Source organism: Terriglobia bacterium, from assembly GCA_035712365.1.
Taxonomy (GTDB): Bacteria; Acidobacteriota; Terriglobia; order UBA7540; family UBA7540; genus SCRD01.
This window is the reverse complement of the sequence record DASTAW010000039.1, coordinates 1-115,343: the sequence shown is the minus strand read 5'-3', so window position 1 is coordinate 115,343 and position 115,343 is coordinate 1. Positions and strand designations below refer to the sequence as shown.

108 protein-coding genes (1 of these 108 running past the window's edge) are annotated in these 115,343 nt (G+C 59.2%); 36 read left to right on the top strand and 72 right to left on the bottom strand.

Annotated features, from left to right (window positions below):
- The 3 genes in view from VFQ24_11805 to VFQ24_11795 are tightly spaced (at most 16 nt apart) and all read left to right on the top strand, a layout consistent with a single transcriptional unit that may run on beyond the window.
- A protein-coding gene (locus tag VFQ24_11805) for a hypothetical protein (protein HET9179032.1) crosses the window boundary here: on the top strand, positions 1 to 975 show its 3' portion. It extends 426 nt beyond the left edge of the window; the window shows 975 of its 1,401 coding nt (coding positions 427–1,401); its start codon lies beyond the left edge, outside the window; the stop codon is at positions 973 to 975.
- On the top strand, positions 908 to 1,960 hold the full coding sequence (locus VFQ24_11800; protein ID HET9179031.1) for a creatininase family protein: 1,053 nt from the start codon (positions 908 to 910) through the stop codon (positions 1,958 to 1,960). The genes VFQ24_11805 and VFQ24_11800 overlap by 68 nt, the downstream gene beginning before the upstream one ends.
- A gap of 16 nt (positions 1,961 to 1,976) precedes the next feature.
- Positions 1,977 to 2,948 carry an ornithine cyclodeaminase family protein gene (locus tag VFQ24_11795; GenBank protein ID HET9179030.1) on the top strand — a complete coding sequence of 324 codons (972 nt, stop codon included), beginning with the start codon at positions 1,977 to 1,979 and terminating at the stop codon, positions 2,946 to 2,948.
- 13 nt (positions 2,949 to 2,961) lie between these two features.
- Here VFQ24_11795 and VFQ24_11790 read toward each other — a convergent pair whose 3' ends face one another.
- From VFQ24_11790 to VFQ24_11645, 30 genes are all read right to left on the bottom strand, one after another.
- Positions 2,962 to 3,285, bottom strand: a complete 324-nt coding sequence (locus VFQ24_11790) for a DUF5666 domain-containing protein (protein HET9179029.1) — start codon at positions 3,283 to 3,285, stop codon at positions 2,962 to 2,964.
- A gap of 160 nt (positions 3,286 to 3,445) precedes the next feature.
- Positions 3,446 to 3,766, bottom strand: coding sequence for a hypothetical protein (locus VFQ24_11785; GenBank protein ID HET9179028.1), 321 nt, complete (start codon positions 3,764 to 3,766; stop codon positions 3,446 to 3,448).
- A gap of 284 nt (positions 3,767 to 4,050) precedes the next feature.
- Entirely contained in the window at positions 4,051 to 6,075 is a 2,025-nt protein-coding gene (locus tag VFQ24_11780; GenBank protein ID HET9179027.1) for a glycosyl hydrolase family 28-related protein, read from the bottom strand.
- A gap of 5 nt (positions 6,076 to 6,080) precedes the next feature.
- On the bottom strand, positions 6,081 to 6,746 hold the full coding sequence (locus VFQ24_11775; protein ID HET9179026.1) for a hypothetical protein: 666 nt from the start codon (positions 6,744 to 6,746) through the stop codon (positions 6,081 to 6,083).
- A gap of 91 nt (positions 6,747 to 6,837) precedes the next feature.
- Positions 6,838 to 7,323 carry a hypothetical protein gene (locus tag VFQ24_11770; GenBank protein ID HET9179025.1) on the bottom strand — a complete coding sequence of 162 codons (486 nt, stop codon included), beginning with the start codon at positions 7,321 to 7,323 and terminating at the stop codon, positions 6,838 to 6,840.
- A 208-nt stretch (positions 7,324 to 7,531) separates the two neighbouring features.
- On the bottom strand, positions 7,532 to 11,509 hold the full coding sequence (locus tag VFQ24_11765; GenBank protein ID HET9179024.1) for a hypothetical protein: 3,978 nt from the start codon (positions 11,507 to 11,509) through the stop codon (positions 7,532 to 7,534).
- Positions 11,510 to 11,595: 86 nt separating this feature from the next.
- Positions 11,596 to 11,778, bottom strand: coding sequence for a hypothetical protein (locus tag VFQ24_11760; GenBank protein ID HET9179023.1), 183 nt, complete (start codon positions 11,776 to 11,778; stop codon positions 11,596 to 11,598).
- A gap of 135 nt (positions 11,779 to 11,913) precedes the next feature.
- Positions 11,914 to 12,270, bottom strand: coding sequence for a hypothetical protein (locus VFQ24_11755; GenBank protein HET9179022.1), 357 nt, complete (start codon positions 12,268 to 12,270; stop codon positions 11,914 to 11,916).
- An 89-nt stretch (positions 12,271 to 12,359) separates the two neighbouring features.
- Positions 12,360 to 13,232: a hypothetical protein gene (locus VFQ24_11750; protein ID HET9179021.1), complete on the bottom strand. Its 873-nt coding sequence runs from the start codon at positions 13,230 to 13,232 to the stop codon at positions 12,360 to 12,362.
- A gap of 16 nt (positions 13,233 to 13,248) precedes the next feature.
- Complete coding sequence (locus VFQ24_11745) at positions 13,249 to 13,449, bottom strand: hypothetical protein (GenBank protein HET9179020.1); 201 nt, start codon at positions 13,447 to 13,449, stop codon at positions 13,249 to 13,251.
- A gap of 7 nt (positions 13,450 to 13,456) precedes the next feature.
- Positions 13,457 to 13,945, bottom strand: a complete 489-nt coding sequence (locus VFQ24_11740) for a hypothetical protein (protein ID HET9179019.1) — start codon at positions 13,943 to 13,945, stop codon at positions 13,457 to 13,459.
- 90 nt (positions 13,946 to 14,035) lie between these two features.
- Complete coding sequence (locus tag VFQ24_11735; protein ID HET9179018.1) at positions 14,036 to 14,635, bottom strand: hypothetical protein; 600 nt, start codon at positions 14,633 to 14,635, stop codon at positions 14,036 to 14,038.
- A 288-nt stretch (positions 14,636 to 14,923) separates the two neighbouring features.
- Positions 14,924 to 17,086, bottom strand: a complete 2,163-nt coding sequence (locus VFQ24_11730; protein HET9179017.1) for a carboxypeptidase-like regulatory domain-containing protein — start codon at positions 17,084 to 17,086, stop codon at positions 14,924 to 14,926.
- A 211-nt stretch (positions 17,087 to 17,297) separates the two neighbouring features.
- Positions 17,298 to 17,852 carry a hypothetical protein gene (locus VFQ24_11725; GenBank protein HET9179016.1) on the bottom strand — a complete coding sequence of 185 codons (555 nt, stop codon included), beginning with the start codon at positions 17,850 to 17,852 and terminating at the stop codon, positions 17,298 to 17,300.
- A 388-nt stretch (positions 17,853 to 18,240) separates the two neighbouring features.
- Complete coding sequence (locus VFQ24_11720) at positions 18,241 to 18,756, bottom strand: hypothetical protein (GenBank protein ID HET9179015.1); 516 nt, start codon at positions 18,754 to 18,756, stop codon at positions 18,241 to 18,243.
- Between the two features lies 1 nt (position 18,757).
- Positions 18,758 to 19,345: a lysozyme gene (locus VFQ24_11715; protein HET9179014.1), complete on the bottom strand. Its 588-nt coding sequence runs from the start codon at positions 19,343 to 19,345 to the stop codon at positions 18,758 to 18,760.
- Positions 19,346 to 19,361: 16 nt separating this feature from the next.
- The gene (locus VFQ24_11710; GenBank protein ID HET9179013.1) at positions 19,362 to 19,598 is read right to left on the bottom strand and encodes a phage virion morphogenesis protein; all 237 of its coding nucleotides are present in this window, start codon (positions 19,596 to 19,598) and stop codon (positions 19,362 to 19,364) included.
- Between the two features lie 133 nt (positions 19,599 to 19,731).
- Complete coding sequence (locus VFQ24_11705) at positions 19,732 to 20,223, bottom strand: hypothetical protein (GenBank protein HET9179012.1); 492 nt, start codon at positions 20,221 to 20,223, stop codon at positions 19,732 to 19,734.
- Between the two features lie 220 nt (positions 20,224 to 20,443).
- Complete coding sequence (locus VFQ24_11700; GenBank protein ID HET9179011.1) at positions 20,444 to 21,379, bottom strand: major capsid protein; 936 nt, start codon at positions 21,377 to 21,379, stop codon at positions 20,444 to 20,446.
- Between the two features lie 340 nt (positions 21,380 to 21,719).
- A complete protein-coding gene (locus VFQ24_11695; protein HET9179010.1) occupies positions 21,720 to 22,130 on the bottom strand; it encodes a hypothetical protein in 411 nt (136 codons plus the stop codon).
- A 148-nt stretch (positions 22,131 to 22,278) separates the two neighbouring features.
- Positions 22,279 to 23,532 carry a phage protease gene (locus tag VFQ24_11690; protein HET9179009.1) on the bottom strand — a complete coding sequence of 418 codons (1,254 nt, stop codon included), beginning with the start codon at positions 23,530 to 23,532 and terminating at the stop codon, positions 22,279 to 22,281.
- A gap of 74 nt (positions 23,533 to 23,606) precedes the next feature.
- The gene (locus VFQ24_11685) at positions 23,607 to 24,926 is read right to left on the bottom strand and encodes a hypothetical protein (GenBank protein HET9179008.1); all 1,320 of its coding nucleotides are present in this window, start codon (positions 24,924 to 24,926) and stop codon (positions 23,607 to 23,609) included.
- A 142-nt stretch (positions 24,927 to 25,068) separates the two neighbouring features.
- Positions 25,069 to 26,793, bottom strand: a complete 1,725-nt coding sequence (locus VFQ24_11680) for a terminase family protein (protein HET9179007.1) — start codon at positions 26,791 to 26,793, stop codon at positions 25,069 to 25,071.
- 110 nt (positions 26,794 to 26,903) lie between these two features.
- Positions 26,904 to 27,833: a hypothetical protein gene (locus VFQ24_11675; protein ID HET9179006.1), complete on the bottom strand. Its 930-nt coding sequence runs from the start codon at positions 27,831 to 27,833 to the stop codon at positions 26,904 to 26,906.
- A gap of 179 nt (positions 27,834 to 28,012) precedes the next feature.
- Positions 28,013 to 28,390 carry a hypothetical protein gene (locus VFQ24_11670; protein ID HET9179005.1) on the bottom strand — a complete coding sequence of 126 codons (378 nt, stop codon included), beginning with the start codon at positions 28,388 to 28,390 and terminating at the stop codon, positions 28,013 to 28,015.
- A 160-nt stretch (positions 28,391 to 28,550) separates the two neighbouring features.
- On the bottom strand, positions 28,551 to 28,877 hold the full coding sequence (locus tag VFQ24_11665) for a hypothetical protein (GenBank protein HET9179004.1): 327 nt from the start codon (positions 28,875 to 28,877) through the stop codon (positions 28,551 to 28,553).
- Positions 28,874 to 29,977: a hypothetical protein gene (locus VFQ24_11660; protein ID HET9179003.1), complete on the bottom strand. Its 1,104-nt coding sequence runs from the start codon at positions 29,975 to 29,977 to the stop codon at positions 28,874 to 28,876. Before VFQ24_11660 ends, VFQ24_11665 begins: the two co-directional genes overlap by 4 nt.
- A gap of 203 nt (positions 29,978 to 30,180) precedes the next feature.
- Entirely contained in the window at positions 30,181 to 30,405 is a 225-nt protein-coding gene (locus tag VFQ24_11655; GenBank protein HET9179002.1) for a hypothetical protein, read from the bottom strand.
- A 147-nt stretch (positions 30,406 to 30,552) separates the two neighbouring features.
- Positions 30,553 to 30,696 carry a hypothetical protein gene (locus VFQ24_11650; protein ID HET9179001.1) on the bottom strand — a complete coding sequence of 48 codons (144 nt, stop codon included), beginning with the start codon at positions 30,694 to 30,696 and terminating at the stop codon, positions 30,553 to 30,555.
- 68 nt (positions 30,697 to 30,764) lie between these two features.
- Positions 30,765 to 31,493 carry a hypothetical protein gene (locus VFQ24_11645; protein ID HET9179000.1) on the bottom strand — a complete coding sequence of 243 codons (729 nt, stop codon included), beginning with the start codon at positions 31,491 to 31,493 and terminating at the stop codon, positions 30,765 to 30,767.
- Between the two features lie 338 nt (positions 31,494 to 31,831).
- Between VFQ24_11645 and dtd the strand changes: the two genes are divergently transcribed.
- Positions 31,832 to 32,281, top strand: coding sequence for a D-aminoacyl-tRNA deacylase (gene dtd, locus VFQ24_11640; protein ID HET9178999.1), 450 nt, complete (start codon positions 31,832 to 31,834; stop codon positions 32,279 to 32,281).
- A gap of 59 nt (positions 32,282 to 32,340) precedes the next feature.
- On the opposite strand, the gene VFQ24_11635 is transcribed toward dtd, so the two are convergent.
- Positions 32,341 to 34,026: a hypothetical protein gene (locus VFQ24_11635; protein ID HET9178998.1), complete on the bottom strand. Its 1,686-nt coding sequence runs from the start codon at positions 34,024 to 34,026 to the stop codon at positions 32,341 to 32,343.
- A 44-nt stretch (positions 34,027 to 34,070) separates the two neighbouring features.
- Between VFQ24_11635 and VFQ24_11630 the strand changes: the two genes are divergently transcribed.
- The 3 genes from VFQ24_11630 (at position 34,071) to VFQ24_11620 (ending at position 37,501) form a co-directional block, all read left to right on the top strand.
- Complete coding sequence (locus VFQ24_11630; protein HET9178997.1) at positions 34,071 to 35,042, top strand: D-glycerate dehydrogenase; 972 nt, start codon at positions 34,071 to 34,073, stop codon at positions 35,040 to 35,042.
- A gap of 118 nt (positions 35,043 to 35,160) precedes the next feature.
- Positions 35,161 to 36,513 (top strand): DUF4147 domain-containing protein, encoded by a 1,353-nt coding sequence (locus VFQ24_11625; protein HET9178996.1) that lies wholly within the window; start codon positions 35,161 to 35,163, stop codon positions 36,511 to 36,513.
- Positions 36,514 to 36,598: 85 nt separating this feature from the next.
- Positions 36,599 to 37,501, top strand: coding sequence for an NAD(P)-dependent oxidoreductase (locus VFQ24_11620; GenBank protein HET9178995.1), 903 nt, complete (start codon positions 36,599 to 36,601; stop codon positions 37,499 to 37,501).
- Positions 37,502 to 37,562: 61 nt separating this feature from the next.
- Here the strand turns inward: VFQ24_11620 and VFQ24_11615 are convergent, their stop codons facing one another.
- From VFQ24_11615 to VFQ24_11595, 5 genes are all read right to left on the bottom strand, one after another.
- Positions 37,563 to 39,278, bottom strand: coding sequence for a tetratricopeptide repeat protein (locus VFQ24_11615; protein HET9178994.1), 1,716 nt, complete (start codon positions 39,276 to 39,278; stop codon positions 37,563 to 37,565).
- The gene (locus VFQ24_11610; protein ID HET9178993.1) at positions 39,275 to 39,829 is read right to left on the bottom strand and encodes a C39 family peptidase; all 555 of its coding nucleotides are present in this window, start codon (positions 39,827 to 39,829) and stop codon (positions 39,275 to 39,277) included. Before VFQ24_11610 ends, VFQ24_11615 begins: the two co-directional genes overlap by 4 nt.
- A 5-nt stretch (positions 39,830 to 39,834) precedes the next feature.
- Entirely contained in the window at positions 39,835 to 40,236 is a 402-nt protein-coding gene (locus tag VFQ24_11605; protein ID HET9178992.1) for a hypothetical protein, read from the bottom strand.
- A 153-nt stretch (positions 40,237 to 40,389) separates the two neighbouring features.
- A complete protein-coding gene (locus VFQ24_11600; GenBank protein HET9178991.1) occupies positions 40,390 to 41,283 on the bottom strand; it encodes an SDR family oxidoreductase in 894 nt (297 codons plus the stop codon).
- Positions 41,284 to 41,634, bottom strand: a complete 351-nt coding sequence (locus VFQ24_11595) for a cupin domain-containing protein (protein HET9178990.1) — start codon at positions 41,632 to 41,634, stop codon at positions 41,284 to 41,286.
- A 335-nt stretch (positions 41,635 to 41,969) separates the two neighbouring features.
- Between VFQ24_11595 and VFQ24_11590 the strand changes: the two genes are divergently transcribed.
- The 7 genes from VFQ24_11590 to VFQ24_11560 all read left to right on the top strand — a co-directional run bounded on the left by VFQ24_11590 (position 41,970) and on the right by VFQ24_11560 (position 50,881).
- Positions 41,970 to 43,148 (top strand): hypothetical protein, encoded by a 1,179-nt coding sequence (locus VFQ24_11590; GenBank protein HET9178989.1) that lies wholly within the window; start codon positions 41,970 to 41,972, stop codon positions 43,146 to 43,148.
- A 155-nt stretch (positions 43,149 to 43,303) separates the two neighbouring features.
- Positions 43,304 to 43,726: a DUF5818 domain-containing protein gene (locus VFQ24_11585; GenBank protein HET9178988.1), complete on the top strand. Its 423-nt coding sequence runs from the start codon at positions 43,304 to 43,306 to the stop codon at positions 43,724 to 43,726.
- Between the two features lie 176 nt (positions 43,727 to 43,902).
- Positions 43,903 to 45,291, top strand: coding sequence for a pyridoxal-phosphate dependent enzyme (locus VFQ24_11580; GenBank protein HET9178987.1), 1,389 nt, complete (start codon positions 43,903 to 43,905; stop codon positions 45,289 to 45,291).
- Between the two features lie 83 nt (positions 45,292 to 45,374).
- Positions 45,375 to 46,442: an Mrp/NBP35 family ATP-binding protein gene (locus tag VFQ24_11575; protein HET9178986.1), complete on the top strand. Its 1,068-nt coding sequence runs from the start codon at positions 45,375 to 45,377 to the stop codon at positions 46,440 to 46,442.
- On the top strand, positions 46,405 to 46,788 hold the full coding sequence (locus VFQ24_11570) for a DUF971 domain-containing protein (protein HET9178985.1): 384 nt from the start codon (positions 46,405 to 46,407) through the stop codon (positions 46,786 to 46,788). The genes VFQ24_11575 and VFQ24_11570 overlap by 38 nt, the downstream gene beginning before the upstream one ends.
- A 158-nt stretch (positions 46,789 to 46,946) precedes the next feature.
- Complete coding sequence (locus VFQ24_11565; protein ID HET9178984.1) at positions 46,947 to 47,978, top strand: cytochrome D1 domain-containing protein; 1,032 nt, start codon at positions 46,947 to 46,949, stop codon at positions 47,976 to 47,978.
- Positions 47,979 to 48,478: 500 nt separating this feature from the next.
- The gene (locus VFQ24_11560; protein ID HET9178983.1) at positions 48,479 to 50,881 is read left to right on the top strand and encodes a sodium-translocating pyrophosphatase; all 2,403 of its coding nucleotides are present in this window, start codon (positions 48,479 to 48,481) and stop codon (positions 50,879 to 50,881) included.
- 91 nt (positions 50,882 to 50,972) lie between these two features.
- Here the strand turns inward: VFQ24_11560 and VFQ24_11555 are convergent, their stop codons facing one another.
- Complete coding sequence (locus tag VFQ24_11555; GenBank protein HET9178982.1) at positions 50,973 to 51,416, bottom strand: hypothetical protein; 444 nt, start codon at positions 51,414 to 51,416, stop codon at positions 50,973 to 50,975.
- A 414-nt stretch (positions 51,417 to 51,830) separates the two neighbouring features.
- Here VFQ24_11555 and VFQ24_11550 point away from each other — a divergent pair, with 414 nt between their 5' ends.
- Positions 51,831 to 52,637 (top strand): PilZ domain-containing protein, encoded by an 807-nt coding sequence (locus VFQ24_11550; GenBank protein ID HET9178981.1) that lies wholly within the window; start codon positions 51,831 to 51,833, stop codon positions 52,635 to 52,637.
- Between the two features lie 6 nt (positions 52,638 to 52,643).
- Here VFQ24_11550 and VFQ24_11545 read toward each other — a convergent pair whose 3' ends face one another.
- Positions 52,644 to 53,234 carry a YetF domain-containing protein gene (locus VFQ24_11545; protein HET9178980.1) on the bottom strand — a complete coding sequence of 197 codons (591 nt, stop codon included), beginning with the start codon at positions 53,232 to 53,234 and terminating at the stop codon, positions 52,644 to 52,646.
- 353 nt (positions 53,235 to 53,587) lie between these two features.
- Between VFQ24_11545 and VFQ24_11540 the strand changes: the two genes are divergently transcribed.
- The 14 genes from VFQ24_11540 (at position 53,588) to nth (ending at position 67,292) form a co-directional block, all read left to right on the top strand.
- The gene (locus VFQ24_11540) at positions 53,588 to 54,520 is read left to right on the top strand and encodes an aldo/keto reductase (protein HET9178979.1); all 933 of its coding nucleotides are present in this window, start codon (positions 53,588 to 53,590) and stop codon (positions 54,518 to 54,520) included.
- Between the two features lie 22 nt (positions 54,521 to 54,542).
- Complete coding sequence (locus VFQ24_11535) at positions 54,543 to 54,974, top strand: rhodanese-like domain-containing protein (protein ID HET9178978.1); 432 nt, start codon at positions 54,543 to 54,545, stop codon at positions 54,972 to 54,974.
- 125 nt (positions 54,975 to 55,099) lie between these two features.
- A complete protein-coding gene (locus tag VFQ24_11530; protein ID HET9178977.1) occupies positions 55,100 to 55,858 on the top strand; it encodes an alpha/beta hydrolase in 759 nt (252 codons plus the stop codon).
- Positions 55,859 to 56,002: 144 nt separating this feature from the next.
- Positions 56,003 to 58,300, top strand: coding sequence for a thioredoxin domain-containing protein (locus VFQ24_11525; GenBank protein HET9178976.1), 2,298 nt, complete (start codon positions 56,003 to 56,005; stop codon positions 58,298 to 58,300).
- A gap of 574 nt (positions 58,301 to 58,874) precedes the next feature.
- Positions 58,875 to 59,261, top strand: a complete 387-nt coding sequence (locus tag VFQ24_11520) for a hypothetical protein (GenBank protein HET9178975.1) — start codon at positions 58,875 to 58,877, stop codon at positions 59,259 to 59,261.
- Positions 59,258 to 59,791, top strand: coding sequence for a hypothetical protein (locus VFQ24_11515; protein ID HET9178974.1), 534 nt, complete (start codon positions 59,258 to 59,260; stop codon positions 59,789 to 59,791). Before VFQ24_11520 ends, VFQ24_11515 begins: the two co-directional genes overlap by 4 nt.
- A 128-nt stretch (positions 59,792 to 59,919) precedes the next feature.
- A complete protein-coding gene (locus VFQ24_11510; GenBank protein ID HET9178973.1) occupies positions 59,920 to 61,446 on the top strand; it encodes an N-acetylmuramoyl-L-alanine amidase in 1,527 nt (508 codons plus the stop codon).
- 2 nt (positions 61,447 to 61,448) lie between these two features.
- The gene (locus VFQ24_11505; GenBank protein HET9178972.1) at positions 61,449 to 62,054 is read left to right on the top strand and encodes a GerMN domain-containing protein; all 606 of its coding nucleotides are present in this window, start codon (positions 61,449 to 61,451) and stop codon (positions 62,052 to 62,054) included.
- Positions 62,055 to 62,067: 13 nt separating this feature from the next.
- A complete protein-coding gene (gene rph / locus VFQ24_11500) occupies positions 62,068 to 62,859 on the top strand; it encodes a ribonuclease PH (protein HET9178971.1) in 792 nt (263 codons plus the stop codon).
- A gap of 64 nt (positions 62,860 to 62,923) precedes the next feature.
- On the top strand, positions 62,924 to 63,556 hold the full coding sequence (gene rdgB, locus VFQ24_11495; protein ID HET9178970.1) for an RdgB/HAM1 family non-canonical purine NTP pyrophosphatase: 633 nt from the start codon (positions 62,924 to 62,926) through the stop codon (positions 63,554 to 63,556).
- A gap of 259 nt (positions 63,557 to 63,815) precedes the next feature.
- Entirely contained in the window at positions 63,816 to 64,580 is a 765-nt protein-coding gene (locus VFQ24_11490) for an OmpA family protein (protein ID HET9178969.1), read from the top strand.
- 314 nt (positions 64,581 to 64,894) lie between these two features.
- Positions 64,895 to 65,620 (top strand): chlorite dismutase family protein, encoded by a 726-nt coding sequence (locus VFQ24_11485; protein HET9178968.1) that lies wholly within the window; start codon positions 64,895 to 64,897, stop codon positions 65,618 to 65,620.
- A gap of 35 nt (positions 65,621 to 65,655) precedes the next feature.
- Positions 65,656 to 66,546 carry an NAD(P)-dependent oxidoreductase gene (locus tag VFQ24_11480; protein HET9178967.1) on the top strand — a complete coding sequence of 297 codons (891 nt, stop codon included), beginning with the start codon at positions 65,656 to 65,658 and terminating at the stop codon, positions 66,544 to 66,546.
- 38 nt (positions 66,547 to 66,584) lie between these two features.
- Positions 66,585 to 67,292, top strand: coding sequence for an endonuclease III (gene nth / locus VFQ24_11475; GenBank protein ID HET9178966.1), 708 nt, complete (start codon positions 66,585 to 66,587; stop codon positions 67,290 to 67,292).
- 66 nt (positions 67,293 to 67,358) lie between these two features.
- Here nth and VFQ24_11470 read toward each other — a convergent pair whose 3' ends face one another.
- The 27 genes from VFQ24_11470 to VFQ24_11340 all read right to left on the bottom strand — a co-directional run bounded on the left by VFQ24_11470 (position 67,359) and on the right by VFQ24_11340 (position 99,160).
- Positions 67,359 to 68,345, bottom strand: coding sequence for a 4-hydroxy-3-methylbut-2-enyl diphosphate reductase (locus VFQ24_11470; protein ID HET9178965.1), 987 nt, complete (start codon positions 68,343 to 68,345; stop codon positions 67,359 to 67,361).
- Positions 68,346 to 68,434: 89 nt separating this feature from the next.
- Entirely contained in the window at positions 68,435 to 69,244 is an 810-nt protein-coding gene (locus tag VFQ24_11465; protein HET9178964.1) for an SDR family oxidoreductase, read from the bottom strand.
- Between the two features lie 3 nt (positions 69,245 to 69,247).
- Positions 69,248 to 69,946 carry an ABC-type transport auxiliary lipoprotein family protein gene (locus VFQ24_11460; GenBank protein HET9178963.1) on the bottom strand — a complete coding sequence of 233 codons (699 nt, stop codon included), beginning with the start codon at positions 69,944 to 69,946 and terminating at the stop codon, positions 69,248 to 69,250.
- Entirely contained in the window at positions 69,906 to 70,388 is a 483-nt protein-coding gene (gene tsaE, locus VFQ24_11455) for a tRNA (adenosine(37)-N6)-threonylcarbamoyltransferase complex ATPase subunit type 1 TsaE (GenBank protein ID HET9178962.1), read from the bottom strand. Before tsaE ends, VFQ24_11460 begins: the two co-directional genes overlap by 41 nt.
- Positions 70,389 to 70,395: 7 nt before the next feature.
- Entirely contained in the window at positions 70,396 to 71,976 is a 1,581-nt protein-coding gene (locus tag VFQ24_11450) for an NAD(P)H-hydrate dehydratase (GenBank protein ID HET9178961.1), read from the bottom strand.
- On the bottom strand, positions 71,973 to 72,185 hold the full coding sequence (locus tag VFQ24_11445; protein ID HET9178960.1) for a hypothetical protein: 213 nt from the start codon (positions 72,183 to 72,185) through the stop codon (positions 71,973 to 71,975). Before VFQ24_11445 ends, VFQ24_11450 begins: the two co-directional genes overlap by 4 nt.
- 204 nt (positions 72,186 to 72,389) lie before the next feature.
- Positions 72,390 to 74,468 (bottom strand): SpoIIE family protein phosphatase, encoded by a 2,079-nt coding sequence (locus VFQ24_11440; protein ID HET9178959.1) that lies wholly within the window; start codon positions 74,466 to 74,468, stop codon positions 72,390 to 72,392.
- Positions 74,469 to 74,590: 122 nt separating this feature from the next.
- Complete coding sequence (locus VFQ24_11435; protein HET9178958.1) at positions 74,591 to 76,075, bottom strand: amino acid permease; 1,485 nt, start codon at positions 76,073 to 76,075, stop codon at positions 74,591 to 74,593.
- Positions 76,076 to 76,087: 12 nt separating this feature from the next.
- Complete coding sequence (locus tag VFQ24_11430; protein ID HET9178957.1) at positions 76,088 to 77,548, bottom strand: amino acid permease; 1,461 nt, start codon at positions 77,546 to 77,548, stop codon at positions 76,088 to 76,090.
- A gap of 69 nt (positions 77,549 to 77,617) precedes the next feature.
- The gene (gene thiE / locus VFQ24_11425) at positions 77,618 to 78,241 is read right to left on the bottom strand and encodes a thiamine phosphate synthase (GenBank protein HET9178956.1); all 624 of its coding nucleotides are present in this window, start codon (positions 78,239 to 78,241) and stop codon (positions 77,618 to 77,620) included.
- Positions 78,242 to 78,266: 25 nt separating this feature from the next.
- Positions 78,267 to 79,616 (bottom strand): acetyl-CoA carboxylase biotin carboxylase subunit, encoded by a 1,350-nt coding sequence (gene accC / locus VFQ24_11420; GenBank protein ID HET9178955.1) that lies wholly within the window; start codon positions 79,614 to 79,616, stop codon positions 78,267 to 78,269.
- A gap of 67 nt (positions 79,617 to 79,683) precedes the next feature.
- Positions 79,684 to 80,226 (bottom strand): acetyl-CoA carboxylase biotin carboxyl carrier protein, encoded by a 543-nt coding sequence (gene accB, locus VFQ24_11415; GenBank protein HET9178954.1) that lies wholly within the window; start codon positions 80,224 to 80,226, stop codon positions 79,684 to 79,686.
- Between the two features lie 14 nt (positions 80,227 to 80,240).
- The gene (locus VFQ24_11410; GenBank protein ID HET9178953.1) at positions 80,241 to 81,350 is read right to left on the bottom strand and encodes a Xaa-Pro peptidase family protein; all 1,110 of its coding nucleotides are present in this window, start codon (positions 81,348 to 81,350) and stop codon (positions 80,241 to 80,243) included.
- Between the two features lie 231 nt (positions 81,351 to 81,581).
- Positions 81,582 to 83,693 (bottom strand): type IV pilus secretin PilQ, encoded by a 2,112-nt coding sequence (gene pilQ / locus VFQ24_11405; protein ID HET9178952.1) that lies wholly within the window; start codon positions 83,691 to 83,693, stop codon positions 81,582 to 81,584.
- Entirely contained in the window at positions 83,690 to 84,262 is a 573-nt protein-coding gene (locus VFQ24_11400) for a hypothetical protein (GenBank protein HET9178951.1), read from the bottom strand. The genes pilQ and VFQ24_11400 overlap by 4 nt, the downstream gene beginning before the upstream one ends.
- 11 nt (positions 84,263 to 84,273) lie before the next feature.
- Positions 84,274 to 84,891, bottom strand: a complete 618-nt coding sequence (pilO, locus tag VFQ24_11395; GenBank protein HET9178950.1) for a type 4a pilus biogenesis protein PilO — start codon at positions 84,889 to 84,891, stop codon at positions 84,274 to 84,276.
- 13 nt (positions 84,892 to 84,904) lie between these two features.
- Positions 84,905 to 85,534, bottom strand: a complete 630-nt coding sequence (locus VFQ24_11390) for a PilN domain-containing protein (GenBank protein HET9178949.1) — start codon at positions 85,532 to 85,534, stop codon at positions 84,905 to 84,907.
- Positions 85,531 to 86,583: a type IV pilus assembly protein PilM gene (gene pilM, locus VFQ24_11385; GenBank protein HET9178948.1), complete on the bottom strand. Its 1,053-nt coding sequence runs from the start codon at positions 86,581 to 86,583 to the stop codon at positions 85,531 to 85,533. Before pilM ends, VFQ24_11390 begins: the two co-directional genes overlap by 4 nt.
- A 306-nt stretch (positions 86,584 to 86,889) precedes the next feature.
- On the bottom strand, positions 86,890 to 90,612 hold the full coding sequence (locus VFQ24_11380; GenBank protein ID HET9178947.1) for an SBBP repeat-containing protein: 3,723 nt from the start codon (positions 90,610 to 90,612) through the stop codon (positions 86,890 to 86,892).
- A gap of 357 nt (positions 90,613 to 90,969) precedes the next feature.
- Complete coding sequence (locus VFQ24_11375) at positions 90,970 to 92,361, bottom strand: aminotransferase class III-fold pyridoxal phosphate-dependent enzyme (protein ID HET9178946.1); 1,392 nt, start codon at positions 92,359 to 92,361, stop codon at positions 90,970 to 90,972.
- A gap of 297 nt (positions 92,362 to 92,658) precedes the next feature.
- Positions 92,659 to 93,405, bottom strand: a complete 747-nt coding sequence (locus VFQ24_11370; GenBank protein ID HET9178945.1) for an MtnX-like HAD-IB family phosphatase — start codon at positions 93,403 to 93,405, stop codon at positions 92,659 to 92,661.
- Positions 93,406 to 93,515: 110 nt separating this feature from the next.
- Positions 93,516 to 94,832 carry an AMP-binding protein gene (locus VFQ24_11365; GenBank protein ID HET9178944.1) on the bottom strand — a complete coding sequence of 439 codons (1,317 nt, stop codon included), beginning with the start codon at positions 94,830 to 94,832 and terminating at the stop codon, positions 93,516 to 93,518.
- A 129-nt stretch (positions 94,833 to 94,961) separates the two neighbouring features.
- Positions 94,962 to 96,149, bottom strand: coding sequence for a glycosyltransferase (locus VFQ24_11360; GenBank protein ID HET9178943.1), 1,188 nt, complete (start codon positions 96,147 to 96,149; stop codon positions 94,962 to 94,964).
- A 48-nt stretch (positions 96,150 to 96,197) separates the two neighbouring features.
- A complete protein-coding gene (gene fabF / locus VFQ24_11355) occupies positions 96,198 to 97,427 on the bottom strand; it encodes a beta-ketoacyl-ACP synthase II (GenBank protein HET9178942.1) in 1,230 nt (409 codons plus the stop codon).
- A gap of 18 nt (positions 97,428 to 97,445) precedes the next feature.
- Positions 97,446 to 97,736, bottom strand: coding sequence for a phosphopantetheine-binding protein (locus tag VFQ24_11350; GenBank protein ID HET9178941.1), 291 nt, complete (start codon positions 97,734 to 97,736; stop codon positions 97,446 to 97,448).
- A complete protein-coding gene (locus tag VFQ24_11345; GenBank protein ID HET9178940.1) occupies positions 97,733 to 98,176 on the bottom strand; it encodes a response regulator in 444 nt (147 codons plus the stop codon). The genes VFQ24_11350 and VFQ24_11345 overlap by 4 nt, the downstream gene beginning before the upstream one ends.
- Positions 98,177 to 98,455: 279 nt before the next feature.
- Complete coding sequence (locus VFQ24_11340; GenBank protein ID HET9178939.1) at positions 98,456 to 99,160, bottom strand: polysaccharide deacetylase family protein; 705 nt, start codon at positions 99,158 to 99,160, stop codon at positions 98,456 to 98,458.
- A 181-nt stretch (positions 99,161 to 99,341) separates the two neighbouring features.
- Between VFQ24_11340 and VFQ24_11335 the strand changes: the two genes are divergently transcribed.
- Positions 99,342 to 99,839 carry a DUF4395 family protein gene (locus tag VFQ24_11335; protein HET9178938.1) on the top strand — a complete coding sequence of 166 codons (498 nt, stop codon included), beginning with the start codon at positions 99,342 to 99,344 and terminating at the stop codon, positions 99,837 to 99,839.
- A gap of 192 nt (positions 99,840 to 100,031) precedes the next feature.
- Here the strand turns inward: VFQ24_11335 and VFQ24_11330 are convergent, their stop codons facing one another.
- Positions 100,032 to 100,808 (bottom strand): winged helix-turn-helix domain-containing protein, encoded by a 777-nt coding sequence (locus tag VFQ24_11330; protein ID HET9178937.1) that lies wholly within the window; start codon positions 100,806 to 100,808, stop codon positions 100,032 to 100,034.
- A gap of 886 nt (positions 100,809 to 101,694) precedes the next feature.
- On the opposite strand from VFQ24_11330, the gene VFQ24_11325 reads away from it, so the two are divergent.
- Complete coding sequence (locus VFQ24_11325; protein HET9178936.1) at positions 101,695 to 102,207, top strand: hypothetical protein; 513 nt, start codon at positions 101,695 to 101,697, stop codon at positions 102,205 to 102,207.
- A gap of 1,509 nt (positions 102,208 to 103,716) precedes the next feature.
- Here the strand turns inward: VFQ24_11325 and VFQ24_11320 are convergent.
- The 4 genes from VFQ24_11320 to VFQ24_11305 all read right to left on the bottom strand — a co-directional run bounded on the left by VFQ24_11320 (position 103,717) and on the right by VFQ24_11305 (position 107,715).
- Positions 103,717 to 104,754: a hypothetical protein gene (locus VFQ24_11320; protein HET9178935.1), complete on the bottom strand. Its 1,038-nt coding sequence runs from the start codon at positions 104,752 to 104,754 to the stop codon at positions 103,717 to 103,719.
- 574 nt (positions 104,755 to 105,328) lie between these two features.
- Positions 105,329 to 105,937, bottom strand: a complete 609-nt coding sequence (locus tag VFQ24_11315; protein ID HET9178934.1) for a class I SAM-dependent methyltransferase — start codon at positions 105,935 to 105,937, stop codon at positions 105,329 to 105,331.
- 186 nt (positions 105,938 to 106,123) lie between these two features.
- Positions 106,124 to 106,933, bottom strand: a complete 810-nt coding sequence (locus tag VFQ24_11310) for an ABC transporter permease (GenBank protein HET9178933.1) — start codon at positions 106,931 to 106,933, stop codon at positions 106,124 to 106,126.
- Positions 106,934 to 106,938: 5 nt separating this feature from the next.
- Complete coding sequence (locus VFQ24_11305) at positions 106,939 to 107,715, bottom strand: ABC transporter ATP-binding protein (protein HET9178932.1); 777 nt, start codon at positions 107,713 to 107,715, stop codon at positions 106,939 to 106,941.
- Positions 107,716 to 108,014: 299 nt separating this feature from the next.
- On the opposite strand from VFQ24_11305, the gene VFQ24_11300 reads away from it, so the two are divergent.
- The 4 genes from VFQ24_11300 to VFQ24_11285 all read left to right on the top strand — a co-directional run bounded on the left by VFQ24_11300 (position 108,015) and on the right by VFQ24_11285 (position 111,741).
- Positions 108,015 to 109,418 carry a glycoside hydrolase family 140 protein gene (locus tag VFQ24_11300; GenBank protein HET9178931.1) on the top strand — a complete coding sequence of 468 codons (1,404 nt, stop codon included), beginning with the start codon at positions 108,015 to 108,017 and terminating at the stop codon, positions 109,416 to 109,418.
- 92 nt (positions 109,419 to 109,510) lie between these two features.
- Entirely contained in the window at positions 109,511 to 110,443 is a 933-nt protein-coding gene (locus VFQ24_11295) for a DUF5996 family protein (protein ID HET9178930.1), read from the top strand.
- Positions 110,444 to 110,448: 5 nt separating this feature from the next.
- On the top strand, positions 110,449 to 110,724 hold the full coding sequence (locus VFQ24_11290) for a UBP-type zinc finger domain-containing protein (GenBank protein HET9178929.1): 276 nt from the start codon (positions 110,449 to 110,451) through the stop codon (positions 110,722 to 110,724).
- A 24-nt stretch (positions 110,725 to 110,748) separates the two neighbouring features.
- On the top strand, positions 110,749 to 111,741 hold the full coding sequence (locus tag VFQ24_11285; protein ID HET9178928.1) for an amidohydrolase family protein: 993 nt from the start codon (positions 110,749 to 110,751) through the stop codon (positions 111,739 to 111,741).
- Here VFQ24_11285 and VFQ24_11280 read toward each other — a convergent pair.
- Complete coding sequence (locus tag VFQ24_11280; protein ID HET9178927.1) at positions 111,738 to 113,024, bottom strand: alpha/beta hydrolase family protein; 1,287 nt, start codon at positions 113,022 to 113,024, stop codon at positions 111,738 to 111,740. The two genes, VFQ24_11285 and VFQ24_11280, sit on opposite strands and share 4 nt — an antisense overlap.
- A 207-nt stretch (positions 113,025 to 113,231) precedes the next feature.
- Positions 113,232 to 114,860 (bottom strand): glycoside hydrolase family 28 protein, encoded by a 1,629-nt coding sequence (locus VFQ24_11275; protein ID HET9178926.1) that lies wholly within the window; start codon positions 114,858 to 114,860, stop codon positions 113,232 to 113,234.
- A gap of 285 nt (positions 114,861 to 115,145) precedes the next feature.
- Here VFQ24_11275 and VFQ24_11270 point away from each other — a divergent pair.
- Positions 115,146 to 115,343 (top strand): FAD-binding protein (locus VFQ24_11270; protein ID HET9178925.1); only part of this gene is annotated, 198 nt, incomplete at its 3' end.

Genomic DNA, 115,343 nt, shown 5'->3' with positions numbered 1-115,343 from the left:
GATTTCTCCGTCCGGCTGGCCGTGGAAGCTGGCTTGCAAAGTAAGAGCCAGGTCCAACCCGGAATCTATCCCGTGCACTGGTTTCTCGGCACAGGAGGCCGTGCACCCGAAGCTCTCATGAGTATCGACACCCCTCTTCGGGCGCAGGATTTTCTGCCCAAGGTTGGTGAAGATATGGCGGCCGCCTCCGAAAACCTGGCGGAGGCGGTCCAGGGCGCGATCGCGGCAAACATCTTCGGCCTTGCGGATGCAGACCTGGAACACTTTAGCCGGGAACTGGAGGACTTGTCGCGCGAATACCTGAAGCAGCAATGGTCGTCCCGGCCGGAGTGGAAACAGCAGCCGGAAGAGCTGGAACTCAGCGGCTCTGCCAGAAAGTGGATTGCTGAGCAGAACCGGACCGACCCGGCGCGGCTGGTTGACTTGCGTGAATCTTTGGGCGCTTACCGTGAAGCGCACAGACAACGCTCATTGGGAGAATTGGTCGTTCAGGCTTCAGGTCCGTGGCAATCATCCCAGCGCAGGGTGGCGGCGGCATGGGTCGAGACTGTCCTCGGATTCCCAGTCGCGCTATACGGCCTCGCCAACCATCTTCTGGCGCTCTTGATTCTGGCGGTGAGCGGTCTGTTCAGGAACTCCCCGCAGAAGGACCCCAAGGTCGAATGGCTGCAGCGGATCTTCGCGGTCTTAAGTTCCTATACGCTTCAGATCTTTGTGGTCAACTTCTGGTGGGGAAGGGCAGTCGCGGGCTGTTACGCTCTGACCCTGCCCGTTTCAGGCGCTTATCTGTGGCGCTATCGATGGCTCATCCGCCACAGGGCCCGTGTGCTGGTCCGCAAAGCGCTCCGCTCCGTACGATTGTCACGCGTCGCGCGCGCGAGGGAGAGCGTTCTGCGCAAAATCGGTCATGAGATCGAGGGTTCGACTCAACCCTCCACCATTCCGAACGTGCGATCACCAGGCGTTGCAGACTGACGGCCTGCAGATGGATGAGGTCCCCCGGCACAGCGACGGAATAGAGTGGGCGGCTGGCCCTCAGGGTATATTTCGCCTGGAGGAATTGACCTATACTCAACTCGAGGCGATGGACCGCACCCGGGTGGCCGTCCTCTTTAACGTCAGCCCTCTGGAAGAACACGGCCCGCACCTTCCAGTCGGGACCGATCTTATAACTTCGGGCGTGATCTGCGCAAAGCTGGCGGAGCGAATCCGCGAGGCCAAGCCCGGCTGGACGGTCCTGATCGGCCCGAGTATTCCCGTCGGCGCCTCTGCATTTGACCGCGCTGGAACACTGCTGGCGCGGGCGCGCACGGTGCGTAACGTGACCAGGGACTACGGCGCGAGTCTGGCCCGCCACGGTTTCCGTTACATTCTGGTCCTGAACGGGCACGGAGGATTGCGCCACCTCGTGGCCCTTGAAGAAGCTGCGGCTGTTGTGTCCAGGCGCTACAGGGTGCGCATGATCTCGGTCAGTGGGCCTGTGCTGTGGCAGTTCATGCGTGGCCGGTACGCGCACCGTCTGGAAGACTCTCTGGGTCGCCCGTTCACGGCAGTTGAGAGAGAAGCGCTCGATGGCGATACGCACGCTGGAATGTGGGAAACATCGCTCGTCCTGCTGAACCGTCCGGAATTGGTGAGATCCACGTACCGCGGCTTGCCAGCACAAAAGTTCGAGCTGGTCGATGCCATCCGCAGAAACTACCCTTTGCAACGGGGAAACCGGCTGGGCTATATTGGAACGCCTTCAGCCGCCTGCGCAGCATTGGGTGAGGCCGCACAGCGGCTGTTTCTCGAAGCCGCGTGGGAACTGGTCGAGCCGGTGTTGGACAGCCACAACAGGAAATGGCGGCAGACCTCTTTCTTATACAAGGTCCCATTTTTGCGCACGGCTTTTCCCCGCCTCGCCGCGACCGCGGCTGTCGCGCTGGCGGTCTGGGCGCTCTTGCGGTGGCTTCACTGAAATCTGTGGAGACATAATGGCACTTTTTCTCTTAGAAAACGATGTTCAGGAACTCTTTCCAATGAAGCAGGCGCTTGAGTGCGTCGAAGCCAGCTTTGTCGCTCAGCAGAGCGGTAATGCTGTCAACCAATCGCGTCAACGTCTTTTCCAGCCGGGGTTCTCACTCCACTACATGGCAGCGGCCCTGGCGGACGGTCATCTCGCCGGCATGAAGATTTACACCATCACGTCCGGAGCAGCGCGCTTTCTGGTCCTGCTCTTCGACGTCAAGACGGGGGAACTGCTCGCCGTCATCGAGGCGGACCATCTGGGCCGCATTCGAACCGGAGCAGCAAGCGGCGTCGCAACCAAATATCTCGCCCGCCACGACGCTTCCACGGTGGGCCTGATCGGAACCGGGCGGCAGGCGCGGACGCAACTCGAGGCGGTCGCCGGTGTTCGTAAAATCCGGGCGGCCCGGGTTTTCGCTAGGAGCGAAGCGCATCGCGTGGAATTCTGCAGAGAGATGACGGACTATCTGAAATTCTCGGTCGAGCCGGCCGCGAGCACCGAGGAAGCCGTGCGCTTTGGTGACATCATCATCGCTGCAACCACCTCGAAGGAGCCCGTCATCAAGGGTGAATGGCTTCGCCCGGGAACCCACGTCAACGCCATTGGCGTCAACATGATCAACCGCCGGGAGTTGGATGACGCGGTGCTGCGCCGGGCCGAAATCATTTCAGTTGACTCCGCCGAGCAGGCTCGTGGAGAAGCGGGCGACCTGGTCCAGGGACTCGCGGCCGCCGGTAAAAGTTGGGACGACGTGCTGGAGTTGAAAGACATCGTGGCGGGAACCAAGCCCGGGCGTGGATCCAGCGAGCAAATCACGGTCTTCAAATCGTGCGGAATTGCGATATGGGACGTTATGGCCGCCGGATTTATCTATCGCACAGCCCTTGAAAAACAGAAAGGGAAACCCTTCGCCATCTGGGAGGACCTACCGCGGTAGTGAAGCTCCATCCTCACTTTGGCGGACCCTTTGACCCGGATTCAATAGTGATCGTCTTTGCAACCACGTCGCCCGCCTCAGTCAGAGTACCCTTGGCCAGAATCTTTGTCCCGACCCGAAGCTCTGCCGGTCTGGCAGGGCTGCCATCCTCATGCTCAATCTTCGTTGCCGAATCGTACTTGACCGTGAACAGCATGTTCTGGCCGCCATCTACAGTAAGTTTTCCAGGCGATTGTTCTGTGATCGCTCCGCTGACTGAGAATGAGATGTCCTGCGGGGGTTGGTCCTCACCCTGAAACGACAAAGAGCAGATCGGGATTGTCAGAAAGCCAAGCACCAGGAGGAATGCCGCCACCAAAAGGCGGAGGCGAGTCGGGTTTGCGGCTTTGGAAGTTCCGTCCACGAAGCAGATTTTAATGCGGATTCGGTTGAGATACCAGTCGTCAGCGATGATGACCGGTGCCGCTGCGCTGAGCGCCGGAGCAGGGGCCTCCAGATCAATCGGGAAAGGTGATACCGAAAAGGTTTGTACGCTTCACATACTGGATTCCCACCTCGCCCGCGTTGCCTGACCTGCCGCCGGTCCACACCACACGGAACAGCGCATCCTCATCCCCAGCCTTTGGTTTGACCGTGATCTCCATGCCTGGGGTCAAAGCATAGCTGCATTTGAGGCGCGCACCGAACTTGCTGACCGTCACGACATAAGTCTCTTCGGTGAAGGATTCTCCGGTCGGCAACGTTCCCGTGACAACCACTGGAATGCGCACCTGTATCCGGGTGCTGCGCCGCATCGAAGCTTTGGTGCTGATGGCCATATTCACCACACTCGCTTACAACGCACTTCCTCCGGCCACAAACGCCACCCCGCGACGAAATCAGGCCCTGGCTCGTCCCGACGCAGAATACGCAGTGACATATTTCTACGTTAATCGTCAATTTCGATGAAAGGCTTGAATCGGCTGGGGCGCCGCGCGGAGATGCTTGCTACAACCAGTATTTCCGGCGGACGTAGAGGAAGATAATGATCGTTGAGGCCAGCGTCTGCAACGCAACCCCGACGGCATTCTTGTCTTTGAAGCTGGCCGGGCGCCGTCCGAAATCACTGAATGACCCTGAACGTCGCCCCAATTGTGGAGCCTGGAGTTATGGAAGAGCTGGTGGGGTTACAGAGCATCGGCGAGAACCCGCCCGTTCCCCACGAGGCTGTTACCAGCAGTCCGTACCAGGTTTGAGGGTGCATTTGTATTGTCGCCAGAGCAGGGGCGCCCGCAGCGCTTACGAACGACAGGGTCGAGCAACTGTTGGCGGGAACGGCACTGGTTGGAATGGTGAAACCGCCGGTCAATGGCAACGTAAAAGCGCCAGCATCAAGCCGGACAACCGGACCACTGTTAGTGCTTGACCCCGACCAGCTAATGTTGTGCCAGTAATGAGTGCCGGTGCCAGCCCCATTCCCGATGGGTATGTCTACGCAATTAGGTTCTTTCCCGCAATAGAAGTGAACGCTGTCCAGTGCCCACAAGCCCGTTGGCGAACCAGCCGTGCCATCGTAATACCAATTTGATGACGTGTTGATGAGGTCGTGAATTTCAAAGTCCACGTCAACAACACTGCTATTTGCGTCGTTGAACTCAACTGCGTGAAGTGTTGGCGTGGGCGCGGCCCCATGCGTGCCGAGAATGTAGCTATCGAGCAGCCCGCTATCCACATACATGAACCCCGGATAGCCTTCCTGGCGCCAGGGTGAAATCGTAAGAGTCTTGCAATTATGCTCATAAATAGCGTAGTTGTAGAGGCCCGCCGGATAAGGGTTCGCTTGACTTCCGTTGTAGCTATGACCCGAAATCCTCATATCCTCAGCGTTGTAGAGGTAAATGGCCGGGCCAAGGCCCGAAGTGTAAAGCTCCACGTTGGTAAATGAATCGCCGGTCTCGGAGTAGGTGCCGGTACCAAAGGTGACATAGGTGCTGGAAACGCTGAAATTGTTGGTGCTCGTCACCACAATCGGGTAATCGGCTGCGATGGACGTATCGCTGACAAAGGATATCTCCTCACCGAAAAAGTATAAGCCGAAGGAGTACGTTATACCGCTGAAGTGAAGCGGCATCATGAAGCTGCAATTAACGATGTGTGTATCCTGCCCAGCCTGACCGCTGGTATTCCGTCCAGCGAGAATGCCAATCAAACTTGGGTTGCTCAGACCAGCCTTCTGCGCGGTCACTTCAAGGTTGAAGAAAGTGCGATTGAACCCCATCGTGATGTCGAACACCGCGCCGCCGGTATTCCCGCAGATCAAAGCATTGGCGCTTCCGGAAGTCGAGTACCCAGGGCCGCCTGCTCCCTCAAACACGATCTTGTGGCCATCGCCAGTCGCGTTGATGGCTGTGTCAACCAGGTAGCAAGCGCTGGTTCCAGGAAAGTAGACGGCGCCCCCTCCCGCGGCCACTGCGGCTGCATAGGCAGCCTGTATGGCGGCGCTGTCGTCCGTCGTTCCATCGCCTTTGGCGCCGTATGCCTTCACGTTAAAGACCTGCCCGCCTTTGTCCTGAAGATTGGTGATAACCGACGCTCCCGTTCCGCTGGGAGTGAGCGAAATGTTCTGATTCGTTCCCAGCGACGAGCAGTGAAGGTCCCCTGCGAGACCGGTCACGCAGGGCTGCGGCTGGAACCATGTGCGGGCATCGGTAATCGAGCTGATCGATGTCGCCCCGGTCGTAACTTTGGCGATGGGAACCTGTCCTGCCGCAAAGCCGGACGTGGCGGCCGCGGGAGAGCAGTTATTCGCAGGATCCAGGTAAACGTAATTCGTCGCGCTGGCAGCCAGGGCCAATGATCCGCCGGGATAGCTGACCGGCGCGGGTGGATTGCCGCAATAAGCCGTGCCCGCACTCAGTTGCAGCGTCAATCCACTGCCTGCGGTTGGCCAGTAACCGGGCGCCATGCCATTCACGTACTTGGCGTTGGCGGAGTAAAGCGGCGTCCCCGCAGGCGCCTGGGGCTGCTGGGCAAAAGCAGGAGCCAGAAGCCAGAAGCAACCAGCCAGTAGAAAGGCGATGCGGATCGCCACAGCTCTTGCCTCTTGCTCCTTGCTCCCTGCTCCCTGCTTCCGATTTCCGATTTTCATTTGTTTCACCATATCTGCACCTTTGCGGTCACCGTCGGGTCTGAGGCAACCAGATAGAGATTCGTATTGTCATACAGCGTCGCAGACTGGAACCAAATGGCTCCGCTCGATGTCATTTGAACCAAGGCCCCCACGGGCACGCGGCCCAGCAGGTGCGGCACGGTAAAATTTCCTACCGCGCCGGGAGCTACCGTCAGTTGTCCCCACAGCTTCGTGGCCGGCGTCACCGAAATCACGGCAGTCGAGTTGGTCACCACAATACCGATAAACGCATCTCCGGGCGTGCTGGCGGAGCCGGTAAGGTTGTAGTAGGACCCGCCTGTGGAATTATAGAAAAGGTAGCTGGTCGAGCTTGCCGGAGCGGCCGCGAGCGCCGGCGCCGAGGCCGGTGCATAACGTAATCCCTGGGCGTAAAGCGCACCCGCCGCGAGGCCTGGCGTCAGCGTTGCAGAAGTCGAAAGCGCAAACCCGCTGACCACCCCGGAGATGCCCCGGTCTGACACCCAGGCCGTCACCGTAGGAGCAGCCTGGACGGCCGTCTGCACATCATTGGCGTCCTGCAACAGGCTGTCAATGATCTGCCAGTTGGTATCGAGGTCGGTTTCGTAGTTGGCCCCGTGCTGGGGCTCGATGATTCCCTTGCGGGGTAGGACTGTTCGGACAACTGCCATTTTGATTTCCTCATTGGCTGATTTTTTAATTGAAAGATTTAGAAGACTGATTCATTAACTCAATCAGTCAATCGATCAATCCTTCAATCGGTCATTCGCTCAATCTCATCGCGATCGTTCGCACCTTTACAAACCCGCCCGTCGTTGGCGTCTCGGTTCCGCCGTCCCAGTAGTGGACGTCGCAGTGGACCAGGCCGGGATTCGCTTCGTTCTTCTCTTCCACCCAGAAATCCATCAGGAACAGGCTGCCCGGCCCGTCATTCACGCTGGCGCGCGCGGGCTTGAGCAGTGCTCCGTTGGTGGCGGAGCCGCTTGCCGGGGATCTCGAGCACCACGCGGCGACCTCGTATTCCAGTTCTTGCCGGGCGTAAACGTACCCATCCACCGGACTCACCGGAATCGTCACCGTCTCGCCGTTCTTGTACCAGCCGTAAAAAACTTCAGGCCGTACGGCCGCAAACTTGGCGTTGTTGTTGATCTTGGTGAGATCATAGTCGGTCAGCGGCTGGTCCGCCTGGAGCACCAAGTCCGGAAGGTCCACAAATCCCGGAGTTGTTGTGAACGTCAATTGTGCCATTGCCTCTTCTCCTTATTGGCGACTTATTGAGGATTGCAAAATATAGTGGCGTTTTCGCGTAGCGCCAGTCCCGCCAAGCGGGACCGGACTCGATAAATGCTGCCGAGACGGCGGCGCTACAAAAACAACGTGCCACTAGATTATGCAACCTTCGGTAGGGCATCTGATTTTTCAATCACCCAATTTCTCAATCGCTCAATCATTCAATCTAGAAGACCGTTTTGCCCGGCGTGCCATCCGAATAGGCCCCGTTACTTTCCTGCGAAAGAAACATGTAACGCGCGCGCTCGGCGCTTGAAGCCGCGCTCCATGCGGGCGTGCCCTGCGGAGCAATCCGCGAGAGCACCTTGGCTCCCATCCAGCCGGTGTCCAGCAACTGATAGGCCATGTTTCCCTGGGTGTAGTTCGGTTGTTTATCCACTATTTCCACGATGCGGTTGTAGATTCCTCGCGTCCCGGCTTCAAGATTGGGCAGCAGGGGATGGGAAAAGTAGACAAAGTCACCAGCTTCGATCGTCAGGTTCATAAACTGGCTGGTCACGCTGAGGGCGGGCGCTCCGCCACGTGGCGAGCCCGATACAGGGTCGATCCCGCCGTAGCGCTGGAAAATCCGATTGGCCGTGATGCTCGCCAGCGCAGCGCCGCCGCGTTCGAGTCTCATCCCCTTCGACTCGATGATGTCTTCCCCTGCCAGACCGAACTGCTGCAACGAAGGAGACGAGAGAAACAGCAGCTCGGTCTGGAAATCGTTCCCGTCGTAGTCCATTCGGAACGTCACCTGGTTGATAAGGGGTTCCGGCTTGACGCCCGGGAGCGCCGTGATGTTCCGCTCGTCGAGCGAGGCCAGACCCGCAAAAGAATACGGCGGAACGAAAAACCGTGGAGACATGCGCCCGTCTGCCAGAATCACTGCGTAGCCGCCGAGCGGATGAAAAATCTCGAATTCCAGAAACTGTTTCGCTTCCACGGGCTGTTTGAATTCAAAATCAAAAAGGTACCCTGCAAAAATTCCGTTGCGGTAAAAGAGCGCCTGGTCCACATCGAGATAGGGGTTGGGGCTGATCAGCGTGGGATTCATGGTGTTCGCGGGATCCCACTTCGCGGGATCGTAAAGCTTCCACGTCGAAGGTTCCAGCAGGGACGATTGCCCAAGCCCCAGCTCGTTCTGGACCACCATCAGCAACACGTCCATCGGATTGGCCACGAGCGTCCGCGGATGCTGGTTCGAGACGGCGTTCCCATCATCGCCCACAGTAAAGATTTGCGACTTCGCGTAGCGATTCAGGTCCTGGCAATCGAGCCGATAGCCGCCGCCGGCAGGAAGCACTTCGACCCCTTCGATTTCCTGGGTGGCGACGGTTACGAAATCCGAGGAATTCATGCCCGGGTAACCTACGCTCAGAGTCAGCCGGCGGCCTACGAGTTTGCCGCCGCTCGCCAGCGCAGTCAGGAAACCGGAGTCATCGATGGCGTCAATTTCAAGGGCGCCAATCGAGCTCTGTCCCTGCAACTGCTGGATGCTTTGGTGGACTCCCTGCGGCACCTTCAGGCAGGGATGCCGGCCGAGATCGGCGGAAGACGTGGCCAGCAGAATGTCATTGCGCAGCGCCGTCAGCCAGAACCAGGCGGTGGACGAAATTGTCTTGCGAACGGCGATTTCCCAGGGCAGCGCCCTCGCCGCCAGGGAACCAGCCAGCAACCCGTCTGAACTGGTGGTGCTTGCAACGATTTTTATGCTATCCACCAGCCGCCCGATCAATGAAGGCAGACCGCCCGTGTAGTTTGTGCTGAAGTAAGTTTCAAGGTCGGCGTTATCGCTCAGGCGCATCAGGCCGGCCAGGACCGCCAGCGTTCCCTCCATTGAGACGGACGCCGGCGAGCCTGAGTAACCGCCCGTCGAGTCCGCGAAAGGCTTGAACCCGTCAAAAGGCGTCAGTTGCTGGTAAGCCTGGTTGTAGGAATTCGCGACGGCGCTGGTTACGATCTGCTGGTTGGCGAGAAAGAAAGTCTCATAAGCAAATTTCAGACACTCGACGGCCTTGGAGTCATCGCCGATTTCGTGGCAGAACATCGCCGCCCATGAACTCGCCGAGTCCAGCGCCAAGGAGGTGTCCAGGCCTGCGATGGAAGCTCCGCGGGCAAAATGTCCCTTCACGTTTCCCGATGCCGGAATCCACAACGGGCCCAGAATCGCGCTCCTGATTTCCGATGCCTTCGTAGACGCGTTGCTCGCTGCGGCGCTGAGCAGGGCCGATTCGTCCGCTGTCACCAATCCCTGCGCCAGCAAGGTCTGTGCCGCCGCCGGCATCACCCGCGCCGCCTTGTCAAAGGCAAACCAGCAGATGAAATTGTCGTCGGTGTACACACTTGAAATCTGCCCCGGCACGTACTGGTAGCCGGGGTCCTGGTAAATTCCCCACCCGCCCGCGATCAGGTTCTGGCGCGCGTCGGCAGCGGTGGATTGCAGGAAGAAGAGGAGGTTGAGCATGCTTTCCAGGCCCGTCGCGGCGCGCTCGTAATCTCCCGTCCGCTCCATGTAGGTGCCATAAGCGTAGGCCACCCAGGCCATGGCTCCGCTGCGGATGATCGTCTGGTCGGCCTGGCCGTTGTATACGTCATAGGAAACCATGAGTGATCCCGCAGGCTTTGGAGCGCCCGCCGAGAGGTCATCCAGGCTCAGATAGCCGGCGGAGTCAAGTTCAACCGTGAACGACGTGATCGACGTCACGGTCTCGCCGCTTAGATACTGGCCGATCCGGGCGTTCAGGTCGGCTAGGTACGTTTGCCAGGCGTTGAGCTGGAGCTGCGCCACCGCCGTCACTGATTTCGCCGCCGCATCGTATCCGGCGGCCCCCGACGAAACCAGGCAGAATGACGTCACCTGCCCGCTGGAACTGGTGAGGCCCACGGTGAACTTGAAATCAACATTGGTCTTGAACCGCCACTCGACGAGTGAATCGATAGCGTCGGGCAGACCGATTCCCGTAAAGCTCCAGCTCGCGGGAGCAGCGGCGGCTGTGAAATAGATGATCTTCGAGCCGCCAGACGCTGCCGGAGGTTCGGCAGTGTCCAGAGCGTTGACCACCGACCCCGCCCCCGATTGAAGCGACCACCGCGAGGTTGTTCCATCCTGAGCGTCTTCGAGAACGATGGTCGGCAGATAGCCGGGACTTTCGAGGAGCGCGTTGAGCTGGGTGATGATGCGTGCGGCGGCGTCCCACAGGCCTCCCACCGAAAAACTGATGATGGCCAGCGCTGCACTGTAAATCCAGCAGCGGTTCTGAACGGCCGGCAGATTCGAGCTGGTCAGTTGCGACGCCGTGAAGAAGTCCGGATCGCCTGGCGGCACTTCAACCTCGCGCGGCAGGTCCGGATAGGCCGCCAGGTGTTGTAACGTCGAATAAAGGTCGACGGGACCCAGCGACGGATCGTGATGGAACACATGGGCCACCAGCGTACCGGTACCCATGGTCAGGCTTGTCCCGAAACGCGCGTGGGTCGAGTCCTGAACGATGATGGGAATGTTGTCTTCCACCACAGATTCGAGGTCCGTCCTGACGGTAACGCGGACGAAATAGTCCCGCAGCTTCTTACCGACGCCCATGTTGGTGTGCGCAATCCAGCCCGTAACCGAAGCCGTGGACGAGCCGGAGGCCGGCTGCGCCGTGCCGGCGTCCATCAGGAAGGCAATCGCCGTTCCCGGCTGCGCCGACGGTACGGTCCACGTGCCGTCCGGTGCTATCGTTGCCGAGCCCTGATAATGGAAGCTGTCGGTGAATGAGTAGACGTCCACCCGGTAAGCGGATGGAGGCTGGCTCAGATTCAGCGCCCGGCCGCTGACATCACCTGCCGTGCTAAGCGTAAAAAGATTGATGAGCAGGCTGCCCGAGAGGAGTGGAGTGGGGGAATAGTTGACCGGAAAACCATCGGGGCCAGGCTGGTCATCCGGGCTGAGGCCGGCAATGGGATCGAGAACGATGTTCGGCACGGAATCCTGCGCAAGGCCCGAAAAAGAGTCTCTGATTGCGATGACGGCGCCTTCGACAAACGGAGCGCTGGTCCCGGTCGTCAGCGCCGCGCCCGCGAACGGCGAGACGTTGGCGTTAATCTGGCTCTGGATCCAGGCAAGCTCCTGGCTCAACGCCGCTGCGAGGTCCCCGGAATAGTAATCGCTGACTTCCGCCATCTGTAACTCCTCACATTCATCGACAGAGCAGATTTATGAATCCCAGCTTTCAATCGCCAAATCAGTCAATCGCTCAATCATCAAATTCAGTATCCGTAACCGGTGGTCCCGTACGGGTTCATGCCGTAGCCGGTGTGCCCCACGCTCATGTCTTCCGGCCGGAAGGTCGTCAATGGGTCCATGATGCCTTCAATCTGCACCACGTAAAGCGGCTGCTTGGCAAGCGCCGCGTTGTTCAAGTCAAAGCTCGGGTTCGTCATCACCGGCATTTCGTTATACTCCTCTTAAGAAAACAGCCGCTGAAGTCATTCATATGTTAACCACTGCATCATTGAGTCAATCACTCAATCAGTCAATCGCTAATTCGTTAAACACCTACAACACCTGCTGACGGAACTTCACCTTCACGCTGTAGATTCCCGGCGCCACGTACGCCACCGTCCCATCGGATCTTCCAGAAGGCAGTTGATAAACGCAGGCTGCGTAGCGTCGGGATAATACGCGAAGGGCCCGCCCGTGAGCGCAAAATCCAGAAACGCTGACCAGCCTGCCAGGTCGTTCCCGGCCTGGATATAATCGACGTTGATTTCAAGGAAGGTGTCGATACGTTCCAGCACGGATTCGCGGACTCCGGCCGTTGAAATATTGTCATGCCGCACGGCGCTCTTTGAATAGCCCGGCTGCTGCCGCGGCGCCGAACTGAAATTCAGAACCTGTTCCCCGCCGCCTGCGGGCGTGTAAACAATCTTGGGATTTGCCATATCAAACCAGAATTCAGAAGCCAGGAGACAGAAGAAAGACGGCCTTCATTCTGGCTTCTGGCTTCTGTCTTCTGACTTCTTGCTCCTTTCTATGCGCGTTTCGCCGGCTGCCGGACCACCGTATAGGCAACCAGGTTCACATCGCGTTCCACCACCGCCTTCGAGATGTGCCGCACCAGTTCGTCCACTCCTGCCTGGCCTCCGTACACCGGTCCCTGGAAAATCACCTGCACTGTTGGCTGCTTCTGGGCGGAACTCTGCGCGCCGGCTGTCGCTTGCGCTGTAGATGATTGGCTGCGCGTCGATGAGCCGCTCGTTGAAGTTTTCTGCCCCGCGCCGCTGCTCGATGCTGCTCCGCTGAGCGCCTTGGCGGCCAGCCCCGCGGCCCCTCCCACCGCGCCGAACACTGCTGCCGCTTCAAACGCCTGGCCTGCGCCCGCAAAGTCTCCCACCGCCAGCATGTAGAAGCCGAGCGCCGTTGAGTAGATCGCCCGCACCACCGCCTCTTTGGCGATTGCGCTGATGGAAGTGAGCGCCGCCTTCTCAAACGCCTGGCCAATGCTTTTTTGCCAGACGCTGGCGTTGCCGGTGTTCCGCACCAGCGCCGAATCAAATGACTTGAAGCTTCCCAGTAAACTGGTTTGAAGCGCGTTCGAGGCGCTCAGGGCGCTCGAAAACGTGCTGCCGACGCCGCTTCCCCACTGTCCAACGGCCAGCCCGCTCTGTTTCAGTGACGCATTGAGGGTGTTCAGGCTTAACCCGAAGTTGCTGGTCAGCCCCTGCATTGATTTCTGTACGCTGCCGAAACTCGAGGTCCCGCTGCTTGACCACTGCGTGAGGTCGCTGCTCATGCCGCCGAGGTTCCCGCTGAAGCTCGAGCGGAAAGACTGGATGCTCGTCTCAGCCTGCGAAGGATCGGCGGCAATGCGAATCAAAAGTTCTGCTGCGTTGTTTGTAGCCATGGTTCCTCTCAGCTTCCTACCACCGCACGCTTTTCGCCCGCTGGCTGGCGCCTGCTTCGTCAAGGCCCTCGGTCAGCGCGTTGGCGGCCGCGCGTTCGGCGCCCAGCAGTTTGGCCGCTGCCGCCAGATCGAAATCGAGCGCCAGCACAGGATCGTTCAATCCCACCAGGCAGCTTGGGCGGCAGCCGAACCTTTCCGCCGCCATCGCCAGCAGCACAAAGTTTTCACTTCTGACGAAACCTCTCCAGCGAAGCGCTGGAGGGTCCCTCCTTTGCGGAATGGGCGACGCTGTTCCCCGCCTCGTCTGCCGGGCCGTTCGCGTTGCCATCGAGCGCGCGACAGGCCCACTCAAAGATAAATGCGCGGTCGCGGATGGGAATATCGTCAAGCGCGATCTCGTCCGGCCCGTCGCCGATGGGCGGGTCCACCACGCTGGCTTCCACCAGCCGCGCGGCGAAGGCGGCCAGGTCAAGGATTTCCTCCCGCGTCAGTTCGCGGTCGCCCCCGCCCTGCGGCGACTCCGCATCATCGAGCGCCACGGCCAACAGTCCCTGCGGGATGCGCCCGCTCATCACCCACTCCAGCGGCTCGGGCCGGGCGGCCAGGATCGTGGCGCCGCTTGGTAAGGTCAGTTGCTCCGCGCGGGATTCGCGGTCCTCCTTCGCCGCCCGCCGCCAGGTTTCCGTTGCAGCGATCCCATTGCCTTTCCGCATGCAACCTCCAATCATTGGCCGATTGGCTGATTTTCTGATTGGCTCATTGCCGGATTTCTTCAATGAATCAATCCGTCAATCCCTCAATCCTTAAATCTGCCTGTAGATTTTCCCCACCTGGTCGCCGACGGAGCGCGTGGGATCGACCAGGCCCTCGAACTTGATCTTGTAGGTGGTCTCTTTGGCGCGCTGGAACGGCAACTGCACGGCCTCCGCCTGGTAAGCCTGGTAGAGTTGCGTCACCACGAATTTTCCCGCCGCATCCCGCCGCGCGGAGATCACCGCCACTGAGGTTTTGGGAATCGCCATCAATCCGCCGAATGAGATCTCCTCGTAGCTTTGCGAGCCCGCCGGCAGCGAGCTGTCGGTTCCGGTCGAGAAGCTGCCGTGGACAATGTAATTCTTCAGCTTCGCCAGGTCTGATTCCTTCAGCGTCACCTCGATCGAGGCGGCTTCGCCCGTCATCACCACGTCCACAGGTCCAGTCACCTGGTCCGCAGTGATCTCCGTCAGCTTCGGAGTCAGCACCATGGTGGCGGCCCCGTCCGTTGCGCCCGCAAACAGCGGTGTTCCGGCCGTGGGATTTCCGCCGGCATCGATAACCAGCCGATTGCCCGTGGTCGGCACCGAAACGCCCAGCCACAGCCTCCCCGGCCCCTGGTGAATTTTTGTTGCATCAACATTTGCCATGATTTCCTCCCGTTCATTTGTGATTCGGCAATTGAGTGATCGGGTGATTTTTAATTAGCAAGTTTCGATCGCTTAATCCCGCAAGGCGGGATCACTCAATCACTAAATAGCCGATCCGCAGATTACGCAGATTCCACAGACTGCGAGCAGCGCCACGGCAGCCAGGCGCCCGAAACGCATCACGCTTGTCTCCTCACCCTTACGACGTCTGCGCCAGCCGTGATTTGGTAATTCGTAGTTGCTTTCATCCTTCATCCTTCACGCTTGCTACTTAAGCGGCTTCCAGCCTCAATGCACTCTCCAAGCGCCATTCTCGCCGAGGACGGTTGTGCCGGTCCCACCTGCCACGGCTACGCTGTCGAATGTCGCTGCATCAGTTCCCACGTTCTTGCAGTCCGAGCAATAAACCTGAAGGCCGTTAACCTCCGTCGGGAGAGTGGCGAAAGTATAGGATGCAAATTTGATGGGCGCGTTCAGGGGGCCTCCATTCGTCACGTACAGGAGATATGGAGACAGATTGGAAACGGTAAGCGCCACGCTATCAGTTGCTATCAAAAATCCGGTGCCGGTTACGGCGCCGTTGTCCGCAGCTATGTCGGTGGTGTTCTGCTCAAACATCACGTTGCCGAAAATCTGATTTCCGGCTACGATGTCCAGCCCTATCGTCGAGTGCTGAATCGTCACATCATCCAGCCACATGGTATAAAAACGGGAATTGACTTTGATGCCGTATCTGTTTTCATCAAAGAGACAGTGTGAAACGATGGCGTGGTCAGCCCCTAGGACGCCGTAGTAATAGCCCATAATCGATGAGTCAAACACCCCCGAAAAGCCGGCATTCGCTTGCTGCGGAAGGTAGATTCCATAATTGGCGGTGCTGCCGTAGACGGGCACGTTATTGGTTGCCTTCGGCCCGTAATTTGGACTTACCACCGAGCCGTACACATCCGCATTGTAGGCAAGCTGAAGATGCAGAGCGGAATAGTTCTGGGTGGGCGGTGTGACGATGGCCATGTTTCGGACCACCACGTACACATCGCTCATGGGATACGATGGGGCGAAACTCGCGGCCCCAATAAATCCCGTCACGGCGGCGGACATGCCATACAGCACAGCGCCAGATGTATTGACTCCAGTCGTGATGCTGGCAACTGCCATCGAATTAGGTCCCTCGAACTGGTAGGTAATCCACGGGCCGGTAGGACGGGGGTTGGATGGAATATCTAATATGAAACCGTTCGCGTCTGAGGCATTGTTGATAATATAAATGCCCTGGGGGAAGAACATCGTGCCGCCGCCCGACGCGCTGAGCGTGGTGATCAGGCTTTGGATTTCCGGCCCGTCATCGGTGCCATAAACCACGTTGGCCGTCGAGGTCGTGGCGCCTGCATTGGCAGCTAGCGTCAGGTGGGTCGCATCCGTCACGGCGGAGATGGTTGTCAGAAGCCTTCCAGACGAGGCCGCCGCGCCATCAACCTCGATGAGCTTGCCCACATCGCCAGCCGAGAAGGCTCCGGCAGTGCAAGTCAGCGCCGCCGTCCCCGTGGTGATCGAGCAGTTGTATAGAAACACGCCATTCCCAACCGCCCCGTACGCCTTGACATTAAAAACCTGGCCGCCCTTGTCCTGGATTGCGGAAGCGTTGATCGTGGGAGGAAGCTGTGCTGCCGTGGCTTGTCCAGTCAGATTTGAAAACGCCGGTGGCGAGCAGGATGGCGCGCCGGCGCGGGTGAGCGAGAACACCCACTGATTCGCTCCGCAGGCGCCGATGCCGGAGTAGGCGGTGGCCAGGCCAGCATCGTTCAAAGTCCCCGAAAGCCCCAGTTGCACATTGCCGGCAGACGGATTCGCAAATGTCAGCGTCAGGCCGTCGGCAGGCGCGGAGCTTTCAAAGTTGATGGTCGCGTTCGCAGTGACGTTCGTTCCGTTTACCTGATGCTGCGCCCCCGATCCACTGGCCGCGCACTGCCACACCGTCCCCGTCCATTCGAGGACCTGGCTGGCGGAGCAGCCGGCGGGCGGCGAAAGCTGAGAGGCCGCAATCTGGCTTGGCGTGTTGGGATAACTAGCTTCCGGAGTCAGCGAGTTGAGGTCGGCCGACGGGCCGATGATGGAGTAATCAAAAGGCCCGTAAGTAAAGCCAGGGCCGCGCATCACAACCTCATAGAGCGTGCCCGCAGGCGCGATCTGGTCATTGCCCACCAGCGTAACGGAAAATGTGCCGTCGCTGGCCGAGCTTGCCGTAACCAGCGCCGGGGCCACAATTGAAGTTCCGGAATCGCGCGCCACGTTCCCGCGGCCAATATTGATCAGGCGGAAACTGATGGCGGCCCCGCTCACCGCATTGCCGGCGGAGTCGCGCACGGTCCCGGTCACAGTGGTGGCCCACGCTGGTCCGCAGATTACGCAGATTACACAGATTGCGGCCAGCACTATGTATGCTCTCTTCATCTTCCCCTCCGAATTCCCTTCCTCGCTCACTCCCCGTCGGGGCGGCGTCCCGCAGTACGGGACCGCGCTCTTTGCGATGTCTGCGGCTTCGCCAATCTCCGACACCCTTGGTAATTCGTAATTGGTAACTCGTAATTTGTGTTCTCTTTCATAATTCAGCATTCATAATTGCTTTCGTCCTTCATCCTTCACACTTCATGCTTCAGAATTTTCACTGCTCTTCCAGGTCGATGGCGAATTCAATCTGCGGGCCGCGCGCCAACGCCCCGCCCCTCCGCTGCACCAGCGCGCCCAGGTTGTGCCGTGTGATGCGCAGGTCAAGGATCCTGGAGACCGCCGGGTCGAGCCCCGATGTCATTCCGCCCGGCACCGTCGTGTGGCTGATCGGAAGCGGCGTGTAGAAATCTTCCAGCGGCGCCGAGGCCAGCACCAGGTCCGCCAGTCTCAAAGTGTCCATCGCGTCCTCCGCCAGCCATTCGGGATCGGCGCCCACCAGCGCCATCGCGCAGTAGAAGCTGAGCGTCTCGCTCCGCAAGTCGATGTCGCTCACCGGATCAAAGTCCACCTGCTGCGCCACCAGCACCAGCGCCGGCCAGTTCTGGATGGGCGTGGCCTCCTTCAAAAAGGCTGCGAAAGGTCCCAGCGGCCGCCCCGCAGGCCGCGTGGCGTTTACAATGTCGAGCGCCGCCTGCTGGTCCCGCTGAAAAATGGCGATCAGTTGGTCAACCAATGGCTTTGCAAACGTGGCTTGGTAACGTTGATTCATGTTTTTCTCGCAGTTGTGACTTCAATTACTAATTACGAGTTACGAATTACAGGACCCCTGGTGCGTTCGAGTGGCGTCCCGCAGTGCGGGATCGCGTTCTTTGCGATGTCTGCGACTTGGCCAATCTCCACCACCCGGTTCGGCAACTCGTAATTTGTAATTCGTAATTTCTTTTCCTTCATCCTTCACACATCAGAATTTCTGCGCGCTCCGTGCCTCGAAAAGCTCTAACACTGAGGACCCGGAGGATCTCTGCGCTCTCTGTGTTAACACCTGCGGGCCACACAGGCACACAGTGGCTTTGGTTGCGGCATTGGCGCGGTTGCCGCATACTTCGCAAACGGCGCGACGTATGCGCCACCCACGAGCGTTCTGATTCTCTCCTTCTTCACTTTGTCTCCCGTGAACTGCACGCACATGCCGGGTCGCCCGCCTTGGCCTTCACCGCCAGGAACGCGACGTTCTCGACGTCAATGACAATGTCCTTCTTCCTCAAGTAGACATAGTTTCCAGGGAAATCCAGGTCCGACATGTTACCGGGCAAATCCAGGGACACTTGCGTGACGCGCGGCGCGCGGATCCCGATCTGGCTGAGCGGGTAGCGCCCTAGGTTCCAGAATTCGTCGGCGGACAACTCTGTCACCCTGTAAGCAGGCGATTCGACAACTGCCTTCCCAGAACGCGCGCGGGTAGGAGTAAACACAATCCTCGTCCCAATGATGGCCTTCTCCTTCTTAGGACCGATGCCGACAATCGCCGTAATTGGCAGTGCCTTTGTCACCACCCAGCAACCCCAAAACCACGCCGGCGGAGAGGTCGGAGGCTTGGGCCTCGTACCGGGTAACAGCGGCGAAGGCACGGCCAACGCACAGATCAATAAAGCAGTGACAGCAAAGTGTCTCATCTCAATACTCTCCTTCTTCGAACAGAAGCCATTCCTGAATGCGACGACTGAGCAGTCCCTTGCTCACGAATGTCCGTCCGCGCACGGTAATTTTGTCGTACTGGGTGAAATCTGACTCCGAAACGTCGTAGTCGTTCACCGAGCTCATCATCTCGAGCCCCGGCTGAACGGAGCGGGGGCCTGCATTATAGGCAAGATCAACGAGCGCGTCGAACTGGTTTTGCGCCAGCGGAACATTTAACGCCTCATTAACCTCGTCCACAGCCTTCTGAACATCTTCCTTAAGCAAATCGAGGGCTTGCGCCATACTAACACCGCTGGTGAAACCCTCGTCGGGCCTGACGAGGTGCCCGTAACCGATGGTCGGGCGGCCGGCGCTGTCCAGGTACGTCTTCAAAGCTGGCTTTCCGCCGTATGTCTCATGGCGACTGATGAAGTCGAGACCCTTCGTGCTCAGATGATATGGCGGCCACTCCTCTTCGATTTCGACGATCCAGACCTTGCCGTCCAACTCGCTGAGGGCAGCCTGCAAGCGTTCCAGCGGCCCCTCAGCACCTTGCGATTCGATGTTGCTGCAGAATGCTCCCAACTTGACACCTCACGTCTCAACTTCCCGCGGCACAATGGCCCGCGCCGTGCCTGCGCTTCTCGGTGGAGGGCGCCAGCGCGGCCCAGGGCGTGTCACCCGTGGCGCCGCTGCTGGCAAACTGCTCGGCCTCCATCTCGCGAATGTCTTCAGCAATCAGTTCCATTGCAGGCGACAGATCACTGAGCTGCGCCTGCAAAAGGTCCAGGCTGTTTTCAGCCGCCTCCGAATTGGCGAAGCCGCTAAATGCAATCATTTTTCACCAGTGGTTGCGTCAGGCCGCAGACATCGCGCAGAGCGCGATGTCTGCGCCACCTGAAGCGTGGTAATTCGTAATTCATAATTCGTAATTTCTTTTCACTCATAACCCAGTACTCAGAACCCCGAACTCAGTAAACGTCATTTTTCCGGAACGCGAGGTTGCTATCCAATTCGGGATCGGTCGGGTCGGTTTCCTGCCCGGCGACGCCGCCAAATGCGGGATACACATCTTCCGTGCGCGCTGTGGCGACAAAGAGCTTGTCATAGGCGCCCTGGCCAAGTTCGGACAGCATATTTTCAAAGCTCTTGCGCAGCGTGTTGGGATTGGCCCAGCCTTGTCCCGCCTGGGCGGGACCGGGGCCCAGCATTGAGAACAACGCATCGCCCAGATCGGCTGCCGCGCCGTTCTCATTCATCAGCGCCACCAGCGCCTGCGCCTGCGGATTGGCCGTGGCCAGGCCGGTGAGATCATAGCCGCGCGCCGTGGCCAGCGCCGTGATGCGCGCCGCCTGATTGTCAATCCAGGCCTGGATCTGGGTGTCGGCCGGGTTCTGGTTGGTGACGCCACGCTGAAATCCGGGATAGTGCGCCGCAACTGCGTCGATGGTTGTAAAGCTCATTTCCGCCTTTCCTTTCCGTCACGTTCTGAGTTACGGGTTCTGGGTTATGAGTTATGAGTTGACGATGCCAGTGTCCTTTCTGGTATTCACCCATAACTCAGAACCCTGAACTCCGAACTGCGGGTCGATCATTTGCGATTGGTGATTGGCGACTTACGATTGAAAAACACCGCTGGGCCGTTCAATCGTTCAATCACCAATCACTCAATCACCAATGGCCCTACGCCACCGCCGACGTCCAGAGGTAGGCGGCGTTGGGCGCCACCACCTTGGAGTCGTAATAGAGCTGGACTTCCACCACGTCCGCCGTGCGCGACTCATCGCGATAGCGCTTGACGAGGAAGCCGTCCGTGTTGGCGCCGAAGAGCCACGAGAACTGGTAGCCCAGCGAAACGGTGCGGCGGCCCGGCGCCAGGGGCTTGTAAAACAACAGCGCGTTCTTGCCCCAGATGTAGTCGAAGTTGTCCGCATCGCCTTCCGCCGCGAGGTTCTTGATGGCTCCGCCGATGAGGAAGAAGTCCACGTTGAACACCGATTTCAGGTGGTCGGGCTGCAAAATTCCCACCTGCGTGTACTTGAAGCGGTCGATGATCTTCGGGTGCTGCCGCAGTTGCAGGAACACCGGGTAGCCCACCACCAGGGCGTTCGGGGGCTGCCCGATCTGCTTCTGGATGGTGGCCTTCTGCGTCTCGATGGCGGCAATGGGATCGGAGTTGGTGAAGTCCGACCACTGGCTGGTGCCGGCAAGCGCCGCGGTCTGCGTCACCACCGTTGGGTCCGTCGCCACGGAGGCAATCTGGATCTCGCGCTGCAGATAAATGAGATCGGTGAGGGTCTCCGTGGTGTCCACGTCCACGTCGATCGCCTGGTCGGCGTTGGCGCGCAGTTCGTCTGGAATGGCCTGCGCCAGCGCGTGCCCTTCGGCAAAGTAGGTGTCGGTGGAAAGCGTCCAATTGATTTCATTGGCGCGGGCGCCGGGCCGGCGTGCGTCATCCATGATGCGGAAGCGGTCCTTCGAGTAAATAAAATACTTGTTGGACTGCTTGCTCACCGGAATCGGCTGGAACACCTGGTCGGCAATGAACTGCGCGTTGTGATACGCGATGGAAACGTTGGTCAAAGCCTGGTCTACATGGACCATCGAAATATCTGGCATGTCATTTCTCCAAAATCCACTCTCGGGTTGGCGCTCCGCGCGCGGGTTTAACGAAGGAGCCGGGAGCAAAAAACAGGAAGCAAGGAGCAAGAAGCAAGGAGTGAGGTTTCGCTTGATCCCTATTCTTGGCTTCTGGCTTCTGGCTCCTGACTCCTCCACGCGGAGACCCGTCAGCAGGTCGCCCGGCCCAAAGTGGAACGTAGTACCCCGGCGGCTGACCGCCAGGGCCTGCCCTGTACCAGACGGTACAGGGCCTGACCCGCAGGAAAATTGACTCATTGGCTGATTGGCTCATTGATTCAATGAGTCAATGAATAAATGATTCAATCAGTCAATCGCGTTAGCTCACCGGTACCACAACCGGGCCCGGCGAGAGAAACACGAAAAGCACTTCGCCCGCGTTGGCCGAGCTCTCCGCAACGCCCAGAACGTTGTGCAGCGTTGCCGAGCCGGGAACGGTGGTGAGGTCTGACGCGCGCAGGGCGCCGGTTGCGTCGGCGACTTCCACGTAGGCGCCTTTGCTGATGGCGCTGGCTGCATAAGCGCGCGAGATGCCGTATTTGCGCACGGTCACGTTTTCATTCTGGGTTGGCTGCGCTTCCTGGGTGATGCCCCAGGCAAGCTGATTGGCTCCCGTGGGCAACTTGCACTCGCCGTCGTTCGTTGCCGGCACCACGGCGCGATATTGCGTGACCCCTCCCGCGCTGGTTATTTTGTAAGTCTTGTCGAGAACGTATGTTGCTCCTGCCATTTTTGCTCCTTTTGTAGCGCCGCTCAGTGAGCGGCAGATTTTTCCTGCTTTCGCCGGTCATTGACCGGCGCTACAACCTGCTCACGGCTCTCAGCCGCCAGCCTGCTCCTTGCTCCCGGCTTCCGGCTCCTGGCTTCCGGCTTCTTTGCTATTCCCCGCCGCTTACCGAGCGCCGGTACTGATGGATGAGGTCAGGCTGTTCGCGTCCGATTTCCGTAAGCGCCTGGCCATAGCTGACGCCGCGCTCCTTCATGCGCTGCTCGGCCATGAACTTCACCTGCGCCTGCACGTTTTCCGGAACGCCGCCGGAAAAGCCCACCGGCTGCAGCGGAATGCGCGCCGGCTGCTCGGACACGAGGCGCGAAAACGCGCCGAAGTCCGCCAGCGCGATGCGCCGCCAGTCGTCGCGACGGCGCGGCAGGACCTTGCCGCTGCGCACGGCGTCATCGAGGGCCTGCTCCACCCGCGCACGGAACACTTCCACGGCGGAAATCGATTTCCCCTGCGCTTCAGCCTCGGACATCACAGCCGCGGCCTGGGCCATCGGCACGTCTCTGGCGGCCCCGCCAGGCGCTGCCTCGATCCCGCCTTGCTGGGCACCGAGCGTCTCGAGCGCCTGGGCTGCATCTTCCGGATCGGCGTAATACTCGTCCGCAAGGTCCGGATGATTGACTTTGATTTTTCCGTCCGCGACGGAAAGTTGTACCTTCTTCATTGATCCTCCTGTCTCGAATCTTGAATCTGAAACTTCGAATCGTTCGCCGCTCGCTCCTTGCTCCTGGCTTCTTGCTCCCTGCTCATGGTCCTCCCCCACCAGGCGATAGCCCGGATCGGACAGCCGGATTTGCGGCATTTCTTCCAGGAATGGCCGGTTGGTGAGCGCCACCGAAGTCAGCGTGGCTCCCTGCGGCTTGCCGGTCCGTTTGTTTTTCGCGCCCCAGTCGATGGCCGGCGAGATGTAGCGATACTCGCGGTCCCTCACCAGCGTGCGGGCGCGTTCAGTGGGTTCGAACCATCCCCAGAGAATAAAGCGCGAGTAGCGAGCAGCGAGTGGCGAATCGTCGTTTCCATTCGCCATTCGCGATTCGCTATTCGCCCCGAGCGTTTCCGGTTCATCGATGCCAACAATCCTTCCCGCGCTCGGTATGGGGCCACCCGCGGCCACTTCTGGCATCTCGCTGGCGTGGTCGTAATCCACATTGATTTCGCCGTTCTGCCGCTCGCGGAAGTTGCGCACAATCGATTCCAGATCGTCGCGCGTAATCGACAATTTGTTCGATCCGCGCACCCACGTTCCCGTGACGGCCAACGGAATTCGGACCTTCCCCGGCCCGTCGCCGGCGGCAGGTCCCAGCGTGGCCAGGAACCGCGGCGCTGTTGTTTGCTCCAAAGTGCTCAGCATTTCGTCTCCAATCTCAAATCTGAAATCTCACATTTCAAATCGTCGTTTGCTTCTCACTATCCACTAACCACTCATCACTGTTCACTGCTCTTCTCCGGCGGCTGCGGCAATCCCAATTCGCGCGCGATGTGCTGCGCCAGCTCGGGATAGGGAGCCATCACCTTGGCCGTGGCAAGCTGGCTGAGCGCGGTGAGCGTCTGGTCCAGGCTGCGCGCGCGCAGGTTTGAAGCCTGGAGCGACGGATACTTCTCCACTCCGTCCCAGTTGCAGTCCACCAGCCGCTTGACAGCGGTTGAAGTAATCGTTCGCGCAATCTGGTCGGCGGTCGCCTGCACGGCCAGGAAGAAGAAGTCGGTCATTTCCTGGCCCAGCGCGCGGTTACCGCTCGACTTCGAGCTCTGGCCGAGGTTCATAAAGAAGGCAAGTGCCGTTCTGGATATTTCAATGTTGTGGTGTTCAATAGAATTGAACAGGTCGCGCACCTGGCCCTGCACGCCTTGCAGGGTCAGTTTCCATCCGGCGGGCAGCGCGATGCCGGTCTTCTCGTGCGCGGCGAGTTGCGTCACCCACGACGCAGCGGCCTGGCGGTCTTCTTTTGAGGCGCCGGTTCCTTGTTCGATGGTGGGAATGCCCAGGCCGTTGCGTTCGCCGGCGATGGCGTCGATGCGGTAGAGGTTGTGCTTGATGTACCAGTGCATGTACGCGGGCCGCAGCATCGACCGCCCGAAAAAGTTGGCGCCCTCCTTGTTGAAGGTGAACACCGCCAGGCGGTCCGCCGGAATCTCCACGCTCTCGAAATTCGAATTCCGGTAGCCGTACTGGTTCAGCGCCAGCAGCGTTTCGCCGTCCACATCCGTAATCCAGCGGTAGAAAGTGATGGGCAGCCGCGGGGCCAGGCGCGCCAGCCGCACCCGGTTGCCATCCACGGCGTAGATCTCCTCGTGCGCGGCCGCGCCAATCGCCAGCATCAGCAGCGCGTTGCGCAGCACTTCGTCCCAGCACTGGGTGGTTTTCGCGCCCGCGGGCGAAACGTATTCCAGCCCGCCAAACAGATTGTCTTTGACGAACTGCGCGATCTCGCGGTCGAGCGCGTCTCCGCTTGCCGGCAGCACGTCCCAGTTGGCGGCGCGGATGGGCAGTTCGCACGCCAGCAGCGTGGCCGCCACCTGCGCGTCCGAGCGCCGCATCTTTTCGTAGGTGCGGATGGCCGTCAGCCCTTCAAGCTGCGGATTGTATTCGCCAAAGTCTTCCAGAAATCCGTGGAAGATGGGCGTGCCGGGCAAACCTACGGGCAGCGTTTCAGCCGTCGCCGCGGTGCGTTCCAGCGGCACGGTCGATTGCGATTCCGCCAGCCTCTCGTTTCGCCATTGAATGTCAATTGGTCCGAGTTTCATTAGTCACGTCCCCAGAGAATTTGTGATTTGCCGATTGATTGATTTACTCATTTACTGATTTGCTGATTGAGAGACCGGAATCCACGCCTTTCAATCAGACAATGAGCCAATGATTCAATGAATCAATCAGTCAATTCGAATTTCAAAACGCTTCTCCCCATCCCTCATCGAGTTCCAAGAACGCGACCGGTTTGATGATGGCCGCGCCGCCCGCGAGATACGCGTCTGCCGCTGCGGACGCCGGCCCCGAATCTGCCGCCAGGTCGGCCAGCGCCTTGGCCCAGAATTCGTCGGCGTGGCCCGCGGCGGTGCGCACGGCGTCGAAGCGCAGATTGCCGCTCGGCGTCACCACGCGCTTCACGGCGCTGAAGGCCCGCCGCACTTCGCGTGTGTCGGGCAGCAGCGAGAGCTGTTTTTCCATCCGCCGCTTGGTCCTGTACGCCAGGTCCTCTTTCACCGCCGAAGTAAACGTCACCGGCTCGACTCTTGGACCGAATTCCGCCGCCAGCGTTTCCGCCAGCATCGCTCCCATGCCTGTGGCATCAATAGCGGCGCGGCGCACCAGCGGGCTGCCGTCTTCCCGCTCGAGGCGAAGCAGTTCACGCGCGCACTCGAGTTGCTCGGCAAACGGAGCGCGATCGAGCGTGCGCACCAGGCGAGCAATGGAACGGTGTTCTTCTGTCCCGCCCTGAACGCGTTCCTCCGTCATTCCGAGCCCCGAACCTCCGTCATTCCGAGCCCAGCGAGGAATCTGCTTCTCCGCAAGGAATCTGCTGCTTCCAAAAGCAGATCCTTCGGCCGCTTCAGCGGCCTCAGGATGACGATCAACGGTCGTCACCTCATCCAGCCAGAAAACCGTGCGGTCGTGATGCCGGCCGATGTCGATGCCTAAGAAGAAGTGGTTAGTGGCTAGTGGATAGTGATTAGTGAACGGCTTTTCTAAACACTTATCACTATTCACTAACCACTGGGTGCTGGCTTCCGAGCTCAGGCAGGCGGCCAGGAGCTCAGGCGGAAAAAAGTTTTCCGCCGTGGAAACAAACTGGCAGCAGAATTCCTGCTGGAAAGTCGATTCGTCGTCCGAGGCCGCGCGCAGCAATTCGATATTGATCTTTAATCCCTGGCGCACGGCTTCGTACACGTCGCACCAGTGGGAAGACCAACTTAAGGAATTAGGGGTTAGGGATTGGGGATTAGTGAAAACCCCTTCCTTCCCTAATCCCTGACCCCTAATCCCTAATCCCTGCTCTGTCAATCCTGCCGCCTTTGCCAACTCATAAAACTTTCCCTGCTGGCCGTTGGGCGTCGAGATCACTTCCAGCGAATAGCCCCGCGTGATGGTGGGGAACAGCGCCGAATAGATTTTTGCCGCGTCGGCGTGGAAAGCGAATTCGTCGAGCGTCACGTTGCCGGAATAGCCGCGCGCCGTGTCCGGGTTCGACGGCAGGCCGTAAATCACCGACCCGTTCGGCAGCCGCACTTCAAGCTGTTTCTGGCTGGCCCCTTCAAAGAAGCTGGACTCGAACGCCTGGGCGACGATGCCGAAGCTCTGCATGTGCTCCTGCACTTTTTCCATCAGCAGCCTGGACTGGCGCTCGCCCTTGGAAAGAAAGATCCACGTGGTCTTGCGCTCGAGGCAGCGCAGCAGCGCTTGCAGCGTAGCGGCAAATGAGTAGCCGATCTGGCGCGCCTTCACCACCATCTTCAGCGGCGAACGGTCCTCCAGCCAGCGCCGCTGGTAAGGCAGCAGACGAATGGGAGCGCCGGCCACCTCAGCCCGGCCCGAAGACTTGGGCTTTTGCGCCTCAGACTTTTTTCCGGTTTGTGTTTTGTTTCGCGCCATCTTTTTATTGACCGATTGGCTCATTGGCTGATTTCCTGATTGACTCATTGACTGAAGAGAAGGATCTTTCAATCAGTCAATGAACAAATGAGCCAATCATCCAATCCTTAATTGCCCCCAGCGCAATTCATAATTCACAATATGTTCTGTTCTCTTTCCAGGTCCGCATCCGATGGGACCACGGGGACCTGAAGCAGGCCATAGATCTCCTGGATTTTTTCCATGGCCACCCGGCCCAGCGTGCCGCTGTTCTCATGCTTCGCCAGTTCGCGCCGCAACTGCACCAGCTTGATTCTGGTGAGCCGCGCCCTCAACATCTCGGCGTACAGTCGCGTCCTGCGGAAGCGCTTTTCCAGGTCTTCGCGCTCAATCTGCTTGCGCAGCAGGTCGCGCTTCAGAATCAGGTTGCGCCGTTCCATCGAGCCTTTCACGGCGTCTTTCACGCTGATGGTGCCGTCTTTACGGTTCAGGCTTTGGAGCCCCGTCAGCATGGCGGCATAGGCCAGTTGCGCGTCCGATGATTCGGGGTCGCCCAGCGCCTCGGTCAGCGCCCGTGCCCGCTCCAGTTGGAACTCGATCCGCCGTTTCTGCAATTCGAGGCTGCCGCGGTAAAGGTTCTGGACGGCCTGGAGGGTGAGCGGAACGTTACGATCATTCACCGCATCGCAAATGTCTTCGAAGGTGGCGCCTTCCACCATCATGCGTTCCACCAGTTCGCGCATTTCGGCGGGCAGGTTTGCCACGTCGTTCACGGCCCGCGCAGGGCGAGCTTCAGGCAGATGGGCTGGCGTCCCGGCGGGTGGCGCAGACGTCGCGTTCTTTGCGATGTCTGCGGAAGGCACCTGCTCAAGCCCTCCTCGAGGGGAGAGGGTGGACGCGCCAGCGGCCGGGTGAGGGGTCACTTCACCACCTTCCGGCAACTCGTAATTCGTAATTTGCAATGTGCTTTGCGCCTCTGTCCCGCCTTGCGGGATGAGCGCTTTTCCTTCGCCGTACGTCTCGCCGTTTGTAATATCTGCGATCGTGCCGGGCCTTTCAGCTTTTCGTCGCGTCTGTTCGGTCATTTACTTCCTGCCCTTCGCGCTCTTCGCTGCTTCCTCTGTGCGCTCTGTGCTCTCCGTGGTAAAGCTTTTGACCCGCAGAGGACACAGAGAACTTTCCAAGCCCGCCGCCGAGTCGCAGACATCGCAAACAACGCGAGTCTGCGCCACCCGACCATCACTCGACACTCATCACTGCCTTTTCACCCCTCCGGCTCGAGGTAGACCCCCTCGTCCTTCGGCAGACGTCCGTCGAAGTAGTCGATCCCTTTGGCGGTGATTTTCACCAGCGTGATGCCGCGGCGCGGGTGAGACCCGCGCCCAGTACCGGACGGTACAGAGCCACGAATGTTTTCCGTGCTCACCAGCCCCTTTTCCGCCAGGTAGGCGACGTGGAAATCCAGCTCGTCAATGGGCACCGGGTAACCGAAGATGTCGAGTTCGCCCTGCAGCAGCGGGAGTGTTGCCGCCCGCGGGTAGATCAATTTGAGGTAATAAAGAAGCTTGCCTCTGACGATTTCTTTTTGCCGTATGCTGCTGGTCATACCGTTCACGCCCCCATCATTTCCGGATTTACTCATTGTTTGATTTACTCATTTCCTGATTGGTCCATTGACTGACTTATTGATTTCCTTTGTTGATTGCCTGACTTTAAAACCGCCGGTGCGCTGCTTTGCCCAGCAGCGCAATGGAGCAATCAGAAAATCAGTCAATAAATCAATGAGCCGATGATTCAATCCTTCAATGAATCAATTCTTTGATCTCGCCGTGCATGGCCCGCAGCGCGATCAGGATCTGCTGGTGTTCCATGCTGTCGCGCGAGTCGCTCTGCTCGACGCTCGAGGCCAGCCTTGAAAGCGCCTCGGCCTGCGCCAACTGCGCATTGAGGAACTGCTTCACATACTGCTCCGCCATGCCGAACAGGCCCTCCATCTGGCGGCGTCTGGCGTCGAGCGTGCGCTCCATCCACACCTGCGCCAGGCGCAGGAATCCGTAACTGAGGGCGAGCAGAAGCAGCATGCCCGGTCCCCACCACATCGCCATGTGCGCAAAGTCCTGGGGCATCATTTCACCGCCACTCCAATCGCCACGCCCACCCCTACGCCGATGGCCACGTGCTCGGTCAGGCGGGCCAGGCGGCCCAGAAAAGTGCCTCGGGCGGCGCGCAGTTCCGCTTTGTACTCGCTCTGCTGCTCGACAAGGACTTTGTCCTTCGCCTGGAGGGCCTGGTTGAGGCTGGCCACTGAACCGTTGAGGCGCGCGATGGCAGCTTCATCGGCCGCGGCCCGGGCCTGGCAATTCGAGACCTGGCGGGCCTGGATATCGCTCTTCGCGCGGCAGGCATCGAGCGCCACCAGCGACGCTTCAACCTTGCGCGCCCCGGAAGCAGTGAGCGCCAGCGACGCCTGGTTTTGTAGGGGAGGGCTCTGCCCTCCCGCGGCTGTCGTCACGCCGGGTGGCGCAGATATCGCACCTTTTGCGATGTCTGCGGAAGACCCAGCTTCCGGTAATTCGTAATTCATGGGTGGCGCAGATATCGCGCCTTTTGCGATGTCTGCGGCTTGTGCGGTGCCAGGCCCTCTCCGATTTTCTGCGGTGCTTTGCTCCTCACGCGGCACAGACGTGGCAGACGCAAGCCCTCTCCGAGGGGAGAGGGTGGACGCGCCTGGCGGGACCGGGTGAGGGGTCTGTAATTCATAATTCATAATTTGTAATTTCCTTTGCGCCTTCGCGCCTTTGCGTGCGAACGCTCCTTCCCCTGCGGCAACATCTTCCGCCTTCAACCCAAGCTGGGCGGCCACCCGTGTCACTATTTCCGATATAGGAAGGGTGGCCACCTCGTCAGCCTGGATCTGCGCCTGCTTGCGCAAACGGTCGAGCTGCGCGGCCAGTTGCCGGTCCTGCTGCTCGGCTTCCTGCCGGCGCTGCTCAAGTTTCGCCACGGCCTCGGCGTTCGTGACGTTGGCCTGTCGCACGTCCTCAGCCGCCTGCCGGCGCAGCGCGGCCACCTGCGCGGAAGTTTCGTTCCGCAACTGCTGAAGCCCCGCCTGCTGGCGAATTCGCGCGTCGTGCTGTTGCACCCAGAACGCCGCCAGCAGGCATCCCCCCACGGCAAACCAAAACCGGCCAGGGACCCGACGAATCAGACAATTGAATGATTGGCTCATTGATTCATTTCCTGATTGACTCATTCACCCGATTTACTCGTTGACTGATTGGTTCATTGGCTGATTGATTCATTTCCTGATTGCTGATCTTGTTGGCTCATCGCCCGGTTTCCCAGACCATCGCCGATGCGCTGTATGTCCAGTCTTCAAATGGCTCAATCAGGAAATCAGTCAATGGTTCAATGACTCAATGAGCCAATGGTTCAATTCTTCTTCCCGATCACGCGCTGCACGGTCTCGCCGGTCTTGCTGAGTCCGTAGAGCGTGGAAATGAAGACCGTCAGCCCTTCGAGGTCCGGAAGATGGTGGGTGGTCCAGACCAGATAGGAAATCCAGCCACATCCCAGCACCAGGCCGAAAAATGATCCGGTGCGCCCGAAACTTGCCTCACCGGATTCAGAAAAGAGCTGTCTGACGTATTCACGCATCGTTCTTCCTTCTTCTGCAGCCGCTGTCCGCCGGGGCGGGGAACAAGAATTGCGATTGGCGATTGGCGATTGGCGATTTGCAGCGCATCTGCTATTCACTAATCACTAATCTGCTGCCTGATTCATAATTCACAATTCATAATTGCCTTACAGCCTTGCCGCCAGCCGCTGGAGTTCGGCGCGCAGGTAAGTGCGAAGGTTCAGGATTTCCCTGACCGCGCGCTGCTCAAAAATTCCGGCCAAAATTAGCCCTGCCGTAAATCCCACCAGGAACATCACGATGTGCATCATCTCTGCTCCTCCTTTTGTGTTAACCAAACAGTTAAAACCGGCCCTGCATGTTGCTGGTGGCCTGGGCCCTATCGCGCGGCCGGCTGGATTTGCCGGAGCTGGCGGTAAATCTCCATGCGGCCGAGCCCCTTCGCCACGTAGCCGGGATCGTAAGTGCGGCCGTGCGGGCGGCCCGTGTTCCAGCAGCAGAACATCCCGGCGAAATCGTTCGCGGGGTCGAGATGGAAATCGACGGCAAACTCCGACAGCAGCCAGATCGCCATGCGGAAATGAAAATGCGGATCGAGCAACTGGCGGACCCCGCCCGGCCGGCCCACCATGTGGTAACCCATGATCTGCGTGTAACCCCAGGAAGTGGCAAGCTCGCGCAGCGCGGCGTCCGGCGCTTTCTGCACCACGCCGGAGTGAATCTCGGCAAATCCCCGCGTCATGTAACGCGCATGCAGCGCGGCGTCGTTGGCGGGCAGCAGCCGGCTGACCTCGCGGTCGAGGTCCGTCACGTTGATGCTTCCGTAAGAAGGCGACTGGCCCTGCGCCACCGCCACAAGATGCCGGTAAACCGCGGGCTCGAAACGCGTGGCATCAGCGACGCCGCCGCTCTCGTTCGCCGCCAGCGCGCCCAGAAATTCCTCCGGCACCGATGAGCGCCCGCAGGCGTCGGCTATCGCCTCATTGCAGCGCTCAAACACCCGCTGGACCAGGCCGCGCTCGGCGGGAAGACTCGGGACTGCCGGAGCCGCGGGACTCGCCAGGCCGGGCTGCGGCTGCGCGTTCACAATGTTCGCTTCCGTCTCCAAGACACACCTCCCCCAAATCGCGCGGGACCCTTTTCATGCCGCCAAGCCCTGTGGCCTAGCCTGTGTCCCATCCACAAATCAAGCCTAACCCCTCAAAATGGGACGATGGGGACGTTTGAGACGTTTGGGACGAAAGTTTATAAGCCGCTCGGGCTCAGCAACTTACAAAATTAAGATCAGAGCCGATTCTAAGGTTTTTCCAATAAATGCTCAGTTAAGGTACACCGAGTAAAAGTTGCACAGCACGGTTTTCGGCCGTGGTGCGCCGGTTCGGCAGGCATTACAAAGGCAGGCGGGTTCGGTACAATGGGCTCGGCTGCGGTGAAGGAGCGTCGGCTATGCGGGCGGTCGTGCAGCGGGTGAGAAGAGCGGAAGTTCGTGTAGAAGGCAAGGTGATCGGGCGGATCGGCCTTGGCCTGGTGGTGCTGGTCGGCATTGCCAGGGAGGACACGCCAGAGGCCGGCAAAGCCATGGCCGACAAGATCGTGCGCCTAAGGATCTTCGACGACCAGGCGGGCCGGATGAACCTCGACATCCGTGAGGCGGCTGGCTCAGTGCTTGCGGTCTCTGAGTTCACGCTCTACGGCGACTGCCGCAAGGGCCGCCGGCCGAGCTACGCTGGCGCTGCTGCGCCGGATGCCGCGCTTCCCCTCTACCTGGCGTTTGTCGATTCGCTTCGGGCCCTCGGCGTCAAGGTTGAAACCGGCAAATTCCGCGCCATGATGGAGGTCGATCTGGTCAACGACGGTCCGGTGACTCTGCTTCTTGATTCCGACCGGACCTTCTGAAGCCGATCCCTTTCGCGAGATGCGTTTCATGGCGCGTGCAGCGCGACGGTCTGCGCACCTCAAACGCCTGAGCGCAATTCCCTTCTGAACAGTATCTTGATGCCGCGGCGCCACTGATCGTTGATTCCGATCTGCATCACAGTAACGGACGCGTCCAGGTAATGAAGCATTCGCGTTGTTGTGGAATGAAACCTGAAGGCCGGCACGACCAAATATAGCAGCGGCTTTGCGTCTGCAAGCGCCATGCCCGGAAAATATCCGTACTGCTGGAATTTCCCTTCCTGCCGCAGCTTTTCCACGCGCAGCCAGTAATCGAGAGCCTGGAACGGCAGGTTGATCTGTTCCTCAAGCTTCAGCTCGATCACCGCCAGCCGGCCGTCGCGCGTCACCGACAGGATGTCGATCACGCCGCGGTCGGTGCGTGAGAATGCCGGCACCTGCGAATAAACAAACTCCGGGGAAAACGAGGGATCGATTCGGGTGATGTCGCTGACCAGCATGCTTTCCAGCCAGCGCTCTGACTGCAGCCGGTAGAATTCGTCGGCGGCATCCTCGCTCCCCGCGCTGCGTCGGTCGAGCACGCGGGAAACGAAGTCCCGAAAGCCATCGTGGTTGCTTTCGTTTAATCTGCGAACACTTCCCTCCAGCCCGAAGTAGATTTTCGGTGAAAGGTCACCTTCAATGCGCGCAATTTCCAGGCCCGCCACGCGCGCCGAAACGAACCTCCCGGAAGTGTCCGCAGCCATCGTCAGACGATCAACGTCGCCGTTCAGCACGCCGCGCAAAAGTTCGCGGTGGCGTTCGACCAGAGCTTCATTCGGACGGTGGAGAATAAGCCGCGTCGTGACGTCACCGGCGGTCTCAAGATCCACCAGCGCCGGCCGTTCGTTTCCGCCGTTCCATTCGAACACTTCGAGCTGTACGGCCCGACGGTTGACGGCGGCCGCGCGTTGCGCGTTCAGTTCAACGGCCTCCCTGGGCAAATAAAGACGAAGCCTGGGCACGGCGGTCCTGTCCGAACGGCTTCGCAGCCAGTCGAGCCAGATCAGGCCGAACGCCATCGCCGCATCAGCCGCGGCGGGTGGTTCCGCCTTGCTGAGTCCGATGAAAGCGCAGCCGGTCCGGCCCTGCCGCGCCAATCCGCGCGTGTACCACGTGGAAAACGAATGCTCGCGGTCAGAACGGTTGCTGATGTTTTCCAGCCGCCAGCCCTGAAATTCCTGTTTGAGCATGGCGACGAATTCTTGTCGAAACGTACTCCGCCCGGTGTCACGGCCCTTGCGCTGCTTCGGATGAAGCTCGCGAAATTCAACCACTGACGTTTCCCGGGCGTGCGGCTTTCGCACAAAGACGCCCAAGCGGTCCCCATCGCGATAGGCAACTTCCTCAACCCGGCGCGCCAGCGTACGGGACGGGTTCCAGGCTTCAAAAAGCAGCTTCTCGAACTGGATGCTCAACTTCCAACTGGCCGAGGCCAGGTCGAATAGTTCGACTTCGTCTTCAACCACCACGGGATGAGCGAGCGACTGGATAAAGGTTTCGATCTCGTACTGGAGCGCCCGCAGAGATTCGGTGTCGGCATGATGTGGCATGGCAATCCGGGCGTCCATTATAACCGCGCACGTCATCTGGCACGAAGTAATCCACGCCATCAGGAACGAAACATCACAGCCATCAAACCGCACCACAATCTTGCGCTGACGGCGGCAGCCCGCGCGACCGGTTGACGGATCCAGGCCCGGCATGTTATCAAACCACTCGACCACCCTGCTGAAACCTGAAGGGGATTATGAAGCCAAAAGTGTTTGTCACGCGCCCGCTGCCTGCGTCTGCGCTGGAACTGCTGTCGAGCACATGCGAGGTGCGAAGCTATGCTGAAGATGCGGCCATTCCCACATCTCAGCTTGCTGAAGAGTGCTGCGATATAGAAGGAATTCTGGTTAACTCCGCGCGGCTTAGTGAGGAGGTTTTGCTGGCGGCTCCGAGGCTGCGGGCCGTCTCAAACTGCGGCGTTGGCTACGACAACATTGACGTTGCAGCCTGCAACCGCCGGCGGATTCCCATCACCAACACCGCCGGTTCGCTGGAAGAGACGACGGCCGATCTTGCTTTCATGCTCCTGCTGGCCACGGCACGCCGCGCCATCGAGGCCGACCGTTATGTTCGCGAGGGCCGGTGGGAACGCTGGCAATGGGGGCTGCTCCACGGGATGGACGTTCATCACAAAACGCTCGGCGTGGTGGGTTTTGGCGGGATCGGCCAGGCAGTGGCGCGCCGAGGGCGCGGCTTTTCCATGCGGATTCTCTACTGCGCGCGCCGCCCGGCCGCCGAAAGCGTCGAGCGCGAATTGCACGCCGTCCATGCGGACCTTGAAACCCTCCTCCGCGAGTCTGATTACGTCAGCCTTCACGTTCCCTTGACTCCCGAAACGCGCCACATCATCGACGGAAAGGCGCTCAGGCTGATGAAGAGCAACGCCATTCTTGTTAACACAGCGCGCGGGTCCGTGGTGGACGAGGAGGCTCTTGCAGAGGCCCTCGGCAGCAGAAAGATCGCCGGCGCGGGGCTGGACGTCTTTGAAAGCGAGCCGCGCGTCAATTCGAATCTGATTAAGCTGGACAATGTAGTCCTGGCTCCTCACATCGGCAGCGCCACGGGTGAAACGCGCCTCAGGATGGCAACTCTCGCTGTGAAAAATCTTCTGGCCATGCTTGCCGGCGAGCGGCCTGCGAACGTTGTGAATCCTGAAATCTATTCATGACCTCACCGGCAAGCCGCACTGGTGCAACCTCCACTTGCTATCCGCGTCCGGCTTCTCAATAATGAACATTTGCATCGAGTGTTGGAAAGCAGAAGGGAGAAGGTGCGCCAGGGGCAAGATGAGCGTTCAAAATGAAATTCCGGGTTCCACCTCTCCTTCACACGAACGCGGCAAGGCGATTGCCCGTCACGTTTTTCACGAGGTCATCGCCGCCATCGATCTTCACAAAACAATGCTGCAAAGGCTGACTTTCTCCAGCGAGACCCTTCTTGCCGGAGATACCGTCGTCCCGCTCACGCGGCCGCCCCACGTGATTGCCCTTGGCAAGGCGGCTGTTCGAATGGCCGCGACAATGGACGAGATTCTCGGCGGGCGAATCGCTTCCGGCATCGTGGTCGCGCCCGCCATTCCGGCGTCGAGGCTGAAGAACTTCCATTACTTTGAAGGGGGGCATCCATACCCTAACCCGGACAGCATCGCCGCCGCCAATGCCGCGCTCGAACTGGTCTTCACAGTGGGGCGCGATGCGTTGCTGATCTTTCTGATTTCGGGTGGCGGGTCGGCATTGTTTGAAAAGCCCATGGATCCCGACGTGTCGCTGAAAGATCTGGTCGAGTTCAACCGGGTGCTGGTCAACTGCGGCCTGCCCATCGAGCAGATCAATATCCTGCGCAAGCACGTCTCGGCGGTGAAAGGCGGACGGTTGGCCGAGGCCGCGCATCCCGCCGGGCAGTTGACCTTATATGTTTCCGACGTGCCGGACGATCGGCCTTCGATGGTGGCATCGGGACCCACCATGCCCGACGACTCCACGGTCGAGGAATGCTACAGGCTGGCGGAGGAAAACATTCGGGTCCCAAGACTCCCTCAGTCGATTGGCAAACGCTTCAAGGAACACACACTCCGGGAAACACCCAAGCCAGGAGACGCATGCTTCCAAAACTCTGAATACGTATGCCTGATCTCGAACCGCGAGGCCGTTGACGCCGCAAAAACCGCGCTGGAGCGGGAAGGCTTTATTTGCGAAGTCGATTCCGGCGAATGGGACCGGGATTATCGCGAGGTCGCGGACAGAAATGTGGAAGCCCTGGACGCGCTGGCCGCGGAGCATCCGGGGCGGCCGGTTGCGCTGGTGGTGGGCGGAGAAGTCACTTGCGAGGTGACGGGTTTGGGGATGGGTGGACGCAACCAGGCATTTGCTCTATACGCCGCCCAGAAAATAGAAAATCAGAACCGGGTAGTGCTGAGTGCCGGGACCGACGGCCGCGATGGCAACAGTCCGGCGAGCGGAGCGGTCGCCGACGGGCAAACCATCACCCGGGCCCGGGCGCGGGGACTCGATGCGGAATGGTACATGGCCGAGAGCGACGCCTATCATTTCTTCTGCACTCTCGGTGATACACTCGATACGGGGTACACCGACAACAACGTTCGCGACGTTCGTCTTTGGCTGGATTTCGGCGACTTATAACATTGCAGGCGTGTCCTGCAAGACAGAATCTTGCGATCGACGAAGATGGAAATTGCAAGTGTTCCGAATCTGAGGGAGGCATCCGATGGCAGAATCCGTTGGCTTCATTGGTCTGGGGATCATGGGCGAGCCCATGGCGTTGAATCTGGTCAAGGCCGATTATCAGGTCAGCGTCTACAACCGGACTCACAAAAAGACCCAGCCTCTCGAGCGGGCCGGGGCCCGCGTGGCCTCGACCCCCGCAGAGGCTGCCCGAAACGCCGACTTCGTAATGAGTATCGTCAGCGATTCCTCAGCTTCCGACGAAATCATCGCGGGCAAAGAGGGCGTTCTCCAGACGCTGAAGCCCGGCGCCATCGTGATCGATTCTGCCACCATTAGCCCCGTGGTCAGCCGCAGACTGGCCTGCGCAACGGCCGGGAAGAAAGCGAACTTCCTGGATGCCCCGGTCACGGGAAGCAAACAGGGCGCCGAGAAAGGCGAACTGACTTTCATGATCGGCGGCGAGCGGGAGACGTTCGAGAGGGCGTTGCCGTTGTTGAAAGTGCTGGGCAAAAAGCATATCTATTGCGGTGCGCATGGGGCGGGCCTTTCCGCCAAGCTGGCGCAGAACGTCATCCAATCCACCATGATTGAAGTTTTCTGCGAAGGGTTTGTGCTGGCTGCAAAATCCGGCGTGCGGCCGGAGGTGATGATGGAGATCGTGCAGAACAGCCTGGCCCGCGCCGCGCTGACGGACTTCAAGGCGCCGTTCATTTTCAAAGGCGATTTTACGCCCTACTTCCCTCTCAAGTGGATGCACAAAGACGTTACGCTGGCCATGGAAGCAGCCTTCGCGGCGGGCGTGCCGATGCCGGTAACCGCGGCCGTCAAGGAGGTATATGCTTCCGCGCGCGCGCAGGGCAAAGGCGATCTGGATTACGCCGCCGTCATAACCTTCCTTGAAGAACTTGCGGGCGTAAAAGTCCGCTCGACTGATGAGGGATAGGAAAAATCCCCGGACTTTCTTGCCCGCCGAATCTTCCAGAGGGGAACGTCCGGGTAACGCGCTAAGGAAGGAACGATGCTCCACCTTCGCGCGTGGTGGTGAAGTAGAAAGTGTTTCTGCCTGTGCGCAGGTCCTTTCCATAAGTGAATACGAGGGCGACACCGCCCAGCACCTTCAGCTTGAGCGATGCCCCCGTGTCCCAGAGCCACTGGCGGGAGCCAAAGCCGTCCTGGCGGTCGTAGGCCCTGCCCGTATCCAAAAACGGCGCCAGCCGCAGCTCGATCCAGGCGTTGGTGTAAAGGTCCTTGTTGACCTCCCAGTTTGAGAGCAGATAGTCGCGGCCCAGCGGCGCGTTTCCTTTCTGTCCATTTTCGGTTCCAATGTGCGCGCGGAGCGGCAGATTATTATCCCGCTCCAGTCCGAGCATGAAAAGATCGTCAAAAGGAACTCGCCCAAAAGTCTTGCCGGCGTAAAATCCCTCCGCGATTTCAAAATCGTCACCGCGGGCCTGCGGAAGCCAGTGTGCCGCCAGCGAACCTTGCACCGTGGCGAAGCGCCCGAAATCCTTGGCATAAAAATTGCCAACCGCCGCTTGAGCGCCTGAGTCAAGCCTGAACCGCTTTTCCGGGATTCTGATGAGAGCGTAATTGCTGCGCGCCCGGACTTCCGCCGCAGCGCCATTGGTCAAGACAGGGTCTCTAGTGGAAGCGCCAGATGGCAGATTGCGAAAGCGTCGGTCAGAAACACTCATTCCGAGGTCCCACGTCCAGCGGCCGCTGGCGATGGACCCGAACCCGGCGCCCAGTTCCAACTTTTCCAGGTTGAAGGCGGCGACCGGCAAGACCGGCTGAATGAAAGTACGGGAGATGTTCCAGTTTTCGTTGCGGCCGTCGGCATAGAAGCGATAGCGAAACTTGGGATTGCCAGCCAGAGGAGCAGAGACAGAAACAAAAGCGCGGCGCTTTTGACTGTCCCACCGAAAAAGAGAATGGATGTTGAGGGCGGAATGGCGAAGGTTGTAGAACTCCGGGTAAACCGTCTCATACGGCAGGCCACGCAAGACTGAAATCATAGTGCCAGCCTTGCTTCGGCCCCAGCCGTTCGTTTCCACCACGCTCAGAGTCAGGTCAAACTTTTCCGAGCCTTCAGCCGCAGGCGCCAGGTCAAGCCGATACGCGGAGAAAACTCCAAGCTGGCCAAGGCGCTCGAGTGTGGTCCTATATTGTTCCAGCGTCAGGACGCTGGCCGGCGAGCAGGTGAACGCGCGGTCGAGCAGGGCCGGGTCGATGCGAAGTTGCGGGTCCGTCGTGATCTGGTTGATTTGGGGCTTGCCGATCCGGTTCCAATATTTGAGGGCGGCTTCCAGGTTGCCGCCAAGAAAATAGATAGTTCCGAGAAAGTTGATGGCGTAGCGGTCGTGCGGGTCAAGCTTCAAGGCGCGGTGAAGGTGTCGTTCCGCCTCCGGGAAGCGCTGCCGCTTGAAGGCAACGCCGGCAAGCTCCTCCGGGAAACGCTTGTCCTGCGGGTATTTCGTTTCGCCGGCTGCAAGTGCGGCCTGCGCTTCTGTCCATCGCTCCAGCGCGGCGAAGGCCAGGCCGCGATAATAATCCTCATCCGCCGATTCGGTTCGGCATTGGCCGGTCGCCTCCAGGATGTGGCTCCACTCGCTTTGGTCCGTAAACTTTTGCAGTTCGGCAGCGCTGCGGCAGGCGTTCTGAGCGTGTGAAGCTGGAGGCAGGGCCAGCAGAAGCAGGAAAATGGCCGGCCTGATTCTCAATGGGCCGGCTCGGGGAGCGCCAGCAGGGTCCAGTTGTGCATCGGCCGCCATCGCGCCTCAAAATCCCTGAGGTCCATCTTCAAGAGCTTTCGCTGCGCCGGATCATTCACCAGAATAACTCCGTCCTGGCTTTCAAGCCCAACCACCACGACGTAGTGGAGCGGCCCGGATTGCCCAGTGTCTTGCAGGCAAACGATGAGCGGCCGTCCTTTGGCCAGATGGTGCTTCAGGTCTTCCGGCGTGCCGCGAAAGGCAAACACGCGAAATCCATTCTCGCGGAAATAGCGCTCCATGTCGGAGGCATAAATGCCTTTGGCTTGCTTGCGGTAAAGCGCTTGCTGAATGCGGCCGGCGTCAACGGCGGGGGCGGCGGATGAATCCTTACTCCAGTACTGCATCACCATCGAGATGCAGGCTGCGCCGCACCCGTTGGCCTGCTGCCGGACGAAGGGAACGTCCAGCCAGAGTCCCGCGCCCGCCGCCAGAGCCCCGGAGAGCACTGCTGGAAGCAGAGCCGGTATCCACGCGCCCGGCCGCATAACGCCTCGCATAGCTCTCAAGTCGCGATGATAACAATGACCGCCGTGGCAAGCGCGATCAGGATGTATGTGATTTGCTGATTGGTCAAGGCGCCGGCGGCGAAGTCCTTCTGTGCTTTATCGGCGCGTGAGGCAAGCCGCGCCAGTTCCTGGTTGTTCAGCGTAGGAACAGCTTTCTTGACCTGAACGGCATTGAGGTGAGCGGATTTCAGGGCTTTTTCAGCCTGCGCAGATGAGAAAAACTTCTCGACTTTGTCGATGTTCTGCTGCCGCGAGCGGGCAGCGGAGGCGGTAGCCTGCTGAAGCTCCGCGGGTGAAACGATGTGGTCCTGGGTCGCCGCCAGCAAAGGAGCCTGAAACACAAACGTCAGGGCACAAATCAGAGAGGCAATGAGGATTCTGGAAGTCGAAGGCTGCAAGGTGGTTCCTCCTTTTCGAACATTGATTGCCCCTCCCCCGATTCTCTATTCTACGGGTCAGAGAACGATTCGACAAGCCGGTGGGATTTTGGGCGTGGCGTTCCGGCTTGCATAATCAAGTAAATAAAAGGATTACCAGCGGCGGATCTATGCTTAATACACGCCTTTGACGAAGCCGCCGTCGACGGCGATGGAAACGCCTGTGATGTAACTGGCGCGCTCCGAGGCAAGAAAAACCACCATGTTGGCGAACTCCTCCGGGCTCCCCAGCCGCCCCAGCGGGACCTGCCGCGCCCAGCGCTGCTGGATCTCGCCGGGATCGACTCCTTCGGCCTTGGCCAGCCTGCCGGACAGTTCATCGAGCCGCGAGGTAAGAGTATAGCCCGGGCAGACGTTGGTGACCAGAATATTGTCTTTCCCGTATTCGTTGGCAAGGGTCTTCGCCAGCCCGCTAACCGCTGACCGCACGGAATTGGAAAGCACAAGACCGTCGATCGGTTGTTTCACTGACGAGGAAGTAATCGTGATCAGGCGGCCCCATTTGCGCTTCTGCATCAGGGGCAGCACTTCGCGCACAAAGTAGAGCGTGCTCATCAGGTTCAGGTTCACGCCCGCCTGCCAGTCCTCGACGCTGGTCTCGGAGAAAGGTTTTGCCGGGGGCCCGCCGGCGTTCGTCACGCAGATGTCCACGCGCCCGAAGCGTTCCTGGGTTTCCGCCACAAAGCGTCGCACCTGTTCATACGCCGTAACGTCAACAGCGCGCGCCAGAATATCAACGCCCGTCTCCCGGCGGATATCTTCCGCCGCCTTGTTGATCTTCGACTCTCCTCGAGAGCAAATGGCCAGCTTTGCGCCTTCGCGCGCGAGGCCAAGTGCCACGGCCCTTCCCAGGCCCTGGCTCGATGCCGCCACGATGGCGACGCGGCCTTTAAGTCCCAGATCCATTTCCCATTCTCCGTTATTGTGTGAGAAAGCCGCGGGCCATGCCGACCGGACCCTCCCCGGCAGATCGGCGCCGGCGATGGACGCCAGTGACACCGCGTTCACCTAGCTCCTGCGCAGGTAATCGTCCTGGCCCGTCATCCAATCCTGGCGGACCGGAACGAAGATCTCGAGACTAAGCGTATCTTCCAGCGCCACGACCCCGTGTGGAACATTCAAAGGAATGTGCAGGATCTCGCCCTTGCGGACAATCACCTCCTGCCCGGCGATGTCAAACTTCAGCGCCCCTTCAACGACGTAGCTCATCTGCTCATTCTCATGCTGGTGGACAGGTACAACGCCGCCTTTATCAATCGAGAGCTGCGCCATCGTCATCTTTTCGCCGTTCACCACCTTGCGCCAGATGCTGGCATTCATCTGTTCTTTTCGCATCGACTCCCACGCGAACAACTGCATAGCCATTCCTCCGATGACCCGCAAGCTTCAGAACAGGCATTTTACTCTCTGGTGTTCGGGTTTGGTGAAAGAATATGCCGGGGCCAGCCTAACAGTGGGTCGAGGTATGCCAGCCTTATGCAGGGCCTTAATTGCCTTTGGGCCTCTCACCGCCGCCGCAGGAATTTTTCTGCTGGCATTCGTCGCTCTCCTGTTGTATTTAATAGTCAATCCGTTGGAAGAGCGGGAACTCCGGGAACCATACAGTCCTGAATATGAACCTTACGTGCGCACCGTCTCTCGGTTTCTCCCGATTCCGGCTAAGATGACGGAATTCATCCTAACAGGAGGTTCCCATGCGAAGCTTGTTTCAGGCTGTCCTGCTCGCGGGCCTCGTGGTGTGGTCCGTGCCCATCGCCGCACAGCAGGACCACAGTTGCTCGGACTACAGAGTCGTCGTCAATTCTCCTGAAGACCAGCTCATGCTGGCCGTGAACGGGAGCGACGATCCCAATGCCAAAGGGGCGGCACTTGAAAAGTTTATCCAGGAGCATCAAGACTCCACCTACGTGCCCTGCGCGGAGCAGCTTCTTACAAAGAACTACGTCGCGCTCAAGCAGTACGACCAGGCCATTGCGGCCGGACAGAAAGCCGTAGCCGCCGGTTACCTGGACCTGTCCTTTATCGAGGACCTCCTGCAGGCCTATATGGCAAGCGGCAAAGCCGGAAGTGAGGCCTTTGACCTGATAATGAAGGCCCCGGCACAGGTCAAGGCGGAATCCGTTGTTGCCCGGACCCCCACGGAAAGTGACGCCCAATATGAAGCCGCGACAAAGAGCTCCTTGGAGCGCGCCCAACGCAACACCGATTTCATGGCCTATGCATTCTTCCGGCTTCTGCCCACCGTCACGGACCCCAGCCAACAGATCAAGCTGCTTGAGCTGTTTGCTCAAGTCTATCCCGATGTTGCGCAGAAGCAAGCGGGGCAATTGAACTATCGCCTGGCGATCGCCTACACACAGGCCAACCAGCCCGAAAAGGCCGACGATTACGGCGAAAAATCAATCGCCGCTGACCCCAACAACAGCGAGGTCCTCAATCTTGTTTCCTACGATTATGCCCTTCGTCGCCGCACAAACCAGGCCAAGGCCGAGGAGTACGCCAGGAGGGTCCTGACGCTGATTCCGGAAGCCAAGAAACCTGAGGGGGCGCCGGATGAGGCGTTCAAGGCCCAACAGAGCACTCAGGAAGGCATGGCTCACCTGACGCTCGGCTATCTGGCTCTTGCAAAAACCGGCGCCTCTCACCACACGGCGGGCGCCATCAGGGAACTGCAGCAGGCCGCCAACCTGCTGAGCGCCAATCCGGAGTTGCAAGGCCAGGCGTACTACTTTCTCGGGTACTCGTATGAGGCCAACTATCCGCCGGAACATCGCCAGGCTATGACTGCTTTGCAGCACGCCATCGCCATTCAAAACTCCATGCAGGGCCAGGCGCGTGAACTGCTGGCCAAAATCAAGAGCGTGGCCCAGTAGGCTGATCGCGAGGAAGCGCTGCCACGCTGAAAATTATGCTGGACTCCCCGGAAAGATCGGGAGAGGATGTAAGGATATCAAATCAGGATCGGCCCGGAATAGACCTGACCACCGACCTCCGGGTGGGAAACAGGGCCGGGAGGATAGGGGTAAAGATGAAGAAGATTGCATTAAGTCTGGCAGGAGCGCTGATTCTGTTCACAGTCGCCTGCAATCAGCAAGCTTCCAACACCAGCTCACAGTCAAGCGCGCCAGCGGACCAGAGCCAGGCCGCAGCGCCCGCAACGGGGGCGCATACCTTTTCGGGTGAAATCATGGACAGCATGTGCGCGGGCATGGGCGGCCACGAGCAGATGCTACAGGGCGGAAAAATCAAGAACGCCAAAGAGTGTACCCTCGAGTGCGCCAAGATGGGCGCCAAGTATGTTCTGTACAACCCTGCAACCAAGGCCACGTATGAGCTTGATGATCAGAAAAAGCCCGAGCAGTTTGCCGCCCAGAAAGTCACCGTGACCGGGTCTCTCGACGCCGCCACGAACACCATCCACGTGGAGAGCATCGCACCGGCAAAGTCCTGAAACGCAGCGTGCGCTGGCGTTAGCCCGCTTTCCGCCTGCATTTTCGATCAATTCGCTCTGCTCCCTCCGCAATTTCCAATCCAGGAGGGAGCAGAGTTCATCCCGCCACTGCTCGCGCGCGTCCTCACAGGGAGTGGGTTATAATAGCTTGAAACCTTCGATCGAGCAGTGTTGATATGCGATATAACAACATTCTGGAGGCCATTGGCCGCACGCCCCTCATCAAGCTCAACCGCCTGTCACGCGGCTTCAAGGCCCAGGTCTATGCCAAGTGCGACTACCTGAATCCCGGCGGCAGCGTCAAGGACCGGATCGGTATCTCCATGATCGAAGACGCGGAGATGCGCGGACGATTGAAGCCCGGCGGCACCATCATCGAGGGGACCTCGGGAAACACCGGCATGGGTCTCGCGCTGGCGGCCATCATCAAAGGCTACAAGGCCATCTTCACCATCACGGACAAGCAATCGAAGGAAAAGATCGACTTGTTGAAGGCCATGGGCGCCGAAGTCATTGTGTGCCCCACGGCCGTGGCGCCGGACGACCCCCGGAGTTACACTTCCGTTGCCAAAAAGCTCGCCAGGGAGATCCCGAACTCCTTCCATGCCAACCAGTATGACAACCCAGCCAATCCGGCCGCCCACGTTGCCTCGACGGGGCCGGAAATATGGGAAGACAGCGAAGGGCGCATCACTCACTTTGTCGCCGGCATGGGAACGGGTGGGACCATCACGGGCATCGGTCGCTATCTCAAAAAGCAGAACCCGGAAGTGAGGGTTATTGGTGTCGATCCCATGGGATCGATCCTGCACGATTTCTTTCACAAAGGCACTCGGCGCCAGGCGGAAACGTACAAGGTGGAGGGGATTGGCGAAGACTTTCTGCCCAGGGCGCTCGACTTCAGCGTGATTGACGACGTGGTCCAGGTGAACGACAAGGATTCATTCCTCTGGGCGCGCAAGCTGGCCCGCGCGGAGGCCATCTTTGCCGGCGGCTCTGCGGGCACGGCCGTTGCCGGGGCCATGAAGGTCCTGCCTTCTCTCAGCGAGAAAGATTTTGTGGTGATCTTTATTCCTGACACCGGCATGCGCTATCTGAGCAAGGTCTACAACGACGAGTGGATGCGGGACAACCGCTACTTTGAATCGGGACTTCCGCTGACCGCAGCGGACGTGGTGCAGGCAAAAGCAGCCATGGGCCAGCCGCGGGAGCTTGTGAAACTGGCGCCTTCGGACTCGCTCGACGAGGCGCTCGATCGCATGCAGATCCACGATTTTTCGCAGCTTCCGGTCTTTGAAGATGACACGCCCGTCGGCGCCCTCTATGAAGACGCCATTCTGGACCTCACGCTCCAGGGCAAGGATTTCAAAAAACTCGCGGTGCGTGAAACCATGCGCGAGGCCTTCCCGGTGTTGCCGCCCTCGGCTGTTATTGACCAGGTTACGTCCTGCATCACCCGCGACTGCCCGGCGGTCTTCATCGACCTCGGCGAGCACCGGTACGAAATCCTCACCAAGTACGACCTTCTTCACGCCATTGCGCGTTTGGTGAGGCAGCCGCAGTAGCGCGCCGGCCGCGGTTTGACAATTCCCTGCCCGCACCTGAGAATGCTATTTAAGCCAAACGAAAACGAGAGCCGAGGGCAGCCATGAGCAATCGAGTAAGTCCACAGCAGGTGCTGGAGGCGCTGAAGGGCGTCGAGGACGCAGCACAGCGCAAGGATATTGTTACGCTGGGATACGTTAAGGACGTCGAGGTGGCGTCTGACCGAACGGTGATCGTGATTGAGATGAAGACTGCCGGCTCGCCGAAGGCTAATTCCCAGCTCGCCGCTGCCGTTCGCAAGGCGGTTGAGGCGATTGGCGCACCGAGGGTGGAAGTCGAAATCGCCACCCCGTCAGCAGCCCCGCCGAAAACGCAATCGAACCTGATTCCCCGGGTGAAGGCCACCATCGCCGTGGCCAGCGGCAAAGGCGGTGTTGGAAAATCCACCGTGGCGGCCAATCTTGCCGTTGCGCTCAATCGACAGGGGGCAAAAGTCGGCCTGATGGATACTGACGTTTACGGCCCCAGCGTTCCCTCCCTGATGGGCGGCAAACAGGAACCGCACGTGGTGGAAGGCAAGCTCGAGCCGCCGGTAGAATGGGGCATCAAGATCATCTCCATGGGCTACTTTTTGCCCCACGATGAAGCCATCATCTGGCGTGGACCCATGCTGCACAAGACCATCCAGCAGTTTCTTGGCGACGTCAACTGGGGCGAACTCGACTACCTGGTGATGGACCTGCCGCCGGGGACAGGCGACATCCAGTTGAGCCTTTCGCAAACCATTCCCTTGACCGGCGCCGTCATTGTTTCAACGCCGCAGGATCTGGCGCTCGATGTGGCCTGGAAAGCGATCGCCATGTTCAACAAACTGAACATTCCGATTCTTGGAATCGTCGAGAACATGAGTTATTATGTGTGCCCGCATTGCGGCGTCCGGGAGGACATTTTCGGTCACGGCGGGGCGAAAGAGGCAGCGGACCGGCTGGGCATCCCCTTTCTCGGCGAGATTCCGCTCGATCCGGCGATCCGGATTCAGAGCGACGCGGGCCGGCCCATTGCGCTCGATCTGAATTCGCCACTGGCCGAGGTCTACCAGGCCGTGGCCAGGGCGCTGGTGGCACAGGTGGGCCGTGCCGGCGAAGAAGTTCCGCAGATTATTACAGAGTGAGGACGTGGTCTCAACTCCCAGGACGGTCCGGCTGCACGGCGAAGGCAACGAAGTGGTGATCGAATGGGCGGACGGACATCACAGCGCATTTTCGTACCGGTACCTTCGCGACCGCTGCCCGTGCGCTACATGCCTGGATTCAAACCCTGTAGCGTCCTTGGACCCGGGCCCGCTGCCGATGTTCGGCTCCGGCCCGCTGAAACCGGAAAGGGCGGAACTGGTGGGGCGCTACGCGCTGCAGATTTACTGGAGCGACGGGCATTCCACCGGCATTTATACGTTTGACTATCTGCGCGAGCTTTGTCCCTGCGCCGAATGCGAGGCAGCGCGGCAGAAGGTTGAATAGCTCGGCGTGGAATTGTTTGCCATCGAATGTTTCTGGCTTTTATCTGGGGCAGTCTAAAATTTCCTGTCCGTACCAACAAACAGTTGTCGGCGACTGAATTCCTGCGGCATTTGGCAGTGTAGAAATGAATTTTGTCGTGGAATAAGAGGGAAAAACTCATGATGATCACGCGGTTTTCCTCCATACTTGCAGGCATGGCTGTGCTTCTTCCATTCATCGCGCTAGGTACTCCCGGCCGATCGCCCTCCCGCTCATCGGCGCGCGGGCTGCTGGTGGTGGACAACAAGGGCAACAACACATTAGCGATTGTGGACCCGGCGGCCGGCAAGCAGATCGCCACGATCACCGAGACCGGGTTCACCGCACACGAAGTTGCCGTATCGCCTGACGGCAAGACAGCCTACGTTCCCATCTATGGGAATTCCGGCGTCGGCAAGCCGGGCACCGACGGCCGCACCATTGACGTCGTCGATCTTGCCAGCCGCAAGGTGGTTTCAACCATCAGTCTGGAGCGTCCGCTGCGCCCCCATTGCGCCCATTTTTCTCCCGCTGACGGGCTTCTTTACGTGTCCACGGAACTGGCCGACGCCATCACCATCATCGATCCGAGGACCAACAAGGTTGTGGGCTCCATTCCCACCGGCCAGCGCGAATCGCACATGCTGGCGTTTTCCCATGACGGCCGTCGCATTTACACCGCGAATGTCGGCCCTGGAACGGTTTCGGTGCTGGATGTCGCCGGGCGAAAGACGCTGGCTATCATCCCCATCAGCAAAGAGACCCAGAGAATTTCCGTTTCCATGGACGACCGCTACGCGTTTACATCGGACCAGACCAGCCCCCGACTTGCTGTGGTTGACACTGCCAGCCACAACGTGGCGCACTGGGTGGAACTTCCGGGCATCGGCTACGGGACGGCGCCCACGCCGGACGGACGCTATCTGATAGTTGCCGTGATTAATAAGAACCAGGTTGCCGCAGTTGACCTTAAAACCTGGAAAGTTGTTCACACCATTGACGTTCCGGCGGCGCCTCAGGAGGTGCTGGTGCGGCCCGATGGAGGAGTTGCCTTCGTCTCCTGCGACCACAGCAAGCAGATCGCAGTCATCAATCTTCACACCTGGAAAGTGGAGAAGAAGATTGATGCAGGGCCTGGTTGTGACGGCATGGCCTGGGCGGCGCATCCGTAAACGATTGGGACGGCGAGAGATCCGCTCAAATATCGTTTCCGTCACCAACCACGCAATCTCGACAATCAACAACCTCTCCTTGGAGCCACGACGACAAGCCACGACGGCTCCGCTTGACGCGGTTTTTTGGCATGTGCTATAAGTCTAGGGATTAGCAACTTACGATCAGGCCGTCTGTGTAGCCGTCCCAGCTTTTCTTAGGTTTCCAAATTTGAGGCTGTCCGGGAGATTGCCGTCTCAGTCGCCATGCGGCCGGACGTGAAGGAAGTAAAATGACTGTTTCATTAATTCTGCCGATGTTGAGCCTGCTGCTGCTGCTGCTGCTAATCGCCGTCTCACTACCGTTCTGGCCGAGGTTCTTTATGCGTGTTTCGCGCTGTTTTTCGCGTTTCGTTCTGGCGATTGAGAGCAGGTGGCCTGAGACCGTGGCGCAGGGTCTCGCAGGCGTCCAGTCCCTGCCGCGCCGAGTGGCCAGGGCTTACATGGCTGGCGCCGCCCTGATGCTGCTCAGCGCAACCACCGCTTTTGCCCAGGCGGGACAGACGACCGCTGGCGAAGCCAATCTCAAGCTTCCTGATTTCACCACGGTCAACTTCCTGGGAGTCAGCGGACACAATCTGCTGCTCTTCGGCATCCTCTTCTGCTTCTTCGGCCTCCTGTTCGGCCTCGTCATGTACAAACGGCTGAAGAACCTTCCGGTGCACCGCGCCATGGCCGACATCTCCTCGCTGATCTGGGAAACCTGTAAGACCTACTTGGTCCAGCAGGGCAAGTTCCTGTTCCTCCTGTGGATATTTATCGCCGCCATCATCATCCTCTACTTCGGAGTGCTGCTCCACTACGGGGTGTTCCGGGTGTTCATTATTCTGCTGTTCAGCGTGGTGGGAATTTTAGGAAGTTACGGTGTTGCGTGGTTCGGCATCCGAGTCAATACGTTTGCCAACTCCCGCACCGCGTTCGCCAGCCTTGAAGGAAAGCCGTATCCGGTATACAAGATTCCCGTCCGCGCCGGCATGAGCGTGGGGATGATGCTCATCAGCGTTGAGCTGCTGATGATGCTGATAATTCTGCTGTTCGTTCCGGGCGATTACGCCGGCCCGTGTTTCATCGGCTTCGCCATCGGTGAGTCGCTGGGCGCGGCGGCGCTGCGAATCGCCGGCGGCATCTTCACCAAGATCGCGGACATCGGCGCCGACCTGATGAAGATCGTCTTCAAGATCAAGGAGGACGACGCGCGCAACCCGGGCGTGATCGCCGACTGCACAGGAGACAACGCGGGCGATTCCGTGGGCCCCAGCGCTGACGGGTTTGAAACTTACGGCGTGACGGGCGTGGCGCTGATTACGTTTATCCTTCTGGGCGTCAAAGACCCCGTTATTCAGGTGCAGCTCCTGGTCTGGATTTTCGTCATCCGCGTTGTGATGCTGGTTGCCGCAGCGGCTGCTTACTACGTAAGCGGAGCACTCTCCAGCGCCCGTTACGCGCAGGCCGCCAGTATGAATTTTGAAGCGCCCCTCACCTGGCTGGTCTGGCTCACCTCGATTGCCTCCATCGGCCTGACCTACCTAAGCTCGGCCTTCATCATTCCGGACCTTGGCGGCGATCCCTCGATGTGGTGGAAGCTTTCAACCATCGTCTCCTGCGGCACTCTGGCCGGCGCTGTGATCCCTGAACTCGTCAAGGTGTTCACCTCCACCGAAGCCCGGCACGTGAAGGAGGTGGTGACCTCGGCTCGCGAAGGCGGCGCCTCACTCGACATCTTGTCCGGCTTTGTTTCGGGCAATTTTTCCGCCTACTATCTGGGCCTCACGATGATGGTGCTGATGAGCATCGGCTCGTGGGTCAGCTTGCACGGCCTTGAAAACATCATGCTGGCCGCGCCGGTGTTTGCTTTCGGGCTGGTGGCTTTCGGCTTCCTGGGAATGGGGCCGGTAACGATTGCCGTAGATTCCTACGGCCCGGTCGCCGATAACGCGCAGTCGGTTTACGAACTCTCGCTCATCGAGCATGTTCCCAATGTGGAACAGGAGGTGAAGCGCGATTTCAACATGGAGGTGAACTTCGAGCAGGCCAAGGAAATGCTGGAAGCCAACGATGGCGCCGGCAACACCTTCAAGGCCACGGCCAAGCCTGTGCTGATCGGGACGGCGGTGGTTGGGGCCACCACCATGATTTTTGCCACCATCATGGCCCTGACCAATGGCCTGACCACCAACGTGGACAAGCTTTCGCTGCTCCACGCGCCGTTTGTCCTGGGGCTGATTTCCGGCGGGGCCATCATCTACTGGTTCACGGGGGCCTCAACGCAGGCTGTCACCACCGGCGCCTATCGCGCGGTGGAGTTCATCAAGGCCAACATCCGCCTGGAAGGAGTGGAAAGGGCCTCGGCGAGCGACAGCAAGAAAGTGGTCGCCATCTGCACGCAGTACGCGCAGAGCGGCATGTTGAACATCTTTATCTCGGTGTTTTTCGTCACCCTGGCTTTCGCTTTCTTTGATCCTTTCTTCTTTATCGGATACCTGATCTCGATTGCCATCTTCGGCCTTTACCAGGCCATCTTTATGGCCAACGCAGGCGGCGCCTGGGACAACGCAAAGAAAATTGTCGAAGTGGAACTGAAAGAAAAAGGGACGCCCCTGCACGACGCGACCGTGGTGGGCGACACAGTTGGCGACCCGTTTAAGGACACCTCCTCGGTGGCGTTGAATCCGATCATTAAATTCACGACCCTGTTCGGCCTGCTCGCCGTGGAGCTCGCAGTCCGGCTGACGGCAACCAGCGGATCGGGATTGACGCATTTCCTGGCGGCGGTGTTCTTCGCCATCTCGTATTACTTTGTGTATCGTTCGTTCTATGGAATGCGCATTGGGGCGAAGGAAAAAGCCCAGGCCGCAGCCCAGTAAGCCGTGGCACGGCCATCCTGGCGGTGTTCTAACACGGGCGGGACGCCCGTGCCACATCGCGGCATTGTAAAGAACTGGCAGACAAACCTCGCTAGAATCCCTTGGCCTCGCTCTTGATCTTTCTGGCCAGTTTTTCCGCCTCGTCCGCCTTCTTGATGATTTCCAGGGAGAGTACGTTTTCATTGGATTTTTCGATCTCAGCCTGGAGTGACTTGGCGAGGTCCGCAAGGTCCTGGGCGTGCGCCTTCAACTTCTTGAAGTTATCATCCAGAATGGCCTTTTTCCGCTTCTCGCCGGGTTTGGGGAAGATGTCCGGCGGCTCCGCGGAAGGGAGCCGATTGCGTTGGGGAGTGGGAGATTGCTGCGGCTGGGTTTGGGTGGGAGACCCCGGATATTCGCCAATCGACTGCCCGGCCGCTCGTGGGGGACCTCCAGCGAGCACCGCAAACGTAGCCAGGAGGATTATGAGAAGGGTCGTCCTTGGGCCGCCTGAGCGGCAACCCTGCCCATTGGAGATTCGGGTAGCTCTCGCCATATCATTCACCCCTTCCCGGTTCCGCCGCGCGGCCCCTGCTGTCAATCGGAAATTCCTTATCTCATTTTAATCGCCCATTCTGACACATACAATTTGTAATCTAAACGGATTTCCGCGAGACATCCACGAGGCAAACCCGGCGGCGGGGCAGGTCCCCGCGGCTGTGGCTTGTCATCAAGTACAGAGCCCGTCTCCGCTTTCCTGCCGAAACCGCCGGCCGATGCCAGGAGGCCGCGTTAAGAAGGCTCTAAAGCATTGCCTGGCGTTGCCGATAACTAGAAAGACATCAAAATCGCACGGCCTCGAGGCCGCACGGCGCTCCCGGGCCGGACGTGGCTTCGCGAGTCGAGCCAACGCGCTTGCTGCCGCGATTGATAAACCTGGAGGTCCCGCTTGTGGGGAAGAAGAGAAGCTGTGATTGAGCAAAGAGGACGGCAGAGCGAGAGAATCAGTCTTGCTTTGCCGGTCGAGGTGATCGGAAACAATCTTTTTGGCGACATTTTCCTGTGCGAAGGCTGGACCGAAGTGGTCAGCCAGACTGGCGCGCGCGTCCGCCTAAAGCAGAACCTGGCGCCGGACCAGGAGATTACGCTTCGGTGCCTTGAAACAGGCAAGGAAGCATCGGCCCGCGTGGTGGCCCGTGTGAATGGAAAATCAAAGCAGAACGTTTACGGGATCATGCTATTAGAGCCGGAGGCCCAACCCTGGGGCATTAACTTCCCGCCCAGAGGAGATTCGGCCGGATCAGTGGGCAGAATTGTTCTTGAATGTCTCACCTGCCGTACGCGCGAACTGGTCTATCTCGACGGATTTGAGCTGGAAGTGCTTGAATCCAGCGAGACTTTGTCGCGCTTTTGCCGGCGCTGCGCCGACGCCTGCCTGTGGAGAAAATCCTATGAGGCGCTTCCCGGCGTGGCAGATGACCCCGAATCCTCCGACAGGAGCGGTCAGGAAGACCGCCGCGATCCGCGCCGCGATGTGCGGACCATAGCCTGCATCCAAAACGGCGAGGGAGAGGAACTGGTCAGGGTGCGCAATGTTTCCCGAAGCGGCCTCTGCTTTGAAGGCCGCCGGCCCTACCCAAAGGACAGCCAAATCGAGATCGCGATTCCCTACTCATCGGGTGGCGGAAACATCTTTCTGCCGGCCCGCATCGCTCGCGTGCAGGGCCTGCCCACCGGCGCCGTCACCCTTTACGGCGCGGAGTATGTCCGCCGCTAGCCATGGTCAACTTCCCGCAGGCCCTTGGCCGGGCTGCCATCGGCCAATCTGTTCGGCAAGATGGTCAATCCGGTTCAGAATTTCCTGATAGGCGGCGCCTTCCGCACGGTCTTTCTTCTTTTTAAAAGCGAAGGATCCGTCCCGGTTCAGCACCGCCCGCTCAATCTCTCCGAGCGATGGGATACCCTGGCGGTTGGCGGCTTCTCTAAGCTCGTCCATGCTGATCAACTCCTTCTTCAACGATTCCGGCTGAACCCTGCCGCTTGCGATAAGAACCACTCCCGAGTCAGGAATGCGGCGGCGCTTCCTGTCATACTCAAACGCGAACCGGACAACCAGGTAATTGACCCCCAGCAGTGTCGCGGCGCCGATCAACCCGCCCGTAACGGAATTATCGTTGCCGATGATGGCGTTCTGAACGGTGTTGGATATCGTCAGAAGGACAACCAGGTCAAAGGCATTCAGTTGCGCCAGTTGCCGCCTTCCGGCCAGCTTCAATGCCGCCACCAGGAATAAGTACACGATAACAGCCCGAAGGACCTTGTCGATCACCGGCAGGCCGGGAATAAACAGGTCAGTCCAGAGTTTTGCGTGCATACGGGGCTCCTTATCGGGAGTTTTGATGGATGGGCGCAGTCTGCGCGGTCCCCGGAGGCAGGGCCATTGCGCCATCACCACCAATCCTATGATGCTTAAAAGGAAATAACCACTTTTCTCCGAAATAGCAGGCTACCGGAACCCGGCGGCAATTGGCGGGTGAACAGGCCGTGCAGTCGTGATATGATTTCAAAATCGACCAGGAAAATGGCATTCTCTTACGGGGACCATCCCCAACCAAGGAGGGCCATCGCATGAACAATAACCGAGAGAGACCGACACGGAGAGACTTCCTGGGCCGGATGGCTGTGGGGATCGCCGGAATAACCGGGAGCAGCTTCGGTCCCTCAGCAATGGAGAAGACCTTGGCAGATCAAAATTCGCAAGGCATGATCTATCGGACGCTGGGGCGCAGCGGAGAAAAGGTTTCACTGCTTGGGCTGGGCGGATATCACATCGGAATGCATTCAAGCGAGCAGGACAGCATTCACCTGATCCGGACGTCCATCGACCGCGGCGTCACTTTTATGGACAACTGCTGGGACTATAACAATGGCGCGAGCGAGATGCGCATGGGCAAAGCGCTCCAGGACGGTTACCGGCAGAAAGTTTTTCTGATGACCAAGACTGACTCTCAGGTTAAAAGCGCCTGGGAACAACAGCTCCACGAATCCTTGCAGCGCCTCCAGACCGATGTGATTGACCTGATCCAGTTCCATGAGGTGATTCGCATGGGCGACCCGGACCGCATCTTCGGGCCGAACGGGGCCTTCGAGGCCGCGCTGGCCGCCCGCAAGGCGGGCAAGGTGCGGTATATCGGCTTCACAGGACACAAGGACCCGGCCATCCACCTGAAGATGCTCAACACCGGATTCGATCATGGGTTCACCTTTGACGCTGTCCAGATGCCCCTGAACGTGCTCGACGCGCATTACCACAGTTTCGCGCATCAGGTTGTCCCGGTCTGCGTAAAACACGGCATCGGAGTGCTGGGCATGAAGCCGCTGGCCGATGGGGCCATTCCCCGCAACAACGTGCTTCCGGCCATCGATTGCCTGCACTACGCGATGAACCTGCCCACTTCTGTCGTGATCAACGGCTGCGAATCAATGGACCGCCTGGAGCAGGGGCTTGAAGCCGTGCGCACTTTCAAGCCGATGAGCGAAAGTGAGCTGGCCGCGCTGCTGACAAGGACAGCGAAGGCTGCGGCCAATGGAGGCCTCGAACTTTTCAAGACTTCGCACACCTACGACGGCACTTATCAGAATCCCCAATGGCTTGGCTAGGGGACGCGCGGGAGGGAAAGTTATGAAACTTAAAGTTAGCGCCGGAATCGCAGTTCTCTGCGTATTCACAGCCTCGCTGGCTGCCCAGCCTCAGAAGCATCCATCGGTCGCTTCCGGCGCGCCGGAGACGTCCGCAGAACGCCTCCACTCGATGCTCGGCCAACAAGGAAAAGTTCTGGTGCTCGATGTGCGTACGCCTGAAGAATACGCCAAAGGGCATATACCCGAAGCCGTTAATGTTCCGATTGACACCCTCGCCGCGAAAGTCCGGGAAATGCACGTCTCAAAGGAAACGACCATCGTCACCACGTGCGAACACGGCGGACGCAGTTCCCGCGCCGCATTGGAACTCAGGAAGATGGGTTATCAGGCCACGTCTTTTTGCCGCATCGCTTCCTGGCAAAAAGATGGTTACAAGGTCGAGAATGGGGAGGCAACGCCCCGCTCAAAATGAAGATGCCGCGGACGGCCGGCATTTTCCGATTGCAGGCGAAGGATCAACCCGTGGCGAGAAAAGCGCCTGCGGCAGAAACTGCCGTTCCGAAAATCAGACAAACGTCTGGCAAGCCATAGAAGCTCATGGAAACTCTTGTCCAATTTTCCAATGCGCGGCGCAAATTGCTGCGCGGCATGCTCCATCGGCCGGCCAGCGGCCGCGGCAGGTTACCCGCGGTCGTCTTTTTCCATGGCTTCACCGGCGATCGGATGGAATCCCATTGGATTTTTATCAAGTGCGCCCGCGCCCTGGCGGGCCAGGGGATTGCCAGCCTGCGGTTTGATTTCTATGGTTCAGGCGAATCGGATGGGAGCTTTTGCGAAGCCACTCTCCAGAGCGAAATCGCCGATGCCCGGTCCGCCGTCCGTTTCATGCACCGGCAAAAAGGGATCGACGCGGGCAGGCTGGGACTGTGCGGGCTTTCTCTGGGAGGCTGCGTGGCAGCCTGTGTCGCGCCCGCAGCAGACGCCAAAGCTCTGGTCCTGTGGAGTGCCGTGGCGCATCCGGCAATTCTCCAGCAGCTACCCGGCAGCCTGGGGAAACCATCGCCCACCGGCGATTTTGAATACGATGCCCGCCTCATCTCCGCCCGCTTCGTAAGGGAGGCCGCCAAAGTCGATCCGCTCAAGGCCATCCGCCGGTTTCGAAAGCCCATGCGTATCATTCATCCCGGCAAGGATGACACCGTTCCACTCTCCCACGCAGGAGATTTTTTGCAGGCGTCGGGCGCCATCATCAAGCAGAAAGTCATCATCCCCGGCGCCGACCACACCTTCACCTCCATCGCCTGGGAATCTGCGGTGATCGAGCAGACCGTCGAGTGGTTCCGGCGTTATCTGTAGCCCTGATTGCCCAGGTCCCGCGCGCCCGGATTTACCAGGGTCCCAACATCGCTATTGTTCGGCTCATCTCTTGCGGTCGGGTGATCGGTTCCCCGCATGATATCTTCATGTCCGTCATTCTCGATATAATGACCGTATAAATGGTTGAAGGGACCGGACCTGAGCATCGGCACTCCGCAAAAAGGCTGGATTCTGGCACTGGCCATTGCGCTGGCGGCCGCGGCGTGGCTTTGGCGTCCCTCGGCCGGCACCATCAGGAAAGGAGTTGGAAGCATGGCCGAAGCTGGCGCAAACCCGGTTTCGCACGACTACACCAACCATCTCATCCACGAGAGCAGCCCCTATCTGCTGATGCACGCCCACAATCCCGTGGACTGGTATCCCTGGGGCCAGCAAGCCTTTGACCTCTCGAAGCGCGAAAACAAGCCCATCTTTCTTTCCGTCGGCTACTCCACCTGCCACTGGTGCCACGTGATGGAGCGCGAGTCGTTCACCAACCCCGAAATCGCGCGCATCATGAACGAGAACTTTGTGAACATCAAAGTGGACCGCGAGGAGCGCCCGGACGTTGACAAGGTCTATATGACCTTTGTGCAAGCCACTACGGGCGGCGGGGGCTGGCCGATGTCCGTTTTCCTCACACCCGACCTCAAACCCTTTTTCGGCGGCACCTACTGGCCTCCCGTTGACCGCTACGGGCGCCCGGGCTTCAGCACCGTCCTCGAGCGGGTTGCCGAGGCGTGGAAGAAAGATAACGCGCGCATTGAACAATCCGCTGCCGATGTGGTGGAGCATCTTGAAAAATCCGTCAACGCGCCCTCGCCCGGGAAAGCGAACATCACGGACGCAACCCTCAGCAACGCCTATCAGCAGATCAAGTCAGGTTACGATCCCGCGAATGGCGGCTTCGGCGGCGCGCCCAAGTTTCCGCGGCCGGTGGTCTTCAACTTTCTTCTGCGCTATCACGTCCGCAGCGGCGACCAGCCCGCGCTCCAGATGACTCTGAACACCTTGCACGCCATGGCGGACGGCGGCATCCACGACCACCTGGGCGGCGGTTTTCACCGTTACTCGGTGGACGCAAAGTGGCACGTGCCGCACTTCGAAAAAATGCTCTATGACCAGGCGCAACTGGCCATCGCCTATCTCGATGCTTACCAGATCACGCACGACCCGTTTTACGCGGGCATCGCGCGCGACGTTCTCGACTACGTCCTGCGCGATATGCGCAGCGCGCAGGGAGGATTTTTCAGCGCCGAAGACGCTGACAGCCAGATTGAAAAAGACAGGCCCGAACACGGCGAGGGAGCGTTCTATCTGTGGACTGCCGGCGAGATCGAACAAGTTCTGGGCCCGGATGCAGCCAAGATTTTTGACTACGCCTATGACGTTGCGCCCGACGGCAACGTCGCCCCGCAGAACGATCCCCAGGGGGAGTTCACGGGGAAGAACATTCTCCAGGTGGCGCATTCCGTCGAGGAAGCCGCAAAACAGTTTGGCAAGTCTCCTGAAGAAATCCGCGCCACGCTCGCCGATGCCCGAAGCAGGCTGCTTGCGGCCCGCGACCAGCGCCCGCGCCCCCCTCTGGATGACAAAGTTCTGACTTCCTGGAACGGCCTGATGATTTCTGCTTTCGCGCGCGCCGGACAGGCGCTCGGCGAGCCTGCCTACGTCCAGGCGGCACAGGGCGCGGCGGATTTTATCAAGTCCAAGCTCTACGATGACCAGACTGGTCTGTTGATGCGCCGCTACCGTGAGGGCGAGGTGGGAATCAGCGGGTTTCTGGATGACTACACCGGCCTCATCCAGGGATTGCTCGATCTGTACGAAACCTCATTCCGCCTCTCGGACCTTACCTGGGCCATTCGACTCGAGGAAACCCAGGACCACCTCTTCTGGGATGACCAGGGCGGCGGCTATTTCCAAACCACCCAGAACGACAAGTCCATCCTGGTGAGAATGCGGGACGCTTACGACGGCGCCGAGCCTTCCGCCAATTCCGTTGCTGCCATGAATCTGCTGCGGCTCGTCGAAATGGCCAACCGCCCGGACTGGCGCGAAAAAGCCGATCAGGTCTTCGCCGCCTTCAGCCGCCAGATCGAGCACGCTCCGGAAACCCTCCCCCAGATGATTTGCGCCGTGGACTTCGCCCTCTCGAATCCACTGCAGGTTGTCATCGCCGGCGATCCCTCCCGGCAGGACACACAGGAACTGCTGGCCGTGGTGTACCAGCGGTACCTGCCCAACAAGGTCCTCTTCCTCGTGGATGGCGCAGATGGCAAGCAGCTTGCCGGATGGCTTCCCTTCATCGCCGGCATGCATCCCATCGGCGGCAAGGCCACCGCTTATGTCTGCCAGAACTACGCCTGCAAACTCCCCACTTCCGATCCCGCGCAAGCAGCACGCTTGCTCGAAGAGAGCAGGACGTTCCCCAAACCTTGAAGGCTTCCCCAGGGCTCGGAGCTTTGGCTGGCTGCACTTCAGGGGCTGAAAGAGTCTGCGTGAGAACTCGAAGCCGCAACGAGGAATCAACAACTTGCGGGCCAAGGCATCCTTGTAACTTATTGATTTCTAGTAGCCCACTTATGTTGCCACGCAGACTCTTCAGCCCCGACATTCGCCGTGCCTCCATTCTGACGGCTTCAGCCGCTGAAGCAATCATCGGGAAATTCCACAGGACTGACCCGCCCCTCCTGACTTCTGGCTCCTGGCTCCTGACTTCGAGCCTCTCCCGCCGATTTTGCTTGACTTTAGTAGGCTAGGTATGGTAACCTTAGCTAATTCTTCCCGGTAAGGCGCGGGGCCGGGCGCGCGTCTTGCAGTGGGACAGACAAAATCCGCCAGGTTAAAACAGCGAACGTTACGGTGCAGGAGCAGGGAGTGGAGCGTGGTGTGCGTAGCGCGCGGTCCATGGTTGGGCCGGCGGTTTGCTCAGTAGCGGGTTACGAATGCGTGTCGGTGACGAGCGAATTTTTGCAATCCTCAAAAAGCCATTTTCGCGCTGGTTTTGAGGCAAATGGGACAAAAAAACACGTTTTTTGAAAAACGAACCGGAGAAGTTGCTGAAAACAAACAGAAATTGGCCAAAAACAAACCGGAACAAACCGGAAAACAAAGCGGAGAAGTTGTTGAAAAAACGTGCCTGTGGAAAAGACAAACCGGAACGAACCGAAAAACGAAGCTGGCTATGTCATTGAAAATACAGGACAGCCAAAAATGCTCGCCTTGTGACAGGCAGCGGTTGGCAAAAGCCTCTCGCCCCGCTGCGGCCCGCACCTTCAACGGAATCATGATTGATGATTTGTTTATCACCGACTGCCAATCCTCAAAGTGCGCGCCCGCGAAGGGACCCGTGGCTGGGCAGCAGAACTTGCCCGTGCGCTGCCTGATGGTGGAGCGGTGAAAGACCACGAATCCCGGGCGCTGCAGGGTGAAGTCAAGAGTTTGGCGGAACGCTGGCCGCGACTCTGGGGATCGCCGGGAGCCGCGGCGGCTGTTCTGTTTTTCACCCTCGGCATGGGAATTGCGCCCTGCCTGGTTCGGGCCCAGCAGGGCCAGACGAAACCCCATGTTATGCTGGACCCGCAGGTGCAGGTCGAACCGGCGATACCTCCCAGGAAAACGCACCGCTTCTTTGACAGGACCAACCTGGCGCTGTTTGTTGGTGTGGCGGCGGTTCGCGCGCTCGATTACACCTCGACGCAGCATTTCCGGAGCCAGGGCAACACCGAGGTGCTGTTAACCAACAGCATCGTGGACAACAGGCCGCTCTTCGCTGGCATCGAGGCTGCGGGGACGCTGGCCTCGATCGGAGTTTCCTATTGGCTGCACCGGACGGGCCATCATAAGCTGGAGCGGTGGATTTCCATCGTCCACATTGGCGTGGGTGCGGTCGGAGATGCTCACAACTATTCGCTGGGCGCAGCCCATTAAAACGACTGGGACAAGCGCGCGCGGAGGCGGCCCCGCGCAATTGCAAGCTTGGGAAAAGTTCGACTAAAATATCAGATTGGCACGGGTGACCCCTCTGGGTTTGCCCTGCCACGGGAACCCTACAGCGCGTGAAATCTTTGGTTAAGCACCACAATCGCAGGTTCCGTTCCTTCCGCTGGCTGCTGCTGGTGGCAGTCGTCGGAATGCTCCTGTTGTTTGCTCCCCGCCTTGGCCGAAGCGACAGTTTTGTTTTCTACTTCCCGAAGTCTCGATCCATCCTTCAGACTCGAACTTACGGCAACGCCCAGTATCTTCCCGTGCTCCCGGTCCTGAACCTCTTCGGCACCATCGAGGACCTGAAAAACAGGAGGAAGGCCCTGGAGTTGCGGTTCAACGGCACGCACATCAGGCTGCAGGATAACAACCCTACGGTCAGGCTGAACAACGCCCGCGTCAAGCTGGCCCAGCCCGTTCGTTTCATGGATGGAGCGTGGATGGCGCCGGTGGATTTTGTGACCACCGTCCTTCCCACGATCATCAACCAGACCGTCGAGTACAAGCGGGGCGAGAACCGCATTTTTGTGGGTGGGATGCGGCCGAATTCCTTCACCCTCCACCTGTCACCGCTCCAGGCAGGCGCGCAGCTCACCATTCAATTTACGGAGCAGGTTAACCTTCGCACGGCGGCACAGAACGGGAAGTGGATTCTCTACCTGGGCAATAATCCCGTCGAGCCCGTTGAGTCCAGCTTCGATTTCAGCAATCCCTACGTTTCGCAGGTGAAATTCGACGACCACGACGGGCTGCCCAAGCTGATTGTGACTCCTTCAGCGGCAGGCTTTGACTTCTACCCCAAACTTGGAGAAGGCGGCAAGGTGCTGATTGCCACTGTCATAAAGCCAGGCGCAACAGTGGCGCAGCAGGCCCCGGCGCCATCTCAGCCGCCGGTTGCTGCTGCCCCCGTTCCGGGCAAACCTCCCGCCGCAGTCCCGCCCCAGGCGGGGGGTCCCGCGGTGGCGCCGGCCATCCCTTCGCTGCCGGCCGTGGTGCTTGATGCGGGACACGGTGGCTCCGACCTTGGGGCGCAGGGAAAAGACGGCATGCTTGAGAAGAACCTGACGGCGCGCCTTGCGGCCCAGGCGCAGAAAGCGCTCCAGGCCACCGGCAAGTACCGGGTTGTCCTCACTCGCACCAGCGACGTGAATGTCGGCTTCGACCAACGCGCCGCGGAAGCCAACATCGCGCATCCCGTCGCTTTCATTTCGTTCCATGCGGGCGAACTTGGACAATCGACTCCCCGCGTGATGGTGTACAGTTACCGCCCTTCCTCGCCGCTCGCCATGACCACCGGCCCGGACCCGCAGCCCCTTTTTATCAATTGGGATAAAGTGCAACTTCGCTATATGAACCAGAGCAACCGTCTCGCGCAGGAGTTGCAGCAGGACCTCGAAAGGACCACGAAGGTGGCGTCCACTCCACCCATGGAAGTTCCCATGAGGGTTTTGCAGAGCATCGCCGCGCCTGCTGTGGCCATTGAAGTCGGAAGCCTTTCGCCGCAGAGCGATTCCGCCGCGCTCACCAACCCAGCCTTCCAGCAGCAGATCAGCGAAGCGATCGTTGCGGCCGTCGGCGCGATTACAGGAGGGCGACAGTAACCATGTCCCAGCGCGCGCTGATATTGACCATTGTTATCGCAGTCGTCCTGGCAGCGGGAATTTATTATCTTGGGACCCTTCGGCGCCACCTCGCCCCAACCGCCGAGAGCACCTTGCGTTCTGAACAGACCGCGCGAACGCAATTGAACGAGGAGGCCCTGCAGCAATCCGGAGGCCAGGCGCAGACCATCACGCTTTATTTTCCCTCCTATGCGGCGGGAAATCTGCTGCCGGAGACGCGGTCATTGAAGCTCTCTTCAGATAACATTACGGCCGTGCGGCAGATCCTTCTGGCCCTCATCGAAGGTTCGCACCAGGGGCACGGCACGGCCCTTTCACCGTCCACAACCGTAAGGGCCGTCTTCCTCTCGCAGGATGGGACCGCCATCATCGACCTTTCACAGGAAGCTCTGGCGGACTTTCAACCGGGAATTGAAAGTGAAAACCTGGCCATTTATTCCATTGTGGACTCGCTCTGCGCCAACATCGCTCAGTTGAAGGAGGTAAGGTTCCTTGTACAGGGCGAGGAAGTCCAGACTCTTGACGGCCACATCGACCTGACCGGCAATTTCGCTCCTGAGCCGTCATTGATTGCTCAGACACAATAAACCAGGAGAAGTTATGTCCTCTACACCCAAGCCGCTTTCGGGCCTCCTCTATTCCGGCGGGAAACTCGTGCGGGCCGGCCACCGGAATGCGACAGAGATCCGGCCCGTCGAAATCATCCCCGGCTTCATCTCCAGCGCCGAAGGCTCAGCGTTGATGCGTCTGGGCGAAACCCGGGTGATTTGCACGGCATCGGTGGAATCAGGAGTGCCCGCCTTCCTGAAAGGTACGGGCAAAGGCTGGATATCAAGCGAATACGCCATGATCCCTCGGGCGACTGAAATCCGAACTCCCCGCGAGGTAACCCGCGGCCGGCCCAGTGGCCGTACGATGGAAATCCAGAGATTGATCGGCCGGTCTCTGCGCGCCGTCGTAAACCTCGAGAAACTGGGAGAGCGGACCGTCTGGATCGATTGTGACGTCATTCGCGCCGACGGCGGCACGCGCACAGCGTCCATCACCGGCGCCATGGTCGCGCTCGCGCTCGCGCTCAGGAAGCTCAAGGAACAGAAGGTGATCTCTGAAATTCCATTAAACGATTTCGTGGCCGCCATCAGCGTGGGGATTATCCGGAAAGAAACACTGCTCGACCTCGATTATTCAGAAGACTCCAGCGCCGAGGTCGATATGAACGTCGTGATGACGGGTTCGGGCCGCTTTGTGGAAGTGCAGGCAACGGCTGAAGGTCTGCCCTTTGGCAACGAGGATATGACCGGGCTGATTGAGTTGGCACGGCCGGCCATTCAGCAATTGGTTGCAATGCAGAAGTCGATTACCAAGGTTGAGCGGCCGGCCGCGCGCGCCTGATGTTGCAATTCCAGGCATTCAATTGGCCAGGCCCAGACTCTGACCAGGCGCGGGGATTTAAGAATTGGAGCCAGCTCAACTTCCCACTTCCGTGATGCTGACTGTTTATCTTGCCTCAACCAATCCAGGAAAGCTGCGCGAATTCAGGGGCGCCGCCGAAAGTCGTGGGATTGAAGTTGAACTTCTTCCCGGCATCGAAAACCGGCCCGTCTGCGTTGAGGACGGAAATACGTTTGAAGAAAACGCCTGCAAGAAGGCGCTCTATTACAGCCAGTGGAACGACGGCATGATCTTCGCCGATGATTCCGGCATCTCAGTGGATGCCCTGGGCTCCGGCCCGGGAGTCTATTCCGCCCGCTTTGCAGGACCCCAGGCGGATGATGAAGCCAACAACCGCAAGCTGCTTCGCGAACTGGCCGGCGTACCTCCATCCGGCCGTACCGCGCATTATGTCTGCGTGATTGCTCTTGCCCGGCGCGGAGCCATTTTAACCGTTGTTGACGGCAGGGCTGACGGGCTCATCACAGAAGGACCAATAGGGACCGGAGGGTTCGGCTACGACCCGTACTTCTATTATCCTCCCTTGAACAAAACTTTCGCCGAACTGCGCATCGAGGAGAAATTCGAGATTTCGCATCGCGGAAAGGCGTTCAGGAAGCTGCTCGAATACGTCCAGGCACTATGCCCTGACAGTTAATTCTCCGGGGAGCGCCTGGCGGTCTCCCTATCAGGGACGCCAGGATCGGATTAGGAGTTTCCTGGGTCTCGGATGCGCGAATCGGGGCAGGCTGATGACCAGATAAATTTTACAGGGATAGTTACTGGTTAGGGTATTTTTTAGACTTCGAGCCAAACTTATCAATTCATTCCAAAGCACTTACTGCTGCAAGGAATTTGGCAGCCAGAATGCATTGAGGCACAACGTAGTAACTTAGAGCTGCCGGGGAGATAAAATAATGAATCCAAAAAGATTTTCCAGGATAATGGCCGTGGCAGTGGGTCCGATGTTGTTGCTCAGTACGGGCTGCATCGCCACGCGGAAGTATGTCCGCAACACCACGACACCTCTCGACTCGAAGATCACCAAGGTTGACCAGAAGGTAGACCAGAAGACTGCGCAGAATGCCCAGGATATTCGGAACCTCGATGACAAGACAGAGGCCGGAATTTCTGACGCCCGAAATTCCGCCGAAAAGGCTAATCAGGCGGCAGGGCAGGCTGACGAACACGCTCAGCAGGCCCATCAGGTCGCGGAGCAGGGTCTGTCAGAGGCCAACAAAGCGCAGGACATGATCAACAACTTCGACAATTATCAGACGGACCAGCGTGCCACCGTCTTGTTCAAGCTGAATCAATCAACGTTGACCAAAGACGATATGCAACGTCTTGATCAGCTCGCCGAGGCCGTCACGGGGCTGAAGCACTACGTGATCCAGATTCAGGGGTACACGGACCAGACAGGCCCTGAACAATACAATCTGCAACTCAGCCAGAAGCGGGCCAGCGCCGTGATCCGTTACCTGACGACGAACGGAAAAGTACCCCTGGTTCGAATTTACAGCATGGGATATGGCGAGACGAACCCGGCGGCGCCCAACTCCAGCCGCAAGGGACGTGAACTCAACCGGCGGGTTGACCTGACGGTGATGGTTCCCCAGATGCCTGCCAGCGCCCAGAAACCGGCGGCTGAAAACCAGGCTTCTGCGACCACGAATCCCTAGCTGAAAGCTCGAAACTTTTCAGCGCCGGGTCCCCGAATGTCGAGCGGATGGTGACGGCCAAGCCAGAAAAAGAGGCCTCGCCATCCGCTCAACGTTTCCATGGGTCGGGCCATCCATACTCTCCCCACCTCTACACGCCTCAATAGCTTGCCCAACCCAATTGGGCTTTGGGCGTCCGGCCTCCGGCTGTGCGGTGCGATCCGTGCTATAGTGAAACTTTCCCTGTGACAATGCGGTTCCGGGCAATCATCGGCAAAACGAGACCAGCTTTCCGGAAGTTTGGCACGGGATCCCCTGGAGGAGGACTTCGACCCTTGGCTGATGCAAAAACGGCAGAGACCAAACGCGAAGATAATCGCCGCCAATACGTAAATTTCGCGTTCTACAAAGTTGATCCCGCCTGGCGAAGGCTTGCAGAAGAAGACCGAAAACGCGGCAAATGCCAGTTCATCGATGTAGCCAAAAGCTATGAACCGGAGATGCTGATCGTGCCGTACTCGCTGGTGGGGATTCGCGGCGATTGTGACTTCATGTTGTGGCGAATCAGCTACAATATGCTGGATTTTCAGGACATGACGGCCCGTCTGCTGGCAACCGACCTCGGCAAATATCTGACCACTCCGTATTCGTATCTGGCGATGACCAAGCGCTCAACCTACGTCCGCGAGCATGTTCACGATGACCAGGAAGGAACACGCCTTAAACTTACGCCCGGAAAGTTTCGTTATCTTTTTGTCTATCCTTTCGTGAAAACCAGGGCCTGGTATCGGCTGACTCAGCAGGCGCGCCAGGGGATGATGAACGAGCATATCGAGATCGGCCACCGCTTCCCCACCGTTCGGCTGAACACCACGTATTCGTTCGGTCTCGACGACCAGGAATTCGTGGTGTCGTTTGAGAGTGACAAGCCTGAGCATTTCCTGGATCTGGTGATGGAATTGCGCCACGCAGAGACAAGCAACTACACCCTGCGCGACACTCCAATTTTCACCTGCGTGCATCGTGAACTGCCGGAGATGCTGGACCTGCTCGGCGGTTGATGCGCTGAATTAGAACACGTTGGGAGAAAAGGAAGATGAAGGCAGGGTTCATCGGCCTGGGCAACATGGGATTGCCCATGGCCCGCAATCTGCTGAAAGCCGGCCACCAGGTCACCGTCTATAATCGGACTCACCAGCGTGCGGAAAGCCTGCGAGCGGAAGGCGCCACCGTTGCAGACACTGCCGTCGACGCCTGCGGCAGCGACGTGCTGATCACGATGCTGGCTGACGACTCAGCGCTACGTGCCGTCGTCCTTGACGGCCAGCTCATTCCCAGACTTGCCCCAGGCGCCGTTCACGTTTCGATGGGCACTATCAGCGTGGCGCTTGCTCAGGAGCTGACGAAAGCACATGCCGCCGCCGGAAGCCAATACATTTCCGCGCCTGTGTTTGGCCGCCCCGAAGCTGCAGAAGCCGCAAAGCTTGTAGTTGTGGCCGCGGGACCAGCCGGACCCATTGAGAAATGCCAGCCTCTGTTTGACGCTATGGGGCAGCGCTCGTTCGTCGTGGGAGAAGAGCCGTCCAAAGCCAACGCCGTGAAGCTCGCCGGAAATTTCCTGATCCTTTGCGTGATTGAGTCTCTGGGCGAAGCCTATGCCCTGCTCCGCAAATCCGGGGTTGAACCGGAGCGATTTCTCGAGATCATGACGAGCACCCTGTTTTCGGCGCCAGTCTACAAGACCTACGGCAACCTCATAGCCAAAGAGCAATTCCTTCCGGCAGGGTTCAAACTTCCCCTGGGCCTGAAAGACGTCAGCCTTGTGCTGGCTGCGGCGGCGGACGTCCGGGCGCCTATGCCCGTTGCGAGTCTGGTTCGTGACCACATTCTTGCCGCAATTGCGCGTCACGGCGAAGACCTCGACTGGTCCGCTTTTTCAAAGATCTCGGCTGAAAACGCTGGGTTGAAGCAAAGCCGCATTCTGTAATAATCTCAAAAGACGTTGTTCGAAGCCGGGAGAGTTCCATGAAATCTACTGTCGCCAGGAAGGCGAAGCCCGCCAGGAAAAAGGCGGCGGGGAAAACGAAGAGCGGCTATACCTCGCCGCAAAGGCTAAGGAAAATCTTTGACGCGCTGGATCAACTGTTTCCCAGGGCCGAGTGCGCCCTGAAGCACGGCAATCCGTTTCAGCTCCTGGTCGCTACCATCCTCTCGGCGCAGTGCACCGACGAGCGCGTCAATAAAGTGACTCCGGCCCTTTTCGCCAAGTACCCCGGCCCTAAGGACTTCGCGCGGCTGGACCAGAAGGTGCTGGAAGAAGATATCCGATCCACGGGCTTTTTCCGCAACAAGGCCAGGAACGTCATCGGGGCCGCAAAGAAGATTGCCGGGGATTTCAAGGGCAAAGTCCCCCAAAGCATGGATGAAATGCTCACTTTGCCCGGCGTCGCCAGAAAAACTGCGAACGTCGTGCTCGGAACTGCATTTGGAATTCCCACCGGCGTTGTCGTCGACACGCACGTTTTCCGGATTACCCACCGGCTAAAGTTGTCGAATGGCAAAACGCCGGAAAACGTAGAGCAGGACCTGATCGCTCTTGTCCCCAAAGACCGCTGGATCACGTTCGGGCACCAGGTGATCTGGTTCGGCCGGAAGATCTGTCAGGCACGAAAGCCTCTGTGTATGGAGTGCCCCGTTGAATCCATTTGTGACGCGCCCGACAAGACCGTCTAAACGTCCGGCGGATTCGCTGGCTTGACAGGTGCTTTCGAACAGGGGGGCTTCTTCAGGGAGATTTCCCTACTGGCCAGATGCGGAGCTGCCGGCGCCTTTCGCAAACTCCTCGAACTTAATGGACGGCAGTGCAAACGCCACCTTCTCCGTCGTGCCTTCCAGCTCCTCGCACGTCTCGACGCCCATTTCCCGGAAGTATTCCACTATCTCCTGGACCAATTTTTCGGGCGCGGATGCGCCGGCAGTGATGCCTACGACTTCTGCCCCAACCAGCCAATCGGTCTGAATTTCAGAGGCGTTGTCAATCAGATAGGCACGAGCGCCGGAGGTTTCAGCCACCTCGCGGAGTCGTTCAGAATTTGAACTGTTGTCGGAGCCCACCACAAGGACCAGATCAGCCTGCTGGGCAACTAATTTCACAGCGGCCTGCCGGTTCTGGGTGGCGTAGCAGATATCGTCGCTGGCGGGCATCTGCAACTGCGGAAACCGCCGCTTTAGAACGTCGAGAATGGCCCTGGCGTCGTCCACGCTCAGTGTCGTTTGGGTGGTAACGGCAACCTTGCCACAGTCCGGAACTCGCACCTGTTCCGCCTGTTCCACGGTGCTGACCAGTTGGACCTGCCCGGGCACTTCGCCCATCGTTCCAATCACCTCGTCATGCCCTTCATGGCCGATAAGAATTATCGATAAACCTTCCCCGGCAAACCTCTTGACCTCTGCGTGGACTTTCGTCACCAGCGGGCAGGTGGCATCGATAACGTTCAGGCGCCTTTCCTGGGCCTTCTGGAAAACGTCAGGAGATACGCCGTGCGCGCTTACAATCACCAATGCGCCCTCCGGCACGTCGTCGATCTCTTCAACAAAAACGGCGCCCTTTCGGGCCAATGCCTCGATAACATACCCATTGTGGACAATCTGTTTTCGGACGTAGACGGGCGGCTGGTAGAGCTCAAGCGCGAGGTTGACTATATCAATTGCCCGATCAACCCCGGCGCAAAATCCTCTAGGTTTCGCGAGTATGACCTTTCTTGGAAGAGCCCGATTTCTTAGCATGACCCAAACATCGGAGAAACAATTGATTACTCATGCTAACAAATCCCCCTGCAAGCGTCAAAATTCTGAGGAGGACAGGCCCCGCGGCGTTACGTCACAATATCCTCGCCGCCGTCCACGCGAATAACATTGCCCGTCATCCACTGCGTACGGTCATCCATCAGGGCTGCGACGGCAAGGGCCACGTCCTCCGGGGTGGTCAGACGGCCTCCGGGATTCCGTAATCTGGCAAATTCGGCGAGCTTTTCGATGCCCGGAATCTTGCTCGAGCCGGGCGTTACGGTAACGCCGGCCTGAATGGCGTTCGCGGTAATCCCATGCGGCATCAGCTCAAAAGCAAGCTGGCGGATGTGCGATTCCATCACGGCTTTGGCTGCTGAAACGGCCCCGTAGTTCGGGATCACGCTGTGGCCGCCCGCGCTGGTCAATCCATAGATGCGCCCGCCGGAACGCATCATCTTACGCCGTACGAGTTCCTGCACCCAGTAAACAAGGTTGTTGCCCATAACATCCACGGTCATGTCCATCTGCGCCTGCGTAAGCTGCTCCTTGGAATCCTTGGCAACATAGGGCAACAACGAGCCGAAAGCCACAGAATGCACAAAAACTTTCATCGTATGGTTGCCGCCCCGTTCCCCCCAGTGTGTCTGCATCGTGTCGAGAGCATCGGCCCGTTTCCCAACATCGGCGGCGTTCATGTTAAAGAACAAAGCGTCCCGGCCCGCCGACTTGATCGTTTCGATGATTCCGTTGATTCGCTCCTGTGCCGAGCGGCGGTCAAAATGAACTCCAAAAACGTCCAGGCCCGACCGTGCCAGCTCAAGGGCCAGGGCCTCTCCAAACCCGCTTGAGGATCCAACGATCAGCGCCCAACGTACGGGCTCAGCCTGTGTGGCCATCTTCTACCGTCCCTCCGCTCCATGGGCTTGTTCCTGTTGCGGCTTCTGTGCATTCTCGTGCTCCAAAGCCTGAGAAATGCCTCGATAAGCAGTCTGCAGCAGGCGTTCAGCCGCGATATTCATTGCTTCAACGGCGCCTTGTGCGTTGCTTTTCTGGACTGGCTCCGTCTGTTCCAGGCGCGACGACCACACCACCAGATTGTGTTGCGTCTGGAGCAGATCCAATTTCAATCCGAGCCGGACTTCCCGGGATTTTCCGCCGGCTGCTGTATATCTCAGCTCGCTGAGATCCAGCACTCGCCCCCGCAAGGTGTAATCCGCCTTGGCGGGTGCGGGAAATGCATAGACCTGCTGGAACAATCCGGTTTTCGCAAAATATTTCATTGCTACATCGCTCAGCAGTTCACCTGGGTCCGACGACCACCGATGATAGTCGTCGAAGTTCAACTCGGTGGGCGAGGTGTAATAGATGATGCGGCTGTCGCGTAGAAGGTCCGGAGCGTCAAATCGCTCCACCTGCAAAGTGAAGTGCGTAGCCGGCGCCTCCGCACCCGGCGGCTGCGGTATACCCAGGGTGTAATAGCGGGTCTTCGATGGCCCGCATGCTGTACATAACAGCGCAGTCAGCAACACCAGCCCGGCCGCTTTCCCGCAGCACGATCTACTTCTCAAGCCCTTCGACTGTAATGCGACGGTCTTCACCTTCCAGCAGCTCCATGCGGATTCTGACTTGTACTTCCACGTCCTGCTCAATCAGCTTTTCTCCCCATTCTACGATGACCGTGTCTTCTTGCTCCAGCAAATCCTCGAGACCGAGCGTTAGTTGCTCCCTTGCGCCCTCCACGCGGTAAAGGTCCGCGTGGTAGATTTTGCGGTCTGTTCCATACTCGTGGACCAGCGTGAAGGAAGGGCTCGTCACCTCTTCCTGCCGCGCAATCCCCAGGCCGGAAACAATTCCTTTGACGAGCGTCGTCTTGCCGCTTCCGAGTTCGCCCTGCAAAATCAGCAGGCAGGGATGCGGCAATCGCCGGGCAAGCTGTGCGCCCAACTCCACCGTCTCTTCCGGCGAGTGGGTTACAAATTCCAACCGATCTTGATTGGCGCCCGCAGGCTTTTGCTCAAGCGCTCGTCTCTCAGCTCCCATACGCAAATCAGCCGTGCAACTGCCGTTGGAGTTCCCGGTAAGCCCCGGGCAACGACTCAAGAATATCACCGGCGATCATAGAAGCCTCGCCCAGTTCGCGCGCGGCAACGTCGCCCGCCAAACCGTGCAGGTAGACGGCGGCAGCCGTCACTTCTGTCGGCGAGCGATCAGGGTGCTGGGCCAGTAGCGCAGCGACAATGCCGGTGAGAACATCGCCTGAACCGCCCGTGGCCATGCCGGGATTACCCGTCAGGTTCACCCATACCTGGCCGTCCGGCGCCGCGGTCAGCGTCCGGAAACCCTTCAGCACAAGCTGAACGCCATGTTCTTGCGCAAATCTGCGCGCAACGTCCAGTCGTCGGGCAACAATCTCGGAGGTTTTTTCGCCCGCAAGCCGTCCCATTTCGCCCGGGTGAGGCGTCAGGACGCGAACCCTTTCCCCGGTAAGCAGCGTCTTGACGCAACCGTCAAACGCATTCAATCCGTCGGCATCCAGCACGACAGGAAGTTCGTAGCGGTTGACTGCCTCCCGGGCCAGTTCCGTGGTTTCAGGCTCCCGCCCCATGCCGGGGCCCACCGCCAGCACAGACTTTCCTTTCACCAGAGTGTCGAGCAGCCCCTGCTTAATGGCACGCAGTGAAATCGTGCCGGAACTTGTCTCTGGCAACGGCTCTGTCATGATTTCCATGCTCAGCGAGGCGACGACCGGCAAAGCGCTCCTGGGGGTGGCCACGGTGACCAGGCCCGCGCCTGCGCGCAGAGCGGCTTTAGCCGCCATCGCTGCAGCACCCGTTTTTCCGACCGAGCCTCCAATGACGAGCACGTGGCCGAAATTGCCCTTGTGGGATTCGGGTCTGCGCGGCTTTACAAGCCATTCCAGGTCGCGCGGCTCAAGAAGATTGAGGAAAAAGCCCGGATTGTCCACCAGTGCTTCGGGCGGAGTGCCAATGGGTCTCACAATCCATTCGCCCGTCTGCTCGCAGGCCGGTGGGAAAACGTGCGCCATCTTCGGCGCGGTAAATGTAACTGAGGCATTGGCGCGCACGCACTCCCCGATTAATTCGCCGCTGTCGGCAGCAACCCCGGTCGGCAAATCAACGGCAATAACTTTGGCCCTGGGGCAAACAGCCGCAATATCTTTTACAACTTCGAGCAGAAATCCGCCCAGCGGTTTCGAAAGTCCGGTGCCCAGGATGGCGTCAACCACGAGTGAAGCGTTACCCAGGCTGGCCTTGATCTTCTGCCAGGACGCGTGGTCCGGAACCGACAGCGGCAAACCTCCCTCGGCAAGCCGTCTGTAATTGTGTTCGGCATCCCCGCGCAAGCCCTCAGGCTCAGCCAGCAGCAGCACGCGTGGCTCAACGCCCAGTTCGCGCAGCATGCGAGCAACCACCATACCATCCCCGCCATTGTTCCCCCTGCCGCAAAGGACCACAATTTCCTGGGACTCAAGAGGAGAAAACCGCTGGCGCAGAAATGACACCACGCTGCGGCCGGCGTTTTCCATCAGAGTCAGGCTGGGCACACCATAGATTTCGGTTGTGGCCCGGTCGACGCTCTGCATCTGGGCGGCGGTGAGGATCTTCATTCCTTAATGCCTGCCCGGGATGCAAGCTGCCTTGGTTTTTGCAAATTGCCCATCACGATCAGATAATGGCCAGCGGAGATCGTCTGAATTGGAACGGGATTGCAGTCCAACGGGCCGCGCAGCGAAACCTCTGGCGCGGCATGGAGGTCCGCGCGACCCGCGCCGCAGGCAATGAAGCGGTTCATCAGAGCTGAAATCGCATTTCCCATTCGCCGCCGCCCAAAGAACGGGCCCAACTCGAATTCTACCATCGCCTTTGAGAGGGTTCCAATTGCCAAGCCCACCGTCTCAACCCTATGCAAAATCAAGCCACGGCCACGCCAGTCTCCTCTGGAGCCGAAAAAACCTTTAACCAGCGCGGAAGAAACGCCACTTGGCTGAGCCCCTGAACGCATCGACAGCAGCAGGAGGACTCACGAAGCCGTCGCGCGGGCCACGATCAGGGTCATGTCGTCCTGGGGTTCGCCTCCGCCCGTCCATTCATCCACACTCCTGTATACTTCATCGGCGAGCGCGTGCAGCGGGTCCCCTTGGGCCCGCCGAACCACCTCAATCAGCCGACGTTCGCCAAACTGGTCTTCAAAACTGTTTACGCTTTCGGTGAAACCGTCGGTAAACGCAACCAGAGTATCTCCCGGCTCAAGAACGACCTTCGCCTCGCCATAGGACATCGGCGAAATCAAGCCCAACGGCGTTCCTCCTGCGTCCAGGCGGACAACTTCTCCCTTTCGGAGAAGCACCGGCGCGGGATGGCCTACATTCGTATAAACAAGCCGGCGCGTGACGGCATCATACAAGGCATAGAAGCAGGTCGCATATTTCTCCTCCGGCGTATACTCAAATAGCTGCTGGTTTAATACGCTGAAGAAATGCGCCGTTGAGAAGCGGTCGGAACCAGACTTCTCCTCTGACGAGTCCGGGTACAGGCGGGTCCGAATCAGCGACTGGATGGCCGCCATGATCAAGGCTGCCGAAATTCCCTTGCCGCTGACGTCGCCCAGCACCATCCCAACCTTATCAACATCTACGGAGAGAAAGTCGTAGTAATCACCACTCACCCCCCGGGCAGGCCGGCAGACACCATAAAGCTCCAGCCCGGCCAGCTTGGGCGCTCCGCTCGGAAACAACTGCTCCTGGATTTCGCGAGCGATCTGGATGTCATGTTCCAGCCGGGTCTTCTCCTGCGATTGGCGCAAAAGGCCCTGGAGCGATTCCATCATATTGTCGAACGCCCCGCCCAATGAGCTGAGTTGGTCCTGGGCTGGCATGTTAATCCGGTGAGAAAGGTCGCCCGCCCGAATGTGTTCTGTAGCCTCGTACAGACGGTCAACCGTCGCTGTGATGGTGCGGGCCAGGCGGATGCCGGCTACCAGTGAAAGCAGTTCAATGGTGAGGAAAACCACTGCGATCACCAGAAACAGGGTGAGATAGATTCGAGAATATCGGCCCAGCGTGGCTAGCAGATATCGGCTGAGGATGGATAACCTGGAACTCACGTACACAAAGACCGGCTGGGAAACAGATTGTTTCCCCGCCACATCCCAGCGGATAACATCCAAGGAAGACGTCCCAAAGACATCGGTGTCCAGCCAATTGGCGGGAGGCGAAAGGCGCAGGGAACTTGAGCGTGCAATCACCTTCTCCTGCGGCACGGCTCCAGCCGACCCCGGCAGACTCTGCTCAACGGATTGCATCGACACCACTCTTGTTATACTCGCCTGGATGATGCCGACGGGCCCAATACCCATGCCAAGCAGGTCCATCAACTCCGGGCTGAACGGCTCTGAAAGAACCATTGTGATCGGCCCGGCGGGGACGTTGCCCTGGTTGGCAGCCCGCAGAAACAGACTGCCGCCATCGGAAACGACGCCTGAAAATTCTTCCGACTTGAGCCACGTGGGGATGGCGGGGACCCTGCTGACGGGACTGCCGTTGAGGTCAAACGCGCGCTGCTGATTGCCCACGCGAAGCACAATCTCAAGGCCGGGGTAATTTGCGGAGTGCTGGGAAAGTTGTTGCACATAGAACTGCTGTAACTGATCCAGCAGTTCTTCCGGAGCTCTTGCGCGGCTCATGTAGGCCTCGTGAGCCACAATCCGGTTCAGTTGCTCCATCTTCTCGACCTGCTTGTTCACATTCAAGGTTACGAGAAAGGCGGCAAACTGGCCGTTGGCGATCACCGCGCCCACGCCCGCCAGGACCAGGATCAGAACAATAGGAACGACTGCAATAAAGATGTAGGTGACAACCAGCCTTCGGCGGAGATGCCAGATAATGTGGTGTTTGAAAGCGCCCGCCAGCCGGACGATATAGTAACAGGCGGAAACCGCGAGCCCAATCACGAAGATAATCCAAAGTAATTCTGGAGCACCACCCGAGAGGATACTCTCCAGCCACAGGGCCGCGCCGAAGGCAAGCAGCCAGACGGTGAACCGCGCCATCGGATGGGAGCGATATTCCCTGAGAATCAGGTCAACGAGTAAGGCTGGCATTCACCCTCCCGGGCGCATCAGGCGAGCGAAAATAGATGGCCGTTCGACGCGGTGAACAATGCCGGAGGTTGCTTGGAACGCGAAAGATGCCGCACTGTTCCAATCAAGCCAACCCTCCCCAATCAGGTTCCCACTCTCGTGACAGACGGTGCTGAGGAAGGCAGTTTCGCGGCGCGGCGAAGGAGACTATGGCTGCGGCTGTACCCGAAATAAATGGCAAGACCAATGGCCATCCAGACGAAGAGGCGAATCCAGGTGTCGAGAGGCAAACCCACCATCTGTGCCAGACAGACGATCATTCCCATGGGTGCGACAAACCACACCGCCGGGGTACGGAAGGGACGACGGATTTCAGGACGCATCCTGCGCATCACCAGCACAGATCCGCAAACGATGACGAAAGCCAGCAGGGTGCCGATGCTGACCAGTTCGCCCACAATTCGCAGCGGAATAAGCCCGCCCGCCAGAGCGACCAGAAATCCGACCAGCGCCGTGCTCTTGTAGGGAGTGCGAAAGCGCGGATGGACCGTGCCGAAAGCCTTGGGCAACAGACCGTCGAACGACATGGTGTAAAAGATGCGTGTCTGGCCCAGCAGCATCACCAGGATCACCGCCGTTGTCCCCAGGATGGCGCCGGCTTTGACAATCGGCGAAAGCCAGTGGGCGGGAGTCGAATCTACCGCTATAGCAAGCGGATCTGGAACATTCAGGCGGGTAAAAGGCGTGACTCCCGTCAGAACCAGGACAACGCCGATGTAAAGCACCGTTGAAATCGCCAGGGAGCCGAGGATGCCGATCGGCATATCGCGCTCGGGGTTGCGGGCCTCCTGCGCCGCCGTTGAGACAGCGTCAAACCCGATGTAGGCAAAAAAGATAAGGCCGGCCCCGCGCAGCACGCCGCTCCATCCGAAATCCCCAAAAGTTCCCGTGTTCGCCGGCAGAAAGGGGACCCAGTTGGCCCTGGTGATGAAGAGCGCGCAGACTCCGATAAAAAGCAGCAGCACTCCCACCTTGATGATGACGACAACATTGTTGAACCTGGCTGACTCACGGATGCCGAGGATCAGCAACACCGTAATGAAGGCAACGATGAAAAAAGCCGGCAGGTTGAAATAGGCATGGACAATCGTCCCGTCCGCGTTCTTCATCGGCGTCCAGGGGCTGCCGGACAGCGCCGCCGGGAACGGAATGTGGAGTGTTCGCAGAAAAGAGAGCGTGTACCCGGACCATCCAATCGATACGGTTGTGGCGCCTACCGCATATTCAAGGATCAGGTCCCAGCCGATGATCCAGGCGAGGAACTCGCCAATCGTCGCGTAAGAGTAGGTGTAGGCGCTGCCTGCAACTGGAATCATGGAAGCGAACTCCGAGTAGCAGAGTCCCGCAAAGGCGCAGCCAATGCCAGAAAGAATTACGGAAAGCACCAGGGCCGGCCCGGTGTGCTGCACGGCGATGCCGCTGATGACAAAGATTCCGGCTCCCACAATCGCGCCGATGCCGAGCGAGATCAAGGCAACGGGGCCCAGGGCGCGGCGCAGCCCGCATTCAGCATCCACGGATTCTTCCCGCAACTGCTCGATGCTCTTTTTCAACCATAAATCAGACATCGTGCCTCCAGGTTATTCCTCACGGGCAGGCGGCAAGCCGCGCCTGTTCCAAAGATAATAGATTGGAATTCCCACGGCCACAATTCCCAGGCCCGCCAGGCTCCGCCCCGGCCGGTTCATCAACAAAGCCCATTCAATGAACAACGCGAGCAAAATGTAGAGGACCGGGACAGCCGGGTACCCCCAGGCGCGGTAGGGACGCGGGGCGTCCGGGCGCGTCCTGCGCAACCGGAAAAGACCAAGAATAGTCAAAATATAGAATAAGAGCACGGCAAAAATCACATAGTCCAGCAACTCGCTGTAGGTGCCGCTCATCGTCAGCAGAGAGGCCCATACCGCCTGCACGATCAGCGAAACCGCCGGCGTGTGGTATTTGGGATTCACCGTGCCCACTTTCTTAAAGAACAGCCGGTCCCTGGCCATGGCGTAGTAGACGCGCGCGCCGGCAAGGCTTAATCCGTTCATGCAACCAAAGGTCGAGATGACAATCGCCGCAGCCATCAGGACTGCGCCTTTTGGTCCCACCATCGCTTCCATCACCGCCGTGGCCACGCGGTCTGCGGGAGCGTGCTGAATTGCGGCAAACGGCAGTGCTCGGACGTAAATGACGTTGGTCAGGAAATAGATGATGCATACCGTGGCGGTGCCAATCAACAGCGCCAGGGGAAGATTGCGTTTCGCGTTCTTGACCTCGGCGCCCGTAAAGGTCACGTTGTTCCACGCGTCGGAGGAAAAAAGCGGCCCCACCAGCGCAACGGCCAGGATGGTGAGCGTGGCAGTATCCCAGTGGGCATTTCCCCAGAAGCTGGGATGTGCCACAGTTTCCCGTGCTCGGCTCGTTTCCCACCATAGCCCCGCAACCACCAGCCCCACCAGCGCGCCCACTTTGAGGACGGTGAAAATATTCTGAATCCATGCGCCGGTGCGGAGGCCGAAGATATTAACAACGCCCAGGCCCAGAAGCGCGGCGATAGCCATGCCCTGCTGGGTGGACAGGGCCAGGGCCACCGGATGGCCGAAAATCGCGACACTTCCCAGGTTCAGCAGGTAGTTCTGCTCGGATATCCACGGGAAGAAGAACCCCAGAAACTTGCCGAAGGCGACGGCAACGGCGGCAATGGTGCCGGTCTGGATCACCAGGAAGAGCGTCCAGCCATAAAGAAAACCGAAGAGCGGGCTGAACGCCTCCCGCAGGTAAACGTATTGGCCTCCGGCTTGCGGCATCATGGCAGCCAGTTCGCCGTAAGTGACTGCCGCTGCAACCGTCATGACGCCGCTGATGACCCACGCCATCAGGAAAAGGCCGGGCGAGCCGACCTCGCGGGCAATTTCTGCCGCCACGATAAAGATGCCCGACCCGATCATCGAGCCCATCACAATCGTGGTGCAATCCAGCAGTCCCAGCCCTTTGACAAGGTCCGCTGACTGAGCCCCTGGCCCTGTGGCGGAATTGTTCACCACCGTCGCAGCCATGTTGGCGCTTCCTGAAATTTAAGAGGTGACCTTCCCTGAGATGATAACATCAGCCCTGCAAGGCGCACGTCAGCGGAGCGCTTGCAGGAACTTTCGTGCTTGCGCCCCGATGTCCTCCGCCGCCAGCAGGTCACGGACCACAGCCACCGAATCCGCTCCAGCTTCGATGACCGAGGCCGCGTTGTCAAGCGTTATTCCGCCGATCGCCACCAGGGACTTGCGTGTCAGCCTGCGCATTTCGCGTAATCGTTCGAGACCCACCACCGGGTCGGGACGCTCCTTGCTGGCCGTGGGGAAAATCGGCCCGAAAGCGATGTAGTCGGCCGAACTCGCCTGCGCCTGCTCGAACTGGGCCCGCGTATGGGTTGACAGACCCACTCGCTGGCCCGCAGTCAGGACCCGCCGCGCCAGCTCGATCGGCAGGTCGTTCTGGCCCAGGTGGACCCCGCTCGCGCCGCTCAGCAGGGCCACGTCCGCCCTGTCATTAACGATGAAGGTCCCTCCCGCCTGCCGCACATGTTCGGCAATGCCGCAGCACGCCTCGAACATCCGGCGTGTGTCATCCTGTTTGCCTCGATATTGAATCAGGCGGACGCCTGATGAGAGAAGCACGTCCGCAACCGTCAGTGGGTCAAAATCCCGCGTAAAACTTGGGTCAATGATGGCATAGAGGCGAGGAAGTCGAAAGTCCATAAGTCGGGACCGGGGCGGGTCCGGATCACTTGCCGGCGCCATTGCGGCTGAAGCGATTCAGAAACTGCGTGTCAAATCTGCCGGCGCGAAAGTCGGCATCGGCAAGGATCTTTTCCTGCATTGGAATAGAAGTGGAAATTCCTTCGATGATAAACATCTCAAGTGCCCGCACCATTCTCTGTATGGCCTCTGAACGATCTTTCCCGTGGACCACAACCTTGGCAATCAGCGAATCGTAGTACGGCGGAATGATCGACTCGGCGTAGGCAGCCGTGTCAACCCGGACACCGGTGCCTCCGGGCACATGAAATCCGGTGATTTTCCCGGCCGAGGGCGCGAATGTCTCAGGGTCTTCCGCGCAGATCCGGCACTCAATCGCGTGGCCGCGAAGCCCCACCGTGTCCCCTTCTACGGGCAGCGGAAGGCCCGCGGCCACCTGGATTTGCATCTTCACCAGGTCCAGGCCCGTCACCATCTCAGTCACAGCATGTTCCACCTGGATTCTGGTATTCATCTCCAGGAAGTAGAGGTTTCGTTTCCCGTCCATCAGGAACTCCACCGTCCCGGCGTTCGTATAGCCAACTTCTTTCAGCGCGCGGATGACTTTGCAGCCCATCTGCCGTCGTGTCTCAGCATCGATCTGAGTTGAAGGCGACTCTTCCAGCACCTTTTGATGGCGCCGCTGGATGGTGCACTCGCGCTCGCCAAGATGGACGACCTTCCCATGGGTGTCCGCCATTATTTGGAATTCGATATGCCGCGGCGATGAAATGTACTTTTCAAGGTAAACATCCGAAGAACCGAAGGACGCTTCGGCCTCGTTTTGCGCCGTCTGGAGCAGTTTCGGCAGGTCCTCGGCGGCGTTCACAATCCGCATTCCTTTGCCGCCGCCGCCGGCTGCCGCCTTCACCATCACAGGATATCCGATCTCATCAGCGGCCTTCAGAGCTTCTTCCTCAGAGGCCACAACTCCCGTCCCGGGAAGCACCGGCAGTCCGAGCTCGGCCATGCGCTTTCGCGCCAGGTTTTTGTCGCCCATCAGGTGGATCGCTTGTGGCGGGGGGCCGATAAAGGTCAGCTTGCAGGTCTCGCAGACCTCGGCGAATTTGGGATTTTCAGCAAGGAACCCATACCCGGGATGAATGGCGTCAGCGCCTGTGATTTCAGCCGCTGAGATGATGGCCGCTACATTGAGGTAACTTTCCGAGCTTCTTGCCGGACCGATGCATACCGCCTCGTCCGCGAACCGCACGTGGAGCGAATAGCGGTCGGCCTCTGAGTAAACGGCAACGGTGGGGATGCCCAGTTCCTTGCAGGCGCAGATCACCCGCAGCGCAATTTCCCCCCGATTGGCGATCAGAATTTTTCCAAACATGCGTCACGCTGGCCGGTAGGGCCCCGGGCCACCTGGCGGCCCCCGTCGTCGCGCTGAAACATTGCTCTTAAAAGGGCTTAATGGTAAAGAGGGGCTGTCCGTATTCCACCGGCTGGCCGTTCTCAACGTGAACGCGGACAATCTCGCCGGCGAATTCCGACTCGATCTCATTCATCAATTTCATGGCTTCAACAATGCAAAGGACCTGCCCCACGCTGACACGTTCACCCACTGCTACAAACGGAGGGGCGTCCGGCGAAGGCGAAGCAAAAAACGTCCCCACCATGGGCGACTTCAGCACTTGCGCATTTTCCGAGGGCGCTTCCGGTTGCGACTCCGGCGCCGTGGACTCCGCGGACGGGGCGGGCGCCGGTGTGGCAACAGGGTCCGCCGGTTGCGGCGCGGAATCGCCACTCGAATTCACCGGAGAGGCCGGTGCTGTCCCGGGAGACGCCTGCCGCAAAATGCGGATCCGCATGCCGTTTTTTTCCAATTCAAACTCGGCGACTTCCCGCTTGATCAGCAGGTCGATCAACTGCTGGATTTCTTCAAGTTCCCAGCTTCGGTCGCTGTCTGCTTCTGCGGATCGGGATGTCTTCTTGACAGGCATGTTCCTCCCTGCTCTCAATCCTGACCTGTAAACCAATCGTCCTTGGCGGCCGGAGTCAACACCTCCGGCTTCCCTTCGGTCAGCAGGACCGTGTCCTCAATCCGGACTCCTCCTAAGCCTTCAAAATAGACGCCCGGCTCTATCGTTATAACATACCCCGAACCAAGCCGCCGTTTATCGCCGCGGCTTACGCGGGGCATTTCGTGGATCTCGAGCCCCACGCCGTGCCCGGTGCTGTGCGTAAAATACCGCTCCAGATTCGCCCTTTCCAGGACCTTTCGGGCCGTCGCGTCAACCTCGCCCGTCAACCTTCCCGCTCGGGCAGCCTCAGTGGCGCGTTCCTGAGCTTCTCGAACCTTGTTGTAGAGCGTCCGAATCCGAGCTGACGGTTTGCCCAGATAAAGGGTACGCGTCATATCGGCTGCGTATCCGCCCAGTGTAGCACCCATATCAATGATAATCAAATCGTTTTTCTTCAACAACTTGGCTGACGGCCTGGCGTGCGGCCAGGCGCTCCGCTCACCGGAAGCCACGATGGTTTCAAATGCCGCACCTTCGGCCCCTTTCCGCTTCATTCGGTACTCAATCTCCGCTGCCAGCCCATTTTCGCTCACTCCTGGGCGAATCCTGTCCCTGATCTCCTCGAAAACTCCGGCTGTCAGCTTCCCGGCTTTCCGAATCCAATCAGACTCGCCCGGGTCTTTCGTGATCCGCAGGTCTTCAACCATCCCCCCCGCCGGAACCCATCGCCGCCCGCCGCCGGCAGCACGCGTGAGGCTCGAGAACTCGCGGCAGGTGAAAGCCGCATCATCATAGCCCACACGCCCCAGGCGTTTTTTACGGATCCAACCGGCAGCCTCCTTCAGAAGGCCGCGCCGCGCTTCGGCAACTTCGACTCCCACTGCCTGCTCGGCGGCCTGAAGCGTATAGCGCGGGTCAACCCACAGGACGCTCTCCGACGACCCCACCAGCGCCAGTCCGGCGCTGCCCCGGAAACCCGTGAGGTAATAAATGTTCGGCAGGCTTGTGACCAGCAGCCCGGCAAGCTTTTTGCGTCCGAATTGGGCCCTCAGGCGCTGCTGCCTTGCCGCGTAGGGGTGTTGGAATCCGCTCGAGTTCATCATTTGACAATATTTGACAATGCGGCGGGAAAGCGCTCACATCCTCGCTCAGCCGCATTGATTCTACTACGAATTTCCGGATGACGACCCCGCCGGAGAGTTTGCCAGTGCAGTACGTCTAAGGAATGCGAACTTATTTTTCGCAGGGGCGCGTCTTTGTAGCGCCGCGCTTTAGCTCGGCGCCTGCCCACCTAAAGGTGGGCGCTACATGAACCAAGATTTCTGACGGCTACACTAGCTCAGGATTTTGGGTGTGACAAAGAAAAGCAGTTCCTGGTCATTGCTTTGCGAGTTCGTGCTCTTGAAGAGGTGTCCGAGAACCGGGATGCCATCGAGCAAGGGGATGCCGGTGGCTGAGTTCGACTTGGTGTGGACCGTGACGCCGCCGAACACCACCGTTCCCCCGTCCGGCACCAGCACCTGGGTGGTGGCGGATTGCGTATTGATGGTTGGGCCGGCGAGTGTCAGCGCCGGGCCGGGGGTGGAATTCTCGACGTCAATGGTCAGGAAGACGTTGCCGTCCTGCGTCACCTGGGGAGTAACTTTCAACTGCAGAGACGCCTGCACATACTGAACGCTGATGGTGTTATTGATCGTCGTCTGGATGGGAATCTGCGTCCCCTGAATGACCGTCCCCTCGACGTTGTTCTGCGTCACGATGGAGGGCTGTGAGATTGTTTTGGCCTGGTCGTGCGTTTCTGCCGCGGCAATCGCGGCGCTGATCGCGTAATTTGCGCCCAGGTTGGAAAGCACAAACACGCCGAAACCGGTGGCCGGTGATGTTGTCACCGTGGCCGGTGTGAGCGGCTCACCGGAAACTCCATTGCCCGTAGCGCCGCCCGTCCCAAAGCTCCCCGAACCGTTCCTCTGCGCGAACGAAAGCGCGGTTGAAAGGTTCCGCGCAAAATCTGAAGTGGCCCGGATAATACGCGCCTGGATTGAAACCTGCCGGGCCTTCCTGTCCAGCTTGCTGACGATCGTCTCGATCCTGGGGACGTGCGAATCGATGTCTGAAATAATCAGGGTGTTGCTGCGGTCATCCACAAGCACGGTTCCCCGTGGACTCAACGCTCCGCCACCAATCCAGGTCTTCAGCAGCGCTGCGATGGTGGCTGCTTTGGCATAGCTCAAAGGACGGAAAACGGTAGTCAGCGGCGCCGAATCTTCCCTTGCCATCGCCAACTTTTTTCTTTCCTCCTGTTCGCTGGTCAGAGTGGAGAGCCTGGCAATGCGCAGTACGTTCCCTTCCAGCCGGTCGCCAAGCCCGTTGTTATTCAGCACCAGATCCAGGGCCTGGTCCCAGGGCACATCATCGAGGACGACGGTCACGCTGCCGGAAACGTCGGGGTCAACAATAATATTCAGACCACTCACTTCGTGGACCAGCCGGAAAAAGTCTCTGATGTCCACTCCCTTCAAGTTCAGGGAAATCCGCTTGCCGGTGTACTTCGGCCCATCCTGCGGTTCCAAGTTCTGCGTAACCGGAATTTCTGCGCGGCTGACAGCCGGCTCCTGAGTGGCAGCCACGACTTTCGCAGCTTGTTCCGCGTGAGCAGCACCCGCAAGCTCCTGTTCTTTCGGTTGTCTCGGGTTGCCGGCGGCGGGCGTTGGGGGTTGCTGTGCCGCGACCAGCGTCCCCTGGCGCAGCGGCTTCGACGGGGCAGCCAGAAAGCCCGTTGTCCGAGACTTTGCCTGCACAGGTTTAACTTCCTCTTTCAATGCATGTGGCTCCGCGGCGGTTTTCGCAACGGAAGGGGCCGTTTTCATGACCGTCGCCAGATGCTTCTGCGGCGACATAACTGCATTCGCAGCCTGCGTCGAGTCTCGGTTCGAAGTGCCGCCTTTCGGCAGCAGCTCGATTCGGAATCCGGAGGGTTGCCGGCGAACGCTGCAAGCGGGACTGCCTCGAAGGTCCGCAACAATGCGGATGACGCCTCCATACTCAGGACTGAACCTTCCCAACCTGACACGTTCCAGCAGCGGCGAACCAGAAGTATATCTCCAGCGGTCCGTCCCATTCTTTGCGCCTTCCAGATCCAGGACAAGCCGGTCCGGTTGACCCACGCGCATGACGCGGTATTCTGTAGGGCGGCTGGTTTTCACCTCAATGGCGGCGCCCCGGCCACCATCCGCCGTTTGAATCGAAATGCCGGTCAACCGGCTCAGAAGCGGGGCTGCCTGAGAAGGTGTTACGGCAATCTCGTTCAAGCGCGCCGAAGCTTGTGCGCCAGTAACATCCTTGAGCGGGGACCTGGAAGATCGCGTGTTGCCCTGCATCACGGGCCCCCGGGCCGGAACTAGCATGGCGAAAATTGCCGAGAGCACGCAAAGGGAGCTTCGCTTCATCTTTCCTCCTGCCGCTCAGAACCCAGTCTCAGAATTACTTGCCGGGCTTCCAGCCGGTCGCCGGGGTCCAGAGATTTTTGCTGAAAAAAGATCGCTTCCGGGGTGATCCTGCTCACCACGCCGTTGTAGACCTCCTGGTGAAGATGGAGGAAGTAGGCCAGGTTGGATTGGTTCGTCACCACCGCAATCATCATTCCGGATTCCTCGTCACGCACAATCCCTTCCAGGCGAAGCTGCCCAATCACCAGGCCCCTGATTCCCGCCGGCAAGGGGCCATACGGACCGTCCCTTCCGCCATCGGCGTTGGGTGGAGGCGGAGCTTCGAAGGGGTCGCGCTTACCCGCGACGTAGCTCGTGACGGGTCGTTCTGTGACCGCGCGCTCCCGGCTCTGCCGCGCTGGCTCGGTCCTGATGGCGGTGGGAGCCGTCCGAGACCGGGCGGGCCGGCTGACGTCATCTTGGCTGCCGGAGTGGGCGGCGGATCCACCTGCCGGCAACGTGATCATCGCCGCAGCCAGCAGGAGCACAGGGAGGCCCGGCCACGAATATGGTTTCGTCTTGAGTGTCATCGCAAACCCCGCTATCTCGGCGCCTGCTTTGCTGTGGCATTCGAGTCGGGTGCGGGACGGTTGTAATAGGTTGTGACCACGCAATTGGCCCCCACCGTCTCGCCGGGCGACACTTTGTAGGTGCCCATCCCGCCCCCCTCCGGTCCACTCAGGGCTAGGTCGGATACCGTTACAATCCGCTCATCGTGCGCCAGGCGGTCGAAGAACTGCACCAATCGGTAGTAGGCGCCGTCCAGATGGACCCGGAAGGGCATTTCGACATAAAGCTCCCTGCTCACCGGAGGCTCCGATATGAAAGTACGGATGTAAACATCGCTCGCGGCGCCGGTGTCATAAATCGACCGGACAAACACATCCGTCGAAGGCTGGTCGGGCACAATGGACTGCAGGGTCTCAAGCTGCTCGCTGAGCTGCGCAATCCGGTTGACGTATTCCGTCTGCTGACGTTTGAAGGCTTCATTGCGGTCGTTTTCCGCCCTCAAACTTTTCACCTGCTGCTGAAGGCTTTCGAGCTGGTCTGACTTGGGAAGGACGAAGTACCAGAAAAGGGTCCCGGCCAGCGCAACGGCCACAACCACCAGAACCGCAGCCTGGATGGCCGACGGCAACTCGTCAAATTTCAGGGCCATGACACCTCATCGCTTACCTTCCATTCCCCGGCGGAAGGGCTGCCAGGGTTGGTTTCCCGGCGGCCGTCTGGTCCGCCGAGCCGGGCGGGACGTAGGAGCAGTCCAGGTTGAATTTGAAATTGACGCGCCCATTCTGATTGTCCTGGTAGTACTGTTTCAGCTTAACCTCGGTAAACCGTGGTGAACTCGCCAGGGCCCGGATGAACTGTGCAATAGCCGCAACGCGTCCAGCCTCCCCACGGATGTGCAACATGCTTCCTTCGGGGGCAACCTGCAAGAGATAGAGGTCCCGGGTCTGGTTCACGCTGTCCCCCAATCCTTCCATCAAGTCAACCGGACCCTGGCGCCGGGCCTGGAGCTTCTGGATGGTTTGAATGCGTTCCTCCAAAGTTTTGAGCTGCCTCTGGTATTCCTGGTTCTGGGCCCGGACGGACCCCAGCTCCTTTTGGCGGACCTGCTCGCGTCCAAGCGCGGCCTGCGCCTCGGTGATCTGATGGCTCCAGTAGTAATAAACAAATCCCACAGTGCTCATCGAAACGGCCAGGGCGACGACAAACACCAGGGTCTGGCGCGCGGACTCTGACGGACCCGCCGCTAGCCGGGACTCCGGGAGGTCATGCCCCAGCAGATTGATCTTCATCATGGCGAGTCAAAACTCCTCAGGGCCAACCCCATCGCCACGCAAAGCCGAGGCGCGACTTCCATTGTGCCGCCCACATCGAACCGTGCCGGGTTGATGTTCACCCGCCGGAAGGGATCCATGACTTCAATCGGTACATCGAATTCCTGCTTTAACAGCTCCAGTAGGCCGGCCACTTTCGCGCCGCCGCCGGCCAGGTAAATCGCCTGGATGTTTTCCTGCGAGGTTGTCTGCCGGAAAAAATCGACGGTTTTATGGATCTCCAGCAACAGGATCTCCGACACCGCACGCAAATGAGGGGCCGCGGCGTCTGCGGAGAGATTTGGAAGCGAATGCCCCTGCTTCAGGCGCTCGGCATCGTCGAAACTCAGGTCCAGTTCCTTTTGCAGCGTGTCAGTGTACTGGTTGCCTCCCACCGAAACGTCGCGCGTAAAAAGCGGCGTCCCGTCCCGCAGAATATTGATGTTTATGGTGCTGGCGCCGATGTTCAGCAGGGCCACCAGGGCGCCGGGTTGCGGGTCATAATTCGCCTCAAAGGCGTTTTGCAGGGCCAGCGCGTCAATGTCAACCACCACCGGAATCCTGCCGGCCTGGCTCAGGACGTTGGTGTGGTTCAGGATTTTTTCCCGTTTCGCCGCCACCATCATGACATCCGTGCCGCCTGCCGCCGCCGGCCCCATCACCTGGTAGCTGAGGTTGACGTCGGCCAGGTCAAAAGGAATGTGCTGCTGCGCCTCGTAACTGATTGCGGACGCCACCTCAGACTCTCCCACGGCGCTCACCGTCATCCTCTTCACAATCACGGAATGGCCGGACACCGAGGTGGCAACTTCTTTCACCTTGATCTTGTTTTCAGCGACCACCTTCTTGATGGCGGAAGAGACCAGCAGAGCATCCATAATCGAACCGTCAACCACTACGTCCTGCCCAAGCGGCTCGATGCCGAGGCTCACCAGCTCATAGCCCGCACCCTTCCTGGCCAGTTCAACGGCCTTCACCGAACTCGAGCCAATATCGAGGCCCACCAGTTTCTTCGATTTCCTCCATGCCATCAGCTATGCTCCCTGACGATGCCTCTCAATCTCTTACTACATCGGCAGCCAAGGTCCGGGACAAGAGAAGGTTGAAGATATTTGCAATCATCTGGCGTGGTTCCGCCATCCTCGCCGGATGCGCACCTCCCGCCATTTCCATCCACGCCCCGTCATTCGGAGGCGCCCCGCCTAGGCGGGGACGACGAGGAACCCGCTTTCACGTTTCTCAAAAACGTTCGTAATGAAAAGCTGCTTCTTCAGCCAGAAACCGGTCTCAGAATGAAAATATGAAAGCGCCGACTCCTCAGGATGGCGAAGATCATCTCATTTCACCAGGAGAGTGATCTGGCTGGAGTGGCTCAACGATTGCGCCGTGGCGGTAATCTCCAGCGTATAAGTCCCGGCTGGCGTCCCGGTTTTGGGTGGTGTGGGCGCACCACCTCCTCCGCCGCCGCCTCCTCCGCCACCGCCGCATGAAGTCAGCGCAAGCGAAATCAGAAGCACAGCCGAGGCCATCTTGAGGACGGCCACGCGCGGTCGCCCCCGGCCGGACGTTGCAGAGAATCCGAAGGCCAGCACGATCCACGCCAGCAATGCCAACCACGAAATCGGCCCGCACCGCCAGCCGCCGGAAGGAGGACCAACCAGTGACCGCGCGGTTGTCCGCACGCTGAGGGTGTCCTGGACAGGGCCGGAAGCGGTCACCTGTAAAGTGGAGGACGAAAAAGCACACGTGGCGTCCGAGGGCGCTCCGGTGCAGCCGAGAGACACGGGCAGGTTGAACCCATTCAGCGGCGTAATGGTAACGGTGTAAGTCGCGGACTGTCCGGCCTGAATCGAGCTGCCCTCCGGCGAGACATCGAGCGCGAAGTCCGCAATCTGCACCGTCAGAGCGAGCACCGCCGTCATCGAGCTGGAATCCAATGTGCCGACACCCGAGGTGGACGGGGAAGACACATCAGCGGCTCCCGTCACTGCAAAATCAAGCAAAGAGGAGGCCAGCCCGCTCAGGTTGCCGACCGTGAGCGTGCTGGATTGGCCGGGAACAATCGTGGCCGGATTGAAAGCGCAGGTAGCGGGCGCAATATTCGTGCAGCCGAGAACAATCGAGCCGGCAAACCCACCGCCTGCTGAGGCGGACACGGTGAACTGCACCTGGCCGGTCCCCACCAGGACGGTTTCCACAGTGGGGTTTGCTGAGAGCGAAAAGGGCGGCACGCCAGTCCCGGTCAGGGTGATGGACTGCGGCGAACCGAGACCGCCGTCCGTGAGGGTTACCGTTCCCACGCTGGTCCCCACCGCCGAGGGCCTAAAGCTGACGCTGATGGTGCAACTCGCGCCAGGGTTTACTACGCTGCCGCAATTGTTCGACTCCGTGTAATCTCCCCCCGCCTGGATGCTGGAAATATCGAGCGGCGACTGCGCCGGGTTAGTCAGCGTTACCGTTTTCGTACTGGCCGCGCCCACAACGACGGAACCAAAATCCAGGCTGGAGGCCGAGAGACTCACCGCTCCGCTCGATCCATACCCGCTCAACTGAACTGTGTGAGGACTGCCTGCGGCGCTGTCGCTGATCACCAGTGTGCCCGTCCGCTTCCCGGTGGCCGTGGGCTTGAAAGTCACATTAATGATGCACTGGGTGCCCGCGGACACGGTTGGCCCGCACTGGCTGGTCTCGCCAAAATCGCCCGTCACGGAAATTCCTGAAATGCTCAGTGCGACGCTGCCGGCGTCGCCAATCTTCAGGGTCGAAGGCGGGCTGGCGGTGTTGATCTCCTGCCCGGCAAAAACCAGTGGATTTGGCGTCGCTGTCAGACCTGCGGCATTCTGGCCGCCGATTTTCGCAATCCAGGCGTCGTATGAGCCGCCCGTGTAGCCGGTGGTCACGGCTGAGGTAGTCACCGGGAAATCGGTCGAAAACGTGTCCCCGGCTACGTAGACGTTGCCGGATGAATCGAGCGCAATATCGTTGGCGGAGTCATCGCCTGTTCCGCCGAGATAGGTGGAAAAAAGCAGAGTGGAACCCGTGGGACTAATCTCGCTGATAATTGCGTCATAGAGGCCGCCGCTTGCCGCCTGCAGCGGAGATGCCGCCGGAAACTTTCCGCCGTAGGTGAAGCCAGCTACCCAGGCGTTTCCGCTGCCGTCCACCGCGATGGCATTCGCCTGGTCGGGGTAGATGTCGCCCACGTAAGTCGCGTAGGCGATGGCTCCGCTGCCTGGAGCGATTTTGGCCACAAAGGCTTCGTTGGCGCCGCCCCAGGCCGTGTCGTAAGCTCCCTGCGTAACGGGAAAGTCCCTGGAAGTTGTCCAGCCGGCCACAAAGGCAGCGCCGGAAGAATCGAGCGCAATGCCGGACCCATAGCTGGCCGCTGTTCCGCCCAGATAGCTTGAATAAATCAGCGCTGCGCCGGTTGGACTCAATTCGCTGACGAAGCCCTCGAAGCACGGAGCGTTGCTCAGGGCCGATCCGCACGAGGCTGCTGTGTATTGCGAGCCTCCCTTCACCGGAAAGTTTGCGGAGTTTGTCTGCCCGGTAAGATAGGCATCACCTGAAGAATCGATGGCAATCCCATTGACGTGGTCCTCCCCGCTGCCACCGAGGTAAGTGGAATAGATGAGACTGCTTCCCGTCGGATCAATTTTGGCCGCGAAGCCGTCAAACGCTCCCCCGCCGTAACTCGTCTGCAGCGCGCCGTAAGTGACGGGGAAATTCGAGGCGGAAGTCAGCCCGCCGACATAGGCGTTGCCGTTTGCATCCGCCGCGATGCTGCTGGCAAAATCGTCGCCCGTCCCGCCAAGATAAGTGGAATAGACCAGGTTCGATCCCGACGCATTCAGCTTGGCAACAAAGGCGTCATAGCAGGCGGCCGGGTAGGCCGTGGTGCCGCAGGCGCCGCCTCCATTCGAACCCTGCAGCGGGCCGGCCGTGGGGAAATCGAGCGAGTCAGTGAATCCAGCAACGTAGGCCTGGCCGGAGGAATCGACCGCGACGCGAACAGCCTCGTCGTCGCCCGTACCGCCAAGGTAGGTGGAATAAACCAGCGCAGTTCCCTGCGGGTTGAGCTTGGTGACAAAGGCGTCAAAACAGGGAGCAGTGTTGACCTCGGTGTCGCAGCCTCCGCCCGCAAAGACGCCCTGGACGCCGCCGCTGACCGGAAAATCAACTGAACTGGTGTAGCCCGTGATGTATGTGTAACCGGAAACATCAACCGCGATGCCGGTGGCGTAATTGTAATCCGTGCCGCCGAGATAAGTGGAATAAGCCAGCACCGGATCGATCACCAGTGGCTTCGAGGCATCGTAGCCGCTGACGTTAAAGCCAACCACTCCGCCGTTCTCCATCACGTAACGAGCGGCCAGGAAATGCTTCCCCTTCCCGTGGTCGCCGCCGGGCTGATAGGCAACCGGCTTCATAAACCGCACGCCGCCGGCACGAGTCTCGACAACGAGCGCCCCATCCGTATTGATGCGCACCCTTGCAGGCCGATGGTCGTCGCGGGTAATCTCCAGCCGGACGGAGCCCGGATCGACACCCGGCGCTAAATCGATATCAAACTCAAGCTGCCGCTGGTCACCGTAATAGACGAGGTTAACGCCGGGATAAATGTCGTGGTATTCCACCCCGGAATACTCCGGAACATCCTTCACCCACTTTCCCGAATTGTTGCCGATCAGGTAGTTGCTTCTACTGGCTCGCTTGCCCCGGCCTTCAATCCGGGGCGCAGGATTGGCTCCCACCCACCTGAGGCGGAGAATATCTCTCCGGATGTTTCTATGGTGATCGCCGGGGCCGGCTGGGCCTGCGGTATAAGATGGCCGGCGAGAGTTCGCGAGGCTCCGTTCGAGCGACATCACCGCTTCCTGCTCGGTCAGGAACAGCGCATAGCCGCTCGCTCGCGCCAGAAATTTCACAGTGGAGTTCGTCTGCCCGCGGTTCTGCTCAAAGGCCAGCGGCAGCGATGGATACCCGATATGGGAAGGTGGGGCAAAAGCGCTTTTCGGATGTTCAGCCGCTCCGGCGGCCAGCGTCCCAAAGATCATCATCAGCAGGCCTGCGCGGGCAGCATTTGAAAAAGCATCTCCGCATACGGTGCAACGGCTCCGCCAGGAAAAAATCCCGAAATGTTTCAATGGCCCCTCGGCGGCGGCCCGGGCTTCGAGATTCTGGCGCGCAGCCCGTGCCCGGCGCACGAGGTGAATCGTCAGATCAGAGGCAGGACTTGAAAGAGAGCTTGATTGGGTGACGTGAAGCTCGGAGACGTGCTGGCCGGCGTGGCAGGGGTGCCGCGCCCATGAACACGGCCGGGACGGCCGTGCCACTGCTTGTCGTGGCTCCGCTGCGTCCCTCTGCGCCTTGGCGCCTTTGCGTGGGATGCTCTGCTTTTATAGCGTTTCCAGGAACTACTTTTTCGTGCAGCGGCTAAACAACTGGTCGAGTAATTCGATGGCAAGGTCCATTTCTTCGCGCGTGATGGAGAAAGCAGGCGCCAGCGTAAAGACGTTTTTGTAGTAACCGCCCACGTCCAGCACCAGGCCCATTTTGTGTCCGCCGGCTTCGAGATTTCCGGTAAGACCTTCTGCGAAGATGCGGTCTGTCAACTCGCGGTCAGGAGTGATGCGGTCCGGCTTCGAGACTTCAATCCGCAGCGCCAGGCCCAGCCCATCCACCTGCCCAATCGATTGCGGATGCCGCCTTTCGAGCTCGCGCAGCCCGGCCAGCAAATAGGCCCCCTTCTCGTTCACCATCGTTTCGTAATCCTCTTCTTCCAGCATCTTCAGCGTTTCGAGCGCGACGGCCGTGCCCAAGGGATTGGCGGAAAACGTCGAGTGCGTTGAACCGGGAGGAAACACCTCCGGCGAAATCAGTTCCTCGCGCGCCCAGACGCCCGAAATCGGGTTCAAGCCGTTCGTCAGTGCCTTGCCGAAAACGATGATGTCCGGCGTGATGCCGAAATTCTCAATCGCCCAAAATTTACCCGTGCGGTAAAAACCCATCTGGATTTCGTCATCCACAATCAGGATCTTGTGCCGGTCGCAGGTTTCTTTCAGGCGCTTGAAATAGTCGGCGGGCGGAATAACGTATCCACCCGTTCCCTGCACCGCCTCGATGTAGAACGCGCCGAACTCCGAGGCTTCGGCCTTCGCGTCCCACACGCCGAAGTATTCCGAGTCAAACAGCTTCTCGAATTGCTCCTCGCAATAGAGGCCGCAGGTGTCCGGCTTCAGCCCGTAGATGCAGCGGTGGCAGTAAGGATAAAAAACAAACTGCGCGCGGTCACTGAAATGTCCGAAGCGGCGGCGATAGCGGTAGCTGGAAGTGATGGCCGTGGCGCCCAGCGTCCGCCCGTGATAGCTGCCCATGAAGGCGAACATCAGATTTTTCCCGGTGGCGTTGCGCACCAGCTTGAGGGAATCTTCAATGGCCTGTGAGCCGCCCACGTTGAAGTGGACGCGGCCCTTCACGCCAAAACGCTTTTCGCAGTACTGCGCGATGCGCGCCGCCACTTCAATTTTTTCCGGGTGCAGATACTGGCAGGCCAGTTGGGGCAGGCGGTCCACTTGCCGCTTGAGAGCTTCATTCAACCGGGGGTTCTTGTAGCCGAAGTTCGCCGCGGAATACCACATCTGGAGGTCAAGGTAGGGAGTGCCCTGTTCGTCGTAAAGGTAAGAGCCCGCACAGTTCGAGAAGACCTTGGGCGGATCGAGGTAGTGTACGGTGTCGCCAAACGAGCAGTATCGGCGCTCAAGCTCCAGCAGTTCCGCAGCCCTGGTTGTGGTGTCCGGCAATGACATGATCCAGTTTCCCTTCACAACGGTTCGGTCCTTGCGCCTTGGCGTCTTGGCGTGAGGCGCCTGTAATGTTCTTCGCTAGGCTCAGAGCGAATCCCAATCGGGCTCTTCACAGATTACTGAAAAGGTCCCTTACGTCTGTCATTCTGAGCCCGTTCGCCCTCATTTTGCGAACGGCCCTGAGCGAAGTCGAAGAGGCTCAGGGTAAACTCCGCGAAGAATCTCGGCATTTATTTTCAGGCAAAAACGGGGATGCTTCGCTTCGCTCAGCATGACATCTTGACGTTTATCAGCAATCTACTAAGTCGCGGCGCTCACCGCGGCGTCACGCTCAAGCGATCCGGCCGCCAGCATTTCGCCCAATTCCTTCTGCACATCCCCAAAAGTTTCAAACGATCGGCAGGCCATGCCGCGCTCGCGGCAGTAGGCCAGCAGTTCATTTTTGGCAAACACCACGTCCGCAACCTCCACCGCAAAACGGTCGGAAAGGCCGTCGCCGATAAAGATGACCGGCTGCTGCCTTTTTCGGATGCGGCGGATGATGGCCGGTTTGCAGGTGGCGCAGCCGTGATTGCAGCCGTGATCGCTGTGCGGGAATATCGCCCGCATTCTGCCGCGCTCCAGTCGCATTCCGGTTGAAAACAGATGGCGGCCGTTCCGCAATTCACCATCAGCCCCCGCCCGCTTCAGCACCCGCCGGATGACATAATCAAAACTGTCGCTGACAATGTAGAAGGGAAGATGCCAGGCCTTCAGGATGCGATAAAACGCCGGGAAATCAGGGTCAAGGGGAATAGCATCAACCAGGGCGTTCAACTGCTTTGCCGTCACGCGCACCAGCGCCGCCTGCCGCTCAAAGCATTCCCTTGACCCGATGTCGCCCCGGAGCCACAGCTCCTCGACTTCCTGCCAGGAAGGGTCCGCAAATTTCTCCAGGATTTCATCGGTCACGTCCAGGCGCGTAATCGTTCCGTCAAAGTCGGAAAAGACCACCGGCTTGCGGACCGCCCTTTCGCCCCGGCCGTTGTCCAAAGATTTTCCCCTCAAGCCTTTCTCCCTTCCCTCCGATAGGTGCAACAGAGGGCCATTGGGCAGGCTGTCGTCAGATTGACCCCTCCTGCACGCTCCAAGGCTCCGCCTGCTTTTTGGGCCCTGTCCTACTCCCCGCGCTCGTCCACCAGGCGCTTGCACTTTCGCCCCTGGACGAGCGTGCCGGAGGAGGAAAATCGAAAGGCCAGCCTGTACATCCCGCAAACCTGATTGGCCCATACGTCCGGATAGCGCGCCTCCAGGTTTCTCCTGACCGCGTCCTCTACCACCGAGGTGGAGATCCCGTTGGACAGTTCCAACCGGAACTCCAGGACGTCGTGCAGCCCTTCCTGCCTCACGGCCACCTGCCAGTTGGCTGAAAGCCCCGGCACGTCGCACAGAACTTTTTCAAAAATCTCCGGGTACATATTTCCGGCGCCCATCACCACCATTTCGTCGCGCCGGCCGCGGATTCGCGCGATACGCCGCACTGTCGTCCCGCAACGGCAGGTCCCGTCAAGAAAGCGCGTAATGTCGCGCACCCGGTAACGGACCAGCGGCATGGTGCGGCGTGACAGGGTTGTGACTACCAGTTCGCCATAGCCGTCCGGGTCAGGATCGAGAATCTCAAACATCAGGTTGAACTCGTCAACATGATAGCCGTTGCGCGCAAGACACTCCATTCCGGCGCCGCCGCCCATTTCTGTGGAACCATAGCCCAGAATCACCGGCGCATTCCAGATCTGCTGGACGTAATCGCGGTAGGCGTCGGTCATCCGGTCGCCCGCGGCAAAGATCAGCTTCAGGGGAAAGCTTCCCTTCTTTTCAGCAATTTCGCTCAGGCTCACCAGCCAGGTGGGGTCCGCCACAATCACGTTGTAGTGATAATTCGCCAGGCGGTCATAGACCTCCGCCGGCTGCGGCTTGCCGACCGCAGAGCAGAAAACCCCCAGTTGTTTGCAGGCCAGATAAGTCACCCAACTGCTGATCCAGTATCCCGCGTCAAACGTGCAAACCACGCGGTCTCCCGGGCGCACGCCGTTTTCATAAAAGGCCGCTGCTTCATAGCGCGCAGAAAAATCCACCTCGTCATAGCCAAAGTAAACCCGTTTGGGCCCGCCGGAAGTCCCCGTGGTTTCAAACACAGATTCGGGCTCCCTGCAAAGGAAATCCTCGGCGGGCAGGTTGCGGATGTCTTCAGGAGTAGTGAAGATATCTCCAAGGTCTTCCGGTCGATGGATCTGGTCCACTCGCAGCCCCGCCTGCTGGAGCTTCCTTGCAAAGAATTTCTGGCGTGCGGCGGCATAGCGAACCACGCGCCGGAAGCCGTCCATCTGGATCTTTCGGATGAGCCCAGGCGGAAGAGACCTGCCCCAGCGGACAAGCCGGGGGATCGAGCCGCCGATCACCCCTCGTTCAACAATTTTCCGCAGATCACCAACCATGCAATTTCAAACGAAGGCAGGGCGTCTGGGCCCGGTGGCGGGAGGAAGTCGAAATTTCATCGCCCGACCCAATCCGACGCGCAAGCTCCTCTGCCTTCAATCCCTCCCGAGCCTTCCAGCGCATTCAACTTACATCAGGTATGCCGATTCACCGGAAGCCGGCACAGGGGCCGCCAGCAAATCGATGTACGTAGCCTTTTCGAGCAGGGCTCTGGCAACCTGTGCCACGGCATAAGCGGCATCAGGCCGCGCCATTTCCCGCCCGCGGGCGCTCAACGCCTGGAGGCGTTTCGGATCATCGAGGAGGCCGGAAACCAGCCGCGTAATTTCTTCAGCGCTTTTAGCCGCAACCGCCACGTTTCGTTCCAACAGGAACCTGAGGTGCGCCTCCTCCATCCCAGGGGCCGGGAAGCCGAGGACCATAGGCAAACCTGCCGCCAGAGCTTCAGAAGTTACAAGGCCTCCCGGCCTGGTGATCAGCAGATCTGCCGTCGCCATCAGCTCCGGGATGGACTCTGACCAGCCAAAGACGTGCAGGTCAAGCGCCAGGCGCCCTCGCATCGCGTCGAGCCGATGCCGCAGATCGCAGTCTCGCGCCGTCAAGGCGAGCACCTGGATGGGGTGCCGGGACATCTCGAGATTCTGGATGATGAGGTCGAGTGGAGCGGGCCTGATTCCGCCTCCCATCACCAGCACCACGGGCCGGCTCGGGTGCAGGCCAAACGCCCGGCGGAGTTCAGCACGATCGAAGCTGAGCGCGCAGGCCGGATCGACAGGCACGCCGCAGGTTACGATTCGGTTCGCTGAGACGCCCCAGGAAATCAACTGGCCCTTGGCTTGTTCGCTCCCCACGCAGTGAACGTCAATCTGATTTTCGGCCCACACCGGCTCGGCGCAGAAGGCCGTATGGGCGGCCAGGATTGGTGCATCAAACCATCCTTCGCGCCGGCCCAGCGCAGCCAGCCTGGCGGCCCCCGTTTCTGCCGCGATCACCAGGTGCGGCCGGAATAGCCTGAGGCGGTTTAGACCCCGCTCGCAACCGCGCCTGATGAGGCTGTCCGGGAACATCTTCACAAGCCGTTTCCTCTGGCGCCATTCGAACAGCTTGCGCCACACCGCCGGAGCGCGCCGCATCGTCAGCCAGCGAGGATAGGCGTAAGACCGGCGGAACCAGGGCTCGGCGAGATCCAGAAGATCAATCGTCCGGGCCTCTACGTTGTCCGCTCCGTCGTGAAGGGCCTGATGTATGGCGCGACTTGCCTGCAACTCGCCAGCGCCCGCGCTGAGCGTCAGTATAGCGATGCGCCTGATTTCCATTCCCGCTCCAGAAAGACCGTGCCTGAAATGCGGCGAAAAAGTAGGCCGTCACTCCCAGCGCCGCAGCAGCAGCACGGCGTTCAAGCCTCCAAACGCAAACGAATTCGAAAGCGCGGCACGAATGCGCTTTTCCCGCGCCACGTTGGGAACATAGTCAAGATCACACTCGGGATCAGGCTCAGTGTAATTCGCGGTGGGCGGAACCACTCCGCGCTCAACCGCCATCACGGTGGCCACAAACTCAATCGCGCCCGTTGCGCCCATGGCGTGTCCGTGCATTGATTTCGTGGAACTGATCGCCAGCTTTCTGGCGTGGCAATTGAAGACTTCCTTGATCACCTGGGTTTCGACGGCGTCATTGAGGCGCGTTCCAGTCCCGTGGGCGTTGATGTAATCAATCTCCTCGGGGTTGATTCCGCCTTCATCGAGCGCCATGCGGATGGCGCGTACCGGGCCGTCCACCGAGGGCTGGGTGATGTGGGAAGCGTCAGAACTCATGCCGCAGCCGGCAAGTTCGCCGTAAATGGTGGCGCCGCGCTCAAGGGCGTGGTTCAGTTCCTCCAGCAGAAGAACGCCTGCACCTTCTCCGATCACCATTCCTTTGCGGTCCGCCGAAAAAGGCCGGCAGGCTGTGGCAGGGTTGCCGTTTCCCGAAGCCAGCACCCGCACCGCCTCCCAGCAGCGCATCACACCGTAAGTGATGGGAGCATCAGCCCCCCCGGCAAGCACCATGTCTGCCATTCCAAACTTGATGAGGTGGAACGCCTCCCCGATCGCGTGGCCAGACGACGAGCACGCCGTGGCAGTTGCCAGCGCCGGCCCCTGCGCGCCAAACTCTATACAAATGTGTGAGGTGGCAGCATTGTGCATGATGCGCGGGATGGTGAAGGGGTGCAGGCGGGTGACCTGCTTTACGTAAAGATTGTGATAGCCGGCGTCATAGCTTCCTGCCCCGCCCATGCCGGAACCCATAACCACCCCAAAGCGGCAACGTTCCTCATCGCGGACCGTGAGGCCACTGCTTTCCATCGCTTCGCCCGCCGCAATCAGGGCGAATTGCGCGAACTTGTCCAGCATGTCCTGGCGCTTGGAAGGGAAGTAGTCGTCTGGATTGTAGTCGGGAATTTCGGCTGCGATTTTAATGGATAGGGGGGAAGAATCAAATTGGGAAATGGGCCGCACACCTGACCGGCCCTGCACCAGGTTCCCAAAAAAGCTTTCCCTGTTCTTGCCCGTGGAGGAAAAAACCCCCAGCCCTGTTATGACAACCCTGCGCACCTTGGACTCCAGAAGGGTTTAGTTGGAGGCCACAGGGCCGCTGCCCTTGGCCATCGCCGCCAGATCAGATATGTCTTTGCCCTCGAGCACCCGGGTCAGACTTTCCACAACCTGCCGTACGCTCTTCATGTTCTGGGCCACTGTGTCGGGAATGTCGATCTTGAACTCTTCTTCCAACGCAAACAGGATGTTCACTCCATCCAGTGAGTCGATCCCCAATTCCTCAAATGTTGCGTCAATCGATACATCACCGGGTGAGAGATGCTGCTCCCGTGCAATGATTTCAACGACTTTCTCGGCTACGTTCATATCTGCTCCTTGCCGACCGGGCCCGGCGTTTCGCCCTGCTCCTGACCCTCATAGGATGAAATCCCGATCGGATGCTTCCCTGCAAGCTCGCTGACCACGTCCAGCAACTCAGAAAGCCGAAAAGGCTTTTCCAGGAAAGCCCTCACTCCAAGCTCCCGCGCCAGGTCGCGTTCGGATGCCGTGATAAATGAGCTCATCAGTATGGCGTCACAAGCAATCTTCTTTTCTTGCAGCTTCCGCAACAGTTGCAGTCCGTTTTCCCCCGGCATGCGAAGATCAATCAAGATGACAGCCCTGCCCTCATCCACGCTTAATGCTTTCCAAAGACCCTCGCCATCCTCTGCGAGATCGACAGCAAAGCCGTTTGCAATAAGGACCTCCGAAAGAAGGTTCCGGCTCTCCTGATCGTCATCCACAACCAGCACTCGAGGTAAGCCCACTGACACACCCGCCCGGGAGGACTTCCGTCTGCCCAACAGCGTCACTCGGTGCATGAATGAGTCCAAAGTTGGGCGACATTGTTAAGCTCAGTACAATCAGTCTCTTGCTAGAGATTCGAATGCCGTGACGGCTAATCCGAGTGACGCTAACTGTGTCAAATTGTGACACCGCCCGGAATGAGTGTATTTTAATTCCACACCAATTTCCAGCATTTTGACAGTCAAAGGGCCGATGGCTCAGCCTCCATTCTGGACCCAGAAATCTTGGGAAAGCGTTGTCTATGCCGTGATTTTTTCAATGGGCGCAAAGGTCAGGCCGGCTCGGGACACTGCTTCAATGATTGCAGGCAAAGCTTCAACAGTGCTCGACTGCCTAATGCCACCGGGGGGCGGCTGCTCGTGTCCGTCGTGCAGCAGGATCACAGCGCCGGGATGCAACCGGCGGGTGGCGGCCCTTATAATCGCCTGAGTCTTGTACTTCCAGTCGAACCCCGCGACAGACCACATGATCATTTTGAGCCCGCGTTGTCGCAGGACGGGCATCAGCCCGAACCAGCGAGCGCCGTAGGGGGGCCGGAATAACGTAGGACGCACCCCTGTAACCCCTTCGATGATTTCCTGTGCCCGGTCAATTTCCCCGGCCATAAATCTGCGGCTGCGGGCGAATAGAAGAGGGTGGGAATACGTATGGTTTCCGACGGTGTGGCCTTCGCGTACAATGCGCCGTGCGATTTCCGGATGTCGCTCAACGTTCTTGCCGCAAAGGAAGAATGTCGCTGAGATCTTGTGCTCACCGAGGATGTCGAGAACACGGTCGGTAAAGGGCGGAGCGGGGCCGTCGTCGAAGGTCAGGACGACGCTTCGGCTTCCTGCTGGGCCGCGGGTCAAAACCGGTGCGAACACCTGCGACGAAGGGATGATGCAGGCATACGCCAGTCCCGCGCATCCGAGAATAATGATGAAGACGACCGCCCACCAGATCATGGCCGACCTGCATGTCCCGTTGCCGCCGTGCCCCTGCCTGATGCACGGGTTCCACCTAACGCAGACTCACTCTCGGCGATGATTATCCTAGCACAACGTCTCTCCCGATTCGTTGCAGTGGGCTTGCAGGCAGCACGCAGAAGGAGTAAGTTAACCAGAACGGGACCCCAGAGGTAAGAGCATGAATAGTTCGATTGACCGCTTCATGGCGCAGCAGGGATTTGGTGACGAAGAGCCGTCTCGCCGCGGCTGGCATTTCCGCGCCTTACAGCTTCAGCCCTCGGTTCTGGGACTGCTGGTAGTCGTGGGTATCATCTTCCAGTGGGCGACGCTGTTCTTTGTGCTGGCGGCAGTCCTCGCCTGGAACGTCATGGTGCCCGCATTGAATCCTTTTGAAAGGCTCTACGACTGGGTGATTGGCGGCCCGGCATCGAGGTCGAAACTTGAGCCCGCACCGCCGCCCCGCCGTTTTGCGCAGGGCATGGCCGCAGCCTTCATGGCCGTAACCGGCATTTCGCTGGCGTTGGGTTGGATGATCGTCGCCTATGTGTTTGAGGCGTTCCTGCTGGTGGCCCTCATCGCGTTGATCGCCGGCAGATTTTGCATGGGGTCCTACATCTTCCACACCCTGAGCGGCCGCAGCGCCTTCGCCAACTCCACCTGCCCGTGGTCAAAATAGGCGCCTGAGTCCAGGCACCGGGTTTGGAGCACGGCGAGGTGTCTTTAAAGCTTAGCGTGACGCGGCATCGCGCTTCAACAGCTGGCGACCGGCTTTCCCCGAACGGAAGAACCCGCAGGCCGCGCGACAAACGGAGGCGACGCAAGGCGAGTTCTGAGAGGCGCGCGCGTACGGTTGGGCCTCTTTGTAAGTTCACTCCAAGGCGGGTAACAGTTCTTTCAGTGGCAGGAGTTCCAGTTCGATGCCGCTGGCGATGCGCCCGCAGAGTTCTTTTCGGGCTGTAGCCGGGCCGCCGTGCGGAAATTCAAACGATTCCGACCAGCGCAAGGCGTGTTTTCGCGTTTCGGTAAGTTCGACACGGAGTCGAAACTGGCCTTCTTCGCTCCGCAGCCGTCCGCAGACCAGATAGTCTGCTTCCAGCTCTGCGGCGATTTTCTCCACCGCCGTCCGCCGGTTCCTGTAGCGCACCACCGAGGCCAGCGAGACCACGCGGACACGCTGCCGCAGCGCGCGCCCCAGTTCGTCAATCAGCGCCTCGGTCAGCACGTCCGCAAGGCCGCTGTTTTCCGGCGCGCCCGTCAGGTTTTCCACCGGCAGCACCGCCAGCCGCGCTTCCCGGGGCGCGGAGCCGTCGTCCAACGCGCCGATGAATCGGTAGCCGCGCCCGTGCAGCGTCTCGATGTAGCGCGGCCTGCCAACCGTGTCCGCCAGCGCGTGCCGCAGCTTATTGATCGACCGATTCAGGCTGTGTTCGTAGTCAACGAACACATTCCCCGGCCAGATCAGTTCACGCAATTCCTCGCGCGATACCGTTTCGCCCGGCTTCGCAAGCAGCGCAATCAGGATCTGGAGCGGTTGATGTTGCAGTCGAGTGCGCAGCCCGTTTCTGCACAGCTCCCCGGTGCTCAGGTCCAGTTCATAGGGATAAAAGCGAATTTTGCGCGAGTGATTCACATCACCTTCACGCATCGCCAGCCCCAGTATTATTTCTTGCTTTGAGTAATCCTGTGACTCGTCAGCTTTCGGCGCATCCCCACAGCTACGCCCAGAATAGAGCGGCTTTTTCGAAAATACAAGGTGTTTCCGTACTGGATGAATCTAAGTGCGTTGGCAGGAGATAAAAAAAGTACTTTTGGAGCATTGTTGCCCCTCATTCCGACTTGCTAATTTCTCGCCAATACGAAAGGTACTCAGAAATTTAGGGCGGTTGGCGCGGACATTGACTCTTGGTGTGTTCGATCACCGGAGCTGAGGGCAAGGTCGGAGTGTTCTACGGTCGGGACCGCGACGCCTGCGGCTTCGATGGTCAGACAAACTGGCATGAGTCTCGATGAGGGCCTCTCGCTTCGCGAGACCGCAGACACTACAAGGCGAGTATGTGCGCCACCCGCCAGCGTCCGAGTACAAAATGGAAATTCCGAATATCACGGAATGCTGGGTAAATGTTGACATTAATGTCACAACCAAGCATTGCCAGGAGGGCCGCGCCATGGTTCGCTTCTTGACCTGTGGTCTCCTTGCTCTTGTTGCGTTCGCATGCTTAACGGCGGCGCCAGCGTCCGGACAGCAGTACAAATTGTGCTGCAGTTGCACTTCGAACGACAACGGCCAACCTTTTGTGGCACAAACTGCGGCGGTGGCTCTTCCGGGGATGAGCCCGTGCGAAATAGCATGCAGCTCAAACCGGGGTACATGGAAGCGACAACAGTGGGTTGTCGAGACCGGTGCTGTCTGCGGCACACAGCCTCTGGGTCCTGCCGCGCCGCGACCACCGACTCCAGCAAATTTAAGGGCCGACGTTGCCTATAGTGTTGGCCACCAGGGAGCTAGAATTTGGGTAGGGACAAGTGACGAAATGCTGAAAGGCGAAGCTCTGCGCACTTCTCTAGCTGGCGTCGATATGAACACTCAGGCGATTCGCTCGGCCCCCATCGCCGTATTGCAGCAAGCCGCCTTGGACGGCGTCGCAGACTGCGTCAATGAGAGAAATATTGACCCGGACTTCCGGTGGGTCTACGCGCGCGGCTCGGCGCAAATCAAAAACTCGGCACAACACGGCGACTTTGATGGCATCCGCGCAACTTTCGGCTATTTCGAATCCCATGATGACCAACTTAGGAACCGGCTTTATTGCCGGAATGGCAGTGAGGTTCGGCGACTGCTAAACTCAGTCGCACAAAACCCTCTCGCGCTGGACTTCTACGGACAGCCACTGGAAGAACCTAGCAACAGAGGTGCGGCGAGAGGCTTTTTCGGAACCCCTATTCGCGGTGCGGCATTCTGGGGAATATGCGGATTAGCTATCGGTCTGCTTGTCGGTTTGATAGCTGTCATCCTAACAAAAGCGAGAGATGCTCGGGCTGGTTAGTCGATAGCCCACGGGGCTGGCGCAGACGTTGACTCCTTATGTCTTCGATCAAAGAGGGTGAGGGCAGGGTTCGAGTGCTCCTGGGTCGGGACCGCGCAGCCTGCGGCCTCGATGATCACGGCAAACTGGCGGGCATGAGTCGCAATGAGGGTTTCTCGCTTCGCGAAGAACGCACACACTAGAGGGCGGGTGCCTGCGCCACCCGCCTGCGCTAAGAGAGCATTATCCTCCGCGCGAGAAAGGAGCCTATATGCTTCGGTATCTGCTTGCCTTATACCTTGTCGGTGTATTTGCTGTCCTTGCTATCGCACAGCAAACTTCGACTCCCTCCTCACCACCCACCAAGCCAGCGAAGCGCGCTACGACTGCGCACTTAACGGCTACGAACATCAAGAAGGTCAATCCGGGTAGCGGTCCTTACTATCCATCGTGCAGCCTTATCGATTCCCCGCATGCCTTGACGTGCCCTCAGGACTTAGGACATTCAAATCGGCTCGAGTGTACCTCTTGGTGCACACGAGGCCCGGCACGCTTCACTCCTTATCCGAGACTTGATGTATGTGAGAATGAGGTGGCCCACATGAATATTAGGGTCGATGGGAACGCGCTGTCAACGCATGGTGATGTTGTAATCTACTCAGGCGTAAGTATCGACTGGGACGACGGAACGCAAACCAACTATATACCAGTGATGACGCCGAACATGCAGGCATGGACTACAAACAATGACGTCACTCACAAATGGGCGCAGGCTCGTACCTACACTCCGTCTCTCATGTACTACGTTCAGCACAAATATGATGGCGATGGGTCATGCTCCTATGAGTGCCGCCTGCAGGCGCAAACAAGTGTAACCGTACACTTAGATAGCGCGCCGGAGTGCGTTGGTGGTTTTTATCATGGAGGCGGTGGAAAAACCGTCAAGAAGAAGCCCTAGCACGCTGTGGAGAGAAGGAATCCCGCCATTTCGACCCGTATGGGATTTTGGCGAGCCACCCGGAAGCAACGGACGATAAGACATTTAGGATTTCCCAACCCAACCTTCGAACCAGAGGGTCGGGGCAGCCCATCCCCAAACCGATTAAGCGCGTTGATTCCTGATGGTTGGTCTTATCCAAGCCAGCGTGAATCCGCCCTCCAATCTCGGGAAGAATCATCAGCTTGACCCATTCGTTCTCCAGGAAGACGGCCCGGTACGCCTGGTCGCGCTTCTCCGCCGACAATCGGTCAATGAAGGGATTCGGGCTCCAGACTCCTCGAGGCAGATGACGACGGGTGGCGCAGACGCTCGGTTTGTAGTGTCTGCGGTCGCGCGAAGCGAGAGGCTCTTTTTGAAGTTCATACCGGCCGGTCCATGGCAATTTTTTAGCCGGCTTGTCGCAGCGCGGTTCCGACACCCCACCGTCCCAACCCCAATCAGCCACGCTGAACGCAGACACCAAAAATCAATGTCCGCGCCACCCGCCAATTCGTTCTAGGAGCGCAGTTACAACGGTGCCCACCGGTACGTCACCGTGGTGCCCGACGTGCGGAGGCGGTTCGTCGTGGCTCCTCCATTATCACGACGGCGTCAGGCAAGGTCAAACCTCCGGCGACGATCAGACGGCTCTTCGGCCTACGCAATTCGAGAAAAAAGTTTATCATTTCGAAGAGAGAATAGATGACCTCAGCTGCTGCAAGCTCGCGCGTGTCCGTCTTGATCCAGTCCTCCCCGAGGTGCCGCCTTGCCTCCTCAATGTCAATCACGAAGCCGTGGTCCTTGTATTCATGGACGAGCAGCTTCGCGGCTGCGTCTGGCCCACCTGGAACAACGATCTTGGTGGAGAGGAGACGCGTTGCGTACTGAACGGCCGACTCACTGATCCGATCACAGTAGCCGATCTGTTCAACTGTCAGGACCTCGCGCAGGTATCGTGAAAACAGGTCTGCGCTCCCGGGGTACTCCTGCGCAACCGAGGCGAGCGTCTTCAGCGCCTGACTTACCCCTAAGGCGGGCAGTTTTCCTATTTGGGGGTCGATCGGTCCTAGTTGGCCGAGGGGGCCCATATGTATCTCGTCGGCGCCTAGCGCCACGAGCGTCGCGGCCGACTTAGCGTGGCGAGGGACGACGGCGACGAACTTATTACAGGCGAATGACTTGCACACTTTGCTTATCTGGTAGGCCGGTTCAATTTCGCCGCCACGGCTGAGGAGGAGCAACATTACATCCATCCCCCGCGCCGCGTTCTGCTGTGAGAGCGCTTCGAATATCTTGTCCAAATCGTAAGAATCGATACTGTTCATAGGTTCTAGCAGAGCCAACGCGCAATATCGCCCGAGACCTTTTTCATTGAGGATCGAGGAAAATTCGCCAACAAGACGCTTCTGGATCTGTTCTCCCGTCGCCTTACGGAGGAATATAGGCCAAGGAGCCGGCTGAGCTGGAGCTTCGGCCCCGGCGTCCGCGCCAGCAGCACCGCGGGTGTCGGCGCTTGGCACACCGTCGTCGCCGCCTGGGACAATCTGAGACTCCAAATCAGTCGCTACAAAATCCACATCCTTTCCCATAGATAACCCTTTCCTCTGCGTCTGCCATACAAATATTGCAATTCCTGCCATCCACACGATTGAGTCAGTAACCGCGCAAATGTATATACCACGTCTTGCTTGGGTGGTGCTTAGGTCGTGCGTCTTGCAATCGGCGCGGCAGGCGAACACCGCGGGTAATCGCCTTTGTATACCACCTATGGAATTGAGATGCAAGAAGATTCATCGGATGCTGGAAATGCCGAATTGCGAAACGGCGCACCACTCACCCGACTGAGAAGCAGTGGATAGTGAATAGTGGTCAGTGACGGGTGACAGGCAGGTTGCGAGCGCAGGAGCGGGCGATGCGCCAGGGCTGCGACTGCTGCGGGACGCCGCCTACCCACGGTAAGTGCCCGGAAGGCAGTGGGCGGTAGGCAGTAGGCAGACGGCGAAACGGCAGCGGCGGTCCCCTCACCCGTCGTCGTACCTCCGCCACCCTCTCCCAACGGTAGAGGGGCAATGCGGCGAGTTTCGGCCGCGAGCGCGTCCACCCTCCCCCACGGTAGAGGGCCTTCATTGCGCCTGAGATGCGTGATGGCCGGCTGTAGGTTCCCTACTCAGAGCGGCCGCCTTGCTTGATGTAAAGGTACACTGTGTGCACGGAGCCGTTCTCGGCGGTGATTTCCTCGGATTTTTGGGGCGTCCAGCCGGTCATCTGGAAATCGTGAGAGACCACGCGCGTGCCGGGACGGAGCTGCTTTTCCAGCATGGGACGGATGTCCGCATTGACGCTGGTGAGCAGGTAGAGCGTGACCACCGTTGCCGGATGGATGTCCGCCTTGAACATATCTCCGTGGAGGATCTTGGCTTTTGAGGCAAGCCCGAGCTCCTCGATTTTCGCCGAGGATTCCTCGTACCGCTTGCCGTCAAGTTCCACGCCCACAGCGTGCGCGCCGTACTTCTGCGCCGCCATAATCACAATCCGGCCGTCACCCGAACCCAGATCGTACACAACGTCGTTGGGGGTCACCTTGGCCATTTCCAGCATTCTTTCGGCAACCTTCATGGGAGTGGGAACAAAGGGAACGATATCGTGAGCGGCTTCGTACTCAGGCGTCAGTTCAGACTGCGCCCGGAGAGGCTGCGAAAGCGGATATCCAAAAGCAGCCAGAACGGCAAGGAGGACCGCCAGACGCCACAACAAATTGATGCGTCGCAGCATGGTTTACCTTCCTTCCTGTGCAGAGTTAAGCCTATTCTACCATCGACAGGTTGCTGAAAAAGGGTTTTTGCGCCCGAGGCTGGCGGTCTGCGCCAGCCGCGAGGGGAAGGTAGCACAGCCACTCCTGGCTGTGCAGAATGGGACAAACACACAGGCAAGAGTGCCTGTGCTACTGCTGTGAATGGCTTAGTTGACGCTCTCGGCGCTGTAGCGCGCGATGAGGCCAGACCGCACCGCGTGCCGATAAACGCCGACGAAGGCGCGGCAGGCGACCAGCAGCGTGATGACGGTGAGGGCGGCGCAGATCAGCAGCGATTGGAGCGAAACGCCCGCGCCTTGCACCACTCCGCGCATGCCCTCGAACACATAGGAGGGCGGCACCAGGCGCGCCACCCATTGCAGCCATGAAGGCAGCGCAGAGAGCGGATAGAAAACACACGCCAGCGGCGAGAGCAGCGCGGGAATGGGCCAGATCAGCCACTCGGCGGCCGGCCCCCAGCGCAGCACCACCGCCGCCCCGAATATCCCCAGCGCAATTCCAAACAGAAACAGCAGCAACAGGAACGGTACCAGCAGCACGCCATAGGCGAAGAACCGCAGGCCAAACGCCGCCGTGGCCAGCACAACCATGATCACCAGCACCACGATGCTGGTTGCGATGCTGAAGAGAACCAGGCCGGTGAGATATTCGGAAATGGAGACAGGGGCGGCAAAGATGTTCAGAAAATTGCGCGACCACACGTCTTCCATGAAGGCGACGATGACTCCATGGAGTGCCCGGACAAGGAAGTCCCAGAAAACCATCGCGCCGAGGAGGACGGGAACAAAGTTGAGATGTGAAGCTGAAACCGAGTCGAGATAGTGGCTGATGAATCCCCAGAGCACAATGTCCACAGCCTGCCAGGCGAAGAGCGGCACCACCCGGGCGGAGCTGCCCCGCAGCAGATAAAACAAGCGAAGAAGAATGGCGGCAATTCGGCGCAGGCGGGCAGGCACGGTCGTCAATCCTCCAAAGCCAGCGGCTCCCGGGCCACCGCCACGAAGAGATCTTCCAGCGTTTCTTTCCCGTACTCGGAAGGCAACGTCCTGGGATCACCCTCCAGCAGGATTTTGCCGTGCGAGAGGAACAAGACGCGGCCGCAGACCTCAGAGACTTCGTACATGTTGTGCGAGGTCCAGAGCACTCCCACGTCATCCGTCGCGGCAAAATCGCGGATGCGCGCGCGGATTTCCCGGGCGCTGGCAGGATCGAGCGAAGCCGTCGGCTCATCCAGCAGCAGGAGGCGGGGGCGATTCAGCATGGCCTTGGCCAGGGCGACGCGCGTCTGTTCGCCTGAGGAGAGCACGCCGCATTTTGTGTCGCGGAAAGCGACGAGATCGTATTCACGGATGAGCGCCTCGATGCGCTCGGTGGCGGCGGGTATCCCATACAGCATGGCAAACACCCGCAGGTTCTGCCACACCGTGAGATTGCCGGGCAGCGGCGCGTAAACCGCGGTAAAGTTGGTGCGTTCGAGCGCCAGCCGCCGGTGCGAGGCGATATTTCTGCCGTCGATGATCACACGCCCGGCCGTGGGCTCCAGAACTCCAAGAACCATGTTGATGGTGGTCGTCTTGCCAGCGCCGTTGGGACCAAGAAGCCCGAGGATCTCGTGGCGGCCTAGCTGAAAGGAAATTCCGTCCACGGCCACTTTTTCGCCGTACGCTTTGCTGAGGCTTTCCACTGCCAGGATGGCTGGAGACGATCCTGTTCCGGGGTTTTTCTGAATGCAATGCATATGCCGGGCCGCCCGCTGAGGGTTACAAAATATGGTGACAAGATCGTTTGTAGCGCCGCCGTCCCGGCGGCAATTTTCAGGGCCGGTTCCGCTTGGCCGGACCGGCACTACGGAAGTCCGTTACTTTATTATCCAATCCTCATTAGGATGCAACTCTGCCAGTCTGGCACGCCCAAGCGCCAGCGTGCAAGCGACGGCATACAGGCCGCGATGGAACCGTGAGAGAGGTTACAATGCAAGCGCAGGTCTCAAACCCGGAGCTCCGCGCCACCACCGGTCACAAAAAAGGTGAATGTCCGATGAGCACAAGAAGAGACTTCATCAAGAACGCCGGAGCAATGGTCGCCGGGCCGATTGCCGCAAAGCCACTCCTGGAACAGGGGAGGCGTCGGGCAGTTTCCGCACCCTTGTCTGCAGCGCAAACGGGCGCGCGCGGAGGGCTCGCGGTAAACAGCAATGGCCGCTACCTGGTGGATTCCGAAAATGCACCATTTCTGCTGCAGGGCGAAGCGGCGTGGTCTTTGATCGTGACGCTGGCGAAACCTGACGCAAGCGAATACCTGCAGAACAGGCGCCTGAAGGGCTTTAATGCAATCCTGGTGAACCTGGTCGAGCACAAGTTCTGCAAAAATCCTCCCCGGAACGCCGAGGGCGAGGCGCCGTTCACTACTGCCGGCGACTTCGCCACGCCCAACGAGCGCTACTTCGAGCATGCCGATTGGATTCTTCGGGAAGCTTCACGGCACGGCATTTATGTTCTGCTGGCCCCCATCTACCTTGGCTACAAAGGAACAGACGAAGGATGGATCAATGAACTGATGGTATTGAGCCCGGCGAAATGCCTGGAGTACGGCAGATTTCTCGGGCAGCGCTACAAGGACTTCGACAACATCATCTGGGTGATGGGAGGCGACCGGAATCCCGAATCGGCGCTCGAGCGCATTGACCTGATCGCGCTGGGCATCAAGGAGCACGACGCGAGGCACCTGTTTACGGCGCACTGCGCTCCTGAAAATGATGCCGCCGACCATTACGGCGGCGGAGGATGGCTCAGCTTTAATACGGTGTATACCTACGGGCTTATTCACCCGCGGCTCTATGGCGCTTACAACCGGAAACCTGCCGAGCCATTCATCCTGATCGAGTCTGCATACGAGGGCGAGCATAATTCGTCTGAAGTGCAGATCAGGCGGCAGGCGTACTGGACCATTCTTTGTGGTGGTTTCGGCCACGTTTTTGGCAACAATCCCATCTGGCATTTCGACGGCCCCGGCCTCTATCCCGTGAAGGAAAACTGGCAGCAGGCAATGGACCTTTCGGGATCAATAAGCATGATGCATTGGGGAAACCTGTTTCGCTCGCGCAAATGGCACGAACTGGTTCCCGACCTGAAGCACGAGGTGGTCATCGGCGGCCTGGGCGAATTTCTGGGATTGGACTATCTTGCGGCCGCCCGCACAGCAGGCGGTGGCACAGTGATCGCTTACATGCCGACGAGCCGCGTGATTACGGTGGACCTGTCAAAAATATCCGGAGGCAAAGCCCGCGCGTGGTGGTTTAATCCGCGTTCCGGGGAAACCAACCCGGCGGGCCCACACGCTACGCAGGGAGTCCATGAGTTTTCCCCGCCCGGCCCAGGCGACTGGGTGCTGGTGCTGGACGACGCCTCGGAGGAATTGACAAAACCGGGAACACGCAATTAGTGCCATTCGCATCGCGAGGCCACAGCGGCTACAATAAACGCATCGTCATATCGAAGACCCCAGCATCCGGAATTCAGATTGGAGGATGGGCAATGAGCCACTTTGAGAAATCCACCAACAATTCCCGGCAGTCATCATCGTCCGGCGAATTCTGGCCGGCCCTGCCGCTTGCCGAGTGGGAAGACACCTATCACACGCTGCACATGTGGACCCAGATTGCCGGGAAGGTCCGGCTGGACCTCGCGCCCCTCCAGAACCACTGGTGGAACAGCGCGCTCTACGTAAACACCCGAGGCTTGACCACGTCGCCGATTCCCTACCAGAGTGAGGCGTTCGAAATCCAGTTTGATTTTGTCAATCACCGCCTGGAAATCCTGACATCTTTTGGCAGGGACCAGTCGCTGGCGCTTGAGCCAAAATCCGTGGAGGAGTTTTACCACGAGTTTCTTTCCGCACTGCGCGCGGCCGGAATCGAAATCATCATTGACCCCAAGCCCCAGGAAGTTCCGGAGCCGATTCCTTTCGATCAGGATGAAACCCATCGGTCCTACGATGCTGAATACGCCAACCGCCTGTGGCGCATTCTGCTTTCAACGACCATGGTGCTGGAGGAGTTTCGCGCCCGCTACATGGGAAAAGCGAGCCCCGTCCATTTCTTCTGGGGCAGCTTTGATCTGGCTTACACGCGCTTCAGCGGGCGTGTCGCGCCGCCGCGCAAAGGCATCATCACCTCAGAGGCCTACTCGCACGAGTGCAGCAGCGTGGGATGGTGGCCGGGAGGCGGAGCTGTGAAGGGGCCGGCCTTCTATGCCTACGCCGCTCCTCAGCCAGAGGGATATGATGGACAGGTCGTCCGGCCTGGCTCTGCCTATTACGATGGCCAACTCCACGAATTCATCCTGATGTACGATGACGTGCGCAGCGCCCCCTCGCCGCGGGATGCCATTCTGGAATTCGCCGAGAGCGCCTATGAGGCGGGCGCCAACCTTGGAAAATGGGACCGAAACTTGCTTGAAAGGAGATAAGCGCCATGAGCCCGGAACACTGCGCGCACCTGGACCAGATCAAAATTGAAACCACGGACAAGCACGTGTGCGAGGACTGCATCAAGACGGGCGACAGATGGGTGCACCTGCGGCTGTGCCTGACCTGCGGACATGTGGGCTGCTGCGACTCCTCGAAGAACAAACACGCGACGAAACACTTCCGGTCAAGCAGCCACCCGTTGGTGCGGTCGATCGAGCCGGGAGAAGACTGGGTGTGGTGCTATGTGGATAATACGTTTCCGGGAGAAATTGAGGGCTGAAGCCTTGAATGCGGGAGGGGCTTGATGAGTATCTTCCATCACGACCATCATTATCAGCACGAACACCGGCGTGGTTTCCTGAAGAAAAGCTTTCTGTTTCTGGGCTCGCTTGCCGCTCCCGCCAGCTTTGCCCGCGCAGCACGCCACAGCCCACAAGAAGAGCAGGCAGGCCACCATCACCACTCGAACGCCGCTGCTGACCCTGTGCCGAAGCAGGTAGAGGCGCAAACGAGGGAGGAACCTTACCGCATATTCGATGCCCATCTGCACTGCCCCAGCGAGGACGGCGCCGTCTGGCAATGGTATCCCGTAACCAAAAGCTTTGAGGATTTTGTTGGCTATCTGGACCGCTCCCGCGTCGAGCGGGGCATCATTAACTCCGTGCGCTGCCAGCTCGCCAAGAGCCCTGCAGAATTCATCAAAGGCAACCGCGAAGTCGCCCGCTACGTCGAGCTCTACCGGGGCCGCTTTGTGGGCGCCTGCGTGGTGAATCCGCTCTTCATCGATGAGGCCCTGCGCGAAATTGAAGACTGCCGCAAACAACTGGGCTTTGTCTGGGTGGGTGAGCTCTGCAACTACACCGTCCCTTACCCGTACACCATCAAGGAATTTGAGATGCTGGTGCAGCAAGTGCGCAAGCTCGGCATGGTGCTCGATGTCCACACCGACCTGCCGGAACTGGAATACATTATCCAGAAGTATCCGGACACAACCATCGTCTTCCCCCACTTTGGTGAGAGTCCCAACGAGATTTTCAAACGCCTTGACCTGGTTGCGCACAACCCCAACTGCTACATGGATACCTCCGGGGCCGGCCATGAGCGCGTCGGAATGCTGGAATATTCCATGAAGTCTATCGGACCGGACCGGGTGCTGTTCGGATCTGATTTCACTATCAACGAACCCGGCGGCGTGATTGCCCGGATCGAGAATTCCTTCCTCACTGAAGAACAGAAACGGAAAGTCTTGTCGCAGAATCTGGAAACTCTGCTGAAGAAGGTCCAGCCGGCCACCTAGACCCAACGGTTGAACCATTCCAGCATCAGTTGCTGGGCGCGCGCCGGGAAGCTGTGCGGACCATCGAAGGTATAGGTCTTGAAGCGCTCCGGCTTGCCAATGGTCTCATAGCACGCGGCCAGGTTCTTGAAAGCCGCCTTGACGCCGTCGGGCGGAAACAGCGTGTCGCGCAGGCCGTGGACCACCAACATGGCGCCGGGCATCAGCAGCGAGCCGACGTCAGGATAATCGAGATAGTTCCACAGTCCGGGAACGTTGCCAGCGGGGATGGTGTAAGAAACGAACCACGGACCGATCGGGTGGAATGACGTCATCCAGCCGACCACAGTCGCCGCCTTGATGCGCGGATCGAGCCCGGCCAGAAAATTGCTGCGCCATCCCCCAACCGACAGGCCCACGCAGGCGATGCGTTTGGGGTCCACCTCGGGCCGGCTGACAAGGTAATCGACGGTCCGGATGTCATCCCAGCAGAGCACGCCCGACCACGTGATGCCCACGTCTTCGAGGTTCCGGCCCACCCAGCATTCCTGCTGTCCGTTGCGACGGTTGATGCGGTTGATGGCTTCCTCCGATTCCATTTTCGACCAGGTGTTGATGCCGTCCTTGATGTCGGAATCGAGAACCAGGCGCCGCTCGCCAAAGTAAAACATGTCAACGGCGATCACGGCATATCCGTTCCGCGCCAGCGTGGCCGGGTAACTGATGCCGCCATAGTACCGCTTGCGATAGCGGGTGAGCACAGGGTTCTCGCCATCTTTCTGGATCACCTTTTCCTTGCCCCAGTAATAAAACCCGCCGTGGTCGTGCAGCGCCACCACGCCCGGCACAGGGAACCTGGCGCGTTTGGGAATCAGGAAATATGCGCCGACCTCGATGTCGTGGGTGGTGTGGAACTTGAGATACTCCTGGATGTAATCGCCGCGGTCAACACGCTCCAGCACCCGGGCCTGCGGCTCAAAGGGTTTGGGACGGTAAAGGAGCAGGTCAAAAATCCTGGCACGCACTTCAGCCTTCCAGGCTTCCAGGTCCTTCGGCTTCGCTTTGAGGAAGGCCAGGCTCTGCGTGGCCTCCTCCTGCGTCTGCTTGATAAAGGGATAGAGGCTGCCGAGCGGCGACCCTTTCCATTTCAAATCTTTATCGGCGTCAATCATGGCCAGCATTCTGGTCATGGGGTTCTCTTCTTCGTTCTGAGGTGGAACGGCGCGTGCAGTCGTCGGCAGCCCCACAGCCGGTACGGCAGCCACGGTCCGCAACAGGTCGCGCCGCGAAAGATTCTGAGACATGATGGTGAGCCTCCTTTGAGACTTAGGCGTTCGGCTGCCATGCTGAGCCCGTGCGCCCTCCATTTGCGAACGGCCCTGATCCCGCGATGCGGGAGAAGGGGCTCAGGGTAAACTCCGCGAAGCATCCGCTGTACCTTGCGGACAATGAAGAAGCAGATCCTTCGCTCCGCTCAGGATGACGTCGCCCTTGGAGTTATTCAGCAGCCCTTACAGCTTCTTCCCGGTCACGCTTTCAAGATGGGTTTCAGGGACCGGGCGGCTGAGATAAACATTGAAATCCTTCACATTATCCAGCGCAAAGGCCCCTGTCCCGATCTGTGTCTTGACATGCACGAAGTCCGCGTGTTCCACGTCGTCCAGCACGAAGGCAGGCCGTGCGTCATCTTTCATCGTCCGCACCTCAACGTCGCTCACCTGCAGCCCTTTGATGTGCCGGAAGTAGAAACCATAAGCGGGCATCGTGCCAAACATGTTGGGTTCGGGATAGGCATTCTCTTTTTCTGCCGGCTTGATGGCGGCCTCTTCGCTGGTGCCGCCGCCCTGGTTGTAAATGATGATGTCGCTGAGCCGGATGTCTTCAATGGGATGGCCGGGAATACCGCTCAGGATGGAGCAGAAACGACCACCAGTATCGTGTGCGACAAGATTGCTGATGCTGACGCGCCGCAACTGGCCGATCGCCCTTCCTTCGGGCCCGCGCATCCGGCTGCCCAGTCGCATGAAGATCGGCAGGTCCGGAATGTCGCGCATGGTAATGTTGCTGACGGCTATGTCTTCCAGCAGCGCTCCGTCCACGGTTTCGAGTGCCAATCCGCGGCAATGCTCGAAAACGCAGTTGGAGATGGTGATGTTCTGGAAACCGCCGTTCGACTCCGTGCCGCACTTGATCCGGCCGGTAGGAAAAGGCCTTTGACCTTCAGGCCAGCGCTTGAAAGTGCCGTCCAACACAGTCCCAAGCTGGTAGCCGCCGGTGACAAAACAGTTGGTGATGGTCACATTTTCGGTGGAGCGCGCATAACCGAGCGCATAGGAACTTTTGGGGCAGATGCCGTCATCCCAGGGCGAGTTCACCGTCAAATTTGAGACTCGCACGTTGTGGCAGCAGTCGAAATCAACGCCGTCGCGGTCTGTATCCATCACCACGTTGTCCACGGTGAAGTTGTCCACGCCGGTCGCCAGAATGCAAAAGTGCCCGCCTTTGAGAAAGGAAACGTCGCGGATGGTCACGTTGTGGCAGTTCTTCAGGCTGACGGCTTTGTCGCCCACGCCCGGGTTCGATTCTCCCCGGCCGCGCGTCAGCCCCCTGCCCCAGATGAGGCCCGGGCCGAGAATTGAAACGTCATGAAGCGCCACGCCCCACATCAGGGCGTTGTGCCAATGCCGGTGCCCGAAATCCTCGTACACGCCGGCCTCCGGATTATCTTCCGCTGCGTCGTAACTTCCACCCTGGCCGGTCTCGCCCGCCAGGATGGTGGCCCCGCGATCGAGATACAGAGCAACGTTGCTCTTTAGATGGATCGAGTAACAGAGATAATTGCCTGCGGGGAAAAATACTGTGCCACCGCCCGCACCGGCCGCCGCTTCAATGGTCTTGTTGATGGCCGGAGTATCAACCGTTTTGCCGTCGCCCGCGGCTCCCATCGCGCGCACATTAAAGACAACCGCGCCGTTCGTCGAACCGGGCGCCTGCCCCCTTGCAGGAAGTCCGAGCTCCGCCGTGCGGCCCGAGCCTGGAACCAAGAGGTCAGCTCCCACCACTCCGGCGCCGATGCCAAACATTTTTTGAAGAGCCTGCCGCTTGCTGATGCTGAGGTTTGCCCCTTTATGATCGATCATGACCAATCGTCTCTCTTTCCAGGGAATTTGGAACTCTCTAAACGAACTATGAATTCGAAGGAGCCATCATATCCGTCGAATTCTTGGTACGCAACCTCCTGGAGAGAGATTATGGCCAGGACGCAGGTTGACGTTGCCCTTCATGGTTGTTATGATCGGCCCTTCCCAGGCGCTGGACGCATCCCTGCCCCGTCCGGGTACATCCATTGATTTGGCCCGGCCACAAACTAAGCCGCAGGAGACACCGGCGACGAAATTGATTGCGCACAAATCAGGAGAGAGCAAATGAGCGAAGGCAAAAAAGATGTCTATGACGTGCTGGTGGTGGGGTCGGGGGCTTCGGGCGGGTGGGCGTGCAAGCGGCTGGCAGAGGCGGGACTGAAGGTTGCGCTGGTTGATGCCGGGCGCCAGCAGTCGGACAAGAATTTCACCGAGCACGAGCCGCCATTCAAGTTGAAATACCGCGACATGGCTCCTGAGGTG

Excerpts from the sequence above, each read along its gene's own strand:
- VFQ24_11800 (HET9179031.1), top strand. The coding sequence starts at position 908 with ATGAGATCGAGGGTTCGACTCAACCCTCCACCATTCCGAACGTGCGAT.
- VFQ24_11795 (HET9179030.1), top strand. The coding sequence starts at position 1,977 with ATGGCACTTTTTCTCTTAGAAAACGATGTTCAGGAACTCTTTCCAATG.
- VFQ24_11785 (HET9179028.1), bottom strand. The coding sequence starts at position 3,766 with ATGGCCATCAGCACCAAAGCTTCGATGCGGCGCAGCACCCGGATACAG.
- VFQ24_11780 (HET9179027.1), bottom strand. The coding sequence starts at position 6,075 with ATGAAAATCGGAAATCGGAAGCAGGGAGCAGGGAGCAAGGAGCAAGAG.
- VFQ24_11775 (HET9179026.1), bottom strand. The coding sequence starts at position 6,746 with ATGGCAGTTGTCCGAACAGTCCTACCCCGCAAGGGAATCATCGAGCCC.
- VFQ24_11770 (HET9179025.1), bottom strand. The coding sequence starts at position 7,323 with ATGGCACAATTGACGTTCACAACAACTCCGGGATTTGTGGACCTTCCG.
- VFQ24_11765 (HET9179024.1), bottom strand. The coding sequence starts at position 11,509 with ATGGCGGAAGTCAGCGATTACTATTCCGGGGACCTCGCAGCGGCGTTG.
- VFQ24_11760 (HET9179023.1), bottom strand. The coding sequence starts at position 11,778 with ATGCCGGTGATGACGAACCCGAGCTTTGACTTGAACAACGCGGCGCTT.
- VFQ24_11755 (HET9179022.1), bottom strand. The coding sequence starts at position 12,270 with ATGGCAAATCCCAAGATTGTTTACACGCCCGCAGGCGGCGGGGAACAG.
- VFQ24_11750 (HET9179021.1), bottom strand. The coding sequence starts at position 13,232 with ATGGCTACAAACAACGCAGCAGAACTTTTGATTCGCATTGCCGCCGAT.
- VFQ24_11740 (HET9179019.1), bottom strand. The coding sequence starts at position 13,945 with ATGCGGAAAGGCAATGGGATCGCTGCAACGGAAACCTGGCGGCGGGCG.
- VFQ24_11735 (HET9179018.1), bottom strand. The coding sequence starts at position 14,635 with ATGGCAAATGTTGATGCAACAAAAATTCACCAGGGGCCGGGGAGGCTG.
- VFQ24_11730 (HET9179017.1), bottom strand. The coding sequence starts at position 17,086 with ATGAAGAGAGCATACATAGTGCTGGCCGCAATCTGTGTAATCTGCGTA.
- VFQ24_11725 (HET9179016.1), bottom strand. The coding sequence starts at position 17,852 with ATGAATCAACGTTACCAAGCCACGTTTGCAAAGCCATTGGTTGACCAA.
- VFQ24_11720 (HET9179015.1), bottom strand. The coding sequence starts at position 18,756 with ATGAGACACTTTGCTGTCACTGCTTTATTGATCTGTGCGTTGGCCGTG.
- VFQ24_11710 (HET9179013.1), bottom strand. The coding sequence starts at position 19,598 with ATGATTGCATTTAGCGGCTTCGCCAATTCGGAGGCGGCTGAAAACAGC.
- VFQ24_11705 (HET9179012.1), bottom strand. The coding sequence starts at position 20,223 with ATGAGCTTTACAACCATCGACGCAGTTGCGGCGCACTATCCCGGATTT.
- VFQ24_11700 (HET9179011.1), bottom strand. The coding sequence starts at position 21,379 with ATGCCAGATATTTCGATGGTCCATGTAGACCAGGCTTTGACCAACGTT.
- VFQ24_11695 (HET9179010.1), bottom strand. The coding sequence starts at position 22,130 with ATGGCAGGAGCAACATACGTTCTCGACAAGACTTACAAAATAACCAGC.
- VFQ24_11690 (HET9179009.1), bottom strand. The coding sequence starts at position 23,532 with ATGCTGAGCACTTTGGAGCAAACAACAGCGCCGCGGTTCCTGGCCACG.
- VFQ24_11685 (HET9179008.1), bottom strand. The coding sequence starts at position 24,926 with ATGAAACTCGGACCAATTGACATTCAATGGCGAAACGAGAGGCTGGCG.
- VFQ24_11680 (HET9179007.1), bottom strand. The coding sequence starts at position 26,793 with ATGAGCCAATCGGTCAATAAAAAGATGGCGCGAAACAAAACACAAACC.
- VFQ24_11675 (HET9179006.1), bottom strand. The coding sequence starts at position 27,833 with ATGACCGAACAGACGCGACGAAAAGCTGAAAGGCCCGGCACGATCGCA.
- VFQ24_11670 (HET9179005.1), bottom strand. The coding sequence starts at position 28,390 with ATGAGTAAATCCGGAAATGATGGGGGCGTGAACGGTATGACCAGCAGC.
- VFQ24_11665 (HET9179004.1), bottom strand. The coding sequence starts at position 28,877 with ATGATGCCCCAGGACTTTGCGCACATGGCGATGTGGTGGGGACCGGGC.
- VFQ24_11660 (HET9179003.1), bottom strand. The coding sequence starts at position 29,977 with ATGAGCCAATCATTCAATTGTCTGATTCGTCGGGTCCCTGGCCGGTTT.
- VFQ24_11655 (HET9179002.1), bottom strand. The coding sequence starts at position 30,405 with ATGCGTGAATACGTCAGACAGCTCTTTTCTGAATCCGGTGAGGCAAGT.
- VFQ24_11650 (HET9179001.1), bottom strand. The coding sequence starts at position 30,696 with ATGATGCACATCGTGATGTTCCTGGTGGGATTTACGGCAGGGCTAATT.
- dtd (HET9178999.1), top strand. The coding sequence starts at position 31,832 with ATGCGGGCGGTCGTGCAGCGGGTGAGAAGAGCGGAAGTTCGTGTAGAA.
- VFQ24_11635 (HET9178998.1), bottom strand. The coding sequence starts at position 34,026 with ATGCCGGGCCTGGATCCGTCAACCGGTCGCGCGGGCTGCCGCCGTCAG.
- VFQ24_11630 (HET9178997.1), top strand. The coding sequence starts at position 34,071 with ATGAAGCCAAAAGTGTTTGTCACGCGCCCGCTGCCTGCGTCTGCGCTG.
- VFQ24_11625 (HET9178996.1), top strand. The coding sequence starts at position 35,161 with ATGAGCGTTCAAAATGAAATTCCGGGTTCCACCTCTCCTTCACACGAA.
- VFQ24_11620 (HET9178995.1), top strand. The coding sequence starts at position 36,599 with ATGGCAGAATCCGTTGGCTTCATTGGTCTGGGGATCATGGGCGAGCCC.
- VFQ24_11610 (HET9178993.1), bottom strand. The coding sequence starts at position 39,829 with ATGCGAGGCGTTATGCGGCCGGGCGCGTGGATACCGGCTCTGCTTCCA.
- VFQ24_11595 (HET9178990.1), bottom strand. The coding sequence starts at position 41,634 with ATGCAGTTGTTCGCGTGGGAGTCGATGCGAAAAGAACAGATGAATGCC.
- VFQ24_11590 (HET9178989.1), top strand. The coding sequence starts at position 41,970 with ATGCGAAGCTTGTTTCAGGCTGTCCTGCTCGCGGGCCTCGTGGTGTGG.
- VFQ24_11585 (HET9178988.1), top strand. The coding sequence starts at position 43,304 with ATGAAGAAGATTGCATTAAGTCTGGCAGGAGCGCTGATTCTGTTCACA.
- VFQ24_11580 (HET9178987.1), top strand. The coding sequence starts at position 43,903 with ATGCGATATAACAACATTCTGGAGGCCATTGGCCGCACGCCCCTCATC.
- VFQ24_11575 (HET9178986.1), top strand. The coding sequence starts at position 45,375 with ATGAGCAATCGAGTAAGTCCACAGCAGGTGCTGGAGGCGCTGAAGGGC.
- VFQ24_11565 (HET9178984.1), top strand. The coding sequence starts at position 46,947 with ATGATGATCACGCGGTTTTCCTCCATACTTGCAGGCATGGCTGTGCTT.
- VFQ24_11560 (HET9178983.1), top strand. The coding sequence starts at position 48,479 with ATGCTGCTCAGCGCAACCACCGCTTTTGCCCAGGCGGGACAGACGACC.
- VFQ24_11555 (HET9178982.1), bottom strand. The coding sequence starts at position 51,416 with ATGGCGAGAGCTACCCGAATCTCCAATGGGCAGGGTTGCCGCTCAGGC.
- VFQ24_11545 (HET9178980.1), bottom strand. The coding sequence starts at position 53,234 with ATGCACGCAAAACTCTGGACTGACCTGTTTATTCCCGGCCTGCCGGTG.
- VFQ24_11540 (HET9178979.1), top strand. The coding sequence starts at position 53,588 with ATGGAGAAGACCTTGGCAGATCAAAATTCGCAAGGCATGATCTATCGG.
- VFQ24_11535 (HET9178978.1), top strand. The coding sequence starts at position 54,543 with ATGAAACTTAAAGTTAGCGCCGGAATCGCAGTTCTCTGCGTATTCACA.
- VFQ24_11530 (HET9178977.1), top strand. The coding sequence starts at position 55,100 with ATGGAAACTCTTGTCCAATTTTCCAATGCGCGGCGCAAATTGCTGCGC.
- VFQ24_11520 (HET9178975.1), top strand. The coding sequence starts at position 58,875 with ATGGGACAAAAAAACACGTTTTTTGAAAAACGAACCGGAGAAGTTGCT.
- VFQ24_11505 (HET9178972.1), top strand. The coding sequence starts at position 61,449 with ATGTCCCAGCGCGCGCTGATATTGACCATTGTTATCGCAGTCGTCCTG.
- rph (HET9178971.1), top strand. The coding sequence starts at position 62,068 with ATGTCCTCTACACCCAAGCCGCTTTCGGGCCTCCTCTATTCCGGCGGG.
- VFQ24_11490 (HET9178969.1), top strand. The coding sequence starts at position 63,816 with ATGAATCCAAAAAGATTTTCCAGGATAATGGCCGTGGCAGTGGGTCCG.
- VFQ24_11480 (HET9178967.1), top strand. The coding sequence starts at position 65,656 with ATGAAGGCAGGGTTCATCGGCCTGGGCAACATGGGATTGCCCATGGCC.
- nth (HET9178966.1), top strand. The coding sequence starts at position 66,585 with ATGAAATCTACTGTCGCCAGGAAGGCGAAGCCCGCCAGGAAAAAGGCG.
- VFQ24_11470 (HET9178965.1), bottom strand. The coding sequence starts at position 68,345 with ATGCTAAGAAATCGGGCTCTTCCAAGAAAGGTCATACTCGCGAAACCT.
- VFQ24_11465 (HET9178964.1), bottom strand. The coding sequence starts at position 69,244 with ATGGCCACACAGGCTGAGCCCGTACGTTGGGCGCTGATCGTTGGATCC.
- tsaE (HET9178962.1), bottom strand. The coding sequence starts at position 70,388 with ATGGGAGCTGAGAGACGAGCGCTTGAGCAAAAGCCTGCGGGCGCCAAT.
- VFQ24_11450 (HET9178961.1), bottom strand. The coding sequence starts at position 71,976 with ATGAAGATCCTCACCGCCGCCCAGATGCAGAGCGTCGACCGGGCCACA.
- VFQ24_11445 (HET9178960.1), bottom strand. The coding sequence starts at position 72,185 with ATGGGAAATGCGATTTCAGCTCTGATGAACCGCTTCATTGCCTGCGGC.
- VFQ24_11440 (HET9178959.1), bottom strand. The coding sequence starts at position 74,468 with ATGCCAGCCTTACTCGTTGACCTGATTCTCAGGGAATATCGCTCCCAT.
- VFQ24_11435 (HET9178958.1), bottom strand. The coding sequence starts at position 76,075 with ATGTCTGATTTATGGTTGAAAAAGAGCATCGAGCAGTTGCGGGAAGAA.
- VFQ24_11430 (HET9178957.1), bottom strand. The coding sequence starts at position 77,548 with ATGGCTGCGACGGTGGTGAACAATTCCGCCACAGGGCCAGGGGCTCAG.
- thiE (HET9178956.1), bottom strand. The coding sequence starts at position 78,241 with ATGGACTTTCGACTTCCTCGCCTCTATGCCATCATTGACCCAAGTTTT.
- accC (HET9178955.1), bottom strand. The coding sequence starts at position 79,616 with ATGTTTGGAAAAATTCTGATCGCCAATCGGGGGGAAATTGCGCTGCGG.
- accB (HET9178954.1), bottom strand. The coding sequence starts at position 80,226 with ATGCCTGTCAAGAAGACATCCCGATCCGCAGAAGCAGACAGCGACCGA.
- VFQ24_11410 (HET9178953.1), bottom strand. The coding sequence starts at position 81,350 with ATGATGAACTCGAGCGGATTCCAACACCCCTACGCGGCAAGGCAGCAG.
- pilQ (HET9178952.1), bottom strand. The coding sequence starts at position 83,693 with ATGAAGCGAAGCTCCCTTTGCGTGCTCTCGGCAATTTTCGCCATGCTA.
- VFQ24_11400 (HET9178951.1), bottom strand. The coding sequence starts at position 84,262 with ATGACACTCAAGACGAAACCATATTCGTGGCCGGGCCTCCCTGTGCTC.
- pilO (HET9178950.1), bottom strand. The coding sequence starts at position 84,891 with ATGGCCCTGAAATTTGACGAGTTGCCGTCGGCCATCCAGGCTGCGGTT.
- VFQ24_11390 (HET9178949.1), bottom strand. The coding sequence starts at position 85,534 with ATGATGAAGATCAATCTGCTGGGGCATGACCTCCCGGAGTCCCGGCTA.
- pilM (HET9178948.1), bottom strand. The coding sequence starts at position 86,583 with ATGGCATGGAGGAAATCGAAGAAACTGGTGGGCCTCGATATTGGCTCG.
- VFQ24_11380 (HET9178947.1), bottom strand. The coding sequence starts at position 90,612 with ATGATGATCTTTGGGACGCTGGCCGCCGGAGCGGCTGAACATCCGAAA.
- VFQ24_11375 (HET9178946.1), bottom strand. The coding sequence starts at position 92,361 with ATGTCATTGCCGGACACCACAACCAGGGCTGCGGAACTGCTGGAGCTT.
- VFQ24_11365 (HET9178944.1), bottom strand. The coding sequence starts at position 94,832 with ATGGTTGGTGATCTGCGGAAAATTGTTGAACGAGGGGTGATCGGCGGC.
- VFQ24_11360 (HET9178943.1), bottom strand. The coding sequence starts at position 96,149 with ATGGAAATCAGGCGCATCGCTATACTGACGCTCAGCGCGGGCGCTGGC.
- VFQ24_11350 (HET9178941.1), bottom strand. The coding sequence starts at position 97,736 with ATGAACGTAGCCGAGAAAGTCGTTGAAATCATTGCACGGGAGCAGCAT.
- VFQ24_11340 (HET9178939.1), bottom strand. The coding sequence starts at position 99,160 with ATGATCTGGTGGGCGGTCGTCTTCATCATTATTCTCGGATGCGCGGGA.
- VFQ24_11335 (HET9178938.1), top strand. The coding sequence starts at position 99,342 with ATGAATAGTTCGATTGACCGCTTCATGGCGCAGCAGGGATTTGGTGAC.
- VFQ24_11330 (HET9178937.1), bottom strand. The coding sequence starts at position 100,808 with ATGCGTGAAGGTGATGTGAATCACTCGCGCAAAATTCGCTTTTATCCC.
- VFQ24_11325 (HET9178936.1), top strand. The coding sequence starts at position 101,695 with ATGCTGAAAGGCGAAGCTCTGCGCACTTCTCTAGCTGGCGTCGATATG.
- VFQ24_11320 (HET9178935.1), bottom strand. The coding sequence starts at position 104,754 with ATGGGAAAGGATGTGGATTTTGTAGCGACTGATTTGGAGTCTCAGATT.
- VFQ24_11315 (HET9178934.1), bottom strand. The coding sequence starts at position 105,937 with ATGCTGCGACGCATCAATTTGTTGTGGCGTCTGGCGGTCCTCCTTGCC.
- VFQ24_11305 (HET9178932.1), bottom strand. The coding sequence starts at position 107,715 with ATGCATTGCATTCAGAAAAACCCCGGAACAGGATCGTCTCCAGCCATC.
- VFQ24_11300 (HET9178931.1), top strand. The coding sequence starts at position 108,015 with ATGAGCACAAGAAGAGACTTCATCAAGAACGCCGGAGCAATGGTCGCC.
- VFQ24_11295 (HET9178930.1), top strand. The coding sequence starts at position 109,511 with ATGAGCCACTTTGAGAAATCCACCAACAATTCCCGGCAGTCATCATCG.
- VFQ24_11290 (HET9178929.1), top strand. The coding sequence starts at position 110,449 with ATGAGCCCGGAACACTGCGCGCACCTGGACCAGATCAAAATTGAAACC.
- VFQ24_11285 (HET9178928.1), top strand. The coding sequence starts at position 110,749 with ATGAGTATCTTCCATCACGACCATCATTATCAGCACGAACACCGGCGT.
- VFQ24_11280 (HET9178927.1), bottom strand. The coding sequence starts at position 113,024 with ATGTCTCAGAATCTTTCGCGGCGCGACCTGTTGCGGACCGTGGCTGCC.
- VFQ24_11275 (HET9178926.1), bottom strand. The coding sequence starts at position 114,860 with ATGATCGATCATAAAGGGGCAAACCTCAGCATCAGCAAGCGGCAGGCT.